The 115,048-nt window shown below is 56.9% G+C and carries 99 protein-coding genes, 4 tRNA genes and 6 pseudogenes (1 of these 109 cut by a window edge); 43 read left to right on the top strand and 66 right to left on the bottom strand.

What is annotated here, in order from left to right; translation table 11 throughout:
- Together CAGGBEG34_RS09545 and CAGGBEG34_RS01840 are read right to left on the bottom strand one after the other, a co-directional pair.
- On the bottom strand, positions 1 to 129 hold the 5' portion of the coding sequence (locus CAGGBEG34_RS09545) for an ATPase, T2SS/T4P/T4SS family (RefSeq protein ID WP_006682194.1). It extends 900 nt beyond the left edge of the window; the window shows 129 of its 1,029 coding nt (coding positions 1-129); its start codon is at positions 127 to 129; its stop codon lies off the left edge, out of view.
- A 14-nt stretch (positions 130 to 143) separates the two neighbouring features.
- Positions 144 to 704 carry a type 4 pilus major pilin gene (locus tag CAGGBEG34_RS01840; RefSeq protein ID WP_006682193.1) on the bottom strand — a complete coding sequence of 187 codons (561 nt, stop codon included), beginning with the start codon at positions 702 to 704 and terminating at the stop codon, positions 144 to 146.
- Positions 705 to 852: 148 nt separating this feature from the next.
- On the opposite strand from CAGGBEG34_RS01840, the gene CAGGBEG34_RS01835 reads away from it, so the two are divergent.
- Together CAGGBEG34_RS01835 and CAGGBEG34_RS01830 are read left to right on the top strand one after the other, a co-directional pair.
- Positions 853 to 1,698, top strand: a complete 846-nt coding sequence (locus CAGGBEG34_RS01835) for a prepilin peptidase (protein WP_006682192.1) — start codon at positions 853 to 855, stop codon at positions 1,696 to 1,698.
- Positions 1,683 to 1,916: pseudogene (locus CAGGBEG34_RS01830) on the top strand (dephospho-CoA kinase); the annotation flags it as partial. The gene CAGGBEG34_RS01835 and the pseudogene CAGGBEG34_RS01830, both read left to right, overlap by 16 nt.
- Positions 1,917 to 2,204: 288 nt before the next feature.
- On the opposite strand, the gene CAGGBEG34_RS12285 reads toward CAGGBEG34_RS01830, so the two are convergent.
- From CAGGBEG34_RS12285 to CAGGBEG34_RS09530, 15 genes are all read right to left on the bottom strand, one after another.
- Positions 2,205 to 2,759: a type II secretion system F family protein gene (locus CAGGBEG34_RS12285; protein WP_478210140.1), complete on the bottom strand. Its 555-nt coding sequence runs from the start codon at positions 2,757 to 2,759 to the stop codon at positions 2,205 to 2,207.
- Positions 2,760 to 3,343: 584 nt separating this feature from the next.
- Positions 3,344 to 5,122: an ATPase, T2SS/T4P/T4SS family gene (locus tag CAGGBEG34_RS01820; protein WP_006682189.1), complete on the bottom strand. Its 1,779-nt coding sequence runs from the start codon at positions 5,120 to 5,122 to the stop codon at positions 3,344 to 3,346.
- A 31-nt stretch (positions 5,123 to 5,153) separates the two neighbouring features.
- Positions 5,154 to 5,720 (bottom strand): hypothetical protein, encoded by a 567-nt coding sequence (locus CAGGBEG34_RS01815; RefSeq protein ID WP_158641769.1) that lies wholly within the window; start codon positions 5,718 to 5,720, stop codon positions 5,154 to 5,156.
- Positions 5,707 to 6,981, bottom strand: a complete 1,275-nt coding sequence (locus CAGGBEG34_RS01810) for a type IV pilus inner membrane component PilO (RefSeq protein ID WP_006682187.1) — start codon at positions 6,979 to 6,981, stop codon at positions 5,707 to 5,709. Before CAGGBEG34_RS01810 ends, CAGGBEG34_RS01815 begins: the two co-directional genes overlap by 14 nt.
- Positions 6,982 to 6,991: 10 nt before the next feature.
- Positions 6,992 to 8,683, bottom strand: coding sequence for a PilN family type IVB pilus formation outer membrane protein (pilN, locus tag CAGGBEG34_RS01805; RefSeq protein ID WP_006682186.1), 1,692 nt, complete (start codon positions 8,681 to 8,683; stop codon positions 6,992 to 6,994).
- On the bottom strand, positions 8,683 to 9,411 hold the full coding sequence (locus CAGGBEG34_RS09540) for a toxin co-regulated pilus biosynthesis Q family protein (protein ID WP_006682185.1): 729 nt from the start codon (positions 9,409 to 9,411) through the stop codon (positions 8,683 to 8,685). Before CAGGBEG34_RS09540 ends, pilN begins: the two co-directional genes overlap by 1 nt.
- On the bottom strand, positions 9,408 to 9,674 hold the full coding sequence (gene icmT, locus CAGGBEG34_RS10945) for an IcmT/TraK family protein (protein ID WP_006682184.1): 267 nt from the start codon (positions 9,672 to 9,674) through the stop codon (positions 9,408 to 9,410). The genes CAGGBEG34_RS09540 and icmT overlap by 4 nt, the downstream gene beginning before the upstream one ends.
- Positions 9,671 to 9,943 (bottom strand): antA/AntB antirepressor family protein, encoded by a 273-nt coding sequence (locus CAGGBEG34_RS01790; RefSeq protein ID WP_050009281.1) that lies wholly within the window; start codon positions 9,941 to 9,943, stop codon positions 9,671 to 9,673. Before CAGGBEG34_RS01790 ends, icmT begins: the two co-directional genes overlap by 4 nt.
- Positions 9,944 to 9,953: 10 nt before the next feature.
- A complete protein-coding gene (locus CAGGBEG34_RS09535; RefSeq protein WP_006682183.1) occupies positions 9,954 to 10,682 on the bottom strand; it encodes a KilA-N domain-containing protein in 729 nt (242 codons plus the stop codon).
- A 73-nt stretch (positions 10,683 to 10,755) separates the two neighbouring features.
- Positions 10,756 to 11,916, bottom strand: a complete 1,161-nt coding sequence (locus CAGGBEG34_RS01780; RefSeq protein WP_081463709.1) for a type IV pilus twitching motility protein PilT — start codon at positions 11,914 to 11,916, stop codon at positions 10,756 to 10,758.
- Positions 11,868 to 12,722: a type IV secretory system conjugative DNA transfer family protein gene (locus tag CAGGBEG34_RS01775; protein WP_081463708.1), complete on the bottom strand. Its 855-nt coding sequence runs from the start codon at positions 12,720 to 12,722 to the stop codon at positions 11,868 to 11,870. The genes CAGGBEG34_RS01780 and CAGGBEG34_RS01775 overlap by 49 nt, the downstream gene beginning before the upstream one ends.
- 106 nt (positions 12,723 to 12,828) lie before the next feature.
- Positions 12,829 to 13,530 carry a nucleotidyl transferase AbiEii/AbiGii toxin family protein gene (locus CAGGBEG34_RS01770; protein WP_042687546.1) on the bottom strand — a complete coding sequence of 234 codons (702 nt, stop codon included), beginning with the start codon at positions 13,528 to 13,530 and terminating at the stop codon, positions 12,829 to 12,831.
- Positions 13,521 to 14,000, bottom strand: a complete 480-nt coding sequence (locus CAGGBEG34_RS01765) for a helix-turn-helix domain-containing protein (protein ID WP_006682179.1) — start codon at positions 13,998 to 14,000, stop codon at positions 13,521 to 13,523. Before CAGGBEG34_RS01765 ends, CAGGBEG34_RS01770 begins: the two co-directional genes overlap by 10 nt.
- Positions 14,001 to 14,069: 69 nt before the next feature.
- Positions 14,070 to 14,207: a hypothetical protein gene (locus CAGGBEG34_RS10940; protein WP_158641768.1), complete on the bottom strand. Its 138-nt coding sequence runs from the start codon at positions 14,205 to 14,207 to the stop codon at positions 14,070 to 14,072.
- An 18-nt stretch (positions 14,208 to 14,225) separates the two neighbouring features.
- Positions 14,226 to 14,651, bottom strand: a complete 426-nt coding sequence (locus CAGGBEG34_RS09530; RefSeq protein ID WP_006682178.1) for a DotD/TraH family lipoprotein — start codon at positions 14,649 to 14,651, stop codon at positions 14,226 to 14,228.
- Between the two features lie 184 nt (positions 14,652 to 14,835).
- On the opposite strand from CAGGBEG34_RS09530, the gene CAGGBEG34_RS01755 reads away from it, so the two are divergent.
- Complete coding sequence (locus CAGGBEG34_RS01755; RefSeq protein WP_006682177.1) at positions 14,836 to 15,201, top strand: DUF1488 family protein; 366 nt, start codon at positions 14,836 to 14,838, stop codon at positions 15,199 to 15,201.
- Positions 15,202 to 15,277: 76 nt separating this feature from the next.
- Here CAGGBEG34_RS01755 and CAGGBEG34_RS01750 read toward each other — a convergent pair.
- A tRNA-Lys gene (locus CAGGBEG34_RS01750) sits at positions 15,278 to 15,350 on the bottom strand.
- 780 nt (positions 15,351 to 16,130) lie between these two features.
- Between CAGGBEG34_RS01750 and CAGGBEG34_RS01740 the strand changes: the two genes are divergently transcribed.
- The 4 genes and pseudogenes from CAGGBEG34_RS01740 to CAGGBEG34_RS12085 form a co-directional block, all read left to right on the top strand.
- Positions 16,131 to 16,835, top strand: a complete 705-nt coding sequence (locus CAGGBEG34_RS01740; protein ID WP_006682176.1) for a hypothetical protein — start codon at positions 16,131 to 16,133, stop codon at positions 16,833 to 16,835.
- Positions 16,836 to 16,891: 56 nt separating this feature from the next.
- Entirely contained in the window at positions 16,892 to 17,638 is a 747-nt protein-coding gene (locus CAGGBEG34_RS01735) for a fimbria/pilus chaperone family protein (protein ID WP_081463707.1), read from the top strand.
- A gap of 23 nt (positions 17,639 to 17,661) precedes the next feature.
- Positions 17,662 to 20,169 (top strand): fimbria/pilus outer membrane usher protein, encoded by a 2,508-nt coding sequence (locus tag CAGGBEG34_RS01730; protein ID WP_042687539.1) that lies wholly within the window; start codon positions 17,662 to 17,664, stop codon positions 20,167 to 20,169.
- A gap of 27 nt (positions 20,170 to 20,196) precedes the next feature.
- Positions 20,197 to 20,367, top strand: a pseudogene (locus CAGGBEG34_RS12085) (2-oxoglutarate dehydrogenase complex dihydrolipoyllysine-residue succinyltransferase); the annotation flags it as partial.
- Here CAGGBEG34_RS12085 and CAGGBEG34_RS01725 read toward each other — a convergent pair.
- Positions 20,368 to 20,439, bottom strand: a tRNA-Arg gene (locus CAGGBEG34_RS01725).
- A 104-nt stretch (positions 20,440 to 20,543) separates the two neighbouring features.
- Positions 20,544 to 20,972 (bottom strand): ferric iron uptake transcriptional regulator, encoded by a 429-nt coding sequence (gene fur, locus CAGGBEG34_RS01720; protein WP_006682173.1) that lies wholly within the window; start codon positions 20,970 to 20,972, stop codon positions 20,544 to 20,546.
- A gap of 122 nt (positions 20,973 to 21,094) precedes the next feature.
- Here fur and CAGGBEG34_RS01715 point away from each other — a divergent pair.
- From CAGGBEG34_RS01715 to holA, 6 genes and pseudogenes are all read left to right on the top strand, one after another.
- Positions 21,095 to 21,568 (top strand): annotated as a pseudogene (locus CAGGBEG34_RS01715) (outer membrane protein assembly factor BamE); the annotation flags it as partial.
- A gap of 39 nt (positions 21,569 to 21,607) precedes the next feature.
- Positions 21,608 to 22,414, top strand: coding sequence for a 4-hydroxy-tetrahydrodipicolinate reductase (gene dapB / locus CAGGBEG34_RS01710; protein WP_042687536.1), 807 nt, complete (start codon positions 21,608 to 21,610; stop codon positions 22,412 to 22,414).
- 34 nt (positions 22,415 to 22,448) lie between these two features.
- The gene (gene leuS, locus CAGGBEG34_RS01705) at positions 22,449 to 25,046 is read left to right on the top strand and encodes a leucine--tRNA ligase (RefSeq protein WP_006682171.1); all 2,598 of its coding nucleotides are present in this window, start codon (positions 22,449 to 22,451) and stop codon (positions 25,044 to 25,046) included.
- A gap of 110 nt (positions 25,047 to 25,156) precedes the next feature.
- Entirely contained in the window at positions 25,157 to 25,561 is a 405-nt protein-coding gene (locus CAGGBEG34_RS01700; protein WP_081463706.1) for an LPS assembly lipoprotein LptE, read from the top strand.
- Complete coding sequence (locus CAGGBEG34_RS11920; RefSeq protein WP_275226113.1) at positions 25,551 to 25,685, top strand: LPS-assembly lipoprotein LptE; 135 nt, start codon at positions 25,551 to 25,553, stop codon at positions 25,683 to 25,685. The genes CAGGBEG34_RS01700 and CAGGBEG34_RS11920 overlap by 11 nt, the downstream gene beginning before the upstream one ends.
- Positions 25,685 to 26,827: a DNA polymerase III subunit delta gene (gene holA / locus CAGGBEG34_RS01695; RefSeq protein WP_006682170.1), complete on the top strand. Its 1,143-nt coding sequence runs from the start codon at positions 25,685 to 25,687 to the stop codon at positions 26,825 to 26,827. The genes CAGGBEG34_RS11920 and holA overlap by 1 nt, the downstream gene beginning before the upstream one ends.
- An 8-nt stretch (positions 26,828 to 26,835) precedes the next feature.
- On the opposite strand, the gene ppsR is transcribed toward holA, so the two are convergent.
- Positions 26,836 to 27,651, bottom strand: a complete 816-nt coding sequence (gene ppsR, locus CAGGBEG34_RS01690; protein ID WP_006682169.1) for a posphoenolpyruvate synthetase regulatory kinase/phosphorylase PpsR — start codon at positions 27,649 to 27,651, stop codon at positions 26,836 to 26,838.
- 62 nt (positions 27,652 to 27,713) lie between these two features.
- Between ppsR and ppsA the strand changes: the two genes are divergently transcribed.
- The 4 genes from ppsA (at position 27,714) to CAGGBEG34_RS01670 (ending at position 32,864) form a co-directional block, all read left to right on the top strand.
- Positions 27,714 to 30,107: a phosphoenolpyruvate synthase gene (gene ppsA, locus CAGGBEG34_RS01685; RefSeq protein ID WP_006682168.1), complete on the top strand. Its 2,394-nt coding sequence runs from the start codon at positions 27,714 to 27,716 to the stop codon at positions 30,105 to 30,107.
- Positions 30,108 to 30,247: 140 nt separating this feature from the next.
- Positions 30,248 to 30,676, top strand: a complete 429-nt coding sequence (locus CAGGBEG34_RS01680) for a hypothetical protein (RefSeq protein WP_006682167.1) — start codon at positions 30,248 to 30,250, stop codon at positions 30,674 to 30,676.
- Between the two features lie 6 nt (positions 30,677 to 30,682).
- Positions 30,683 to 31,606: an SPFH domain-containing protein gene (locus CAGGBEG34_RS01675; protein ID WP_006682166.1), complete on the top strand. Its 924-nt coding sequence runs from the start codon at positions 30,683 to 30,685 to the stop codon at positions 31,604 to 31,606.
- A gap of 1 nt (position 31,607) precedes the next feature.
- Entirely contained in the window at positions 31,608 to 32,864 is a 1,257-nt protein-coding gene (locus tag CAGGBEG34_RS01670) for an MFS transporter (protein ID WP_006682165.1), read from the top strand.
- Positions 32,865 to 33,033: 169 nt separating this feature from the next.
- Here CAGGBEG34_RS01670 and CAGGBEG34_RS01665 read toward each other — a convergent pair whose 3' ends face one another.
- Genes CAGGBEG34_RS01665 through CAGGBEG34_RS09520 form a run of 4 tightly spaced genes read right to left on the bottom strand, consistent with a single transcriptional unit; the run spans position 33,034 to position 36,946 of the window.
- Positions 33,034 to 33,627: a Palmitoyl transferase for lipid A gene (locus tag CAGGBEG34_RS01665; RefSeq protein WP_006682164.1), complete on the bottom strand. Its 594-nt coding sequence runs from the start codon at positions 33,625 to 33,627 to the stop codon at positions 33,034 to 33,036.
- Positions 33,624 to 34,826: a heme biosynthesis HemY N-terminal domain-containing protein gene (locus CAGGBEG34_RS01660; RefSeq protein ID WP_006682163.1), complete on the bottom strand. Its 1,203-nt coding sequence runs from the start codon at positions 34,824 to 34,826 to the stop codon at positions 33,624 to 33,626. Before CAGGBEG34_RS01660 ends, CAGGBEG34_RS01665 begins: the two co-directional genes overlap by 4 nt.
- Before the next feature lie 3 nt (positions 34,827 to 34,829).
- Positions 34,830 to 36,095 (bottom strand): uroporphyrinogen-III C-methyltransferase, encoded by a 1,266-nt coding sequence (locus tag CAGGBEG34_RS09525; protein WP_050009275.1) that lies wholly within the window; start codon positions 36,093 to 36,095, stop codon positions 34,830 to 34,832.
- Between the two features lie 2 nt (positions 36,096 to 36,097).
- Positions 36,098 to 36,946: a uroporphyrinogen-III synthase gene (locus CAGGBEG34_RS09520; protein ID WP_006682161.1), complete on the bottom strand. Its 849-nt coding sequence runs from the start codon at positions 36,944 to 36,946 to the stop codon at positions 36,098 to 36,100.
- A gap of 211 nt (positions 36,947 to 37,157) precedes the next feature.
- Between CAGGBEG34_RS09520 and gpmA the strand changes: the two genes are divergently transcribed.
- Together gpmA and CAGGBEG34_RS01645 are read left to right on the top strand one after the other, a co-directional pair.
- Complete coding sequence (gpmA, locus tag CAGGBEG34_RS01650; RefSeq protein ID WP_042687636.1) at positions 37,158 to 37,859, top strand: 2,3-diphosphoglycerate-dependent phosphoglycerate mutase; 702 nt, start codon at positions 37,158 to 37,160, stop codon at positions 37,857 to 37,859.
- A gap of 207 nt (positions 37,860 to 38,066) precedes the next feature.
- Complete coding sequence (locus CAGGBEG34_RS01645; RefSeq protein WP_006682159.1) at positions 38,067 to 39,611, top strand: S41 family peptidase; 1,545 nt, start codon at positions 38,067 to 38,069, stop codon at positions 39,609 to 39,611.
- On the opposite strand, the gene CAGGBEG34_RS01640 is transcribed toward CAGGBEG34_RS01645, so the two are convergent.
- A complete protein-coding gene (locus CAGGBEG34_RS01640) occupies positions 39,598 to 39,897 on the bottom strand; it encodes an H-NS histone family protein (protein WP_006682158.1) in 300 nt (99 codons plus the stop codon). The genes CAGGBEG34_RS01645 and CAGGBEG34_RS01640 overlap by 14 nt on opposite strands.
- A 374-nt stretch (positions 39,898 to 40,271) precedes the next feature.
- On the opposite strand from CAGGBEG34_RS01640, the gene CAGGBEG34_RS01635 reads away from it, so the two are divergent.
- The gene (locus CAGGBEG34_RS01635; RefSeq protein WP_203224819.1) at positions 40,272 to 41,426 is read left to right on the top strand and encodes an MFS transporter; all 1,155 of its coding nucleotides are present in this window, start codon (positions 40,272 to 40,274) and stop codon (positions 41,424 to 41,426) included.
- 451 nt (positions 41,427 to 41,877) lie between these two features.
- Here CAGGBEG34_RS01635 and CAGGBEG34_RS01630 read toward each other — a convergent pair whose 3' ends face one another.
- The gene (locus tag CAGGBEG34_RS01630) at positions 41,878 to 42,411 is read right to left on the bottom strand and encodes an NUDIX hydrolase (RefSeq protein WP_042687633.1); all 534 of its coding nucleotides are present in this window, start codon (positions 42,409 to 42,411) and stop codon (positions 41,878 to 41,880) included.
- On the opposite strand from CAGGBEG34_RS01630, the gene CAGGBEG34_RS01625 reads away from it, so the two are divergent.
- Positions 42,368 to 43,291, top strand: a complete 924-nt coding sequence (locus tag CAGGBEG34_RS01625) for an N-acetylmuramoyl-L-alanine amidase (protein WP_102033252.1) — start codon at positions 42,368 to 42,370, stop codon at positions 43,289 to 43,291. The genes CAGGBEG34_RS01630 and CAGGBEG34_RS01625 overlap by 44 nt on opposite strands.
- 30 nt (positions 43,292 to 43,321) lie before the next feature.
- Here the strand turns inward: CAGGBEG34_RS01625 and CAGGBEG34_RS11555 are convergent, their stop codons facing one another.
- The 6 genes from CAGGBEG34_RS11555 to CAGGBEG34_RS01595 all read right to left on the bottom strand — a co-directional run bounded on the left by CAGGBEG34_RS11555 (position 43,322) and on the right by CAGGBEG34_RS01595 (position 48,905).
- Positions 43,322 to 43,543, bottom strand: coding sequence for a hypothetical protein (locus tag CAGGBEG34_RS11555; RefSeq protein WP_050009274.1), 222 nt, complete (start codon positions 43,541 to 43,543; stop codon positions 43,322 to 43,324).
- A gap of 7 nt (positions 43,544 to 43,550) precedes the next feature.
- Positions 43,551 to 46,292, bottom strand: coding sequence for a preprotein translocase subunit SecA (gene secA / locus CAGGBEG34_RS01615; protein ID WP_006682154.1), 2,742 nt, complete (start codon positions 46,290 to 46,292; stop codon positions 43,551 to 43,553).
- A 134-nt stretch (positions 46,293 to 46,426) separates the two neighbouring features.
- Positions 46,427 to 46,861: a putative toxin-antitoxin system toxin component, PIN family gene (locus CAGGBEG34_RS01610; protein ID WP_006682153.1), complete on the bottom strand. Its 435-nt coding sequence runs from the start codon at positions 46,859 to 46,861 to the stop codon at positions 46,427 to 46,429.
- Complete coding sequence (locus CAGGBEG34_RS01605) at positions 46,858 to 47,106, bottom strand: AbrB/MazE/SpoVT family DNA-binding domain-containing protein (RefSeq protein WP_006682152.1); 249 nt, start codon at positions 47,104 to 47,106, stop codon at positions 46,858 to 46,860. Before CAGGBEG34_RS01605 ends, CAGGBEG34_RS01610 begins: the two co-directional genes overlap by 4 nt.
- Positions 47,107 to 47,409: 303 nt before the next feature.
- On the bottom strand, positions 47,410 to 47,766 hold the full coding sequence (locus CAGGBEG34_RS01600) for a major capsid protein (protein WP_050009273.1): 357 nt from the start codon (positions 47,764 to 47,766) through the stop codon (positions 47,410 to 47,412).
- A gap of 29 nt (positions 47,767 to 47,795) precedes the next feature.
- Entirely contained in the window at positions 47,796 to 48,905 is a 1,110-nt protein-coding gene (locus CAGGBEG34_RS01595; protein ID WP_006682151.1) for an NAD-dependent epimerase/dehydratase family protein, read from the bottom strand.
- A 92-nt stretch (positions 48,906 to 48,997) separates the two neighbouring features.
- Here CAGGBEG34_RS01595 and CAGGBEG34_RS01590 point away from each other — a divergent pair, with 92 nt between their 5' ends.
- The 4 genes from CAGGBEG34_RS01590 to CAGGBEG34_RS01575 all read left to right on the top strand — a co-directional run bounded on the left by CAGGBEG34_RS01590 (position 48,998) and on the right by CAGGBEG34_RS01575 (position 52,672).
- Positions 48,998 to 50,008 (top strand): ankyrin repeat domain-containing protein, encoded by a 1,011-nt coding sequence (locus tag CAGGBEG34_RS01590; protein ID WP_203224817.1) that lies wholly within the window; start codon positions 48,998 to 49,000, stop codon positions 50,006 to 50,008.
- 34 nt (positions 50,009 to 50,042) lie between these two features.
- Complete coding sequence (locus tag CAGGBEG34_RS01585) at positions 50,043 to 50,945, top strand: metal ABC transporter solute-binding protein, Zn/Mn family (protein ID WP_006682149.1); 903 nt, start codon at positions 50,043 to 50,045, stop codon at positions 50,943 to 50,945.
- Between the two features lie 124 nt (positions 50,946 to 51,069).
- On the top strand, positions 51,070 to 51,867 hold the full coding sequence (locus CAGGBEG34_RS01580) for a metal ABC transporter ATP-binding protein (protein WP_006682148.1): 798 nt from the start codon (positions 51,070 to 51,072) through the stop codon (positions 51,865 to 51,867).
- The gene (locus CAGGBEG34_RS01575) at positions 51,860 to 52,672 is read left to right on the top strand and encodes a metal ABC transporter permease (protein WP_006682147.1); all 813 of its coding nucleotides are present in this window, start codon (positions 51,860 to 51,862) and stop codon (positions 52,670 to 52,672) included. The genes CAGGBEG34_RS01580 and CAGGBEG34_RS01575 overlap by 8 nt, the downstream gene beginning before the upstream one ends.
- Here CAGGBEG34_RS01575 and CAGGBEG34_RS01570 read toward each other — a convergent pair.
- The 7 genes from CAGGBEG34_RS01570 to thiL all read right to left on the bottom strand — a co-directional run bounded on the left by CAGGBEG34_RS01570 (position 52,596) and on the right by thiL (position 62,359).
- On the bottom strand, positions 52,596 to 54,371 hold the full coding sequence (locus CAGGBEG34_RS01570) for an ArnT family glycosyltransferase (RefSeq protein ID WP_042687517.1): 1,776 nt from the start codon (positions 54,369 to 54,371) through the stop codon (positions 52,596 to 52,598). The two genes, CAGGBEG34_RS01575 and CAGGBEG34_RS01570, sit on opposite strands and share 77 nt — an antisense overlap.
- The gene (locus tag CAGGBEG34_RS01565) at positions 54,295 to 55,683 is read right to left on the bottom strand and encodes an efflux transporter outer membrane subunit (RefSeq protein ID WP_006682145.1); all 1,389 of its coding nucleotides are present in this window, start codon (positions 55,681 to 55,683) and stop codon (positions 54,295 to 54,297) included. The genes CAGGBEG34_RS01570 and CAGGBEG34_RS01565 overlap by 77 nt, the downstream gene beginning before the upstream one ends.
- A gap of 1 nt (position 55,684) precedes the next feature.
- Entirely contained in the window at positions 55,685 to 58,816 is a 3,132-nt protein-coding gene (locus tag CAGGBEG34_RS01560) for an efflux RND transporter permease subunit (RefSeq protein WP_006682144.1), read from the bottom strand.
- Positions 58,817 to 58,837: 21 nt separating this feature from the next.
- Entirely contained in the window at positions 58,838 to 60,049 is a 1,212-nt protein-coding gene (locus CAGGBEG34_RS01555; RefSeq protein WP_006682143.1) for an efflux RND transporter periplasmic adaptor subunit, read from the bottom strand.
- A 111-nt stretch (positions 60,050 to 60,160) separates the two neighbouring features.
- Positions 60,161 to 60,667, bottom strand: a complete 507-nt coding sequence (locus CAGGBEG34_RS01550) for a CinA family protein (protein ID WP_006682142.1) — start codon at positions 60,665 to 60,667, stop codon at positions 60,161 to 60,163.
- 7 nt (positions 60,668 to 60,674) lie between these two features.
- Positions 60,675 to 61,166, bottom strand: a complete 492-nt coding sequence (locus CAGGBEG34_RS01545) for a phosphatidylglycerophosphatase A family protein (RefSeq protein ID WP_006682141.1) — start codon at positions 61,164 to 61,166, stop codon at positions 60,675 to 60,677.
- A 125-nt stretch (positions 61,167 to 61,291) separates the two neighbouring features.
- Positions 61,292 to 62,359 (bottom strand): thiamine-phosphate kinase, encoded by a 1,068-nt coding sequence (gene thiL, locus CAGGBEG34_RS01540; RefSeq protein WP_006682140.1) that lies wholly within the window; start codon positions 62,357 to 62,359, stop codon positions 61,292 to 61,294.
- A gap of 47 nt (positions 62,360 to 62,406) precedes the next feature.
- Between thiL and CAGGBEG34_RS01535 the strand changes: the two genes are divergently transcribed.
- Together CAGGBEG34_RS01535 and CAGGBEG34_RS10935 are read left to right on the top strand one after the other, a co-directional pair.
- Positions 62,407 to 64,782, top strand: a complete 2,376-nt coding sequence (locus CAGGBEG34_RS01535; protein ID WP_042687616.1) for an NADP-dependent malic enzyme — start codon at positions 62,407 to 62,409, stop codon at positions 64,780 to 64,782.
- Positions 64,783 to 64,806: 24 nt separating this feature from the next.
- The gene (locus CAGGBEG34_RS10935) at positions 64,807 to 65,697 is read left to right on the top strand and encodes a transglycosylase SLT domain-containing protein (protein ID WP_006682138.1); all 891 of its coding nucleotides are present in this window, start codon (positions 64,807 to 64,809) and stop codon (positions 65,695 to 65,697) included.
- Between the two features lie 61 nt (positions 65,698 to 65,758).
- On the opposite strand, the gene gltX is transcribed toward CAGGBEG34_RS10935, so the two are convergent.
- The 4 genes from gltX to CAGGBEG34_RS01515 are packed head-to-tail and all read right to left on the bottom strand — an operon-like array spanning position 65,759 to position 68,649.
- Entirely contained in the window at positions 65,759 to 67,174 is a 1,416-nt protein-coding gene (gene gltX / locus CAGGBEG34_RS01525; RefSeq protein ID WP_006682137.1) for a glutamate--tRNA ligase, read from the bottom strand.
- A 33-nt stretch (positions 67,175 to 67,207) separates the two neighbouring features.
- Complete coding sequence (locus CAGGBEG34_RS11550) at positions 67,208 to 67,561, bottom strand: ElyC/SanA/YdcF family protein (protein ID WP_050009272.1); 354 nt, start codon at positions 67,559 to 67,561, stop codon at positions 67,208 to 67,210.
- Positions 67,521 to 67,970, bottom strand: coding sequence for a hypothetical protein (locus CAGGBEG34_RS11545; protein WP_050009271.1), 450 nt, complete (start codon positions 67,968 to 67,970; stop codon positions 67,521 to 67,523). Before CAGGBEG34_RS11545 ends, CAGGBEG34_RS11550 begins: the two co-directional genes overlap by 41 nt.
- Before the next feature lie 46 nt (positions 67,971 to 68,016).
- On the bottom strand, positions 68,017 to 68,649 hold the full coding sequence (locus CAGGBEG34_RS01515) for a C40 family peptidase (RefSeq protein WP_006682136.1): 633 nt from the start codon (positions 68,647 to 68,649) through the stop codon (positions 68,017 to 68,019).
- Between the two features lie 62 nt (positions 68,650 to 68,711).
- Between CAGGBEG34_RS01515 and fabI the strand changes: the two genes are divergently transcribed.
- Entirely contained in the window at positions 68,712 to 69,509 is a 798-nt protein-coding gene (gene fabI, locus CAGGBEG34_RS01510) for an enoyl-ACP reductase FabI (protein WP_006682135.1), read from the top strand.
- 214 nt (positions 69,510 to 69,723) lie between these two features.
- Positions 69,724 to 71,409 carry a D-alanyl-D-alanine carboxypeptidase/D-alanyl-D-alanine endopeptidase gene (gene dacB, locus CAGGBEG34_RS01500; protein WP_006682134.1) on the top strand — a complete coding sequence of 562 codons (1,686 nt, stop codon included), beginning with the start codon at positions 69,724 to 69,726 and terminating at the stop codon, positions 71,407 to 71,409.
- A 182-nt stretch (positions 71,410 to 71,591) separates the two neighbouring features.
- On the opposite strand, the gene CAGGBEG34_RS01495 is transcribed toward dacB, so the two are convergent.
- From CAGGBEG34_RS01495 to trmB, 8 genes are all read right to left on the bottom strand, one after another.
- Positions 71,592 to 71,858 carry a coiled-coil domain-containing protein gene (locus tag CAGGBEG34_RS01495; protein WP_006682133.1) on the bottom strand — a complete coding sequence of 89 codons (267 nt, stop codon included), beginning with the start codon at positions 71,856 to 71,858 and terminating at the stop codon, positions 71,592 to 71,594.
- A 29-nt stretch (positions 71,859 to 71,887) separates the two neighbouring features.
- Positions 71,888 to 73,552, bottom strand: coding sequence for an exodeoxyribonuclease V subunit alpha (gene recD, locus CAGGBEG34_RS01490; protein WP_006682132.1), 1,665 nt, complete (start codon positions 73,550 to 73,552; stop codon positions 71,888 to 71,890).
- Positions 73,549 to 77,184, bottom strand: coding sequence for an exodeoxyribonuclease V subunit beta (recB, locus tag CAGGBEG34_RS01485; RefSeq protein WP_006682131.1), 3,636 nt, complete (start codon positions 77,182 to 77,184; stop codon positions 73,549 to 73,551). The genes recD and recB overlap by 4 nt, the downstream gene beginning before the upstream one ends.
- A 92-nt stretch (positions 77,185 to 77,276) precedes the next feature.
- Entirely contained in the window at positions 77,277 to 80,645 is a 3,369-nt protein-coding gene (recC, locus tag CAGGBEG34_RS01480; RefSeq protein WP_006682130.1) for an exodeoxyribonuclease V subunit gamma, read from the bottom strand.
- A complete protein-coding gene (locus tag CAGGBEG34_RS01475) occupies positions 80,646 to 81,329 on the bottom strand; it encodes a winged helix-turn-helix transcriptional regulator (RefSeq protein ID WP_042687603.1) in 684 nt (227 codons plus the stop codon).
- An 883-nt stretch (positions 81,330 to 82,212) separates the two neighbouring features.
- Positions 82,213 to 84,159: a bifunctional tRNA (5-methylaminomethyl-2-thiouridine)(34)-methyltransferase MnmC2/FAD-dependent 5-carboxymethylaminomethyl-2-thiouridine(34) oxidoreductase MnmC1 gene (gene mnmC, locus CAGGBEG34_RS01470; RefSeq protein WP_006682129.1), complete on the bottom strand. Its 1,947-nt coding sequence runs from the start codon at positions 84,157 to 84,159 to the stop codon at positions 82,213 to 82,215.
- A gap of 10 nt (positions 84,160 to 84,169) precedes the next feature.
- Positions 84,170 to 85,237, bottom strand: coding sequence for an A/G-specific adenine glycosylase (mutY, locus tag CAGGBEG34_RS01465; protein ID WP_006682128.1), 1,068 nt, complete (start codon positions 85,235 to 85,237; stop codon positions 84,170 to 84,172).
- A complete protein-coding gene (gene trmB, locus CAGGBEG34_RS01460; RefSeq protein WP_006682127.1) occupies positions 85,204 to 86,019 on the bottom strand; it encodes a tRNA (guanosine(46)-N7)-methyltransferase TrmB in 816 nt (271 codons plus the stop codon). The genes mutY and trmB overlap by 34 nt, the downstream gene beginning before the upstream one ends.
- 141 nt (positions 86,020 to 86,160) lie before the next feature.
- Here trmB and CAGGBEG34_RS01455 point away from each other — a divergent pair, with 141 nt between their 5' ends.
- The 6 genes from CAGGBEG34_RS01455 (at position 86,161) to CAGGBEG34_RS01430 (ending at position 93,532) form a co-directional block, all read left to right on the top strand.
- Entirely contained in the window at positions 86,161 to 86,580 is a 420-nt protein-coding gene (locus tag CAGGBEG34_RS01455) for a transcriptional regulator (RefSeq protein WP_006682126.1), read from the top strand.
- Between the two features lie 173 nt (positions 86,581 to 86,753).
- A complete protein-coding gene (locus tag CAGGBEG34_RS01450; RefSeq protein ID WP_006682125.1) occupies positions 86,754 to 88,208 on the top strand; it encodes a transglycosylase SLT domain-containing protein in 1,455 nt (484 codons plus the stop codon).
- Positions 88,209 to 88,211: 3 nt separating this feature from the next.
- A complete protein-coding gene (locus CAGGBEG34_RS01445; RefSeq protein WP_006682124.1) occupies positions 88,212 to 89,519 on the top strand; it encodes a carbamoyl phosphate synthase small subunit in 1,308 nt (435 codons plus the stop codon).
- A 48-nt stretch (positions 89,520 to 89,567) separates the two neighbouring features.
- Positions 89,568 to 92,852 (top strand): carbamoyl-phosphate synthase large subunit, encoded by a 3,285-nt coding sequence (carB, locus tag CAGGBEG34_RS01440; RefSeq protein WP_006682123.1) that lies wholly within the window; start codon positions 89,568 to 89,570, stop codon positions 92,850 to 92,852.
- An 81-nt stretch (positions 92,853 to 92,933) separates the two neighbouring features.
- On the top strand, positions 92,934 to 93,410 hold the full coding sequence (gene greA / locus CAGGBEG34_RS01435; RefSeq protein ID WP_006682122.1) for a transcription elongation factor GreA: 477 nt from the start codon (positions 92,934 to 92,936) through the stop codon (positions 93,408 to 93,410).
- Between the two features lie 48 nt (positions 93,411 to 93,458).
- Positions 93,459 to 93,532 (top strand) — tRNA-Pro (locus tag CAGGBEG34_RS01430).
- Positions 93,533 to 93,607: 75 nt separating this feature from the next.
- On the opposite strand, the gene CAGGBEG34_RS01425 is transcribed toward CAGGBEG34_RS01430, so the two are convergent.
- The 8 genes and pseudogenes from CAGGBEG34_RS01425 to CAGGBEG34_RS01395 form a co-directional block, all read right to left on the bottom strand.
- Positions 93,608 to 94,615, bottom strand: a complete 1,008-nt coding sequence (locus CAGGBEG34_RS01425; protein ID WP_238984929.1) for a tyrosine-type recombinase/integrase — start codon at positions 94,613 to 94,615, stop codon at positions 93,608 to 93,610.
- A 116-nt stretch (positions 94,616 to 94,731) separates the two neighbouring features.
- Complete coding sequence (locus CAGGBEG34_RS01420; protein ID WP_006682120.1) at positions 94,732 to 94,998, bottom strand: DUF4224 domain-containing protein; 267 nt, start codon at positions 94,996 to 94,998, stop codon at positions 94,732 to 94,734.
- A gap of 68 nt (positions 94,999 to 95,066) precedes the next feature.
- Positions 95,067 to 96,023: a recombinase RecT gene (locus CAGGBEG34_RS01415; RefSeq protein WP_420885877.1), complete on the bottom strand. Its 957-nt coding sequence runs from the start codon at positions 96,021 to 96,023 to the stop codon at positions 95,067 to 95,069.
- A gap of 1 nt (position 96,024) precedes the next feature.
- Entirely contained in the window at positions 96,025 to 96,954 is a 930-nt protein-coding gene (locus tag CAGGBEG34_RS01410; RefSeq protein ID WP_158641765.1) for a YqaJ viral recombinase family nuclease, read from the bottom strand.
- Positions 96,945 to 97,127: a hypothetical protein gene (locus CAGGBEG34_RS10930; protein ID WP_158641764.1), complete on the bottom strand. Its 183-nt coding sequence runs from the start codon at positions 97,125 to 97,127 to the stop codon at positions 96,945 to 96,947. The genes CAGGBEG34_RS01410 and CAGGBEG34_RS10930 overlap by 10 nt, the downstream gene beginning before the upstream one ends.
- Positions 97,108 to 97,299, bottom strand: coding sequence for a hypothetical protein (locus CAGGBEG34_RS01405; protein ID WP_042687503.1), 192 nt, complete (start codon positions 97,297 to 97,299; stop codon positions 97,108 to 97,110). The genes CAGGBEG34_RS10930 and CAGGBEG34_RS01405 overlap by 20 nt, the downstream gene beginning before the upstream one ends.
- Complete coding sequence (locus tag CAGGBEG34_RS01400; protein ID WP_275226114.1) at positions 97,296 to 97,793, bottom strand: KilA-N domain-containing protein; 498 nt, start codon at positions 97,791 to 97,793, stop codon at positions 97,296 to 97,298. The genes CAGGBEG34_RS01405 and CAGGBEG34_RS01400 overlap by 4 nt, the downstream gene beginning before the upstream one ends.
- Before the next feature lie 60 nt (positions 97,794 to 97,853).
- Positions 97,854 to 100,758: pseudogene (locus CAGGBEG34_RS01395) on the bottom strand (Tn3 family transposase).
- Between the two features lie 207 nt (positions 100,759 to 100,965).
- Between CAGGBEG34_RS01395 and CAGGBEG34_RS01390 the strand changes: the two are divergent.
- Together CAGGBEG34_RS01390 and CAGGBEG34_RS12080 are read left to right on the top strand one after the other, a co-directional pair.
- Positions 100,966 to 101,396: pseudogene (locus CAGGBEG34_RS01390) on the top strand (recombinase family protein).
- Complete coding sequence (locus CAGGBEG34_RS12080) at positions 101,393 to 101,680, top strand: hypothetical protein (protein ID WP_420885872.1); 288 nt, start codon at positions 101,393 to 101,395, stop codon at positions 101,678 to 101,680. The pseudogene CAGGBEG34_RS01390 and the gene CAGGBEG34_RS12080 overlap by 4 nt, the downstream one beginning before the upstream one ends.
- Here CAGGBEG34_RS12080 and CAGGBEG34_RS01385 read toward each other — a convergent pair.
- The 3 genes from CAGGBEG34_RS01385 to CAGGBEG34_RS01375 are packed head-to-tail and all read right to left on the bottom strand — an operon-like array spanning position 101,657 to position 106,313.
- Positions 101,657 to 103,036, bottom strand: a complete 1,380-nt coding sequence (locus CAGGBEG34_RS01385) for an efflux transporter outer membrane subunit (protein ID WP_042687498.1) — start codon at positions 103,034 to 103,036, stop codon at positions 101,657 to 101,659. The two genes, CAGGBEG34_RS12080 and CAGGBEG34_RS01385, sit on opposite strands and share 24 nt — an antisense overlap.
- Entirely contained in the window at positions 103,017 to 105,080 is a 2,064-nt protein-coding gene (locus CAGGBEG34_RS01380) for a MacB family efflux pump subunit (RefSeq protein ID WP_042687592.1), read from the bottom strand. The genes CAGGBEG34_RS01385 and CAGGBEG34_RS01380 overlap by 20 nt, the downstream gene beginning before the upstream one ends.
- Positions 105,081 to 105,131: 51 nt before the next feature.
- Positions 105,132 to 106,313 carry an efflux RND transporter periplasmic adaptor subunit gene (locus tag CAGGBEG34_RS01375; protein ID WP_006682114.1) on the bottom strand — a complete coding sequence of 394 codons (1,182 nt, stop codon included), beginning with the start codon at positions 106,311 to 106,313 and terminating at the stop codon, positions 105,132 to 105,134.
- Between the two features lie 132 nt (positions 106,314 to 106,445).
- On the opposite strand from CAGGBEG34_RS01375, the gene CAGGBEG34_RS01370 reads away from it, so the two are divergent.
- From CAGGBEG34_RS01370 to acnA, 4 genes and pseudogenes are all read left to right on the top strand, one after another.
- The gene (locus CAGGBEG34_RS01370) at positions 106,446 to 106,727 is read left to right on the top strand and encodes a virulence factor (RefSeq protein WP_006682113.1); all 282 of its coding nucleotides are present in this window, start codon (positions 106,446 to 106,448) and stop codon (positions 106,725 to 106,727) included.
- A gap of 22 nt (positions 106,728 to 106,749) precedes the next feature.
- A complete protein-coding gene (locus CAGGBEG34_RS01365) occupies positions 106,750 to 107,751 on the top strand; it encodes a malate dehydrogenase (protein ID WP_006682112.1) in 1,002 nt (333 codons plus the stop codon).
- Positions 107,752 to 107,884: 133 nt separating this feature from the next.
- Positions 107,885 to 108,436 (top strand): hypothetical protein, encoded by a 552-nt coding sequence (locus tag CAGGBEG34_RS01360; protein ID WP_006682111.1) that lies wholly within the window; start codon positions 107,885 to 107,887, stop codon positions 108,434 to 108,436.
- Between the two features lie 19 nt (positions 108,437 to 108,455).
- Positions 108,456 to 111,198: pseudogene (gene acnA / locus CAGGBEG34_RS01355) on the top strand (aconitate hydratase AcnA).
- 114 nt (positions 111,199 to 111,312) lie between these two features.
- On the opposite strand, the gene hemW reads toward acnA, so the two are convergent.
- From hemW to CAGGBEG34_RS01340, 3 genes are all read right to left on the bottom strand, one after another.
- Positions 111,313 to 112,515: a radical SAM family heme chaperone HemW gene (hemW, locus tag CAGGBEG34_RS01350; RefSeq protein WP_006682110.1), complete on the bottom strand. Its 1,203-nt coding sequence runs from the start codon at positions 112,513 to 112,515 to the stop codon at positions 111,313 to 111,315.
- Between the two features lie 62 nt (positions 112,516 to 112,577).
- Positions 112,578 to 112,654: transfer RNA gene (locus CAGGBEG34_RS01345), tRNA-Arg, on the bottom strand.
- A 42-nt stretch (positions 112,655 to 112,696) separates the two neighbouring features.
- On the bottom strand, positions 112,697 to 112,954 hold the full coding sequence (locus CAGGBEG34_RS01340; protein WP_006682109.1) for a BTH_I0359 family protein: 258 nt from the start codon (positions 112,952 to 112,954) through the stop codon (positions 112,697 to 112,699).
- Between the two features lie 221 nt (positions 112,955 to 113,175).
- Here CAGGBEG34_RS01340 and CAGGBEG34_RS01335 point away from each other — a divergent pair, with 221 nt between their 5' ends.
- Both CAGGBEG34_RS01335 and groL read left to right on the top strand, forming a co-directional pair.
- Positions 113,176 to 113,469 (top strand): co-chaperone GroES, encoded by a 294-nt coding sequence (locus CAGGBEG34_RS01335; protein WP_006682108.1) that lies wholly within the window; start codon positions 113,176 to 113,178, stop codon positions 113,467 to 113,469.
- A 169-nt stretch (positions 113,470 to 113,638) separates the two neighbouring features.
- Positions 113,639 to 115,048 (top strand): chaperonin GroEL (gene groL, locus CAGGBEG34_RS01330; RefSeq protein WP_042687494.1); only part of this gene is annotated, 1,410 nt, incomplete at its 3' end.

The raw sequence follows: 115,048 nt of genomic DNA, 5'->3' as shown, positions 1-115,048 counted from the left end.
CGCTTCGCCAGTTTCATTCTCGCTGAGAAATACAACAGAAGTCTCAGGCTTGTCGATATCGACATGCCAATCGGTATACGGCGCCGCTTTGAGCAACAGCCACTCATCCAGTTGGGATTCTTCACGCATACGCCCGCCACCGGCTATTTACTGAACTGGTAGACGATCTCGTTGGCATGGCTGGCATTGCATGCAGTACTGACTGCATCCAGATCGGCGGGCTGTCCGTCCGCTTTGACCTGCGTTCCGTTCACGGAAATGATGCGTACAATTTCGTCCATTTGGGGAATAACCGCTGCGCACTCCATACTCGGAACGCCTTCATAGGTCAGTGCGATCCCGTTGTTCGGTGCGCTCGAACCAATGGTCACCACCGATGTCGTAATGGCGCCGCCCCAGCGGTTCGCTAACTCCGCCGTTTGCGGCACGACCCGGTCGGTGGGGAATACGTGCTGATTCACAAATAGTTCTTGCGTTGCGCCCCCAAAGTTCGCGCGGTTGGCGAATACCTTTTGGATATTGGCAATGATGGTCGGCAGTTCACCCATTTCATCGTTCGCCTTCGCATTGGACAGCGCCTGATGCACCGGCTTGATGGCCAATGCAATCGCGACCGCGACAATCGCCAGCGCAATCATGATCTCAATCAGCGTAAAGCCTTCCTGGCGACGCTTGAGCGCTTTTGGGTATTCGTCTGTATGCATTTTGGTCTCGGCATAAAAAATTTATGCACGAACTATAATATACATATGATTCTAAAGAATCCCCGCAGTAGGAGTGCAACGGCTAAGCGGTAATTCTCTTTGAAAAAACCGGCATTCAGTTAGGCAATGTGATTTAGACGGTTAAAACATGATTCCATACTTCATCGCGACGCTATTCGGTCTGGTGATCGGGAGTTTTCTCACTGTTGTCGTTCACCGGCTGCCGATCATGCTCGAACGCGCCTGGAACGCGGAAGCAGGGCATCTGTCCAGCACATGTGTGGCGCAATCTATTCATATGGATAAAGGCCGCGCGTACAACCTTTGGCAACCGCGCTCTCATTGTCCCGCGTGCGGCCATACGCTGAGGCTGCTGGAAAATATCCCGTTGATCTCCTATCTGCGGCTGCGCGGTCGCTGCGCTGCTTGCTGCGCGCCGATCCCGATCCGATATTTATTGATTGAGCTCCTCAGCGCAATCAGCGCTGCGAGCGCGTTCTGGCGTTTCGGCGCAAGCGGACAAGCGCTTGCGGCATACGGGTTGGTTGCAGCCTTGCTGGCGCTCGCCTGGATCGATCTGCAGACGCATCTGCTACCCGACGCGTTGACGATGCCATTGTTGTGGTCCGGATTGCTTGTCAATCTTGAAGCACGCTTTGCGCCGCTTGCCGACGCAGTCATCGGCGCTCTGGCGGGCTATCTGTCGCTCTGGCTGATTGCCTGGCTGTTCCGTCTTGTGCGAAATAAAGAAGGCATGGGACAGGGTGATTTTAAGCTGCTCGCCGCGCTTGGCGCATGGTTCGGCTGGATGGCCTTGCCTTCCATCGCGCTGCTCGCCTCAACGGGCGGTATGCTGTGCGGCGTGGCCGCGCACGCATATGGCCGGCTTAAAAAACATCAACCGCTGCCATTTGGACCGTTCCTTGCCGCAGCGGGCGCGCTCGCGCTTTTTTGGACGCCGCCGTGGATGCAATGGCAATGGATGCCGCTTTGACAGAGCGCTTTGAACGCTTTTCAGTTGGCCTCACCGGCGGGATTGGCAGCGGTAAAACGGTGGTTGCGCAGCGCTTCGCTCAACACGGCGTCACGGTCATCGATACAGACCGCATCGCGCATGCGCTCACGGCAGCCGGCGGTGCGGCGATGCCCCAAATCACCCGCGCCTTCGGACGCACTTATCTGACTGCCGGGGGCGCGCTCGACCGCGCCAAACAAACCCATCGCGCAGGTTGATCAGCATCACGGCATCCGAATATCGCTTGCCGCCCGCGGTGATGCCGATGCGAAGTAGATTGTCGGTGTCAATCCGGTCATACGTATTGCCTTCGATCCTGGCTGAGGTATACACGAAATCCACCCGCATCTCTTCATAATTCCGCGCATCCGCACGGAACCGATTCAGCGTATAGGCTTGTGAGAGTGCATGCAATGCGCGCTTATCCGTTTCCGACAAGATCGCGCGCTGAGCAGCAAAAGCCGGGTTGTATTCCATCGCGCTACCTATTTCTTTGCGGATGTGGAGTGCATGATTTCCTGCCGCAGCTTCTCGCTCAACCCTTGCGCGGTCAACAGTGTTGCGGTCAGCAGATAGGCCATTACGCCGCCCAGCACAAAAATCAATGCCAGATTCAGTCTTCTGGCCGAGCGTTGGACCCGTTTTTTGGCCGCCTCGATACCCTGAATGCCGAGCCTTTTGACCACCTCGCTGAAATTGCCGCTGCGGCGGCTGTAATCGACCAGGCGATTCGCCAGCTCCTGACCGAACAAGCCCGTATTAAATGCTTCGCCATCGTTTTGTGCGCGGGTGGAGAGCCGATCAATCATTTTCGAACAGTGCCAGCGCAACCAAGGCGAACTGCGCGCCTTGAGCTTTTCCAGCGATCTGACCAGGGTTTCTCCGGACATCAATAATGAGGCCAGCGCCGCCAAGAAAACCGCGCCGGTGTAATCACGGAACACCCGGTAAGGCACATAACGATCCACCTTCGCCCGCTTCGGCCCCGACCAGTTCGGAATCGACCAGATCAACCCTCCGATTGCGCCTAATAGACCCATGAGAATGAATAAACCAAAATGCGTCACTATATAAGACACCCCATACATCGATCGGCCCAGCGTATCCCAGCGCGCGGGCGGCACAATGTCGGCAAATACCGGAATGACGAACACCGCCAAGATCACGGTAAAGAATAGACACATCATCGCAATCAACGCTGGCGCAATGAGGGCTGATCGCATCGCGTCGATCATCGTGCGCTGACTGGTCACGGNTGCAGCAAGAAACTTCAATCCCTGATCCACATGACCCTGGTTTTCAATTGACGTGATGATCATCAAATCCGTATCCGGCACGATGCCGTGCAGCATGCGCGCGAGCGAGCCGCCTCTTTGGCTCAGACGGTTTAGCATCACGGGATATAAACAGGACAGCGGATCCTTCTGTTGGATCGCGCGCGCGCGGCGAATACGGATGAATTGATTGATGCTCTCTTTATCCGCGATCGCTTCGCTCAAGTCTTCATAAAATTGTTCGCGCGTGCGGCGGATGCGCAGAATGGCCCACTGGATCGATAATCGCTCACGCCAGCGCATCGGCGGCAGATGGGCCAGCGGCCAACGTGTGAAATCAAGCCTCATCGTTATGCGACCTCGCGAATGATTTCAAATTGATCAAACAGTTCAAAGGTTTCCACCGTGCGCGGATCGATCAGGCCGCACCCGGCTTTGTACAATGCGTGCTCAAACACCGTTTTGCCGCGCATATGGGGGGAATCGAACCGGCTATCGCTCGCGCTTCGCCAGGCAGCCTCCGCTTCAAAATCCCGGCCCTCGCGCATCAGCATCAGAAATGAGCGCGTCGGTTGCATCATCTCCGCGACCACTGTGACGCCGCGAACGCCGCGCCCTCCGCACGCCCCGCACCCGCCCATACACCGGGTGCGCATCGCCGAAGTATCGATGTGAAAACGCTGCCGGATAAAGGCCGTGATATTCGGGAGGGTTTGATCTGCGGGTTCGCAGCATGCCGGGCACAGTTTGGGGACCAACGCCTGATATACCAGCAGCGACCAGAACTTGCGCGCGGTGAGCGTTTGCATCGAGAAACCGATTTCACTGCTCGATAAGCGGGCAAACGCTTCCATGACGCCCATCGCATGCGTGGTGGCCAGCACCTGGTGCCCTGTTTGCAGCAGCGTTTGCGCGCACACGCCCGAGGCCACGTCGCGAATTTCGCCTTGCATGATCACATCGGGATCACTGCGCACCAGCACGCCCTGAATCTCGGAGAACGGCGTCCTTTCGGCATCCAGCGCCAGCGTGCGCTGCAATGAAATCTGCAATGCGGCCGCTTCAATCTCGCGTTCCGCCGGGTCTTCCACCGTAATGATGTTCAGCCGCTCTCGACCCGGCAATGTCTCCACATAAAATGAGAGCGTGGTCGATTTCCCTGAGTTGGTAATGCCGCAGATCAACACCAGGCCTTTACGATTGACACCGATGCGAGAAAACAGTTCTGCTTGATCGTCCGAATAGCCCAAATCCTGAAATTTCTCTATCGGCAGCGTCTGCTCGCCATACAGATAACGAATAAAGACAGTAAAGGCGCTGCCCTGGCGGCAGAATCCACGCGACGATTGCCAACGCAAGTTGAGCACTTTGTCATCCAGGCGGTAGGGAATCATGCACGATTGAAATTGATCCGGCGTGAATTGCGCATGCGAGTTCGTTTTTTCTGCAACCAGCGTGTTATAGGCATACCCCAATGCGCCGCGGATCTGCTCGCGCGTATAAACGCCGTCCGTGGGGCCGCGCATGCGCTCCATCTCTGCGTCGATGCGGTATTTCACGACCGCGCGTTGCCCTTTGACAATGCAGTGAATATCGGTCGCTTGATGTTCCAGGCCGTAACGGATCAACGCCTCAAACAACTGCCCCTCTTCGGGTATTTTTCCCGCTTCGTTCGCGTCCGGGTGCTCTGTCTTGTAGATTTCCGCAATCAGCGCGCGACTCGCAAAAACTGTTTTGACCACGGGAATGCGCGCATTATGCAAACGGGTGCGCAGACTGTCCAAATGGATGGCATGCCGAGCGAAGGACGCCGCATCGACCAAAAGCCAGGCTTCGCCGCAATCGCTGCCAATCGCGATCAGTACTGCGCGAAGCGCAGCAGATAGCGCGAATTCGGCCTTTTCTGCGGTGTAAATCGTGCGGATCGTCGGCAAATCCGCAATCGAATGCACCGTGTCCCAGGCGGGCAAAGAAGGCTGTTGAGCGGGCGTCCGATCATTCCTTGACGGTTGTGCGGGGGCATGTCGTTGACCGCCAGGCTTTGGCGTCGATACCCCCGTTGCGACGGGCCGTGCAGCAGCCGTAGGGTGTGCGCGGGCAGCGTGCAGTCGTTCAAGCCAGGCCATCATTCTTCTTATATCCTCTCATCCTTTCTGCTGCCTACTTGGGCCCATGTACCACAGGCCCGGGCATCATCGGAAAGCAGCTGACCCCATTGGGCAAAGGAGAAGGGAGGATTGCGTTTCCCTGGGACGCCTCTGCATCGACCTGTGCGGGCGTTGACAGATACACGGTTTTCTTGCGGCCGTTCACATGCTTGAACGTCACCGATGCCGGTGCAATTGAGGCGAGCGACCACCCTTCGATGCGACGCCCCTTCGTTAACGGAAAAGAGGGGCCATTGCCGACCGATACATCGACCGTCACCTGCTCGCCGACGCCATAAATCGCGTGCAGGCGCAAATCCTGCGCGTTCGTGCGCGCGCCTCTCGCCGGAGACGCCGCAGTGCCGGGCAGCGGCTGCACAGAAAACGCCGATGCATCGGTTTTCCTGAGTTTTGCATCCAGCTCCCTTTCCATCACCGCGCGCTGTCTGGCCACCAGTTGGTCAATGGTGGCAGAGAAGACCGGCAAGGGGTACGCAGCGATGAGGGCACACAGCGTCACCCAATATCCTCTCATCACACACTCACTGATGCCTTTAGAACATTTTTTAATCTTTAACATAATAGGCGCCTTGCAACTGGAATTTCGGATCGATGCCGTCCAGGGTCAATGTCATCGACGTCAGCGTCATCGAATCCGGCAAGCGGGAGACGATCTCCTCAAACAATGCCGCTGGCCCGATGATCGTAAAAGCGCCCGTTTTAGGCGCCTTGAAGCGCGCGGGCAGTGCCGAAGATGGAATCTGGACGGCGGCGCTGCCTTCACTGCCCAATCGTCGAGGCGTGCTGAAATGAAAACGCACGCCCAGAAGTTGCAGATCCTGCAGAAACGACCCCGTTTTCTCCTTGAAATCAGACCAATGCGGCAGGCGCTCCAGGGTAAACGGCCTTGAGGCCACCAGGGGCGCATTGGGAACGTACACGCGCGCCGTGCGGCCGTCCAACTCAAAATCGATGTCAGCATCGCCCATCGCCCTGCGCAACGCCTCGTTATTGCCACCCTCCACGGTCCAGTCATAGACGCATTCTGGAAGGGTGCAGATCAGCTTCGATAATCGCCAGCCGCCTTGTAACGTCTCAATATGCCAATCGCCGTGCATCGCTGCCGCTGCCGCGCTGACAGGCATGCCGGCGCTTGCCAGCAGGGAAGGCAAGGCTTTCAGGTAAGCGGCCACGGGATCTGCCTGTTTTTTCGGCAGGGGCAGCGGCTTGGAGGTATTGAACAGGCTGCTTCCCGCATATTTCGCTAACAGCGCGGCCATGCATAGCCCCAAAAGGAGCAGCGGTTTATTCACGCCTTTGCGAACACGCATCAGCGTGGCCGCGGGCACATCCGCCTCGCGCAACAGCGCGTCCAGCGAAAGTGGAATCGTGCCCGTTGCCCCATCATTGCCGTATAGGGCAAAGGTCATACCACTGCCCGCGTCGGCTTCGATGCGCTGAATCCGTTCTCTGGCCTCGGTCAGCAGGCCCGCAAAATCGCCGAATGGCAATGGCAGGCCGTCTTTCAACACGGCCATCCGCGCCTGTGCTCCATCGATCTCGAGCCAAATCGCATTGGATGCGACAGTGGGCAACGTGGCCAACAAGAGGGACGCGCAGATCATCCTGTCCCGTCTGCGAAGTCGCTGTGGCTGATTCTCCCGTGCGAGAAAGCCATAGAGCACCGCCTGATCTCCCGCATACCGGACTTGCCAGGCCGCGTTGCGTTCTCGTACTGCGTGGCGCACTTCGTCTTTCTCGGACATTTCGCCCGATAAGGGGACCCAATCCAGGCCGAAGAGGACGGCATCCGTGCCCGTTAAGACCGCATGCGCAGACATATGTTGGCCCCTAAATCGCGCCTTCAGCCACGACCGGCGTCACCAGAATGACCACCGCCTCGCGATTCATCCGGCCGCTGAACGAACCGCCCAGGCCGATCGGCATTTCTTTCGCCAGCGCGCGTTTATCATACTGACCGAACTGGCGCTCATAGCCGAAGATCACCAGCGTCTGGCCCGGACGCATCGCGGCCTTTTGCAGGAAATCGGTACTTGAAATCATCGGCGTCTGAATGCTTTGCTGATTTTTGCCTGATCCGGAGGTTTGCTTGTCCAATGCATCCAGAGATGAAATCCCCACTGAAAATTGCAGCAGGATACGATTGCTCTCGAGTACGGTGGGTAACAGATTCAGCATAAAGCCCGTGGTGACGGTGCCGGGCGTTAAGCCGGGCGTGCCACCGCTGCCGCCGCTGGCCCCGGCCGGCGCGGGCGTGATTTCAGCGAGATATCCGGTTTGCTGGGTAATCGCCACCGGAACAGGCTGTCGATTCAGGGTCAGTGCATTCGCGGTCGTCACCATTCGAACGCGCCCGTAGTGGCTCAGCGCTTTGAAGAAGGCCTTCGAACCGGCCCACGGCCCACCCTGCCCAGATTCGGGCGAGAGGATGGAAATCCCCATACTGCCCGCATGCGTACCTGCGAGCGAAGCCGGCGATGAAAAACTCAATGACCAACCGCCAAGCTGCGCGGCTTTCTGGAACACCAGCGCCCAATCGATTCCATACGCCTGAGCGCCGGTGATTTTGACCGACAGCACTTCGACGCGCATCGCCACCTGACGGGCCAATACACTGTTTTCATGTCCGATCAGACGGGCGATCTCTTCAACCGCAGCGCGTGTATCGGTCACGGTAATCGTCCCGGTCGCTTCCGAGATCGAATAGCGGCCCATCGGCGTCTTGATCGCCTGAATGGATTTTTCCAGCGCGGACCAGACGCTGTACGCCGAATCCATTTTCACCTTGGTCGTGGATGCGTAACCGCCTGTGGATGTCTTGGCGCCGCTTTGCGTTTGCGAATCGCGCCCCAGGGCCGCATCGAAGCCGGATGCGCCCGGAATGGCCTTGAGCGTGAATGTTTGGGTCATCAGTCTGCGCAGCGTAATCATCCCGTCGTGGTAATCCCACGAAATACCGGCCCGCGCACAGAGCAGTTCAAGATAACCGGACAGCGTCCCCAGGTAATTCATGTCATATTCGACGCTGTCATCCGGGGCAACCGTGGCCGATACACCCGCCGCGAGCACGCCGCCCGCCGCCGGACTCGGTAACGCGGGCAGCATCGCGCGGGCCTGCGTCCGGCCTGCGTTCTCAGGCGTTATGCGTGTACCGTTGGCCGCCATGAACGCCGTCATCGGCATCAGCACATCCGGCTGTACGCGCACCGGAATATGCGTGACCTGAGTCAGCTTCTCGGCAATCGTCATGATGTTGCCCTTGCCGAACTGAAAGCGAAAATCGGTACGATGAAAGATGTCCGGTAAAGTGGCGTCGTTTTGAATCGGCACCGCATGCGCGCCAAGCCAGGCGCCTCCGACACGTTGCACGACGCGCGTGTCTGAACGCGCGCTTTGCAGCATGGCACGGTTGGACTGCGCTGTTTGGTCAAGCAGCTGATCCGTTTGACGGTCCATCTCCTGCTGCATCGTCTGACAGGCCGAGAGAATCAACGAAAAGAGGGGTAGCAGCCACCGGCGCATTACGCATCGCATTGTTTTCGATCTCCATAGTGAAGCACACGCACGACCTGGTTCGCTTCATACAGACACACCAGCAGCGGATAATCGCTGTGCCGCAATGCGTTTGCGAACTGTTCGACCGCATCGGTAAAAGAACCCGAAAACGCGCCTTCCAGCTGGACCGGATAATCCACCCGGATGTCCCAGGACACCTGCCAGCCCGCTTGCGCCGCCCATCGCATCAGCGTTCGGCGCAAGGTCAAATCCTGCGCGCGCACGGTCCAGTGCATGGCACGCGGCGTATCACCGGCGGATTCTGCCGCTTGAGTGGACTCGCGCAATACCAGGCGCTTGCGCGCCCAATCGATGTCCGTTTCAATGCGATGTGCGCTTGGCGTTGCGGCGAGCGCGCTGTGCAGCACCACATCCCAGGGTTTGCCGCCTTGCCATGAAAGGATCTGTTTGGGATGCACACCGCGCAGTTCGGCATGAAAGTCATGCGGCACAACAGCGGACAACATGTCGGACAGCGTCACGTTGTGGCCTTTGCCCTCACGAAGCGCAACGTGGGCGGGGCGGGCGCTCTCGCTCTGAAGATCCTTCTGCTGACCATCGGCTGTGGGAGAGCGGATGGAAGCAGGCGGTAGATTGGCCTGATTCACAAAACCGGCCTGTGCATTCAAGGCCCACGACGTGCCAATGCCAAACAGGATCCGTACAGATAGAAGCGCAACCCGGTGTTTTTTCATTCGAATCGGCTCCGATTCGGCCCGTACCTCGCCACAATCACTGTACCGCGCAGCCGATGACGGATCGCGCGCAACAGAACCGGCAGCGTGAGGCCTTTTTTTTCCATCAGAAAGAAACCGAGTATGGCGATCATCCCAGCGGCGAAGGTCCACTTCCTGGGGTGATAGAGCCACATCAGCAACGGAAAGAACGCACGGGCATCGATCCCCAGAATGCGCAAAGGACGCGCGGCATCGCGCCATACGGAATGACGGATATTCATGCGGCGTTCTCCTGAATGGGGGTCATGAGGACGAGTACGTCTTCCGCCCATTTCAGTGAAAAACCGCCTTGAGCCTCGTCCTGCGAGGTTTTACTCAAAAATGAGTAAAAGTCCTTTCCTTCTTCAAAGCGGTATTCAGCAATGCGGCGGGCGATCCCATCATTAAAGCGCGTTGAACTTTCCAAAAACGCATGCAATTCCCTTGCGCTGACTGACTGGATGGGCCGGTCGCCTATGGTTCGAATCTCTACCTTGATCAAGGCTTTCATCGGGTTTTCTCTATTTCTGCGCCCAAGGCCGGAATTCCGGCAATTTCTGCAACCAGTTCTTGAGTGTGCTGGTTTTCAAGCCAATCATTTGGCCAGCGTCGTTTTTTTCTGCTCGCTGCCCGCTCTTCTGGTTTTCAGCGATGAGGTGCGTGTGGCCGAGTTCAGAGAGCAGGTCGATGTGCGTGAGCTTGTGTACGAACTGATTCACGCTCAATGCCGCCGCGTTTTTATCCAATCCCAAAGCCCGGGCGGCACGCATCGCCAGCGGGACTAATCTGAACGCTGCGGTGAATGTGGCAAGCGGTGTGCTGTGCACGGATTCCTGGCGGCGGGTGGCCAGTGCATTAAAAGTGCGAATCACCTTCAGATGAAATGCGGAGCTGACCCACATCGCATAGGCATAGACGAGTTCTTTGCAGACGTAGGTACCGCGATGATGGCCTCCATTAGTTGTTTTAACGGCACTTCTCACATCTGAGAAGTGGATGGTGCCATACGGCTTTTCCTCTGTGGCGAGTGGCGAAACTGACGGGATTCCGTCAGTTTTAAGCGCTCCTTCCAAACTGCTCAGATGTGAGCCGTTTATTTCCGCTATGAGCGCTTGTGTGGTATCCAGCCGCAGAAAATTGGCGGGTTTATGCCGATCTTCCCCGCCCGACGCCTTGTGCAGATCATTCAGACAATAGCGTCCTTCAGCATCTTGCTGAATGGAAATCTTGGAAATCATCAATGTATTCATGCTGCGTCGCCTCCTAAGTCATATTAAACGTGTGCTTGGCCGATGAGACGCTGGCGGATAGGGATGAAGGTATTCATGCAACCGCCTCTCCTGCATAACGCCGAAAGAGCGTCTGATCGATCCGCTGACGATCCAGCAGCTGACGCAAACCGGTTGCCCGGTCTTGCCGCATTGAGCGCACTTCTTGATTCAGGAACGCGCCCCACTGCGCGAATGGCATTGCACTCATCCGTTCTTTGATCTCACGGCTGAAATACAGCCATTCGCGCACGGCGGACCGTTCGCCATCCAGTGTGGGGACGAGTATTTGCACCACAATCAAGCGCAGCGCATCTAATAGCTTTGAAGCGATCGCGCAATGCGCGTCCAGCGGAAAGACCTGGATCGCGCGGTTGATCGTCTGCGCAACGCTTTCGGTATGCATCGTGCCGTAGGCACCGTGCCCCGTCAGCGCCGCTTCGACGAGCGCGCGGATGGTCTCGGCGTCGCGCGCCTCTCCGATGCCAATCAACGTCGGCTTGCACCGCATCGCGTTGCGCAACCCGTGCGCGAAGCTCGGAATATGCCGCCCGATCTGCATTTGCCGGATTTTAGGTCCGATGTTTTTAACGGTGCTGAACAAAAACTCGATGGGGTCTTCGTACAGCAAAATCTTAGCGTCGCGTTTCGATTGGGATACCGCTGCATAGAAGGACGACATCAAGGTCGTCTTGCCTGAACCTGTCGGCCCGCAGATCAACACCAGGCCGTGCGGCTGAAATAGGTTCTCTCGAATCCCGACCGGCAGTCCCAGCGTATCCAACGTGGGCGGCGTCTGCGGGATCGCGCGCAGGGTGATGGAGAGGCCGTCATCCGCATCTCCAATGTGCGCGCCTGAAATATTGACCCGATAGCGATACGCCGTGCGCTCGATGACGAAGCCATACGGACGATCCATGTCTCGCCCGCTCTTGATGACGCCGATGACCTCATTGCCGAACGCGAGCGAAAGCAGCATTTTGAGTTCGCCTTCCTTCATGGCGCGCATCGTCAACGGAACCTGACGGCCCTTGAGTTCACCCCACACCCGATCCCCGGTTTGAAACACGATATCCGATGCGCTGTTGGACGTCGCCCAGGCCAGGAATACCTGGAGCTGTGTCACGCCGAAATTCGGCGCAAGAGGAAATGGATCGATGCGCGCGCTCATGGCTTTGTGCCCGAAGAGGACGCAGGCGCAACGACAGGCCGCCATCGCCTGGCATCCAGAATTAAGCCGCCCGGGTCCGTGATGCGGTAGAGCGTATCGCCGATATTGAGATGAGTGGCGTCGCCCGTCACAATCGCCGGCGCCGCCGAGACAGTCGGCTCGACGACCAGGCCGCGTTTCAAGAGGGCGGTATAACGCAGCATGCCCAAAAAGGTTCTATCGAGCCGCGCGCGGTTACGCTCCAGAATCTGGTCCGCGAGCTGCCGGCCGTGCGTATAGCCCATCCGGACTTGCTGTGTCCAATACGCGCGTTCATCCGGTGTTCTCGGCAGGGCGGCAGCAGTGGGCCGTTCTTTGGAGGGCTTCGTCCTGAGCCCCACGAACAGATCATCCCGCCACGAAGGCGGCGTTGTGACAAAGCGCGCGCGTGCCACCATCCGGTAGATGCGATCCGCCACACGCAATTGATCCCCCGTCACTTGCACCGCATCCCGCGCTTCTGTAATCACAGGAGGCAAAACGCCGCGCGGGCTCACCAATGCCGGGAAACGATAGATCATGTCGAGCTTGTCCGCGCGCGCCTCCAGGGCGGCGATGAGCTGAGCGGAGCGTTCGGCCAGGCCCAGATGGCTGCCTAACAGTTGCGCTGTCTCGCTGAGCAGACTGGCGCGGGCGGAGGAAAGCTTGGGTGCACGTGTCGCAGACGGCGCGGAAAGCTGGGTCAGCGCTTCCAATGACCTCGAAACCGCAGGAGAACCATCGTGCGCCGTCGCCCCTATGCAGGCCGTGCATCCAAGAACGAACGCCAGGGTGTTCCGTTTCTTAAATCGCACAGTAGTGAATCTCCACATTAATGTGCATATTAATAATTATACATATTTAATTTAAGTGATCTCAGTAAAGCAAAAAGAACTGTTCAAGTAGATTTGAAGAGCCCTCCCTGTATAAAGCACCTATTCAACGCATCCGCATCCGCGCTTTATGCTGGATGGCATCGTTCGGAATCTCGCGCAAAAATTCAGTCGCGATTGCCACGCAATGATCGAAGCTCGGCGTATAATTTAAAGTTTTAATATCACAGAAACGTTGACGGATATAGGTATCATGCGCCGTTAACTTTGCCAGGAAAATTTCTCGATGTCGAATCAGGAATTTGCCCGCTTCAAGAAGCGCGCCCGGATCGCGTTCAATCGCTAGACTTAGATCAAAAAGATCACGGGCAGTTGGATGATTGCCTCGATACCACATCTTCTTCGCGATCATTTCAGCGGTGGTTTCTGCCTTAATGGGTTGTCCCATGAGTGTCCATTGATCGTCGCCTGGATCCGTCAAGTTTTGAGATACAACAAAATCGATCTCACCTTCTGGCAAAATAAGCTTGACAAATTGAGCGCCTTCTTCATATTCGCGGGTGATATCGGCCGCTGCCTCATGAATACGAGGATTGACGTATCCGAGATATTGCGGATCGGGTACGAAGATATCAATGTCCTTGCTGAGGCGGTGGTGATGCCGAAGCATTAACAAGGTTCCGCCACCCAGTGTCCAAAATGGGTTTGAAGTCCCGTGCCGTTCCATTTCGTCAATCAGTGTCAACGCGTGGCCAAATAAGCTTCGCCATACGCCCTCTGACAGCGAATCAGGGAATATCAACTCCATATTCTCCGATAAAGATGGAGATTTTTTGACCAGCTTGCCAAGTTTTTCCAGATCTTTTTAGGAGGCGTTTCAAAGAATTGAGCCGTTTCCTCGACCGCTTTGACAACGACGGGCACAGGGACTTCGTCGAGAATCACGGAGATCTGAGATTCACAACCGATCGGAATATGACCTGTCATGAGCGCATGTGCGAGTCGATCCTCAGTTAATTGGCCCTTGTAACTGACATTTGCGCTGACCGAGGCTTTAAAAAGCCCGTTTTGATGAGGACGCGGCTGGGTTGTAAGCTCCATCCCAAGAATGCCCAAAAGCGGAATCAGTTTGTTGATCCCTAAGTCTTTAATTTTCCCGGTTTCGAGCTGATTGATTGTAAACCGCGAAAGCCGGGCGAGTTTTGCCAATTGTGCTTGGGTGAGCCCCAGTTCTGCCCGTCGTTTTGCGACACTTTGGCCTATTTCGTAGAGCTGCATCACTGTCCCCCACAACACCGTTTCAGTTTCGATATGTAAATTATATCCTACATATCAAGGAGCAAATATTCATGGATCAGACCCTTTGCCGGGTTGCCGGTGCGTGATGACCTGATTGACAGCGGATATCACCCAATCGGCGGTCATCTGGCCGCGCATGGAAAGGCCCGCCACGCGGCGGGAGAAGAGATCCAGGACGGCAAACACATACCGGCGCTCCGTTTTTTAAATCGCACGGTAGTGAATCTCCACTGCATCCGTCTTCAACACCACATCGGCACGCGCGCCCAGTTGCATGCCAATGTTCTCCAGCACGCGGACAAAATCCGCGTTCTCTGATTGAATAGATACCGGAATTGGAACGGGACGACCGATCATTGCAAACTTCAAACCTTTCGCTTCAGCCAGGCGGCGCAATACCGCAGGCGCATCGCCCTGCCATTGCACGCTGATGCGATCGCCATCGATTTGCACGTGGCCGGCGTGTGATGCGGTTGTCGAGATTCCGCCCGCCAAGGCGATGTCCGTCAGCAACTGGTTAACTTGATGCGCGGATCGACTGAATTGCGCGTCCAGCATGCGTCCCACCGGATCGTCAACCGGTGGCGGGGTGTTGCGCAGCCTGCGATCATGCAGAAGGGTAACATCCATATCATGCGCGAGAAGGCAAAGGACATGGGCTCTGTTTGTCAATTCTAGTGTGTTTAGTCTATATATGAATTTTTAATATTGTACATAATAAATTAAGACTAGATTATCCAATCAGCATAATAGACGGTGCGAATCTCCAACCTTATCCTTCTCTTCTCAATAAAACGGGCTCGGGGAGCATGCCATGCAATCAGAAATTCTTGAAACGTTTGAGCATGAAGGCCAAACGATCTTCATCCGTCTGGAAGAAGATGCCTCGGATCAAGACTGGCTGACGGTGCGCCCCTATTACGCGGATGGGATGCTTGTTAATCAGTTCGTCTATTCCGTGCATAAGGAAGAGCGGATGAAGCGCCTTTCCGAAGATGAGGAAGACCCTGTAAAAGAATTTGTGCGCTCAGTGCGCTTTGATATCGAAAGTGAGGCGGCACAAAAACTCGAACAGCCCCGCGGCGGGGAGAGTCAGACTATCCATCAACCGAAGCATTTCTATAAGCCTACTTCATGCAAAATCAGTATCCCGACGGGAAGAGGTTTGCGGAAATATTAGACAATTGTCTAATATTCTGTCTAAAAACGGATTTAAATAATTTATCAAATCCCTCTGAAACCCTTATCAATACTAGTGGGTCGTGTAGGGATCGAACCTACGACCAACGGATTAAAAGTCCGCTGCTCTACCGGCTGAGCTAACGACCCCGTATATATGTGCTTTTAATTTTGAGCCTCTCCTCGCTTTTCTTGTTCAGGCAAGGTCCAGAGTCAAATTTTTTAATTCTATGAATTTATAATGTAGCGGTCAAGTATTTTCGGACAGGTTGAGCGGTACTTTTTCTGGCCTCTGGGTTTCAAAGGCAACAGACGACAGATCATCCGCAGTGGAATGCAAAGTACCGCGTTGTAAAAGCCAATGATGTACTGCGTGATATCACGCCGTGCTTCTTTATTTGGGGAGCTGATGTTGCCAGACGCGCTCCACTTTTAAATTAAGGCATTCGCCTTACGCACAGCGGGTTGTTGAAGCGCCCGACTCGTCACTCAAATAGCAACCCTCCACGGTCATAAAAGGCATCAGTCATGTGGAAAGAGACATTCGATCTCTATACAGATGATCTGATGAGCCAGAATGGATGCGTGCCTGCCACAGGATTGGCCGGCCATATCAGTCACGATACAGGCAGAACAAGAATCGAAAGAGTTGTGGGCTTCACTGTGCTCCCTTACTGCTCAACTGTTTCTGGGGGCAGATCCCTCACCCTTCCAGATACGGCTGATGGGGGCAGGCCACATCTCGCTCCTTTTTCAGATGAATCTCTAAGGATCGCCGGAATATCCCTATTTATTCCCTCCTGTCAAAATACGAAAATTCTGGCTTCAGGACATGGTTTATACAGTCTTGAACGTATAGCAAAGTCTGCAAATGATGTGCGATAGTTTGTACATTCATATTGCATTTACATTTTATTTCTGGAGATTGATATGAAAATGAAGAAAATTGCAGCGGCAGTTTTAGGCTCGTCACTGGGATTGAGCGCGGTACCCAGTTTTGCGGCAAAGACAGCAATATTAAAGGTCTATATGGATGCGCCTGTGCCTCAAGCATGTGATATCACACTGAACGGACAAAGAACAGCATCCGCTCAACTAGGAAGAGTCGATTTTTCGCAACCTGATACGATAATGAGCAGGGACGTTCGGGTACAGATTAGATGTAATGAGAATAGAGTCGCAAAGCTTCGGCTATCCGACGATCGTTTAGGAACCATAGACCCCGGATCAATACCGTCGGAAGAAGAACTGGCACAGTTGGATGTCAATATCGAAGCGCCGCAACAGTACTTTATGTTCTCACAGCGGGGAGCGCGTCAGTTCGGCGGATTCTACGAAATGACCTCTTCAAATTGGACTTATAGAGTAGAAGATCCTGCGTCTAAGGAGATTGGAGAGCCAGCAGCAGCCATCATGGTGGACAGTGCGAACAATCAGTTGAACGCGCTAGATAAATTGGCAAGAGATACTGGATATGCTTTCATATCGGATACAGAAAATGCGGATCCTAATCAGTCAGTCAGTGCAAAGATTTTTGAGGGAGTACTCACAGTGCAGTCAAAAGCCAGAAGGGTTCTGCAAAGGGCTAGAGGTCAGTTAAACGGACAGGTGAAGCTAGAAGCGAGTTATCTATGAAAGTGCGTTTTTGATTCAAATTCCTGCTTGACTAAAAACGGTATGAGCAAAAATCTATGGTTCGCTTCCCATATTTCCGCATGATATGGATCCCCGCAGTTGCGGGGATCCCATTGTTCTGTAGTTTATACGGATGGGTTCACGCAGCCGGGATGAAGCCAGATGTCGCGGCAGTCATTGTTGAAGAGAGCAAAGGCGAGACGACGGTTAAAGTCACCAATACGGATTCAGCGCCTGCGTTGCTCCATACAGTCATCAAAGAGGTGAAGCCAGCGCCAGACAATTCAGCTTCGATCATTATCGCTCCGCCGGTTGCGCGCGTCGAAGGCGGCGAAGTCCAGTTAGTCCGGATTATCCTGCAAGCGCCGCAGCCGTTAAAAGTCGAGCAATATAAACGGATTGTTTTTGAAGGGATACCGCAAAGCAGCCGTGGAGCGGAAACTCAGGTGGGTTTTACTGTGGGCCAAAACCTGCCGCTGGTGATCCGCCCCAAAGGATTTGCGCCCAATTCAGAACCGTGGAAATCGCTGGTTTGGTCAGTGGACAGCGGGAAACGGCTTCAGGTGAATAATCCCGGCCCTTATGTCGTGCGGCTTTCCAATGCACTGCGCATATTACCCGATGTCGGTACGCGCATGCTCCCGCAAACTTATATTCTGCCTGGCGAAACCATTACCCTCTCTCAGCCCTTGCCTGCCGCAGGCAATGCGTCCCGACAGATCAAAATTGAACCCGTCGATGACGACGGCTTACCTATTAGGGGAGGTTATACCGCCCCGCTCGCGCAAACCTCAGGCCGGTAAGTTCCAGACAAGGTTTCTGAGCGGTGAAGCTTCGGTGTATCGCAATCTATCTGATATTGGGGTTGCCCGCCGGCGCAGCTCTGTGCCAGGCTGAATCGGAGCTCAAAGCCGCCGAAGATCAAGAAACAGAAACCGCGCCCTCCGAATTTGATACAGATCTTTTGGAATCGCGCGGCCTTTCGCCGCGTCTGGCTGAGTTTTTCAAAGATCAACCCCGTTTTCTGCCCGGCCTGCACCGCGTCACGCTAATCATCAATGACGACGAGCGTGGCGAGGTACATGCGCGCTTTGATCAGGACGGTCATCTGTGTTTTGACCGGGCCTTGCTTGAGCAGGCGCAACTGGTGATTCCGCCTGCGCTGCAGAAGCAGCCGGAACCGGAGCGCACGCCGCAACGCCCAATGGACGCGGGCGCTGCAACGTCGGACGGCGCCGCTTCCCTGAGCTGCTATGACTATCGACGCGCATTTCCTGAAACCATCATCAAGCTGCAGCCTGGCCAGCAACAAGTCGAGCTGATTGTTCCAACACAGGCGCTGTATTCTCTGGATTCCGACCGCACGCAATATACGCGCGGCGGAACTGCGGGTTTGCTGAATTACGATCTGCTGACCATTGCCGCTCGTTCTCCAGAAGATACAAGCCGCTATCTGTATCTGGATACATTGGCCGGCTTCAATGCAGGCGGCTGGATCGTCCGTAGCAAACAAATCCTCAATATTTTCAGTGGCAAATCGCAATTTGCGCATTTATACGGCTATGCGCAGCGCACGCTCGCCGATTACCCGGCCGTTGTACAGGTTGGGCAAATCAATACCGCAAGCAGCATTTTCCCTGGAACAGCGATTACGGGCATGCAAATTGTGCCGGAATATGCGCTTGACGCCCAGAACACAGGCGCTGTAGTCGAAGGGGTCGCGTCGTCGCCCGCGCGCGTTGAAGTGCGGCAGTCTGGCGCTCTGATCTATTCAACGCTGGTTCCAGCCGGGCCTTTCTCTTTAAGCGCCTTGCCATTGATGAATCAGAGTGATTTAGAAGTCACCGTCATTGAAGAAAACGGCGCTCAAAAACATTTTACGGTACCCGGCATTGCGTTTACGGCTTTCTCTTCTGGAAGAAAGCAGGGATTCTCCGCAGCGATAGGCCAGACGCGCGCGCTGTCCAGACAAAGCCGCGCGCCGCGCCGCTGGCTGGCAAGCGCTGAGGGTAACTGGCGTGTGCGCCGGAATATGGCGCTGGCAGCCGGTTTTCTCGCGCAGACCGATTACCGAACCGTAGGCGCCAGAATCAGCGTGCAGCCGATGCGCCGTCTGAATGCCAGCATCAACACGCTGATATCGCATGATGCGCAGCACAGACAGATTGGCATCCGTAATACGGTACAGTTACACGCCCGTTTGTGGCAACGCATCTTCGCGCAGATTGCGGCTGCACATCAAAGCCCTGGATATCGCAATCAAATAGATGCCTTGTTTAACCGTCGTTCCAACGACCGTTATCAATATAACGGCACCCTGGCTTGGTCACACCGTCTTGTTGGAAATATCCGCGTGAGCTATACACATACAAAGCCCTGGCAGCAGACTGTGGCCAGCAAACGCTGGTTATTGACCTGGAGCAAGTCCATTAGGCGTGTTGCATTGGCATTGGATCTCGAACGGGCGTCCGGCAGACATGCCTCGTCCAGATCGCTTTATTTGAGAGCGCTGATTCCATTAGGAAAATATGAAATTTCTTCTTATATGAGCAAAAACAGCCGGCAAGGCCGTTGGGGTGAGACAGGCGTCACCGCCAGCGTGAGCGATGATCTCAACGATTATGCGAGCTATGATTTTTCAGCCAGCATCGACAGTCAGGAGCGTGTTTTGGCTTACAGCGGCGGACTGAACCTACTGCCGCGTTACACCCGTCTTGGACTGGGCTATTCGCACTTCGGGCGCAGTAGTACATCATACTCGGCGCATTTAACAGGCGGCATTGCAGCGCACCGCAAGGGACCGACCTTTTCGCCGGAACCCATTGAAGATACTTTTGGCATCGCATCGGTTGGAAATTTGAGCGGCGTCAAAATCGATACGCCACAGGGTACGGTCTGGACCGATACATGGGGGCGAGCCGTCATTCCCCGCTTGCCTGCTTTTGGCAAAGGGGAAATTAGCCTGGAAACATACACTTTGCCGCGTAATATTGATATTGGAAACGGATATCGAACCGTCAGAGCAGGACGCGGTTCGGTCAATTTCGTTGATTTTAAAGTGGTGAAAGTGCGCCGCGTGCTTCTCAATGCAGTGAACGCCGACGGCTCCGCTTTACCGAAAGGCGCCTCAGTACATGATCAAGACGGCCGTTTCATCACCATCGTGATCGATAAAGGCCAAATTTTTATAGACAATATAGATTCCGAGTCTATTACAACGCTGTATGTAGAAATGTTTGATGGTACGCGCTGCCAACTGGATTTTAAATTGCCGGAGCGTGCGGATTCAGAGGCATACTATGAAAAATTAAACGCCGTTTGCCGCAATATGTGAGCGAACAAATCGTGAGCCTGCAACCTTTTAGAGCATTTTTCAGTGAGATTGCCCAAGGAGCGAGCGCGAAGACAGTATGGGGATCGATGCGGGCGGAGCAGGTCTCCATCGTACAGCGATGGAGGCGACCCCGCAGCGATCCCGAATACCGAACACGCAGAAGCGACACAGGGCAAGCCGCTGAAAAATGCTCTAGAGTCCCCCCGACAGGAATCGAACCTGTATCTAGCGCTTAGGAGGCGCCCGTTCTGTCCATTGAACTACAGGGAGTTTCAAAAAGCTGAAATGACTTCTGGAGCATTTTTCAGCGGCTTGCCCTGTGCCGCTTCGCGCTTGCGCCAGTGGCAACCTCACTGAAAAATGTGAAGTCACACTCAATTTTTGCGGTTCGGGCAATTTTTCTTACGGCATGCGCCATACAATGCCAGCGAATGGTCATGCAGTGCAAAACCGCGGCTTTTGGCAATATTTTGCTGGCGCTGCTCAATCTCGGCATCATAGAATTCTTCCACCTGTCCGCAATTGATGCAAACGAGATGATCGTGATGCGAGCCTTCGTTCAGTTCAAATACCGATTTGCCGGACTCAAAATGCTGGCGCGCGAGCAGACCCGCCTGTTCAAATTGCGTGAGGACGCGATAGACCGTCGCCAGTCCAATATCCAGTTTTTCATTGAGCAATGCGCGGTAGACATCCTCAGCGCTTAAATGCCGGATTTCGCTGTGCTGGAAAATTTCGAGAATTTTCAGGCGCGGCAGCGTCGCTTTAAGGCCGCTGCTTTTCAGGCTGGAGTGGTTGGTCATCGCAACGGACGCACGGGTTTTATCAATGAATCAAAGAACTATATCAGGAGAGTACAATGCAGGCTAATCCGTGCACAGGCGCTCAAACAGCGCCATTTATCACCTGATTAGAAATATTCAGAATGCTGAAAGATTCCAATCGCTACGCCGCATATCGGGCAGGACGCCTGTTTTCATCGATATGCGGCATTCTTCTGCTGGCTAACTGCTCGTTGTATAACACGGTCACGCGCCGCGCGGTGCAAAGCGTCACCCCCTATCGCATCACGGTCGTCCAGGGTAATTTTGTGTCCAGTGAAGCCGCTGCGCAATTGAAAGCCGGGATGACGCGCGAACAGGCGCGCTCTGTGCTGGGAACCCCGCTTCTCGCGGACATGTTTCATGCCAACCGATGGGATTATCTGTTTTATTTCAGACGCGGAGAGACTCAAGTGGTGCGGCAGCGCCATCTGACCCTTTATTTTGATCAAGACCAGCTCACGCATTGGAGCGGCGCTGAAGACTTGCCGACTGAATATGAACTGATCGCGGAAATCGATGGCGATAAGCGCGCAAATACGCGCGGTAGACAAAGGAGGGCGGCAAAACGTCCATCCGGTCAGTCACACATCGAATGAGGGAGCGTTTGCTTTCTGATGCCGGCTCTAAAAATTGCAATCTCAGGCATTTCCGGCCGAATGGGCCAGATATTGGTCCAGGCAGCTCTGGAAGATCGCAGCGTACAACTGGCCGGCGCGCTGGCGCGCGCTGGAAGCGAATGGACGGGGAGAGACGCCGGCGCGCGTTTTGGTCAAACAACCGGGGTCGCGGTCTCGGAGGATATTGAGGCGGGGCTGGCGAAGGTTGAGTATTTGATCGATTTCACCTCTGCTGAATACACGCTCGCTTGTCTGCCGGTGGCGCGCCGGCATGGCATCAAACTGGTGATTGGCACCACCGGTTTTAGCGAACAACAGCGCGCCGGGATTGAAATTGCATCGCGCGCGCTTCCGATTGTGCTGGCGCCGAATATGAGTATGGGCGTTAACCTTTATCTCAAGTTAATCGAGACGGCGGCGCGGCTTTTTAAGGATCGGTACGATATTGAAATTATTGAGGCGCATCACCGGCACAAAGCCGATGCGCCCTCTGGCACCGCGCTCAAAATGGGTGAAATCATCGCGCGCGCAACAGGGTGCGATTTATCCAAAATGTCCGTCTGCGGACGCACTCCGATCACCGGTGCGCGCAAACCATTGGAAATCGGTTTTTCAGCGATTCGCGGCGGCGATATTGTGGGCGATCACACCGTTCTGTTTGCCGGAGAGGGCGAGCGCATCGAGTTGACCCATCGCTCGAGCAGCCGCGCCAGCTACGCATTGGGCGCGCTGCGCGCGGTGCACTTTCTGGCGGATAAAACGAGCGGACTGTTTGATATGCAGGATGTGCTCGGTTTGCGCTAGCTAGAGCGTTGCTCGTCTACACACCTAATTTTCCATGCAACAAAAGTACCCACCGGCCGCGCTCGAAGCGGCCGTTCAGCGCGATTGGGCCGCGCGCGAAGTCTACAAAGCGGTCGAGACGGCTTCCAGAAAAAAATTCTATGGCGTATCGATGCTGCCCTATCCATCGGGCAAATTGCACATGGGCCATGTGCGCAATTACACGATCAACGATGTAATGATCCGTCAAATGCGCATGAAAGGTTTCAATACCCTGATGCCGATGGGTTGGGACGCTTTTGGCCTGCCCGCTGAAAATGCCGCGATTGCACACGGTATTGCGCCCGCGCAGTGGACGTATCGCAACATCGCCGCGATGAAAAAACAGTTGCAGGCGCTAGGACTGGCGATTGACTGGTCGCGCGAAATCACAACCTGCGCGCCCGGCTATTATCAATGGAATCAATGGCTGTTTCTCAAGATGTTGGAGGCGGGTCTGGTGTACCGTCAGACGGGGCCGGTGAATTGGGACCCGGTCGATCAAACAGTGCTCTCGAATGAACAGGTCATCGACGGGCGCGGCTGGCGTTCAGGCGCATTGGTGGAGAAACGCGAAATCCCGATGTACTACTTGCGCATTACGCGCTATGCCGACGCATTGCTGGCAGACCTAGATCATCTCGGCTGGCCGGAGAGCGTCAAGCGGATGCAGCAGAATTGGCTCGGTAAAAGCGAGGGTGTGACGGTTGCCTTTCCCTATCATCTGGACGGTCAACCGCAATCGCTGCGCGTCTTTACCACGCGCGCCGATACAATCATGGGGATTGCCTACTGCGCGATTGCGCCGGAGCATCCGTTGGCGGCGCGTCTGGCGCGCGCGCGGCCCGCGCTACAGCGTTTTCTCGAAGAGTGCAAATGCGGCGGACTGGCCGAGGCCGATCTCGCGACCACCGAGAAAAAGGGCATTGCAACGGGCTTCTTTGTCCAGCACCCGCTGACCGGCCAGAACATCGAAGTCTGGATTGCAAATTACGTGTTGATGCGGGTTGGAGAGGGCGCGGTGATGGGCGTGCCCGCGCACGATGCGCGCGATTTCGCGTTTGCGCAGAAATACGGTTTGCCGATCAAGCCAGTGATTGAGGTCAACGGCCAGGCGTATTCCGCCGCGCGCTGGAATGATGGGTACGCCGAGTCTGGCCTTTGTATCCAGAGCGGGAAATACGATGGCCTGTCTTCCGCGGAGGCGATTAAAGCCGTCGGCGCCGATTTAAAAGCGCGCGGCTTGGGCGAACCGTGCACGCGCTGGCGACTGCGCGATTGGGGCATCTCAAGGCAGCGGTATTGGGGTACGCCGATCCCGATGATTCATTGCGATGCGTGCGGCGTCGTTCCGGTCCCGCGCTCCGATTTGCCGGTGCGCCTGCCTGAGGACCTTGTTCCGGATGGCTCGGGCAATCCGCTGGCAAAGTCCGCCGCTTTTATCGATTGTGTATGCCCGCAATGCGGGGCGCGCGCGCGCCGCGAGACGGACACGATGGATACGTTCGTCGACTCGTCGTGGTATTTCTTGCGTTATGCGTGCCCCGGCGCGGCGGAAATGGTCGATGCGCGCGTGAATGACTGGATGCCGATGGATCAGTATATCGGCGGCGTCGAGCATGCGATTCTGCATCTGCTCTATGCGCGTTTCTGGACTAAAGTGATGCACGGTCTAGGCCTGGTGGCGTTTGATGAACCTGCGCAGAATTTATTTACGCAGGGCATGGTGTTAAATCAGACCTATTATCGAGAGCCGTCTTCAGGTCAGCGGCAGTGGTTCAATCCAGCGGAAGTCACCCCCATTTTCGACGACAAGGGCCGACTGCGCGGCGCAACGCTGAACGCGGACGGCCAGCCTGTGGAAGCGGGCGGCATCGAGAAAATGTCGAAGTCAAAAAATAATGGCGTCGATCCGCAAACACTGATTGACCAGTACGGCGCCGATACAGTGCGCCTGTTTACGATTTTCGCCGCGCCGCCCGACGCGCCGCTCGAATGGTCGGGCGCGGGCGTCGAGGGCGCGCACCGCTTTTTGCGCCGGCTTTGGACGCTCGGCCAGCAATTCGCACAAGCAGGTGTGTTGGCAGGCAGCGGCCAGCAAACGCAACCTCAATCCGCGCTGCGGCGTGAAATTCATCAATTGTTAAAACAGGCCGAATTCGACTACCAGCGTTTGCAGTACAACACCGTCGTTTCTGCGGCGATGAAAATGCTCAATGCGCTGGACGCCGCCCTCCCGGACAGTGCGGATGAGGCGAATCACGCCGTGATGCGCGAAGGATGGAGCATTTTGCTGCGCGTGCTGTATCCGGTCGTGCCGCACATCAGCACGGCGCTCTGGCAAAGGCTTGGATTCAGCGCTGAGTCCGGCGGCGCGCTGCTAGACGCCCCCTGGCCGGAAATAGATTCATCCGCGCTCGCCGCCGCTGAAATCGATTTGGTGCTGCAAATCAACGGTAAAACGCGCGGCATGCTGAGAGTCGCTCAAGATGCGGCGCGCAGCGCAATCGAACAGGCCGCGCTTGAGCATGAACTATTTGCCCGCTTTGACCAGGGGAAGCCGCCTAGAAAAATCGTGGTGGTGCCGGGGCGCCTGGTGAATATTGTGGTTTGATTGTCTGGCTTTGGAGAGATATAGCCAAGCGCATTTCATCTGATACGGCGGCTTCAAAGCTCGCCGTATTTGTATACTGTCTTCGCGGCTGCTTCCTTGTCTCAAATTAAATGCGCTTGACTATATTGATGAGGCGTTCCATTGATCTCGCTGTTTCGACGGTGCTGGCATTGCTCATCTCCGCGTGCGGATTCCATCTGAAAGGGCAGCAACACTACGCCTTTGAGCGCCTGTATATTGAGGCATCCACACAGATCAGCCAGAACGTGAGCGCGCGTCTGAAAAGCATGATTGCAAGAGGAAGTCACGTAAGAGTGGTTGGCCATCCAAAGGATGCGGATGCCATACTGGTGCTCGATGCCATACGCAGCCGCAGTGCAAAAAGTCTGAGCGCGCATGGCGCAACGGAAGAATACGCGCTTGAAATGATCGTGAATTATCAGTTGAAGAATGCGGCATGGCNCGGTGCTGCTTGGGCCAGACCGGCTGATATTGCATCGTTCCATGACCTATAACAATCAATACGCGCTTTCCAAAGCCATTGAATCTGAACAGCTCTATCAGGATATTGAGAATGACGCCATTGATCAGTTATTGCGCCGTCTCGCAGCGGTGCAGCGTCTTAAAACTGCAGATTAATGTGGATTGACAATGCGGATGCGCTGGCCGGGCATTTAAGCCGCGGACTGGCAAGATGCTATGCGGTATGCGGAAATGAACCGCTGCTGGTTCAGGAAGCGCTTGACCAAATCCGGCGTCATGCGCGCGCCCAGTCGTATACCGAGCGCGCGATATTTACGGTTGAGCGCGGCTTTGATTGGAGCATGCCGCTTGGCCTAAGCTGTTCGCCGGCCCTGTTTGGCGAACGCCGCCTGCTTGATCTGCGCATTCCCAACGGACAACCCGGCAAAGCAGGCGCGGCAGCGCTGCAAAGCCTCTGCGCCGCTGACTCTCCCGATCTGCTCATTCTCATTACGCTGCCGCGGCCCGACGCAGCCGCGCAAAAAAGCGCCTGGTATCACGCGCTGCTCAATGCAGGCGTGGTGGTGTGCATTGAGCGCGTTGAGCGCGCCCATTTGCCCAACTGGTTAAAGCAACGTCTGGAAGCGCAGAACCAGCGCGCGCCGGCCGGCGAGGAAGGCGCGCGCGCGTTACAATGGCTTGCGGAGCGCGTCGAGGGCAATCTGCTGGCGGCGCATCAGGAAATCCAGAAATTGGGGCTGCTTTATCCGCCGGGCGAGCTGAGTGTTGAGCAGATTCAAACGGCAGTGCTGGATGTGGCGCGTTACGATGTCTTCAAACTCGGCGAAGCGATGCTGTCTGGAGATGTCGCGCGTCTGGCCCGCATGCTCGATGGATTGCGCGGCGAGGGCGCGGCGCCTGTTTTTATCCTGTGGGCGCTGGCGGAAGAGCTGCGCGCGCTCTGGCGGATTAAGCAGGGACTTGCAGCCGGCCGGCCGCTGACTGCGCTGACGCGCGAAGCGCGCGTCTGGGGGGCGCGCGAGAAACTTATCGGCCCCGCGGCGCAGCGCGTCAGCATGGCCGCGCTTCATGCAGCGCTGACATTCGCCGCGCGCCTCGACCGTCAGCTCAAAGGTTTGCCCCAACCCTTCAGAGGAGAGCCGCGCGGCGCAATGCCGCAGATGGATCCTTGGCGCGGCCTGTTTGAACTGGCGATGCGGATTTCAGCGCCCGAAAAGTCAATGAAAAACACAAACGAGCGCATTTTTCAGCGAGATTGCTCTTCCGCGAGCGCATCGCTGCGCAGTGCACGCCGCTGAAAAATGCGCTAATAAATGACTTTTTCCAGCTTACACTCCTGCAACACCGTGGTTGCGATTTCCTCTATCGATTTATGGGTTGAACAAAGATAGGGAATATTTTCGCGCTCCATCAACGTCTGCGCTGCGCTGATTTCAGCGCGGCAGTTTTCCAGTGCGGCATAGCGGCTGCCGGGACGCCGCGCGGCGCGGATTTGGGAGAGACGATAAGCGTCAATCGATAAACCGAACAGCTTGGATTTATAGGCCGCAAGCGGCCCCGGCAATGCGCCGCGCTCGAAATCCTCCGGGATTAACGGATAATTCGCCGTTCTCACGCCATACTGCATGGCCAGATAGAGGCTGGTCGGCGTTTTGCCGCTGCGCGAGACGCCAATCAGAATCACCTCGGCCTGTTCAAGATTATGGTCTGATTGGCCGTCATCGTGCGCGAGTGAAAAATTAATCGCCTCGATCCGCTGGCAATAGGCTTCGCTATCTGCTGTCCAGTGCCCGCGTCCAATCGCATGGCTAGCTTCAATGCCCAGTTCCTGCTCAAGCGGTTCAACAAAAGTCTGAAAAATATCCATCACCAGCGCGCGCGCGCCTTTCACCATTTCGTTCAAAACCGGATCGACCAGTGTGGTAAACACAATGGGCCGCCGTTCACTCTCCAGCGCGGTCTGGTTGATTCTGTCCGCGGCCAAAGCCGCTTTAATGCGCGAATCGATAAAAGGCAGACGGAGCAAACGGAATTTCAGATTGAATTGCGACAAAATCGAGTGCGCGAACGTCTCGGCGGTGATGCCGGTTCCATCGGAGAGAATAAATACGGTTAAGCTCATAAGCTCGTGTGTGTGTTCAGAATGAGCGCGCTAGAATAAAGGATAAACAAACAGGGGGTTGAATGGATATTCTCGATCATGATGCCTATGTGTTGCCGTTTGAACAATTGCGGATGCGGGATATCGCCTCGGTCGGCGGCAAAAATGCTTCGCTGGGAGAAATGATCAGTCAGTTGGCGGAGGCGGGCGTTCGGGTGCCGGGCGGATTTGCAACGACCGCGCGCGCGTATCGGGATTTTCTGAGACAAAAGGGTCTGAGCGCACAGATTGCGCGCCGCTTGGACAATCTGGATGTTGATCATGTGATGGCGCTGGCCGCTGCCGGCAATGAAATCCGTCAGTGGATCCTCGATACCCCATTACAGCCCGCATTGGTTGAGCAGATTCAAAGGCATTTTGAACGGCTGCAGAACCCTGCGCCGGCCCCTCTTTCATGTGCAGTGCGCTCATCAGCCACCGCCGAGGATTTACCCGACGCTTCATTTGCGGGACAACAGGAAACCTGGCTGAATGTCGTCGGCATCGGCGCGGTTCTGGAGCGCGTCAAAGGCGTTTTTGCGTCCTTGTACAACGACCGCGCGATTGCTTACCGCGTGCACCAGGGCTTTGCGCATGCGGATATCGCATTGTCCGCCGGCGTGCAGCGGATGGCGCGCTCGGACCTGGCCGCCTCCGGCGTGATGTTTACGCTCGATACCGAATCGGGTTTTAGGGACGTGGTCTTTATTACTTCCAACTACGGTCTGGGAGAGACGGTGGTTCAGGGCGCGGTCAATCCGGATGAATTCTATGTGTTCAAGCCCGCGCTGGCGAACGGCCATATGCCGATCATCCGCCGCGCGCTGGGTTCCAAACTCATCAAAATGCAATTTTCCGGGGCATCCGCTGGCGGCGTGGAGACTATTGAAGTCGCGCCGCAAGCGCGCGCACAGTATTCCATTGCGGATGAAGAGGCGATTGCGCTCGCAAGGCTGGCGGTCAAAATCGAGCGGCATTACGACCGGCCAATGGATATCGAATGGGCCAAGGATGGACGCGATGGCCAGTTGTACATTTTGCAGGCGCGGCCTGAAACCGTAAAAAGCCAGCGCGCTGGCCGCGTCGAACAGCGTTTCAGACTCAAGACCTCAGCGCCGGTATTGGCCACCGGCCGCGCAATTGGCCAGAAAATCGGCGGCGGCCCGGCGCGGATCGTCCGCAATGCCGCGCAGATGGCGCGCGTGATGCCAGGGGACGTGCTGGTGGCCGATATGACCGATCCCAATTGGGAGCCGGTGATGAAACGCGCGGCGGCGATTGTGACGAACCGCGGCGGACGCACCTGTCATGCCGCCATTATTGCGCGCGAGCTTGGCGTGCCCGCCGTCGTCGGCTGCGGCAATGCAACTGAAGCGCTAAATGACGGCGCGCTGGTGACCGTTTCGTGCGCGGAAGGTGACGAGGGCAGGATTTACAGCGGCGCGCTGGAAACCGAAGTCAGCGAGGTACGGCACGACAATTTGCCCGATCTGCCGGTCAAAATCATGATGAATATCGGCAATCCGCAACTCGCCTTTGAGTTCTGTCAATTGCCGAATGCGGGCGTTGGACTCGCGCGGCTGGAATTCATTATCAACCATGCGATTGGGGTGCATCCGAAGGCGGTTCTTGAATATCCCAATCTGAAACCGGATGTGAAGGAAGCTGTTGAGCGCGCCGCGCGCGGCTACGCATCGCCGCGCGCGTTCTATATCGAGAAACTGGCCGAAGGGGTGGCGGCTATTGCAGCCGCGTTTTATCCCAAGCCGGTCATTGTCCGGCTCTCCGATTTCAAATCCAATGAATATAGAAAACTGATCGGCGGCGTTGATTACGAACCGGAGGAAGAGAATCCGATGCTCGGTTTTAGAGGCGCAGCGCGTTATCTCTCTGAGGATTTCGCGCCGGCGTTCGAGATGGAATGCGCGGCCATCAAACGGGTGCGCGAAATGATGGGGTTCGCCAATGTCGAATTGATGGCGCCCTTTGTACGCACGCTGAAGCAGGCCGAGCGCGTGGTTGAGCAACTCGCTCGATTTGGATTACGGCGCGGCGAGCAGGGTTTGCGCTTGATCATGATGTGCGAAGTGCCGTCAAACGCCATTCTTGCCGCCGAATTCTTGTGCTATTTCGATGGCTTTTCAATTGGCTCAAACGATTTGACGCAACTCACGCTTGGCCTGGATCGAGATTCAGGCATGCCATTGCTTGCGCAGGATTTCGATGAACGCGATCCAGCGGTACGCTTTATGCTGCAGCGGGCCATTGATGAATGTTTGCGTCAGAACAAATACATCGGTATTTGTGGACAGGGGCCTTCCGACCATCCGGATTTCGCCGCCTGGCTGATGCAGACGGGCATTACGTCGATTTCGCTGAATCCGGATACGGTGATTGAAACATGGCGGAAGTTAGCCGCGCACTCCACGCCGGTTTAGAATTCAATGGATTTTAGAATTCAATGAATTCAAACCCCTCTCAACACCGCTATCACGATGGCCAAGAGGGCTTCTGAATAGATGTATCAAATCATTGTCATAGTGAGATTCAACCATCAGACACTAGGACTAAACATAGGATGCAGGCTGTGATTTGGTGGGTATTCGCGGCGGCGCTGGTCATTGCCGAATTGCTGAGCGGAACCTTTTATTTACTGATGCTCGCACTCGCTGCCGTTGCAGGCGGCGTTGCGGCGCTGGCAGGCGCTGCGCTGACGGTTCAATTATTCACCGCGACCGCGTGCGCTCTGGCTGCGCTTGCAGCGCTGCGCCGCGCGCGCAAACGGTGGCATAATCGCTGCGCCGCGCTCAATTTTGATATTGGCGCGCGCGTCTATATCGAAAACTGGGATGGCCGCACCGCGCGCGCGATGTATCGCGGCGCGCAGTGGAATATCGAATACGCCGGTACGGAACAGCCTGGAAATCGAAACTGGTATGAAATCCGCGAAGTGCGGGGGAATTGTTTAGTGGTGGCTCCTTTGGAAGCTTCCACAACGTCTGTTTGAGGAGAGATGATGTTGTTTAACACCAGCCTGATTGCACTGGTTCTGTTTGTCGTGATTGCCGTCGCGATTGCGCAGACGATCAAAATTATTCCGCAACAGCATGCTTGGGTGGTTGAGCGGCTGGGCCGCTACCATAAAACGCTGACGCCTGGGCCAAGCTTGGTTGTGCCGTTTATCGACCGCATCGCGCACCGGCATGTATTAAAAGAAATTCCGCTCGATGTGCCGAGTCAGGTGTGTATCACGCGCGACAATACCCAGTTGCAAGTCGATGGCGTTTTGTATTTTCAGGTCACCGATCCGGTCAAAGCCTCCTACGGTTCAAGCAATTTTGTGTTTGCGATTACGCAGCTCTCACAAACGACATTGCGCTCGGTGATTGGCAAGCTCGAACTCGACAAAACCTTTGAAGAGCGTGAGCTGATTAACCATAGTATTGTGAATGCGCTCGACGAAGCGGCGGCGAACTGGGGGGTTAAAGTCCTGCGTTATGAAATCAAGGATTTAACGCCGCCGAAGGAAATCCTGCACGCGATGCAGGCACAGATTACCGCGGAGCGTGAAAAGCGCGCGCTCATTGCCGCCTCGGAAGGCAAGAAACAGGAACAGATTAATCTGGCTTCCGGCGCGCGCGAAGCGGCGATACAGAAATCGGAAGGGGAAAAACAGGCGGCGATCAATCAAGCGCAGGGACAGGCTGCCGCGACTCTGGCGGTGGCTGAAGCGAATGCGTGCGCAATTCAGCAAATTGCCGCGGCGATTCAGTCGGCGGGCGGGAGCGACGCGGTGAATCTGAAAATTGCCGAACAATATATCAGCGCATTCGGCAATCTGGCGAAAGCGGGCAATACCTTGATTGTGCCCGCGAATCTGAGCGATATGAGCGCACTGATTGCATCGGCCCTGGCGATTGTGAAGCAGGGCAAGTAGTTTGAACGGTCTATCTCAAAATACGACGCACAATCATCTGCTAAAGATCGGGCTGGTCGCCAATATTTTTGAATGGTATGAATTCGTTATTTATGCCTATATGGCCGACGTGATCGGCCAACTCTTCTTTCATTCTGAAGACCCTATCCATAGATTGATTCAGGCCTTTGCCGCTTTTGCCATTGGCTATCTTGCCCGGCCCCTGGGGAGTCTCTTCTTTGGCGCGATGGGAGATCGGGTTGGCCGCGGCGCTCCGATCAAAATCATGCTCGTGGCGATGGCAGTGCCGACCGCGCTCATCGGACTGTTGCCGACTTATCAAAATATTGGCTGGATTGCGCCCCTTTTATTGCTGGCCTTAAGATTGACCCAGGGGTTTGCGTTAGGGGGAGAGTTGCCTGGAACAGCCTGTTATATTTTTGAAGCCGCGCCCTCTGAACGTAAAAGCATTTTATGCAGCGTTGTTGTTGCGAGCATCGCTCTGGGTTCTTTATTGGCCACGCTGGTCGTTTTTTTATTATTTCAATATTTTGATCGTGAGACGATTCACGCATGGGCCTGGAGAATTCCTTTTCTGCTCAGCATTCCACTCACGGTTGCGATCGGCTATATCCGGCGCGAGATTCATCATATTCCCCTACAGCAGAACAATCGCGCGCATACGAGCGTTGATGTTCCGAAACAATCGCTGCTTAAAACAGCCGCGCCCGTTGCGCTCATCTGTGCATTCCTGAATGTCTTCTTTTATACGCTGGTTGTCTGGATGCCGTCTTATCTGATTTATTTTCTAAATTATCCCCATCAATGGGCGTATTTAACCAATACCTTGACTTTAGCGGCACTGGTGCCCGTTATTTTATTCTCAGGCTATGCCGGTCAATTGATCGGCTATCAAAGACTGATGACCGCGAGTATCATCATGGCGATTGTGCTGATCTGTCCACTGTGGTTTTTGCTTCAGCGGGGTTCTTTCGCAGCGGCATTGGCCACGCAATTGCTCTTGGTTTTACCCTTGGAATGCGCGGGCGGAGTCCTGATGGAAATGCTCGCCAGACAATTCCCGCCTTTGATACGCTGTCGCGGCATGAATCTGGCGTATACATTTCCCATTGTTTTATTCGGAGGCACCGCGCCATTCATCAACACCTGGATGATTCAGAAAACCGGCCTGCTGATCTTCCCCGCTTTATACATCATGTTTTTTGGGATTCTGGCGCTGCCTTTTGCGTGGCGATTGAAGTCCGGAGAAGTTTTATAGCGCATTTTTCAACGGCTTGCACTGCGTCGCTTCGTGGCAAATCACCTGAAAATGCTCTGGAGCCAAGATTTTCGTACAGCCGTGCTGGCAAGGCGCGCCGACGCAGACAGTACAATGAGAGTACGGCAAGGAGGCGCAACGCCGCCAGCGCGGCTGCGGAAATCTTGGCCTAAAGCTCGTAGCGGCCCCAGACAAACACCACACTGCCTTTTATATTCACCGCTCCGGGTATGCGCGGAAGCCCTGTGGTCATCAATGAAAAACGGCTGAAACGCACGGTTGCAAGGGGTAATATAATGGGAAATGGGATATACCAGCCGTCTGAGCGCGTAGAAAGCGCAACGGTATAGCCCGCGCCTAAGGATACAGAAGAGGCAATCGGCTGAGTAAACCATTGCCGCGCATAACCCGCAATAGGTTGAGGATCATAGTGGGAATCTGAGAATACGAGGGCGTAGATGAGGCTCTCGCGTCCATTTGCATCGATTCTGCGTTTTCCAAACCCGGCCCCATAGGCGTAAGCGTTCAGCCGCCCGCGGTCTTCTCTTGTAAAGCCATCCGGCGCATGCCAGACATAACCGCTGATATACAGATCCCGGACCCCTTCCCGCGCGATATGCAGCATATGCGCTTTTGCTTCGGAAAGCCGCGTTGCGGCCCAGCGCGTCAGCTCTGCAGCGCAGGACTCTGCCGGAAATCGGGCAACTCCGGAAACCACATAGATCAGCGTCCAAAGCCGGGGTCGAAACGAAAAGCGCCTCATGCCGCTTTGAGGGCGAGCGCTGCCTCACGATAGTGTGCGTTCGCTTTTGGATGGTCATCCAGCGACTCGTATAAGCGCGCAAGCGCGCGATGTATCAACACTTTCAGTTCACCCGTCTCATCTGCCTCCAGAGTGATGCGCAACGCCTTTTCCAGAAAAGCTTGCGCCTTACCCCACAGTCTTTGTTGCTGGCACAGGCATCCCAGCGCAAAAAGCACATCAGGATCGTCTGGATGCTGGACTTGCCAGGATTCGGCCCGTTGAATCAGCGGATGGGGATCATCGCCCGCGCATTCCGCATAGCAGCGCAGCAGATGCGCATCCCATTGTTTGTCAAGGGCGGTTTCAATGATCTGACGGGCTTCTTTATACGCCCCGCAGTCCACAAATAAGCGCGCGGCAAAAAGAGCGCAGGAAGGCGTATAGCGCTCGCTCGCGGGCAGCGCGGCCCAGCATTCCCGCAGCGTTTGTGCATCATGGCGATGTTCATGCAATAGATGTTGCGCGGCGGTCTGGCGCAGTTGCTGCGCAGCGGCGCGGTCAATGGCCGCGCGCGCCTCAAGCGTTTTGACGGCTTTCAAGACTTCATTCCAGTGTTCAAGCTGCCGGTGCGCGCGCAATGCAATTCTCTGCGCGTGCAGACGGTGCGCGCCGCGGGTCTGGATTTCATCCAGCGCGGCCAGCGCGCCGGCGGCATCGTGCGCGTCTAAACGCATTTCGGCGGTCGCGATCCATTTTGCTTCCTGCCAGCGCGCGCGCTTGATGCGCTCCAGCCATTCATCGCGGCGCGCATATTCGCGCATCTGGTGCGCCGCGCGCGCGCCGATCAGCGCGGCAGCCCCCTGATTGTCAGCCGCGCGGCAGGCGGCTTGAGCGGATTTTTCAGCGCGCGCAAAACGTCCGGCGCTCAGATATTCCCATGCCTGACGCAAAGCGGCGTGCGCTTTGGCAACGCGGGCGCGCGCCCGATAGGCCGCCAGACGGGCCGGCATTTTCCACAGATTGCTGAGCAGGCGAATCAGCGCATAGAGCGCGATGCCCGCTGCAATCAGGATCACGATCAATAAATTGAGCGAGAATTCAAGGCGGTAGGGGGCATACAGGATAATGACCTGTCCGGCTTCGCGTTGACCCAGAACGGCGAGCGCAGCGGCCGAGGCAAATAATACGATTAGCCACAAAAATCCTCGGATGGACATGGGTCAACTCCGGCTTCTATATTGACGCACGGCGTGCACGCTTGCGTCGATATTGAGAGTTGTGGCTGCTTCAGAAGCCTGTACAAGCTCTGACAGAATATCATGCACGGATTGAACCGCGGGCGCGGCGGCATCGAAATAACGCAGGATATGCGCTGCCGCCTGCAGATCTGTTTTAAGCAGGGCGTGATTGCGCGCAAGCAGCGCAAGACGCGCGGACAAAAGCCGCAATTTCAGATTCTCCCGCGCGAGCAGCCCTTGCTCCGGGGTGATCAGCAGCGCGTGGTCGCGGTCAATGCGGCGCATTTGCACCAGACCGGACCATTGCTGTGCAATGCCTGCGCTGAACCGTTCCCACCATTTTGTCCACGCGAGCGCATTTTTCAGTGGCTGGCCCTGTGTCGCTTCTTTGCTTTGTGTATTCGCTGGATTTCCCGCCGTTTGGGCTAGAGCATTTTTCACTGATTTCCCCTGTGTCGCTTCAGCGTTTTCGGTATTCGGGATCGCTGCGGGGTCGCCTCCATCGCTGCGCGATGGAGACCTGCTCCGCCCGCATCGATCCCCATACTGTCTTCGCGCTCGCTCCTTGGGTAAATCGACTGAAAAATGCTCTAAGGATATGGATGCCGGTTTTGAGGCGTGCGGTTGACTGACAAGCGGCAACCTGTCCGCCTGGGCAAGCGCGAGCTCAAGTTTGGCAGCGAGTTCAGCGTATGGGGAAGTTTGCAGCGCCTGAATATCGCGCTCAATGGCTTTACGCGCTGTCTGCGCGCGCAAGGAAGAATCCGCTGCCAGACGCGCGGCCGCGTGCTGCAGCGCAAACAGCGCAAGCGAGACATTGCCGGTCAGCTTTAACTGTTCATTCGCGGCGGCGAGCATCTGCTCGAGTTCGGCGGCTTTCCAGTTTTCATGGCCGCGCTCGGCATCCTGGAACAGGTTTTCAAGCGCCTGAAGCCGGTTCTGCACATCCGTGAGCTGTTCAGCCCATTGCGTCTGTGGCGTATCAGGCGCCTGCTGTGTCTGCACACTGGATTGAAGGTCGGCGAATGCGCGTTCGATGGCCTGTTGACGCTTGGCAAGCCGCATATGCGCACGGCTGAATTTCCGGTCCAGTAGAAAACCGCCCGCGCATGCAGCGGCGGCGATGAATAGCGCGACCAGCCAGAGGAGGAGCAGACCGTAGACAGAGCGCGATTTTGCGGCTTTTGAACCGCTGGAATGCGAAATCGGGGAAGGCTGCGGCTGCGTGATATCTGTGGAATCAGTCATATTCAAGTGCGCGAAAATGAGCGGATGGAAGCCAATAACGCATGCGTGATGGATTCGTCAGACAGACCAGACTGCATCATCCTAGCAAAACCTGCCGCCCGCGCGGCATGCGCAATGCGCGCGTGCGGCGCGACAATGGGCGCCTCTGTCAAGCGGCGCTGATCCCGCGCGCTCAGCTGCGTACGCGCGAGCGCGCTTAAATGCCGCACGCCCGCCGAACTGGTCAGCAACCATGTATGCGGACAGCCCGCAATCAGGGCGCGTATCCGCGTCCATTGCGACGCGGCCGGAATCGCCGGGATGCACTGATACGCCGCCACGGTGTCAACGCGCGCATGATGCGCATCCAAGACTTTGGCCAGCCATTCACGGCCGCGGTCTGCGCGCAGAATCAGCGCGCGCCGCCTCGCCAAAGAGGCCAAGCCCAGCCTCTGGTCGAGCGCGTCCGCCAGCGCTTCGGAGCCATACGCTTCAGTATATTGCGCCCCTTGCGCGCGGTCCTGAACAGAGGGCGCAATCACGCGGTAATCCGGCTGGGCAATCCCAAGGGAAGCGAGCGCTCGCGCGCTGCCGGGCCCAACCACGCCAATCGGCACCTGGCGCGGCCAGTTTCCATGCGGCAAATGCGCAAGCGCATAATGTACCGCATTCGGTGAGGAAAAAATAACCAGCGCATATTGTTCAAGCATTGCCAATGCGCGCGCGAGCGGCGCATCATCCTTTGCCGGCGCGATTTCCAGCAGCGGAAACTCAAGCGTCTCAACATGATGCCGGGCCAGTGTTTGCCGCAAAACGGCGGATTGCCCGCGCGGGCGCGTGATGATAGCGGTACCGGTACTAGACAGGTGCATCCTAGGTCATATTCTCAATTAAGCAAGCCATTTGCAAATACAGGAGAGATTGACCCTAGTCGCCTAATGAAGATCGAGCTGCCGGCGTCTCGCTCCGCGCGCTCAAGCGCCTGGAGCGGGTCTTATTTCATTGAGGGGCCTGCAATACCAAGCGCTTACACTCAGCCTTAGGCAATTTATTGTATAGTCCCGAAGTGTGGAGGAGTCAATGTTGTACCCGCTTGTCCTTGTCCGTCATGGTCAATCGCTCTGGAATCAGGAAAACCGTTTCACGGGCTGGGTCGATATTGATCTGACTGAACAAGGCATTCTTGAAGCGCGCCGCGCCGGGCAGTTGCTAAAGGCGCTTGGCTACCATTTTGATATTGCGTATACCTCTGTACTCAAGCGCGCGATCCGCACGCTCTGGCATATCCAGGACGAACTGGCGCAGATGTATATACCGGTCATTCATAGCTGGCGGTTGAACGAGCGTCACTATGGCGCGCTCACCGGCCTGAATAAGGATGAGACGACCGCGCGTTACGGCGCTGCACAGGTGTTGCAGTGGCGGCGCAGCTACGATTGCCCGCCGCCCGCGCTGGAGCGCGCCCGCGCGCGCGCCCTTTACGATGATCCGCGCTATGCAAAACTGTCCCCTGCACAGAGGCCGCTCACGGAATCTTTACAAGATACGGTTGCGCGCGTTGTGCCGCTCTGGAATGAATCCATTGCGCCCGCGCTCAAAGCGGGCAAACGCATTTTGATGGTTGCGCACGGAAATTCCTTGCGCGCCCTGATGCAATATCTTGAGCATGTTTCTGCGCAAGATATTGTCCACCTGAATATTCCCAACAGCATCCCGCTCGGTTATACATTTGATGCGCCGCTCAAGCCACGCACACATACCTGTTTGGCTCCTGTACATGGATAATCCGTATTTCCCATATTCCTCAGGAGTTTCGCACAGCCGCGCTGGCAAGGCGCGCCGACGCAGACAGTACAAGTAGTACGGCAAGGAGGCGCAACGCCGCCAGCGTGGCTGTGCGAAACTCCGTTCCTCTTCTGCCAAAGCAGTTACAATTCCGTGTCTAGCCAAGCGGCTGCTCCTTGAAGCAAAAGAATCTGAATAGCTTGTTTCATGCTCAAATATTTTAAAAATACGGGTCTGATTGCCATCGGTCTGGCGGCCGGCATATTGGCAGGGGTACAGTTTGCCACCCAAACCAATGCGCAAGGCCCGGCTGATCGCGCTGCCCAGAAATCCACCCAGCTTCGCCAGCCAGGGCCGTTGCCGCTTGAGGAATTGCGCTTGCTCGCGGAAGTGTTCGGGCAGGTTAAGCAGAGTTATGTGCAACCTGTGGATGACAAGCAATTGTTGACCGCAGCCGTTAAAGGGATGGTATCGAGTCTTGACCCGCATTCTTCCTATCTCGATTCCAAGGAATATCAGGAATTGCAGGAACAGACCTCCGGCCGCTTTGCCGGACTGGGCATTGAGATTTCCCAGGAAGACGGCTGGGTCAAAGTGATTGCGCCGATCGAAGATACGCCCGCGTTTCGCGCCGGTATTCAGCCCGGCGATCTGATTATGCGCATCGACGACAAGGCCGTGCGCAATATGACGTTGAATCGGGCCGTCCAGAAGATGCGCGGCAAAGCCGGGACGAAGGTTAGGCTGACCATTTTCAGGAAAGCCGCCAATCGTACCTTTTCACTGACGCTTACGCGCGCTGAGGTACATGTGCAGAGCGTGAAAACCAAGCTGATTCAGCCCGCTTATGCATGGGTGCGCATTACCAGTTTTCAGGAAGATACCGTTGCCTCTCTCGCAGAGAAATTAAATGAAATTGCGCGGCGCACGCCTCATTTGAAAGGGCTGATTCTTGATTTGCGCAGCAACGGCGGCGGTTTATTGCAAGGCGCGGTGGGCGTGACCGCCGCATTTGTGCCGCGCGATGCGCTGATTGTGTCAACCAACGGCCAGGAACCGGGGGCAAGAAAAATGTATCGCAGCGCCCTGGCGGACTATCGCTTACCGTCGTTGAGCGCGGACCCGCTCAGGAATCTGTCGCCGGTTTTCAAAACCGTGCCATTGGTGGTATTGACAAATGCCTATTCCGCCTCCGCTTCCGAAATTGTCGCGGGCGCTTTGCAGGATCATCAGCGGGCGCAGATCATGGGTAAAACCACCTTTGGCAAAGGCTCGGTGCAAACAGTCCGTCCTCTGACCGCCGATACCGGTCTGCGTTTGACGGTAGCGTATTACTACACGCCCAGCGGACGCTCGATCCAGAATAAAGGGATACACCCCGATCTGCCGGTCGATCAATATCCGGATGGAGATCCGGACGAGGTGTATATTACGCGCGAAGCGGATTATTCAAATCATCTCGCGAATACACAGGAGCCAGGTGAAGAAAAAGAAGCGCGCGAACAAAGGCGCCTGGAGCAAATCCGGCTGCTTGAGGAGCAGAATGCGAAGAAAACGCCTGAGCAGCGCGAAAAAGACCGGCAGCGTACGCCGCCCCTATTCGGCAGCGAGGACGATTTTATGGTCCAGCAAGCCTTGCATTATTTGAAGGGCGAGCCGGTCCAGACTTCCAAATCCCTACTTGAACGCGCTTCTGCAACTGCCCGGTCGGGCCAATCGGCCCCGCGTTCAGAGCCGTTTACTTCCGAATAAGGAAGGGCGTGCGGTTCCTGCCAGCAATCCATTTGGGCTCTTTTCCGCGGCCCGACCATTTTTCTTCCGGATTCGCCGGATTGTAATATTTGGGTTCAACGCGCACGCGAGGACGTAACTTATTGCTTTTGCCAAGCTGAATGCCAAGATCGGCGCATGTAATTCCATAGATCTGCATTTTTCTTTTAATATCGTTTACAACCGCGTCAAACTCCGCTGCCTTGGCTGTCTCGATCTGCTGATCCAGTTTCTCGCGTTGAGAGATTAATTCTTGATATGAGGACATTTCGGTTCCTTTGGAAAAATCAATATTCAAACGACGCGCCTTTTATCCAGCGCAAGCCGCTGGCAAAGGCTCTGAATTTCTAAATAATACAAGGGTCTTCCTGTTTCTTGAATTGAATGAAACAAATTTTTACCAATTCGATGACTGATGGCCTAATCAGAATTTTTATACAAACAGTAATCCCCGACTATTCTGAAGATTTTTTACATTAATTCAATGTCTCTTTATAAAGAATTATCTTAAAAGTAATAAGGTTTATTCTTTAATGCTTGTATCAGGCAAGCGCTAGAGCATTTTTCAGCGAGATTGCTACTTTCGCGAGCGCATCGCTGCGCCGTGCAGTCTGCTGAAAAATGCGCTCATTCTGGAGAATGATGATGCAGACCAACACGCTTCTACGCGCCCGCTTGGGCACGATGGCGCTTTTTTTTATCAGCGGCGCGCTCTATGCCTCCTGGGGGCTGCATGTGCCCACGATTAAAGAAAAGTTCGCGTTGAGCGACATCATGTTAGCTGTTGCGTTATTCATGGTGGCCGCCGGCCCTATAAGCATCATCACGCATATCGGCGTCTGGGTTGCGCGCGCTGGGGGGCGCACGGCGTGTACCGCGGGCGGGTTGTTCGTGTGCGCCTGTCTTGCGCTGCTTGTATGGATTCCCTGGTTTGCTTTATTGCTGCCGCTGCTCGTGCTGTTCGGCATCAGCACCGGAGTGATGGACGTTGCCGTGAATGCAGAAGCAGCCTCGGTCGAAATCGCGCTCCGCAGGCCGATCATGTCCATGATGCACGGCGTTTTCAGCATCGGCGGCGCAACGGGCGCAGCGCTCGGCGGTCTCGCGCTGAGCGCTGGAATGACGCCCTTGCGCCATCTGCTGCTTGTGTCTGCGATTGGCGCGATCGTTGCGCTGATCGCCCGGCCCGCGCTGTTGCCGCCCGCCGATACTCGCGCGGCCGCTCAGCCGCGCGGCTCATGGCGAGGGCTATGGCTGCTCGGCAGTCTTGCATGCGTCGCTTTTATTGCCGAGGGCGCGCTGTATGACTGGACCACAGTGTATATGCGCGACTCATTGCATACCCAATATGGAGTGGCCGGGGCGGCCTATGCGGTCTTCTCCGCCGGAATGGCACTCGGACGTTTCTTTGGGGATCCCATTCGCGCGCGCCTCGGCAATCAGAAATGCGTGCAGCTCAGTGGCGTGCTCGCGTGCATCGGGATGAGCATCGCCCTGGTCTGGCAAACACCCTGGGCCGCATTGGCGGGGTTTATGCTGACCGGGCTGGGCCTGGCCAATCTCGTGCCCGTGATGTTTGCCGCAGCCGCGCGCGTCCAGGGCGCGCATGCCGCTGAAAGCATCGCGCGCGTGGCTGGTATGGGCTATGTTGGATTTTTGTTGGGGCCCGTGCTGATTGGCGTGATTGCACATATCGCCACCTTGCCGGTCGGCTTGTCTCTGGTGGCCATTTGCGCGGCGCTGATTGCGGGCTTCGGCCCGCGCGCGCTGCGCGGGCAAGCGTCGGGGAACGAATAACGGAGTTCCGCATTCTACCGGAAAGATATTATTTTGAATCCTTGTTCGCAGTGTCAATGGCGTTTATTTGAATGTTCCTGGCGAATCAATGAATGATCAAATACGGACTTACGCATGCAGCGTAAAGTATTTTTTAATCTTATTTGATTCATAGGTTTTTTTATGTTTTTTCCAGTTTCTAACATGCAAATATCTCAAATTATCTCAGAGATAAATAAAACGCTCCATTCTGTTGTAAGAGCAGAGCCTGTAAAACCGAAAAATGAAGCAGAAAATAGTGATCGATCAGCTTTGGAAACAGTAAATAATGATTCAGATAAAAAATATGAAGGTATTCCATTCCATAAGAATGCGGTGAAAATTGATTATGCTGATCGTGGATTGAGCGTAGAAGAATATCTTAATGTTATAGCGTATAGAGTTCCCTCTCTATGCGCTTTTTCCATTCTAGCTATCCAGATTCAATATCCGCCGTATGCAAACCAAAGCGGCCATCCTGGCGGTCTGCAAAAAAGAAGCGCAGCGTTTGGTCGACGGTTCGGAAAGCGATTTGCTCCCAGGGAATCTGCGCTTCTTTAAATAATCGGACTTCAAGACTTTCATCGCCAGCGCGCACATCCAGATCAATAAGCCGTGCGCGATAAAATAAATGCACCTGATGCGCGCGCACCACATTCAACAAAGAGAACAGCGGCAAAAGCTCAACCCGCGCGCCCGCTTCTTCGAGCGTTTCGCGCCGCGCTGCCTGCGCAGTGGTTTCGCCTAATTCCATAAAACCCGCCGGCAGCGTCCAGAAACCGTAGCGCGGTTCAATCGCGCGCCGGCATAGCAATACTTGATCGCCCCAGACAGGCAGGGCACCGACCACATTGCGGGGATTTTGATAGTGAATCGCGTGGCAGTGCGTACAGACAAACCGCGCCCGCTGATCTCCGGCAGGGATGCGCAGGATGACGGCATGGCCGCAGGCGGAACAGAATTTCATCAAGAATCGCGCTAGATCACTCAGTTTTTGCACCATCGAGTGTAGCATTCACAACGCATTCAACAGGTTCCAAGAAACCATGTCTTATCGTATTGATTCATCATTTGTGTCAGAAAATCAGGACGCTCGCGTTCAGATACTTGTCTTGCATTACACTGAAAATTCTTTTGAAAGAGCGCTGGAGCTGCTCACAAAGAAAGCGCATGGCGTGAGTGCGCACTATTTGATTCCTGAACAGGCAGCGGAAATGAGTCAGCCCTTTCCCGTCTACCAACTGGTTCCGGAGCATGGATGCGCCTATCACGCCGGCGTGAGTTTCTGGCAGGGCGCGCGGCTGCTCAACGCCAGTTCGGTCGGGATAGAAATGGCCAACCTGGGTTTTGCGCACGAAGATCAAGGTCTGCCTTTAATGGCGCGGCGGTGGATTCCTTATCCAGAAGCACAGTTTCAGGCGGTAGGCGCGCTTGCGCGGGAGATCGCCGCCCGATATCAGATCGCGCCGCATAGGGTTGTGGGTCATTCGGATATTGCGCCGCAGCGCAAAATTGATCCCGGCCCTTTGTTTTCATGGGAACGTTTATACCGGGAGTTTGGCGTGGGCGCATGGCCGGATGAAGACACGGTCGCGTTTTATACGCGCCATTTCCCCTATTCTGACGATATTCGCGCGCTACAGGGCAAACTGGCCGCTTATGGTTATGAAGCCGCGCAGGATGGCCGCTTCAATGAAGCGATGCAAAAGGTCGTCGCCGCGTTCCAGATACATTTCCGGCCCGCGCGCTACGATGGCGCGCTGGATATCGAAACGGCTGCGATTCTGGATGCCTTGCTGGAGAAATATCGGAACGCGCAAAGGCCGGAGCTGAATATTACATCCTGATGCCCTGTTTTCAAGGGCAATGAGCATGTATCAGAAAAAGGCTTTAAGCACCAGAGAGGCAACGCCAGCGGCAATAAAGCCGAGTATCCACTTCAGGAGTTTGAGTTCGCCATCGACTTTTGCAAATTTGATCTCCATATCATTGCGCAGGCCGCCAATTTCCCACCGCAACTCTTCCTTTGTCGCGCGCAGGTCTTCCTTTGTCGCCAGCTCCCTCAGATTCACTTTGCCAACGCGCTCGCTTGAATTCACGCACGCGTTATAGTTTGCCGTGACAGTGCTTATACTTTTTGCCGCTGCCGCAGGGGCACGGCGCGTTGCGGCTGACTCTGGGGACATTGTCAGATGGCTTGGGGAATTCGACCGCTTCCTGGTCACGGATGCCAAAGGCAAAGGCGCTGTCCTGCGCCGCATGCTGGAAGTGAAGATTTTCCGGCGCAGAGGCGTGTTGCTCAAACTGATCGATATCGTTTGGCGTATGAATTTTGACAGTGAGCAATAGCCGTGTGACCTCAAATTTGATCTCGGAGAGCAATTGTTCAAACAGATTAAAAGCCTCGCGTTTATATTCCTGTTTGGGATTCTTTTGCGCATAGCCGCGCAGATGAATGCCCTGACGCAAATGATCAAGCGCCGCCAGATGTTCGCGCCAGCGCGCATCCAGTATTTGCAGCATCACTGAACGCTCGAAGCTGTTAAAGTGTTCGCGCCCAAGCAACGCCACTTTCGCCTGATAGGCCTGCTCCGCCGCGCTGAGCGCTGCCTGTTCAATGCGTTCGGCGCCATGCAGATCGGCCTCATGAATCCGCTGTGCAAGATTCAGTTCCAGATGCCAGTCATCGCGCAGCGCCTGCTCAAGACCGGACAGATTCCATTCTTCCTCAATGCTCTGAGGCGGTACAAAGGCGCGCACCCGCTCGCTCAATACATCTTCGCGTATCGCGGCAATCGTGTCCGAAATTTCGCCCGCTTCAAGCAATTCGTTACGTTGCTGATAAATGACGCGGCGCTGGTCATTCGCTACATCATCATATTCGAGCAACTGTTTGCGCATATCAAAATTGTGCGCTTCAACGCGCCGTTGCGCCGATTCAATCGAGCGCGTGACGATGCCCGCCTCAATCGCCTCGCCGTCCGGCATTTTGAGCCGCTCCATCATCGCGCGCACGCGCTCGCCCGCAAAAATGCGCAGCAGCGGGTCTTCGAGCGACAGATAAAAGCGCGAAGAGCCTGGATCGCCCTGACGGCCTGCGCGCCCGCGCAGTTGATTGTCGATTCGGCGAGATTCGTGCCGCTCGGTGCCGACGATATGCAAACCGCCGGCGGCAACGACCTGGTCGTGCAATGCTTGCCATTCCGAATGCAGTTGCGCGATCCGGCGCGTTTTCTCTTCCACAGACAGGCTTTCGTCGTTTTCAATCAGGCTCGCCTGTTTTTCCACATTGCCGCCCAGCACAATATCCGTGCCGCGACCGGCCATATTGGTTGCAATGGTGATTTTTCCAGGGCATCCCGCCTGCGCGATGATCTCCGCCTCGCGCGCGTGCTGTTTGGCATTAAGCACCTGATGCGGCAGCCGCTCGGCGTTCAGCAGTGCAGAGAGATGTTCTGAATTTTCAATCGAGGTGGTGCCGACCAGCGCCGGCTGGCCGCGTTCATAACACGCCCGGATATCCCGAATGACGGCCGCGTCGCGCTCGCTCGCGCTTTTGTAGATTTGATCTTGCCGATCAATGCGCCGGTTGGGCCGGTGAGTCGGGATAATGACCGTTTCCAGTCCATAGGTTTGCTGAAATTCATACGCTTCCGTATCCGCCGTGCCGGTCATCCCGGCCAGCTTTGAGTACATGCGAAAATAATTCTGGAAGGTAATCGACGCGAGCGTCTGGTTCTCCGGCTGGATGCGGACTTTTTCCTTGGCCTCAACCGCCTGATGCAGACCCTCTGACCAGCGGCGTCCGATCATCAGCCGCCCGGTGAATTCATCGACAATCATGACTTCGCCGTTCTGCACGACATAGTGCTGATCGCGGAAAAAGAGGGTATGCGCGCGCAGCGCGGCGTATACATGATGCATCAGCGTGATATTGTGCGCTGCGTACAGGCTTTCTCCGGCATTGAGCAGGCCCCATTGGGCCAGCAGCTTTTCTGCTTTTTCATGGCCGCTCTCGGTCAGAAAGACCTGGCGCGCTTTTTCATCGAGGGTGTAATCGCCCGGCACTTCAACGCCGCTGCCGTCCGCCTTTTCTTCACCGATTTGCCGTTTGAGCAGCGGCGGCAGCGCGTTCATCTTCACATACAGATCAGTATGATCTTCCGCCTGCCCGGAAATAATCAGCGGCGTGCGCGCCTCATCGATCAGAATCGAATCAACTTCATCGACAATCGCAAAGTGCAGCCCGCGCCCCACGCGCGCGCCCGTTTCATGCACCATATTGTCACGCAGATAATCAAAGCCAAACTCATTATTCGTGCCGTAGGCAATATCCGCCGCAAACGCCTGCTGTTTGCGCTGCGCGTCCATCTGCGCCAGATTCAGTCCGACCGATAAACCGAGAAACTGATACAGGCGCCCCATCCATTCGGCATCGCGCTGCGCAAGATAATCGTTCACTGTCACGATATGCACGCCCTGACCGGAGAGCGCGTTCAAATAAGCCGCGAGCGTTGCGACCAGCGTTTTGCCTTCGCCGGTGCGCATCTCGGCGATTTTGCCTTCGTGCAGCGCCATGCCGCCAATCAGTTGCACATCGAAATGGCGCATTTTCAGCGCGCGCCGGCTGGCTTCCCGGCAGGCCGCAAACGCTTCGGGCAATAGCGCGTCAAGCGCTTCTCCATTGGACGCGCGCTGCCGGAACGCCTCTGTTTTGGCGCGCAATGCTTCGTCTGACAGCGCTTGAAATTCTGGCTCAAGCGCATTGATCACCGCAACGGTCTTTTGATAGCGCTTAAGCAGCCGCTGGTTGCGGCTGCCAAAAATCTTTTGAAGAAGTCCGATCATGCGCAGTTGAGAATTTTTCCAGAATACGGAAGAATACGGAATTTAAAGGGACGCAGTTTATCATGCGCATCGATGATCAGCGTGCGTTGGCTGAATGCGCCGCTGTTCGCGCGGCGATTGTCAGCCGTACAAATTCATCCGTCGAGCATTTTCATGAAGTCGTCAGCCGTGATGATGGGAGGCACAAATTGATCAGAGAGGCAAAGTAAGTCTGCGTCGCCCGTTACAAGATAGTCGGCTTTGCCAGCCGTTGCGAGCTGCAGAAAGGGCAGATCAAAAGGGTCACGACATAAAGGCATTTCAAACGGTACATCGGATACGTGCACGGTTGTGCACCAAGGCAGATAGTCAGAAAGCAGTTCTTGCTGTTCAGCGGAAGTCAGTTTAAATTTTGGATAGGCAAATACGCGCATCAGTTCTGCAACGGTAGCTTTTGATACAAGTGGACGGCATCGACCATACTGCCAAGCCTGACGTAATGGAGTCAGCCGGCCTTGCGCAAATACAAGTGCAGAAAGAACAAGATTGGTATCGATGACCGCGCGAGGCAGTCGGCGGGCGCAGCTCATTTTCTGCGTAGAGGCTCAGAAGCTGGGGCTTGACGCGCCCATGCAACCGCATCTGCTATGTCTTGTTCTTGCAGGTTCAATTCTGCCAATTTAGCGCGCACCGCGTCACCGCGCTGGATACGCACCGGCGTCAAGATGATTTGTCCATTGCGGACTTCAATGTCGAAATATTCTGTTGCACCGACCGCAGTAGTGACGCGCTTAGGCAGCGTCAACTGATTTTTCGCCGTCATTTTGGTGAGCATCTGGTTTTCCTTAAATTTATAAAGTAAGAATTCCTTACATTATCGAACAGACAATAAAATATCAAGCCAAGTCATGCCTGCGATTCCTGTTCTATAGCCAAGCGCATTTAATTTGAGACAAGGAAGCAACCGCGAAGACAGTATGGGGACCGATGCGGGCGGAGCAGGTCTCCATCGCACAGCGATGGAGGCGACCCCGCAGCGGGACCATACGGCGAGCTTTGAAGCCGCCGTATCAGATGAAATGCGCTTGGCTATACCATTACTGGCGCGATCACCGCCTCATCCCAGTTGATAGACATCTCAGATCACCGTCGCGGCCAGCGCCGCGTTCACGCGGCTTGGAATCACAATCGGCGAGGACTGCATCATCAGATAGCGCTGCGGCGGGTCTTCGTTCAGCCACGTTTTCGGCGCATACGGCAGTGATTGATAATTGAACGCGGGGTCGAGTATCTGGCCATAGGCGCGCGTCCCCATCAAATCAGGCCCGGTCATCAGCACCACGCCGTCGGGCAGCATCGGCTGCTCCACGTTGGCCTCATCGACAAACCAGTCGTTGTACAGCCACAGGTTGTATTGCCCCCAGCGGCCCTTGTGCACCGCGCCGCACTCAATCTCCGCCCCTGGATTGGCCGTATTGCCCGCTGAATTGAGCAACGGAAAGATCAGCCCCGCCTGTTTATATACTAGTACGGCAAGGGACGCTGCGCCGACCCGCGCGGCTGCTCAAAACGCCTATACCAAGCGGCCGTCTGCTGCAATCCCTGATGCGGCGAATACGGCGGCGACCAGCCCAGTACAGTGCGGGCGCGCTCAATATCCAGTCTTAGAGGTTGAATCAGACGGTTGATTTGCGCGCCGCGCCCTGTGATGCGGCCAAGCGCCGAGAACAGGGCGACTGGACATCGCCACAAATGGGCGGGCGCACCGAGCGCTTCGCCGAGCGCGATTGAAAGCTCCGCAACGGATATATCCCGCCCATCGCTGACATGAAAAGTCCGGCCTGCGGCGGCGGGATGCGTTGCGCAGACCGCAAGCGCATTGGCCAGATTTTCAAGATAGATGAAACTGCGCGGGGCGCGCAGTTGCGCCAGCGGCAACGGCCAGCCGCGCGCAATTGCGCGCATCCATTTCAAAAAATTTGCGCGCACCTCCGGCCCGTAGACCAATGGCGGACGCACAATGACCATTTCCAGTCCGGTGCGCTGGCAAGCAGCGCGCAGCGCGACTTCCGCCGCATATTTGGAATGCCCATAAGGATCGGAAGGCGCGGGTGAATCGTCTTCACGCCAGGGCCGGCCCGGTTCGATTTCCCCAAGCGCTTTGATGCTGCTCACGAAAATAAAGCGCCTGGCGCCGGCGCGCGCGGCGGCGGCTGCGACGCGCAGCGTACCCGCCACATTGGTTTCGTGGCAGGCGGCGCGGAACCGGGGCGTATTTTCAGACGTTTCATGGACGCGCGCCGCAAGATGTACAACAGTCTCCAGCGGGGCGACGCGAACGCGCGGCATGATCGCGTCCTCAATATCCACAAAGTCTGTCTGCGCATGAATGTAGGCGATGCGCGCCTCGCGCTGAACCGGCGCGGCGCTAGAGCATTTTTCAGTGAGATTGCACAAGGAGCGAGCGCGAAGACAGTATGAACAATACGGCGAGCGCGAAGCGACACAGGGCAAGCCGCTGAAAAATGCTCTAGAGGACCGGACCAGCGCGAATACGGTATGCCCCGCCGCGCTCAGCGTTTGGCATACCGCCCTGCCGATAAAGCCGTTCGCGCCAGTGACCAGAATATTCATTCTACAATTTTATTTTTTGCTTGAAGACAGGAAGCGACAGACAGATGAGCTTCATATATATCCCGGAAATATTAGAGCCAATTTTACGCAATGTGTCGTCCAGCACACGCGATTTATCTCGCTGCTCGCTCGTGGACAGGCAATTTGCCAGACAGACCAAACCTCTGCTTGAGCATGCCGCGCTTAGAGAATCCGCTTCGCCCTGGTTGCGCAGACTGGCAGAGGCAGTGCCGCCTGAAAAACTGGGCAATCTGCGAGGCAACGCTTTTATCTTCCGGCGTTTGCTTGAAGGTTTCCGGCAGGAAGAAGCGCGCAGCCATGCGCAGGAAAAGCAGAGTCTGAAGAATCTGCTCAAGCCTCTGCAGTCGCAACTGTTGCCAAGCACGCTCTTACAGAAGGAAATCGACGCAATCGCTGATCAGGTGCTGGAAAGCGCGCCTACTGAACTTTCAGTAGAGCAGATGCGTGCGGAATTAAAGGAGGCGGGTTTTGAGCAGGAAATCGAATATCTCGAACGCAACGGGGAATTAAGCTGGACCAAAATCAATCATCTATACGCTAAAGGCGGCGTTCTGGCGCTTCTGAGAGCGCCAACTCCGGAGGCCCTCGATGCCTTCGCCCAAATTTCGGATGCGGATATTTCCGATGGCATTGTGGCGCTGATCGAACGTCAGCACCGGATGTCCGAGAGCAAAAAGCCGGAAGACTGCGCTGAAGCCAAGCGTGCAGCGGATGTGGCGAACAGAATGGCCCGGAGCGGTCCGTTTTTTGTGAATTATCCCGATCCATCCGGAAGGATTCCATTGCACTATGCATCTCAAGACGGGAAATTAACGCAGACCGTCCAGGATCTGGTCAATTACGGCGCGGATGTGTACTGGAAAAGCGATCTGGGCCAGATTCCGGCGCACACCGCCGCTTCAGCCGGACGTACGGATGCCCTCGAAATCCTGTTCAACACGGGCGGACTGGATGCGATCCATAGTCGCGACCATCAGGGATACACTCCGCTCAACTTTGCGGCTTTTAGTCAGGATGCAAGCCAGTTTCTGCAGGATAAAGGCGCGGAACTGCTCATGATATCGATCTCAAACCTGGTCTGAGCGGCGGTACGGGCAATACGAAATGCCTACGAATATGAACAACAAGCGTGCGCTCCGGGCTGTTCTGCTGGCGATACTGTGCATGAGCGCGGCGCTGTGCGCATCCGCGCAGCGCCTGACCCGTCGCGCGCAAACGGGGGCGCGCGTGCAGATTGTCTGCGCTGAAAAAGTCTATGGGGATGTGTTAGCACAGATCGGCGGCGATGCGGTGGAAGTATTTAGCATTCTGGGACAGCCGAACCAGGACCCGCATCTATTCGAGGCGGATGCCAGTGTTGCGCGGCGCGTTGCTCATGCGCAACTCGTTGTGTACAACGGCGCGGGTTATGACCCGTGGATGTCTCAACTGCTCGCCGCGTCCAGGTCGCCGCGGCGCGCGCAGATTGAAATTGCGCAATTGGCGGGTAAAAAAACGGGCGATAATCCGCATTTCTGGATGCTGCCAAACGCGATGTCCGCGCTGGCGCGCGCCGCGCATGCGGTTCTGGCGCGCGTTGATTCTGTTCGAAGCAGCGAATACGACGCGCGTCTTGCAGATTTTCTTGCTTCGTTAAAGCCGATTGAGCAACGCATTGCCACGCTGCGCGCGCGCGTTAAGGGCATGCCGATTACCGCCACCGAACCTCTGGCGGATTATCTGACGCAAGCGCTTGGCCTCCGGATGCGCAATGCGCGCTTCCAGCGCGCCATCATGAAGGGCAGCGAACCGAGCGTTGCCGATACTGCCGCTTTTGAAGACGATTTGCGCCAGAGGCGCGTCAAAGCGCTGATTGATAACGCGCAGACGACCAGCGGCCACGCGCGCCGCATGCTGAAGATTGCGCACGCCTCCGGCGTTGCGGTCGCGCCCTTCAGCGAAATACTTCCGGCGGGCATGACATATCAGCGTTGGATGCAGCGGCAGTTGGATGTGCTTGAACGCGCATTGTTCCCATAAATTAGGAGTGTCACACAGCCGCGCTGGCAAGGCGCGCCGACGCAGACAGTACAAAGTAGTACGGCAAGGAGGCGCAACGCCGCCAGCGTAGCTGTGTGACACTCCTGTAAATATTGAAGCGGCTGTGAATCCGAACATCATCGAGCTCTCTAATCTGAGCCTTAAAGCCGGCTGGCACACGGTGCTCAAGGCGGTCACGCTCTCCATCCGCGCCGGGGAGTTCATTGGCGCTTTAGGGCCGAACGGCGCGGGCAAAACGACGCTGATACGCGCTCTGCTGGGTTTAATTCAACCGTCTTCGGGCAGTATTCGAGTATTTGGCCAACCCGCTGCGCGCGGTCATCCGGCCATTGCCTATGTGCCGCAAACAGGCAGCGCGCTTGCCTGCCAGCGCTTATGCGGCTTTGATTTTGTGGCGAGCGCCGCGAACGGACGCCGCTGGGGCTGGCCGTGGATGAGCCGCAAGCAGCGCGCCGCGGTGTATAGAGCGCTTGAACAGACGGATGCAGGCGCATTTGCGCGGCGCGCGCTGGGCGAATTGTCCGGCGGCGAACGGCAACGCCTGCTGCTCGCTCAATGTCTGCTCGGCGAACCCAAGCTCTTGCTGCTCGATGAGCCTCTGATTGGCCTGGACCCGCCGCATCAACAACACATCATCGCGTTGATTCGCCGCATACAGCAATCGAGGCATCTCACTGTCCTGCTCAGCGCGCATGAGCTGAACCCATTGCTGCCCGCGCTCGACCGCGCGCTCTATCTCGGCAACGGCGCGGCGGCGCTTGGCGCTGTCGATGAAGTCATTACCGGCCCTGTACTGTCGCGGCTGTATGGCGCGGCAATCGAAGTGCTGCGCGTAGCCGGCCACATTTTCGTGATGGCGGATCATACGGAAATCGGCAAGGACGCGCATCGCCATGTTTGAATATGAGTTCATGCGTCATGCCTTTGCCGCCGCCGGTCTTGTGGCGGCAGTGTCCGGCAGCGTCGGTTTTTTTCTGACGCTGCGGCAACAAACATTTGCGGGTCACGCGCTCTCGCATCTCGGCTTCACCGGCGCGATGGCCGCAACGCTCGCCGGCATCGCGCCATTCTGGGGATTGATCGGATTTACGCTGGCGGCGGGATTGGCGATGGGCGCGTTGGATGAAAAACTGAGCGGTCGGGATGTCGCCATCGGCGTTGTGCTCTCCCTTTCTTTGGGCGTTGGCGTGCTGTTCATGGCGCTTTCCGCGCAGGCAGTCCAGGTGACAGCGCTGCTGTTCGGCAGTGTGCTGGGCGTCGATGCACCGACGCTCAAGATGCTCGCGTTGCTCAGCGCGTTTACGCTGATTGCGCTGGCGCTCATGCTGCGGCCTTTGCTCTTCTGCACGCTTCAGCCTGAACTGGCGCAGGCCAAAGGCGTGCCGGTGCGATGCGTATCGATGCTATTTCTGGCGCTGGTCGCGCTGACCGTGGCCGCGTGCACGCAAATAGTCGGCGCCTTGCTGGTGTTTATATTAATGGCCGGTCCGGCGGCCGCCGCGCAGAACTGGACAGTCCGCTGGAGCGCTGGCATTGCCCTGGCGGTGGTGTGCGCACTCGCCTGCGCGTGGGGCGGCATTGCATTGGCTTATCTGAGCAATTGGCCGACCAGCTTCTGGATCAGCGTGCTCAGCGCGCTTGCGTATGGCTTGAGCCTGTTGACTGGCCCGATGCGCATGTCTCATTTCCGAAATACTTCAGACTGAAAAAATTGCCCCGTGCGGGCAGCCAGGAAGGGATTCTCCAATAAGACAAGCAAATTATCCGCAGCACCCTGTCCCGATAAAGCGGGTATTGAAAATCTTTTCCCGACACGTAATAAAAGCGCGCGCCGTATTGTGTAAAACGGTGCAGTTCTGACTTCCGAAAGTACGGTTGATACGCTTCGAGCTGGGGTTTGCGCTTGTAGAAAATAAGGAAATTCCGATGATTCAAAGCGCGAAAGTCCGTCAGTAAATCATCCTGCCTTCCATGATAGGAACCTTCTCCGAACACCACAGTATAGAGGCCAAGGTCATTAAACATCAGGCTGGCGTCCGAGTAGCTGGGCGCCGCCAATACAGTGTGTTGTGAATCGCCCTTCAGAAAGGCGTGAATCTCCCGATGTTTGAAAAAATAGACTAAGCGATGCCAGGCGGAGGACGATAGAGGCAGTTTCTGCCACACGTTCAGCGGCAATAGGAACGCCAGCATTAGGACAAGCGTTTGCAATCCGCCGTACCAGGCGGTAAAACGCAGCGCGCCCTTTAATTTCTCTTTATCCAGATCAAGGCCGGCCCAGATAAAAACGGGCAGTATGAAAGCCAAAGGCCAATGCAGCCCAATCTCTCTAACGCTGCTCAGCGCCAGAAAGCATAATAAAGGAAGGCCCAGAAAACAGAGCGCCGGCTGCCGCAGTGAGAGACTCTTTTTGTACCTAGAGCATTTTTCAGCCAGCTTGCACAAGGAGCGAGCGCGAAGACAGTATGGGGACCGACGCGGGCGGAGCAGGTCTCCATCGCAAAGCGATGGAGGCGACCCCGCAGCGGGACCATACGGCGAGCGCATCGTTGCGCCGTGCAAGCCGCTGAAAAATGCTCTAATCAACTGCCAGCAAAAAAACGGGTTCACCAAATACACCAGCATCAAGAGATAGACGAGAAGGTTTTTATAACCCAGGCCCGTCACAAAGAAATTACGGTTGACCAGATTAAACAGAAGATTCGGCCAGCCGTGCTGGTAATTCCAATACAGGTTTTGAATCAGGAAAGGCAAGGCGCCGGCGGCCAATATCGCCAGTCTCTTCAAAGAAGCCCGGCCAGGGGAAAGGATCAGAAAGTAGACGCCATAACTGAAGGCCAGCAAACACGCAAAGTACTTTGACAAAAACGCAAGGCCCAGACACAGACCGCCTGCGATACACCAGGCATTATTTTGGGAACGCAACGTTTGCAGCACGCAAACGATAGACAGAAATGAAAAAATTAGCAGCGGGACATCGGTGGCAATCAGTACGCTCCAAAGGCTGATCGGAGACAGGATAAAAGCGCAACTGGCCAGCGCCGCCTTTTCGGCATCCTCCCGTTTTAAAAACGCATAGATCGCGCAACCTACAATGGGGGTGAGCAGCACGGCGGGCAGCCGCACGCTCAACGGATGCGCGCCTAGAAGCTGAAACAGATAGAGCAGCCAGCCGATCAAAGGCGGATGATCATAGTAGCCGCCGCTTAAAAAATGACCCCAGATGAAGTAATAGGCTTCGTCCGCCGTGATCGGCAGACTGAAGACCAGGATGAGCTTGATAGGCAGCGCAATCAGCAGCGCAGATCGCACAAAACGCCAAGGATGATTACACATCTGCGCGGCGCGCCCGCCAGCCGCCGCCGAGCGCGCGGTAGAGATCGACGAGATTTGCCCATCTTGCAAGATGCGCCGCAATCAACGCTTGCCGCGCAGCATATAAGTCTGTTTGCGCAGCGAGTACTCGCGCGTAACCGTCGATCCCGTGCTGATAACGCAGCGTCGAGAGTTTAAGCCGCCGCCGCTGCGCCGCGATTGTCTGTTCGAGCGCGGCGATGTGCTGCGCATCGGTCGCGCGCGCGGCGAGCGCGTCCGCTACTTCACGAAAGGCGGTTTGAATCGTCTTTTCGTACTGCGCAACCGCGATTTTTTTTCCGACGCGCGCAGCATCGAGCTGCGCCCGATGCGCGCCGCCTCTAAAAATCGGCAGCGCAATGTTGGGACTGAAGGCCCACGCCAATGCGCCCGCTTTGAACAGTCCGGAGAGCGCGGCGCTCGCCATTCCGTATTGGCCGGTTAAGGAAATGCTGGGGAAGAATGCGGCGCGCGCCGCGCCAATCTGCGCATTGGCGGCGCGCAGCATTTCTTCCGCCGCCATGATGTCCGGCCGGCGCGTGAGCAAATCAGAGGGCACACCGGCGGGCAAGTCGGCTAATATCCCTTGTGGGTCCAACGCTGCCGCAGGCGGCAAATTGTCCGGCAGCGGTTGTCCAAGCAGTAGGACGAGCGCGTTTTCTGCTTGGGCGCGGGCGCGTAATTGGTTTTGCTCGTTTGTGCGCGCTCGCGCTGCGGCGCTTTCAGCGTCAGTCAGATCGAGCGCGCTGGCAACGCCGGCGTCAACGCGCAGTTTGACCAAACGTTCGGATTCCAGCGCTGCGGCCAGCGCGTCTTGCGTCACTTTCAACTGTTCATCGAATGCGCGCAGCGTCAGATATTGTTTAGCGAGCTGTGCGACGAGCGCGATTTCAGCCGCGCGGCAGGCATGCGCGGTCGATAGATAGGCAGCGAGCGCGGCATCCTTCAAACTGTGCAGTTTGCCGAAGAAATCGATTTCCCACGCGATGCCCGCGCCGATGCTGTATTGGCCGCGCGTCATCGATTGGCCGGTCGGCGATACACTCTCTGGGATCCGGCTCCGCTCAGCGCCGCTTTGCACTTGAAGCGCCGGGATGAACGCAGCGCGGGCAATCTGGTACTGCGCGCGCGTTTGTTCGACTTTCAGCGCCGCGATGCGCAGATCGCGGTTGTTGCGCAGCGCGATGTCAATCAGCGCCTGTAAGCGCGGGTCAGCGAAAAAGTCACGCCAGCCGGTTTCTTCCGGTTTCGCCGCGCCAAAAGCAGGATAGTGCGCAGCAACGGGCGCTGCGGGACGCTGATAGCGCGGCTGCAGTGTACAGGCGCTCAGAAATGCAATCGCCGGAATCGCGTACAGGCGCATTTCAAAGTCCTTGTCCAGACGTTTGAGTGTTCGATTTTCTGTTCATCACGAGCAAATAAAACATCGGAATCATAAAGATGGCGATAAAGGTCGCGCTGAGCATGCCGCCGATCACGCCGACCCCGACCGCATGCCGGCTGGCTGCACCAGGGCCAGTCGAAACCGCGAGCGGCAGCACGCCAAGCGTGAAGGCCATCGATGTCATCAGAATCGGGCGCAGCCGCAGGCGCGCAGCAAACAGCGCCGCGTCAAACGCGGTTTTGCCCTGCGCCTGCAAGTCCTTTGCGAACTCGACAATCAGAATGGCATTTTTTGCCGATAGGCCGACTGTCGTCAGCAATGCGACCTGAAAATACACATCGTTGGGCAGGCCGAGCAGCGTGACCGCGCCCAGCGCGCCCATTACGCCGAGCGGAACCGCAAGCAGAACCGAGAACGGAATCGCCCAGCTTTCATAGAGCGCGGCCAGACTCAGAAACACCACCAGAATCGAAATCGCATACAGCAGCGGCGCTTGCGCGCCGGATTGCCGCTCTTGATAGGACAAGCCGCTCCATTCATAGCCGATACCCGCCGGCAGTTGCTGAATCAGTTGTTCCATTTCGCGCATCGCCGCGCCGCTGCTTTTGCCTGGCGCGGCAAGTCCTTGGATACTCACCGCCGGCATGCCGTTATAACGCTCCAGCTTGGGTGAGCCGACACGCCAGCGCGTGGTTGTCAATGCCGACAGCGGCACCATGTCGCCGCGCGCATTGTTCACTTGCCAGCGGCCGATATCGTCCGGATTCATCCGGTACGGCGCATCGCCCTGGACAATCACCCTTTTAAAGCGATGATCGGTATCGAGAAAGTGGTTCACATAAGACGAGGCCCACGCGATTGCAAAACTGCGGTCGATTAAAGCCAGCGGAACGCCGAGCGCGCCCGCTTTTTCGCGGTCAACGTTCACTTCAAATTCGGGCGTATCGTCCAGTCCGTTCGCATACACCTGCGCGAACATTGGATTCTGACGTGTCATGTTGAGCAACTGGTCACGCGCGTTGATCAAGGCTTCATGTCCGAGTCCGGCGCGATCCTGCAACATCAGGCTGAATCCAGATGCATTGCCCAACTCCGGAATCGGCGGCGGCGCAATCGGAATGATCATTGCATCATTGAAATGTGAGAAGCGCTGGAATGTGCGCTGAATCAACGGACGCAGCGAACGGGATGAGCGCTTTTTCCAGTCTTTCAGCTTGACAAAGAGCAGGCCGGTATTCTGAGCGCTCCCTGAAAAGTTGAAGCCCGCGACCTCAAGCGTTGATTCGACGAGCGCGCGTTCCTCATTCAGCAAAGTGCGACTGACTTCGCCGAGCACGGCGCGCGTGCGTTCTTGCGTCGCGCCCGTCGCCGCGCGCACGCTAATCAAGAAACTGCCTTGATCTTCCAGAGGCAGAAAACTGGTCGGCAAACGAGAATAGAGCAGCGCTGCAGCGGCGAGCAGCGCGCCGTAAATGCACAGCCAGCGACGGCTGCGTGTCATCACGCGCCCGACGCCGGCTTGATAACGCGCACTGCTTTTTGCAAAGCCGCGGTTAAACGCACCGAAAAATGCGCCAACAAAGCCTTTCTTTGGCGCGTGCGCATGCGGCGTGAGCGGCTTGAGCACACTGGCGCATAGCGCGGGCGTCAAAAACAGCGCAACAAGCACCGAAAGCGCCATCGCGCAGACAATGGTGACCGAGAACTGCCGGTAAATCGCGCCGACCGATCCGCCAAAGAACGCCATCGGCACAAAAACGGCGGAAAGGACGAGTCCAATCCCGACCAGCGCGCCGCTGATTTGGCCCATCGCTTTGCGCGTCGCATCGCGCGGCGACAACCCTTCCTCGCGCATCACGCGCTCAACATTTTCAACGACGACAATTGCATCATCGACCAGCAAACCAATCGCCAGCACCATCCCAAACATCGAAAGTGTGTTGATCGAAAAACCCAGCGCGGCCATCACTGCGAAAGTTCCGAGCAGCACGACCGGCACGGCAATCGTCGGAATCAGCGTTGCGCGGACGTTCTGCAAAAACAGATACATCACCAGAAAGACGAGCGCGATGCCTTCAAAGAGCGTTTGAACGACCGAGCGGATGGAAATCTTCACGAAAGGCGTCGTGTCGTATGGATATTTGACCGTCAATCCCGGCGGGAAGTTTTTGGACAACGCCTCAATTCGCGCGCGCACCTGTTGCGCGGTTTGAAGCGCATTGGCGCCCGGCGCGAGCTGGATGCCAAAGCCCGCGGTCGGCTGGCCGTTATAGCGCGTATCGATGCGGTAGTTTTCCGCGCCAAGTTCGATGCGCGCGACATCGCGCAGACGCACCATTGCACCGTCCGATGCGGCTTTGAGCACTACATTGCCAAATTGTTCGGGCGTCCTGAGCAGCGTCGATTGGGTCATCGTTGCGTTCAGCCGCTGGTTCGGCGCGGCGGGCAAACCGCCAAGCTGGCCGCCGGCGATCTGGACGTTCTGCTCGGCCAGCGCGCGGGTGACATCGACCGGCGTTAAGCGGTAAGCGGCCAGTTGATCCGGATTCAACCAGATGCGCATCGCATAGGGGCTGCCGAAGAGCATCAACGCGCCAACGCCGTTGATCCGGCTGATGGAATCCTGAAGGCGGGAGGCGACATAGTTCGCCAGATCAACGCCATTCATGCGGCCATCAGTGGAAATCAGCACGGCGGCCATCAGAAAACCGCCGCTCGATTTACCCACATGCACGCCCTGTTGCTGCACAGCCGGCGGCAAGGACGGCATCGCCTGTTGCAGCTTGTTCTGAACCTGAATCTGCGCGGTATTGGGATCGGTCCCGGGCGCGAAGCTCAGCGTGACGGTCGCCGCGCCCGAACTCTCGCTCTCTGAAGAAAGGTAGAGCAGATGATCGAGCCCATTCATCTGCTGCTCGATGACTTGCGTCACCGTATTCTCAAGGGTTTGCGCCGATGCGCCCGGATAGAAGGCGTGGATTCTGACTTCCGGCGGCGCGAGGCTCGGGTATTGCGCGACCGGCAGCGTGCGAATCGCGAGTACGCCCGCGAGCATGCTGAACAGCGCGACAACCCACGCGAAGATCGGGCGGTCGATGAAGAAGTTGACCATGACAAGGGTTTGCTTTGAACGCTAGGATGTGGGCGCATCGTCCACAGACTGGGACGGCGGCGCGGAAGAGGGACGTTGTGCGCGGGCGGGCTGAACAGGCGCCGCTTTAACCGGCATGCCCGGCGTGATGTGCAGCATGCCCTGTTGCGCGCCTTGAACAACGACCCGTTCTCCTGCCTGCACGCCTTCTGAAACGATCCAATGACCCTCAAAAGTTTGAGTCACTTTGATCGAACGCAGCGCAGCCTTGCCGTCCTTGCCGACGACTAACACAGTCGCCTCGCCTTTCGGGTCGAAAGTCACGCTATTTTGCGGTATGAGCAGCGCGTTCGGATTGTTCCCTTGACGAATCTGCGCGCGGACAAACATCCCCGGCAGCAATAGACGGTCTGGATTGGGAAAACGGGCGCGCACATGCAGCGTGCTCGTGTCAAGGTCAATCATCGTGTCGGAAAACTGGAGCGTTCCGGTATGCGGATACCGGCTGCCGTCTTCAAGCGTGAGATTCACCCGAACTGCACCGGCGCGATCCGTCTGTAACCGGCCCGCGTCCATTTCACGGCGCAGACGCAGGCGTTCGGCGCTCGATTGGGTCAGATCGACCTCTATCGGGTCGATTTGCTGGATCGTTGCCAGCAGCGTTGCCGCGCCCGCCTGTACATAGGCGCCTGGCGTGACATAAGAACGACTGATTTGTCCGCGAATCGGCGCATGAACGCGCGTATAACCGAGATTGATCTGCGCCGCCTTGACGGCCGCCTGCGCGGCGGCGACTTCCGCCGCCGCTTGATCGCGCGCGGCGACGGTATTGTCATATTCCTGCCGGCTCACCGCGCCGGCAGCTACAAGCGGCGTATAACGTTCAGCTTGCGCGCGCGCGCTGGCTAAAGCCGCTTCCGCTTTCGCCAGGCTCGCGCGTGCACTGTCCAGCTTGGCTTGATAGGCGGCTTGATCGATGGTGTAGAGAGATTGCCCGGCCTTCACTTCGCCGCCTTCGGTGAAGGTGCGCTTTTCAACGATGCCATCAACGCGCGCCCGTATTTCAGCGATCAGAGACGCTGCGGTGCGACCGGACAATTCCGTTTCAACCGTGATGGCGCGCGGCGCCAAAATGAGAACGCCGACTTCGGGAACCTGCGGGGGCGGCGCGGACGGCGGCTTTTTGCAGGCGGACAGCGCGAGCGTTGCAGCGACAGCAATAGCCCAGCTAGAGCGAAGTGGCGCGACACGCATTAGGCAACCTCTATGAGATGTGGAATCCAGGCGCGCGCGTTGCAGTTTTTGAGCAGGCGCTTTGGGAAAGGCCACTGCAACGCTCATCCGTCCGAGGATTATAGAGAGAATTCAAACAGAAGCTGCAACGACTTTAAGCAGCCCGTTGAGCGCATATTCGGCGGCTTGGTTGCGGACTTGGCAACGATTGCCGCTGAAGCGTTGCATTTCGTCTGAAGTCCGCCATCGGCTGCTCCATGCAAAGCACACGGCGCCTACAGGCGCACGCGCAGTACCGCCGCCGGGACCGGCAACCCCCGTAATGGAGAGCGCAACGCGCGCATGACTGTTACGCAGCGCGCCCTCGGCCATTGCGCGCGCAACGGGCCGGCTGACCGCGCCGTATTGTTCGATGATTTCGGCGGGTATGCCAAGCAGTTCAGTTTTGGATGCGTTGGAATAAGTGACAAAGCCGCGCTCGAACCAGGCGCTGCTGCCGGCAATGTCTGTGATGGCGGCGGCGACTACGCCGCCGGTGCATGATTCGGCCGTGACGAGCGTTAACCGCGCCTGTTTTAGTACACGGCCGACTTGCACTGCAAGCGAGTGCAGATCGAGGACAAGACTTATATTCTTCAAAAACTCTCTAATGAATGCTCTTCCAAAACGCCATAACAAATAGCGTGTAGAAAGCAGCGATAAGATCGTCAAACATGATGCCGAACCCACCTGTAAAACGGCGCTCGAAAAATCGAATCGGCGGCGGCTTGACGATATCGAAAAGACGGAAGAGCGCGAATGCGGCGCATTGCATTGCAAAGGAAGCGGGCATCACGAAGAATAAGACCAGCCAAAACGCGACCACTTCGTCCCAATTGGCCGCCGCGGGATCATGAACGCCAAGCGCGCGCGCCGCCGCGCCGCAGGCAATCACGCCGATGCCGAAGCCGGCGATGATCAGCGCAATCCAATGCGCTGGTGCGAGTATGCGTTCGAGCAATACAAAGGAGAGCCAGCCGAGCAGCGCGCCGACGGTGCCCGGCATCCACGGAAAGAGTCCGCTGCCGAGGCCAAGCGCAATCCAGTGAAGCGGGTGCGCGCGTAGGAAGCGCAGCGTCGGACGTTTTTTAGAAGTCATTTATATATAGCCAAGCGCATTTAATAGACTTCTTTTAAAACCTCGCTGGCAAGGCATGCCGACGCAGACAGTGCAAGTAGCACGGCAAGGAGGCATAACGCCGCCAGCGAGGTTTTAAAAGAAGGCTAATCTGCATCGGATTGGAAATGGTCGAAGCTGTGTATGGAGAGAGGCAACGTAACGCCGCGGGCATCTTGCCAGCGGATGCGCGCGCGCGATGCGTCCAATGGCAGGATTGTACCGATGCGCGTTAAAGGCAGGTTCAGGCGCGCGCTGATGTCGGCAATGGCGGCGCGCGCGCCGACGGGCGCGGTAAAACACAGTTCATAATCGTCTCCGCCGCCAAGGGCGCAGCGCCGCTGGATATCGGGCGGCATGCGCGCGAGCGCCGCCGAGCGCGGGACTTGGTCGATGTCAATCACCGCGCAGACATTCGAGCGTGTGAGCAGATGCATCAAATCGCCCGTGAGTCCGTCGGACAGATCAATCGCTGCGTGCGCAATTCCGGTGAGCGCGCGGCCAAGCGCAATCCGCGGCTGCGGCCAGTCGAGCGCGCGCTGAACGCGCGGCCAAGCGCAATCCGCAACCGTCCATTCACCGCGCCATCCGCCGAGCGCCAGCCGCGCATCGCCGAGCCAGCCGGATATCCAGACATCATCGCCCGCGCGCGCGGCATCCCGCCTGAGCGCGCGCGCGGCGTTGAGATCGCCTAGCACGGTGATGCAAATCNTGCGCGGCCCCGCCGNCGTATCGCCGCCAATCAGTTCGCATCCGTATTGATCGGCGAGCGCGAACACGCCTTCGGAAAACGGCGCGAGCCAGTCTTCGCGCGCCTCCGGCAGCGCAAGCGCGAGGGTAAATGCGCGCGGCGCCGCGCCCATTGCGGCCAGATCGGACAAATTGACCGCGAGCGCTTTATGGCCCAGCGCGCGCGGATCGACGTTTGAGAAAAAATGACGCCCTTCAACCAGCATATCGGTTGAAATCGCGAGTTGGGCATCATCCGTATCGTTGATCAGTGCACAGTCATCCCCAATGCCTAGAGCGGTTTTCAGCGGCCTGCGCGGCGGCGCTTCCGCGTTGTCGATCGCTGCCGCGCGTTCCGGCTGCGCGCGCGCTCTGTGCGTAAAAAACCGCTCGATGAGCTCAAATTCGCTCAAATGGCGCGCGTGGCGCGATTTTTCCCGTACCATATAAGATTTCTACCGTAGTAGATTTTTAAATTCTGACGTTCATGTCAATTTCAACCGATTCGAAAAAGCCTTCCAGCGCTGAGCCAGCGGATCATCTACGTCGTTCAGCACTCGATTATCATGAATTTCCAACGCCAGGGAAAATCACCGTCACGCCGACCAAGCCCTTGCTGAATCAGCGCGATTTAGCGCTCGCTTATACCCCGGGCGTTGCGGCGGCATGCGAGGCGATTAAAACGGATCCGCTGGCCGCTGCGCGCTTTACCGCGCGCGGCAATCTGGTGGCCGTGTTGACCAATGGAACGGCGGTGCTGGGTCTGGGCGATATCGGTCCGCTGGCATCCAAACCGGTAATGGAAGGCAAGGCGGTGCTTTTCAAGAAATTCGCGGGCATCGATGTGTTCGATATTGAAGTGAACGAACAGAAGCCATCCAAGCTGGTCGAGGTCATTGCTGCGCTTGAACCGACATTCGGCGGCATCAATCTGGAAGATATCAAGGCGCCGGAGTGCTTCATTGTCGAGCGCGAATGCCGCAAGCGGATGAAGATTCCGGTGTTCCACGATGACCAGCATGGCACGGCGATTGTCGTGGCGGCGGCCATACTCAATGGTCTGAAAGTCGTCGGTAAAACGCTGGATACCGTCAAACTGGCGACCTCCGGCGCGGGCGCGGCGGCGCTCGCGTGTCTGGATTTATTGGTCGATCTGGGCTTGCGGCCTGAACATATTTGGATGACCGATCTGGCCGGCGTTGTCTATCAGGGCCGCGCTGAACTGATGGACGTGTATAAAGCGCGCTTTGCGCAACAGACGTCCGCACGGACGTTGGATGAGGTCATTGAAGGCGCCGATATTTTTCTCGGCTTGTCTGCCGGCAGGGTGTTGAAGCCGACGCAGGTTCAACGGATGGCGCCGCAGCCGCTGATTTTCGCGCTCGCCAATCCAACGCCGGAAATCCTTCCGGAACATGCGCTCGAAGCGCGGCCAGATGCAGTGCTGGCCACTGGCCGAACCGATTATCCGAATCAGGTCAATAACGTCCTGTGTTTTCCGTTTATCTTCCGCGGCGCGCTCGATGCGGGCGCAACGACCATTACCCGCTCGATGGAAATCGCGGCGGTGCATGCGCTGGCTGAACTGGCGCAGCAGGAGCAAAGCGATGTGGTCGCCAGCGCCTACGGCGTTCAGGATATTTCATTCGGCCCGCAATATCTGATTCCCAAGCCCTTCGACCCGCGCCTGATTGTATGGATTGCGCCCGCCGTTGCGCAGGCGGCGATGGATTGCGGCGTCGCGACGCGCCCGATTGAGGATATGGAGGCGTATCGGCAGCAGTTGCAGCAGTTCGTCTATCAAAGCGGCACGATGATGAAGCCGATCTTTGCGGTTGCGCGCAATGCGCCGTCGGAACATAAGCGCATCGTATTCGGTGAAGGCGAGGAAGAGCGCGTGCTGCGCGCGGTGCAGATCATTGTCGATGAAAAAATCGCGCGTCCGGTTCTGATTGGCCGGCCCGCCGTGATTGAGCAGCGCATTGCGCGCTATGGCCTGCGCCTTTCGCCAGAGCGGGATTTCACCATCGTGAATCCGGAGCATGATGCACGTTACCGTGATTATTGGCAGACGTATTACCACATGATGGCGCGTCAGGGCATTACCAAGCAGCTGGCGAAACTGGAAATGCGCCGGCGCACAACGCTGATTGGCGCGATGTTGCTGAAAAAGGGCGAGGCGGACGGAATGATTTGCGGGATGATCAGCACCACGCATCGCCATTTGCATTTTATTCATCAAGTGATTGGCCGGCGCGCCGGCTGCCCGGTGTACGCCGCGATGAACGGCCTGATTCTGCCTGGCCGGCAGGTTTTTCTGGTCGATACGCATGTCAATATCGATCCGACGCCGGAACAACTGGCTGAAATCACGCGGATGGCGGCTGCAGAAATGCGCCGCTTTGGGATTGAACCCAAAGTTGCGCTGCTCTCGCACTCCAGTTTCGGCTCAAGCGCCGCGCCGTGCGCGCAGAAAATGCGCGAAGTCCTGGCCATCGTGCGCGCACGCGCGCCGGAACTGGCGATTGATGGTGAAATGCAGGGGGATTGCGCGCTGGATGCGGGGTTGCGGCAGGAGACCGTACCCGATTGCGCCTTTGATGAAGCGGCCAATTTGCTGGTTTTTCCGAATATCGACGCCGCGAATATCGCCTATAACCTGTTAAAGAGCGCGGCGGGCAACAATATTTCGATTGGCCCGATCCTGCTTGGCGCTGCGCGTCCTGTGCATATCCTGACCACGGCGGCGACGGTGCGGCGGATTGTCAATATGACCGCGCTGGTCGTCGCGGACGCAGTGGCTGCTAGAGCCTTTTTCGGTGCGTCCGCACCATGCGCAAGCGCGCAGCGACGTAGTGCAAGCCATTGAAAAATGCTCTAAAAGGAATGATGGATGAATCTCCGCTTATCTCAAGCCGTGCGATGGACAGGGCGCGCCACATATGCAACGGTGCGCTATAGCGCACGACTGGCGCACCGTTTCACGCTTGCGGTCGGACTGATCGCTATCCTGATTGCGCTGACATTCTGGCTATCGCCCTTATGGCGTCAGGCATTCACTGCGCAGTTAAGGATGGTGTTCAGCGCAACCGCGCCGCCGGATTTCAGGCGTTTGCTGGCGGATGATTCCAGTCCAGCCCGGATGCGCTATCCATCAGGCCAAGGCGCGCTCGCATCTAGAGCATTTTTCAGTCAATCTGCCCAAGAAGCGAGCGCGAAGACAGTATGCACAATACGGCGAGCGCGAAGCGACATAGGGAAAATCAATGAAAAATGCTCTAAACCTGAGCGCCGCATCGCTCAATCCCCAAAGCAGGCCCGTATTTCCGATTACCTCGCACACCGTTACCGCGTTGCGCGCATGCCAGTTGGCAATCTCGTTAAAGCCGCCTTCTCAGTCGGCCAGGAGTTTGATCTTGATCCGCTGCTATTATTGGCGGTGATAGCGATTGAATCCCGCTTTAATCCCTATGCCGAAAGCGGAGTAGGCGCGCAAGGGTTGATGCAGGTCATGTCCAGGGTGCATTTAAATAAATTTGATTATTTCGGCGGGCCGGAGGCAACGCTCGATCCGCTCGTCAATCTCAAGGTCGGCGCATTGATTCTGAAAGAGTGTATTGCGCGGGGCGGGTCGTTGACGGAAGGTTTGCGGCGTTATGTAGGCGCGCTGCCGTCCAGCCAGAGCAGCTACGCTGGGAAAGTGCTGGCTGAGCGCAGGCTGCTGCACAATGTGGCGCGCGGTTTGAATGTTTCTGTGTACGCTTCACGCGGCACGCACACTTGAAGCGCGCACCGTCTAGGCTCGGAAGAAATTGCCCGAAGTGCGCCGCCGTCGCAAGCGGCTTTTAAGTGCGGGGTTCCAAAGCGCGAATGCGCGCCAGCACAGTCTCGCGTCCAAACAATTCAAGCACAGCATCGATTGAGGGGGTGCGCGTGGTGCCGGTCGTGAGTAGACGGACCGGCATCGCGAGCTGCGGCATTTTAAGCGGATAGCGTTCAAGCGTGGCCGTGAATGCGCGATGAATAGCGCTGCGCGTCCATTCGATATCCTGCAGGGCCGCGGCAAGCCCGGTGAGCGCCGCGCTCACTTCCGGAGTCAGAGACCGCGCGTATTCGGCGTGATCGAGATGCGGCGTCCGGTAAAAAAGCGCCGCCTCAGCCGCCAAGTCCTTAAGCGTATAGGCGCGTTCCTTTAACAAGGCCACAACGCGCGTTAAAGGCGGCCCTTGCGTGAGATCGGAGGGCGCAATGCCCAGCGCGCGCAGGAAAGGTTGGACCCATTCGGCCAGGCGGGTATCGTCTGCGGACTGAATATAGTGATGATTCAGCCATTTGAGTTTATCCGGGTCGTACTGCGCCGGGGACTGGCCGAGATGTTCCAGGTCGAACCATGCCACAAACTGCTCGCGCGAGAAAATTTCGGCATCGCCATGTGACCAGCCCAGGCGCGCCAGATAATTCAGCACCGCCTCAGGCAGATAGCCTTCATCCCGGTATTGCAGGAGGCTCATTGCACCGGCGCGCTTTGACATTTTTGCGCCGCTCGCATCAAGCACCGTCGGTAAATGCGCATATACTGGCGGCGTCTGGCCAAGCGCACGCAGAATATGGATCTGGCGCGGCGTATTGTTGATGTGATCGTCGCCGCGAATGACATGCGTAATCCGCATATCCATATCGTCCACCACGGCGCAAAAATTGTACGTGGGCGTTCCGTCCGGGCGGGCAATCACCAGATCGTCCAGCATCCGGTTTGAAAACTCGATGGGGCCTTTAACGGCGTCCTGCCAGCGGACATGCCCCTCTTGGGGATTCCTGAAACGGATGACGGGTTCGACGCCGACTGGGGGCGCCGGCAATTTTTTGCCGGGTTCTGGCCGCCAGCGCCCATCGTAGCGGGGGGTAAGCCCCTGCGCGCGTTGATGCGCGCGCAACTCGTCCAGTTCATCCGCCCTCATATAGCAGCGGTATGCCAGACCCGCATCGAGCAGATCGGCAATCACTTGGGCATAGCGGGAAAGCCGCTGACTCTGGAAAAAAGGGCCTTCGTCAAAATCCAGGGAAAGCCATGCCATACTGTCAAGAATGGTTTGCACCGCCGCATCGGTTGAACGTTCAGTATCGGTGTCTTCAATGCGCAGGATAAAAGCGCCGCCCTTATGACGCGCAAAGGCCCACGGATAGAGCGCAGAGCGGATATTGCCGAGATGGATCAGTCCCGTAGGACTTGGCGCAAAACGGGTGCGAATCTGGGAAGTCATCAAGGCTTAGGCTGATACAAGGCTTAATAAGGCTTATAGGGCGCCGGGCCGCACTGCGCGGATATTCCAGCCGAGCGCGTTATAAAGATGATAGCGGGCGACACCCAGATATTCCTTAAGCGCTAGATCGGTCACGGTGAAGTTATAAGAAATTGGGAATAAGGAACGGAAAGGGCGCAGGAAATCAGCGCGAATGCCGGACGCATCGATGCCGAAGTGCGCGAAATACAGCAGACTCCGGCGTATATGAAATCCGGAAGTGACCAGCGCGATCCGGTCGGGATGTAATTGCTCCAGCAAGGCGCGGCTGAACTGGGCATTCTGATAGGTATTCATGCTTTTTGTTTCAAGCAGCAGCTCGGAAGCCGCAACGCCCAGGCCGCGCAATATGCCGCCACAGACCTCCGCTTCCGAAGAGACCGTGATGTTGAGCGTCGCCGCCGCTGACAATAACGGTGCACCTCTGTCCGCTTTTCCGGCATGCCTGATAGAGGGCAAAGGTTTTCAGGATGCGCGCATACGCCAGAGTGCCCGCTTCCACTTGATGCGCGTCTGGAATCTGCACCGTGCCCGCCCCCAGCATCACAATGGCGTTTCGTTTGCCCCATTCAGGCGGCGCGTCATTCGCATAAGCCGCTTGCAAATCCGTCAATAACCATTGCGCAGGCAAACCGCTGCCAACGCTCCAGAAAAACAGGCCCGCGGCGCAGCAAAAGAATCCGCTGGTCCGAACCCATTTCAATAATGCACACCCAGCCGCAATCAGAAGCAGTACCAGAAGAAGAATAAAGGTCATGCTGCGGTTCAAGCGTCCGGAATATCCTAAGAACCTATCCACAAATCTACTGCGCGGACACGATGCTGCGTCCCGGAATTTTAAAACGGCGCGCGCCGGTAAAATGCCTTTCCCAGTATCGGTTATCCAGCGAGTCGATGCGAACGCGCCGACCTTTCGAGGGTGAATGTACAAACTGATGATTGCCAATAAAAATACCCACATGGGAAAAAGTGCGGCGCCTGGTATTAAAGAATACGAGATCGCCTGGTTTCAGATTATCCACAGTGATTTTGTTCCCGATACGGCTCATTGCATCCGCGCGGCGCGGCAGAGTCAACCCTAGGGTATTCTGAAAAACGTAGTGTACCAAACCGCTGCAATCAAAGCCTTTTTTGGGGGTATTTCCGCCATTGCGGTAACGCACCCCAATCTGTTTCAATGCATTGTCCACCACATCGCTGGCTCTGGACGCTATTTTTGAAAGCAGCCGTTGGGAGCCCTGCAGTGCGAAATTTGAGGGAGCCCGCGCCTGCTCCACCGGTTCAGGGAATATTGCACGGATTTTCTCGGCGGGCTCTTTTAAAATAAAAGGGTTGAAACTTGAACGGGGATGGGCGTGCGCGGCGGGCGTTGAAATCATCCATACAGTGGCGGACAGTGTCACAATGGCGCGCAATTTTGAGCGGAAGCAGTGCATGAACGATAAAACGGTAAAATCTTTACACCATATCACTAAATTTTATATTTGTTGAGGTTTTCATGGGTTTTCTTGCGGGTAAACGCATTCTACTGACGGGTCTTTTGTCGAACCGTTCTATCGCCTATGGCATTGCGCGCGCGTGCCGGCGCGAAGGTGCGGAACTGGCCTTCACTTACGCGGGCGAGCGGTTCAGGCCGCGCGTGACAGAACTCGCGCACTCCTTTGGCAGCGCGCTGGTTTTTGAATGTGATGTATCCGACGACGCGCAGATCGAGCGCACATTCACGGAACTGCAAAAACACTGGAATTGCCTGGAGGGTTTGGTCCATTCCATCGGTTTTGCGCCGCGCGAAGCGATTGCGGGCGATTTTCTGGATGGCCTGACGCGCGAGAATTTCCGCATCACGCACGATATTTCCGCCTACAGCTTTCCAGCGCTCGCCAAAGCGGCGCGGCCGCTGCTCTGTTCGGACGCTTCGCTGCTGACGCTGAGCTATCTGGGCGCTGAGAAGGTGGTCCCGAACTACAATACGATGGGCTTGGCCAAAGCCTCGCTTGAGGCGAGCGTGCGCTATCTGGCGGCATCGCTTGGCGCGCGCGGCATCCGGGTCAACGGTATTTCAGCGGGGCCGATCAAAACGCTTGCCGCGAGCGGCATCCAGGATTTTTCAAAAATGCTGGATTGCGTTGAAGCCAACGCGCCGTTGCACCGTAACGTCACGATTGAACAAGTGGGCAACACCGCCGCTTTCCTGTTATCCGATCTGGCCGCAGGCATCAGCGCGGAAATCATTCATGTCGATAGCGGCTTTCACGCCGTGATGGGCGGAATGAATACTGTGGCGGACGAGCGTTAGAACCTATTTACGATCTGTCGCGAGCGCCCGTCAGCCAAGGAGGGCCCGCCGGAACGCTGCCCGAGGGACCCGCGAAGCGGGATCGGGCCGTGAAGGCGGGCCACAAGCCGCGCAGCAACCCGGCGGGCAGTGCGCCGCTCCGGGGTCGCCTCCATCGCAAAGCGAGGCAGACCTGCTCCGCCCTGCGCGGCGCAGCGCAGGAACCGGAGCATATATGAAATATGTGAGGATGCCGAGCACCGCCCGACGCGAGATCACGGGCACGCAGCAAGATCGTAAACAGGTTCTGAGCGTGCCCACATTTTTAAGAGTAATCACCACGGCTGCCGCTGCGGGCATTCTGCTTCTGCAGGGCTGCGGTTTATTCCCAGCCGAACCCGCCCCATCGGTTGCCTCCCTGGCGGCGCGTATCCAGCGGCATATTGAGCAACCGCGTTTTTCCGCCGCTCAATGGGGGATCAAAATCGTATCGATGGATACCGGGCGCACCGTATTCGAGCGTAATGCGGATAAATACTGTATTCCCGCTTCGAACGCCAAGCTGTACACGGGCGCATTGGCGCTGGATGCTTTTGCGCCTGGAATGCGCATTCCGACCCGCCTGTATGCCACTGCCCCTATCGACTCAAAAGGTGTGACGAACGGCCATCTGGTGCTGTACGGACAGGGTGATCCAACATTCGGCGCGGCAACGGAAACCGGCGCGGCGCAGTCTCCATTCGATGCGCTGGCGGCACAACTGGCGCAGACGGGGTTAAAGCGCGTCCGCGGCCATCTGGTGATCAACGACCGTTATTTTGGGACGCCGCCCATCGGCGCGGGCTGGCAGGCGGATGATCTGCAATGGAGCTATGGCGCGCAAGCGTCTGCGCTCACGGTGAATGAAAACACATGGACGCTGACGGTCAAACCGGCGGCGCAGGCGGGTCAGCCCTGTGACATCATCCAGGAAACCCCGTGGATTAAAAAAGGCGAGGAGGGCGAAGAGGACGCTGCGCCGCAGCCGGTCAACATCGTCAACCGCACATTCACGGCGGCGGCGGGCGACGCGCGCGGCATTGGCCTGTACCGGGCGCCCGGCAGCGATACGCTTTATGTATTCGGCAGCCTTGCGCTGAACGATGCGCCTCGGCAAAGCGCGCTCGCACTGCCTCATCCTTCCGAGGCCATCGGACGCGCATTGCAGGCCGCGCTTGAGAAATATCGGATTTCCATCGATGGCGGTCTGCGCATCGCGCACTGGCTGGACCCTGAGCCGCAGGATATTCCGGAACGCTGGATACCTTTGGCGCGGCTGGAATCGCCGCCGCTTGCGGATTTGCTCAAACAAATGTTCAAACGTTCGCAGAATCTGTACGCGCAGGATTTATTTCTTCAGGTCGGACGCCAGACTGCCGGGACGGCGCCGGCAAGCGCGTGCGCGCCTGCAGGACTCTCGTGTACAACCGAGCAGTGGGGCGTGTACGCACTGAATCATTTTCTGCCGCGGGCGGGTATTCAGCCGGATTGGGCGCGGATTCAGGAAGGCAGCGGCCTGGCGCGCGCTAACCTGGTGACGCCTGCGGCGACGGTTGCGCTGCTCCAGTATATGAACCGTCATTCCGCCGCGCGGATTTTCAAAGAGGCGCTGCCGGTTGCCGGCGTGGACGGCACGCTCAAAAACCGGATGAAAAACACGGCGGCGCAAAACAATGCGCGCGCCAAAACGGGCACCCTGCAATATGTGTACGCATTATCCGGCTATGTCACCACCGCGGCTAAAGAGCGTCTCGCCTTTTCCATCATGCTGAACCATTACGCGCCGCCGAAACCCGGTTCAAAGGTTCCGCCTGCGCCGCCGCCCATCGAGGACATCGATGCGATTGTGGTGCGCCTGGCTGAATTCTCTGGACATTCCTGAGTCATCCTCATTCTGGAAGTCGTGCGCAGCAGCGGGTTAGGCACTGGGCGCGGCGCGCACAGCAGGATTTTACACAGGTTCTAGAGCATTTTTCAGTCGATTTGCCCGAGGAGCGAGCGCGAAGACAGTATGCACAATACGGCGAGCGCGAAGCGACATAGGGAAAATCAGTGAAAAATGCTCTAAAAAAATGCTTTAAGCACCAAGGATGCAACGCCTGCAGCGATAAAGCCCAATATCCATTTTAAGAATTTAAGCTCACCGTCGACGTTCGCAAATTTGGCCTCTATGCGTAATTCGAGCTCACGTAAATCGCTCTTGGTTGCAACCTCTGAGAAGGCTTGTGATTCCCGTACCGCATCCGTCAGAGCCTCCGCCTGTTTTTCATTAAATCCGGCGCCTTTGAGTGTACGGACAAATTTATGTGTATCGAATGCGGCGAGCGTCATCGTTCAGTGCCTCCAACTTAAAAATTTTATCACGCGTCCATAATTTCCCGAAGCCGCGCCGCCAGCCCCTGCATGCGCATCGTCCGGGCTTCAATGGCCTGGGCGAATACGTCGGGCGCGCCGAGAATCGTGATGGACTGCCGCGCGCGGGTGATCGCGGTATAGACGAGTTCGCGCGTGAGCGGGCGCGCGGTCAAATCCTCCGGCGCATTTGCGGCGGGCAGTACAAAGGCAATCCGTTCGAATTCCGTCCCTTGTGATTTGTGGACCGTCAACGCAAACGCCGTTTCATGCGGCGGCAATATCATGGGCGAAAAGGCGCGCGCGCCGCCGTCCGGCGTTTGAAAAAACACCCGCATGCCATCCCGGGCCGGGAGCGCAATGCCCGTATCTCCATTAAACAGTCCAAGTGCATAATCGTTGCGCGCAATCATCACTGGCCGGCCCGCAAACCAGAGTTCATCAGAAGCCATTCCGGACCCGTGTACATGTATGCGCACATGCGCGGCGAGCATGGCATTGAGCGCATCGACGCCGCGCGGGCCAAAGCGCACCGCGGCGAGCGCCCGATAGCGGTTAAGCGCATCGAAGAGCGGCGCGGGATCGGGCGTTGAGGAAGCGCCGCGCACCGTATCCGCCAATGCAGCGATATACGGCTCAAAACCGGCGGCAAGATATTCCAGCGCGGATATGGACAGGTTCTGAATATCATCGATCCAGAAAAGCGAGGCTCCATCGGTCTGTCCCGGCCGTATCGCGGTTGTGTCATACGGCAGCGTTGCGAGCGCATCCCGCGCGCGTCCGTCGCATACCGCCTGCGCGAGTTGTCCAATAACGCTGTCAGAGCCGAAACGGTAATTGCGGGTCAATACCGTGATACATGGATGTAAATCCTCTATGCACGCGGCCGGCGCAGCCAGTTCGGCAAATACGGCGCCAGCGTTGACCGCTGCAAGCTGATTTGGATCCCCAAGCAGAATGAGCCGCGACTGCGGCGCAAGCGCGCCGAGCAGTTGCGCTGCGAGCGCGCTATCGAGCATCGACGCTTCATCGACAATGACCCAGTCATACGGCAGCATCGCGTGCGCCCTGAGCAGCCGGTGCAGCGTGAATGCTTGTTGAGGCAAGCGTTTCGCCAGCGCAGCGGGCAGACGGGCCGCGTGCGCCGCCAGCGCGTCCAGCATCCGCTGCGCCGCCTTGCCGGTCGGCGCGGCGAGCGCAACGCGCAGCGCGGGCGTGTGCGCCAGCGCCTCTGCCAGCATCTTCATCACGGCGGTGGTTTTGCCAGTGCCCGGCCCGCCGCTGATCATCGTTAAACGGCGAGCGCGCGCAAGCGCGGCAATGCCGTGCGCGATGCGGCGCTCGAAAGCGTAATAGCGCGCCAGATACAGCCGGCCATCCGCATCGAGCACCAGCGGACGCAGTTCAGCGTCGTCATCACGGCCGTCACACACGAGCGCGCTCTCCAGAAGCGCCGCGCGCAGGCCAGCGAGCGTTGTAAATTCGCCGCCGAGCAGCTTTTCCACCCAGATACAGAGGTCGCCGCGCGCCTGTGCGCGTATCAGTTGCTGCGCGGCGCGCATGCACGCGCGCCGCGCGGCGGCCGGCGCGCCGAGCTGGCACGCGAGCAGGCCAAATTGTTGCGCAAACTGGTTTGCGGCAATGTCCAGCCCGTTGTCTGTTGCTGTATTCATCCGCTCATCAAACGGTCGAGCGCCTCCATCAGCGCCGGCGCGGGCGTATCCAAATGCACGCCCGCGCAACGGCCGCGCGCGCGCCAGGCGGGACGGATTCCGCGCACAAAAAGCGTGAATGCGCCGCCGAAATGGCGCGCGTAGTTGTAGTTCGGTACATGTAGACGCAAATAACGGTGCACCGCCAGCGTATAGAGCAGCGTTTGCAGATGATAGGCATGCGCGGCGATTTCAGCGCCGAGCTGCGCGGGCGCGTAACAGGCGGCGGTCCCGCCAAGATCATTTGATTTCCAGTCGATGATCCAGAAGCGTCCAGCGTGTTGGAATACCCGGTCAATCGCGCCGCACAGATAGCCAGCCAGTGTCTCGGCGGTGAGCGAGAGTTCGGGATAGCCATAGCTGCCTAGCAGCGCGCGCAACGCAGACAGGTCGAGCGACGCCACTGGAAAAATAAATTCAAGCTCGGAAAGCTGGCACGCGGATTCAACGGCGTTCAGCCTCAATCCGGGAATCAGTTCGGACGCGGCCACATCATTCAGCATCGCCATCATCATGGCGCTCAAACGATCATCATCATTCCGGCGCGCCAATTCGGGATACTCGCGCAGCGTGCGCTCAATCGCCGCGGGCCAGTCGCACGGCGTTGACAGATCCGCATATTCAAATAAACGGTGCAGGCATTGGCCGGCGTATGCGCCGCGCGGGAAGCGAAGAATATTGTCTTCAGAGAATGGTTTTGAAGCGGAGATCACGGCATCGCTGGTTGCAGCGCTGAGGATACGGTCAGGAGGCGGCGTGGTGAGCGCGGTAAAACTTGCGATTCGCCAATCCTCCTGAAGATAACGCTGCGCTGCGCGCGCGCGCCATGCGGTCGTGTTTGCCAGGCCGGACGATGCGCGCGAGCAGTGTTGGGATGGCGCAGTCGCCATCGGTAAAGGCTCAACCGCCAGCGATTCGCCGGCAAGCCGCTGCCAGCATGCCGCAATTTCCTCCGGCTGAGGCGGTTTGGCGAACCAATCTGCGAAATCGCGCCCCGCGCCGGCCACCAGCCAATTCAACACGCTGCTGCACGATTGTTTGACTGAGGGCGTTGACCCGCTGGTATACGGTCCGGCGACCAAGGTACAGTGATAAACCGCGCGCGTGAGCGCGACATAAATCAGACGCGCGCGCTCCGCCGCCTGTTCAATGCGAACGGTGTAATCGCGCTGTGAAGCGCGCTCTTTTTCATCTTCGCCGGGCGCGTAGTGAAACACGGCATGCCCATCTTCATCATGATATTCATGGGCATGATGTAAACCGCCGAACGATGCGACGCGCAGATCGCCATCGCCCAGAAAAGGACAAAAAACGACCGCGTATTCCAGTCCTTTTGCAATATGCACAGTGGCAATACGTACCAGCGCGCGGTCGGATTCGAGCCGCAACCGCAATTCTTCCGGCGCTGGGCCGGTGCGCTGCGCTGCGCGCTGGACGCTGAACCAGCGCAGCGTTGCCGCGATACTCAAGGCGTGCGCGGCATAGGTCTGAATCTGTTCGGCAAGATGATTCAGATTGGTCAAGCGCCGTTCGCCAAAAGGTTGCGCGGCGAGCCGCTGCGCAATGCGCTGCTCGTGCAGGAGGATGCGCCAGAGCGCGGCAAAACCGCGCCTTTGCCAGAGGGTGCGGTAGCGGATGAAAGATTCGGCCCAGTGCGACATATCGGAAGAAAGCGCGTTGCCGCGGCGGGACTGGGCCAGCGCATGCGCATCGGCCTCAAACCAATCGGTGACGAGCGCTGCGCGCAGGCAGGCGGTGTCATGCGGCGCGGCGATGGCATGCAGAACGCGTTCGAACGCTTCGGCGTCTTCCGTCTCAAAAATCGAGGTCTGCGCGAGTTCGACGCTGCCGATGCCCCATTCGGACAAAATGTGTTTCATCACGCTGCCTTGCGCGCGCGTTTGCACCAGCACCGCAATATCGCCCGGCGCGAGCTTTGTTGCGCCGATGCGCGCCGATTCGAGCAGCCGGACGATTTCCTCCGCGCACGCCCGCGCCGCGGCTCGGTGCGCGGCGTGTTTATTCATCAAGGCCTTCCCATCCGGGAGCATCCACACGCGGCAGGGTTTCAAATCCGCTGCGCGGGCGCTCGGGCAGTGAAACGGCGGGCGTTCGCGTCCGTTTGCAGCCACCGGCGCGTAATGCAGTCCGTTGAGGATAAAAGCGTTGCGGTGAACGCTGAAAATCCGGTTGCAGGCGTCGATCAACGCAGCGCAAGCGCGCTGATTCACCGCGAGCGTTGCATGCCCGCTGGCTGCGCGGCGCGCACGGAGATAAGTGTGCAGATCGGCGGCGCGGAAACTGTAGATGGCCTGTTTGGGGTCGCCCACCAGAAAGAGCGGGCCGCGCGGCGCAAAGATGCGCTGGAAGATGTCGAACTGGAGCGGGTCGGTGTCCTGGAATTCGTCGATCAGCGCGGCGCCGTAGCGCGCCTGCAAGACTCGCGCCAACGCGGGCTGCGTGTTCAATGCGCGCGCCAGATGGGTCAGCAAATCCTGATAAGAGGCGATACAGCGGCTTCGCTTGAGTTCAAGCAGCGCGCGGGCGCCCCAGTCCAGCCAGTCGCGCGCCAGGCTCTGCCATTTCAGCCGATGCGCGCGCTCGATGCCGGCATGCGCCTCCAGCAAGCGGTCGGCGCACGTGAAAAAAGCATGTTCAGGCGCGCATCCGCCTTTATTCAACGATTGTTTAAGCCGCGTTGCGCACAACAGTTGGGCCTTGCTATCCGGCGCGCGCGAAGCGACACAGGGAACATCGACTGCAAAACGCTCTAGATCGAAATAATGATTCCAGGCATCAAATGCAGCTTCAATGGAATCTGTCCTGTAGACGTTCTTTCTTAAACCCGGCAATGCGCGCTGGAGACGGTGCGCAATCCCCTCCCGTTCAGCGCGCCAGAGCGCGCGGGCGGATTCAAACAGCGGGGGCAGCGCTGACGCCTCGAATCCGGCGTTATCGCCTATCCGCGCTGTCTTTTCTCCGCAGATCAGGCGCGCGAGCGGCTTGCGCGAGCGGCGCGCCAGCAGCGCGGCAAGCGCCGCCGGTTGCGCATGGTGTTGAATCAGCCAGGCGGTGAATCCAGCATCGGCGGCCGCCGCCGGATCGACCTGCGCGCGCCAGAATGTCATCGCGCATTCAAGCCGCAGCGTTTCATCGTCTTCCTGAATCTCAAATTCCGGCGGATGCGCGCTGGCAAACGGTGCATCCAGAAGCGCGCGCTGGCAAAAGCCATGAATGGTGTAAATCGCCGCCTGATCAAAATGATAGAGTGCGCGTTCGAGCCGCAACTGCGCCTGCTGGCATTGCGGCGCGCCGTCCGCAAGCCAGCGGCGCGCCAGCGGGTCCTCGGAGTTTTCGCTGTGCGCGATGGCGTGCGCCAAATCATGGATGCGCGCGCGAATCCGTTCGCGCAGCTCGGCGGCCGCCGCTCTGGTAAAGGTGACGACCAGAATGCGTCCGACATCGAGTTTTTTTTCAAGCAGCAGACGTAGATAGAGGGCGCAGAGGGTCCAGGTTTTGCCAGTGCCCGCAGACGCTTCAATCAACTGGACGCCGTCGAGGGGGTGATTTAAAAGATCAAAAGCCAAGCGCATTTAATTTGAGACAAGGAAGCAGCCGCGAAGACAGTATACGAATACGGCGAGCTTTGAAGCCGCCGTATCAGATGAAATGCGCTTGGCTATATTTATGAAATGACTTCTAAATATTCAATCAGCGGCGTCAATACCGTGCGCGCCAGCGCGCTGAAATGCGCATCGAGCGCGGCGGATAGCCGCTCGCCGCGCAGAGCAATACGCAGCCAGGCGTCATTGGCTTCGCCTTTCTTTTTGACATCGCCGTTCCAGGCGCGCCGCGCCGCGGCTTCGCCCTGATGGACCAAGGCCCATGCGCTGATTGGAAAGAAACGCAGCGGCGCGCATTGTCCAAAACCGTACAGCGCCGCCAGTTCAGCCAGATGCGCGCGCGCTCGCCCGCGCTGCACAGGCTTGAACGCAAATTCATCTGGATGACCGAGCCAGATCGTGCGCGGCGCCTCTTTCGCGCCTGCGCGCGCACACATCACTAAATGACATAGCCAGGCGCTTAAATAATCGCGCGCGCCAGCGGGCGCATAGCGATAGAGGATAAGGCGGTCGTGCGCGGCCGTCTGCAACAAGCCTGCTATCTGGATGGGCGTTTGGGCGCGGACGGCATTGCATTCGGGCTGCGCGAGCGCAGCGGGCCAAGCGGGCGTGAGTTCGAGCGTAAATAGGCGCGGCGTAGGCGATTGCCAGCCCGCGCTGCGAATGCGCGCGGCCAGGTCGGTCAATGCTTCGAATTCAGAGGCGCACAGCGCGGCGCCAAGCGCGCCATTCGGCAGTTCGGGGCTTGCCCGCGCGATACTGCGCGCGCGTTCGGCGCAAGCGTTGAACGCCGCGCTGGAGCATTTCGCTCTAGCGTGCGCATCGCCGGCGAGCAGGAGCGGTAATACGCGATTTGCCAGCGCGCGTCGGCAAGCAGGATCGAGGGTAAACGGTTCAAGGTCGAGAAATGCACACGGCGTTTTGGCAAGCCGGATGCCTAGACGCTCGCACAGCAGCGCGCGCGCCGGATGCCGCCAGAAACGCTCAAATGCGCTGAATTCAATGACCGGATCGTTGCCATTTTCTAGGGGCGGCAGCGGACGGCTCAACAATGGCGCGGATGCGCGCGCCGGGCGGACGTTGAGCGCCGCGGCGATTTCAGCGCAATCCGGGTTGTAGGTGAATAAATGCGAAGACTTTGACGAGCGCGGTTCAGCGTTTGAAAAATACTCAGCGGAAAACGGGTGCAATGGATGTTCGACGATAAAGCGTTTACGCGCGTTGGCAATCGCCGTCCGGGAGCGATGGCCGGAAGCGCTCGCTAAGGCTTCGCCTAAATGATCGAGCAGTTCATCGACGGGGGCGGCGGGCGGCAGCGGCGCGTTGTCGCGCAGATGTCGTCCGGTATACGCAATCAGCAGCCGCTCGCGCGCGGCCAGAATCAGGTCGAGAAATAGATTGCGCTCTTCTTGCCGCCGCTGCCGGTCGCCGGCGCGGGGGAGTGCAGCGCTCAGATCGAATTCATCGGGGTGATGGCGGCCCGGCAGCGCGCCGTCGTCCATTCCAAGCAGGCAGACGACCCGGTAAGGGAGGCCGCGCAGACTGGCGGGCGCGCAAAAAGTCACGCCGCCGGTGGGAACGCCGCCGCGCGCGGGTTCTTCGAGCGCCAGCATCAATGCGCTGCGTACCACGGCCGCGGGTAGAAGCGCATCGGCGGCGCCCTCCTGCATCGCTTCAAATAGCCGATTTAACGCCGCCCGCACTTCAATCATCGCTTCAGCGTCCTGAGCGTGCGCGGGAAAGAAATGTTCAAGCGCACCGAGCAGCCGGGTTTGCCATTCGGCAGCGGGCGCGGCTTGCGCGCAGAGCTGCGCAACATTGTCCAGGTTGTCGATCAGGCAAGACAGGCGCCCTAACCATTCGAGTTCTTCAGGATTGACAACGGCGGAGGCGGGCAATACGCCGGCAACCGGCGCAGCGCCCTCAGGCAGGGCATAGCCTAAATAGAGCCTCATTAGGGCTTTTTTCAGCGGCTGGCACGGCGTCGCCTCTATTTCACTGTGCAGCGCGCCTGCAGCGCTGCACCAGCGTTCGATTGCCTCCAGCGCACATTCTTCAAGGCCATAACGCACGGCGATCCCATCGATCCTGAGCCATTCCATCAGATTGGCCCACGTGATGCGCTGGTCCAGCAAAGACAACAGGCAGCGCAACATGTGGATCGCCGGATGGGCGCGCGCTGCGGGCAGGCCAGTGATGCGGTAAGGAATCCGGCGCGCGCCGCGCGTTGCGCCAAAAACCGCGTCGATTAAAGGCGCGGCGGCGGCAAGATTGGGAATGACGACCAGCGCGTCTGAAGGCGAAGGCGGCGCAGTGTCAGCATCGTTGGCATTGAACAACGCGAGCAGACGATCATGCAAGACTTCAAGCTGGCGCGTGAGGCTATGGCAAATATGGATTTCAATACATGCGGGAGCCTCTACCGTCGGCGCTTTGGGCAACGCGCGGCCGTCGAGCCAGGCATTCTGCAATGCGGCCAGCCACGTGGACGCGGGGTTTTCGATAGGGCGCGAGACTTCGACCGTCTCTACGGTATCGGCGAGTGTCTGGAGTTGTGTTAAATGCGTTTGGGTCTGCTGTCCCCATTCGGTCAGCAGAACGTTACCGACTTCGGCATGGTCGGCTTGGCCGTGCAGCGCGAGATCGGCCCGTTGTGCGGCGCTGACCCAATCCCCCCAGTACTGGCGGCATGGATTAAGGGTATAGAGCCGGATATCGATCCAGCGCGCGAATTCGCGCAGCAGGGCAAGATGAAGCGGCGCAATCGCAGGCAATGCGAACACATGCAGCCGCTCTGGCCATTGCGCGCGCGCAATGGTTGCGGCGTCGAGCGCAGCGGCGCGGGAGAGAAAGGGAAACAGGCCAGGCGCTGTGTCCTTAGGCGCGGCGCATTCAGCGCAGAGTTGCCGCCACAGTTGCATTTGCCATTGTTCATCGTCCCAGTGCATGGCATCGGCGCGCTCCAGAGTCAGAATGGACTGTCCGCGCTGCCAGGCGTCGAGCCAGTCGGGACGATAGAGCAAATAACGGTCAAAGAGCCGCGCAATGCGTTGCGCGAGCGCGTAACGCATCGCCTCATCCGCATCGCGCAGCCAGCCGGAAAGCCGCGGCATATGGGCCCACGCCCGCGCCTTAAGCAAACGGTAACAGCGCCAGACGAGCCGTTCAGACACAAATGCGTTTGAAGCGGACAGATTCATGACCTGTCCAATCTGCTTCCAGAGCCATTGCGCAAGATAACTGAACTGAATATTGGCGCAAATGCCAAAGCGCGCTGCAATCTCCAGTTCGAGCCGGCGCTGGATGGCCGCGCTCGGCGCGATGATGGACAGGGCGCGCCAGGGGCTGCCATCGGATGCAGACTCAGCGAGCGCGTCCAGTAAGGCCTCGGTCAGCGCTTCATAGCGGTTTGAGTCGAACAGGGTCAGCATTTAGGCGACATCCAGCCGGTAACCGAGTGCATAAATCGTTTTGAGGCGCGCGTCTGAACCCCGTCCGAGATAGAGCTTCTTGCGTAGTTTATAGATATGCTGCTCCAGCGTGCGGCTTACGATGTGCTCATCTCTGCCCCAAATCGCTTTGGCGATTTGCTGGCGGCTGAAAAATTGTCCGGGACAGGAAAAGAACAGCCAGGCGATTGCGAATTCACGCGCGGTGAGCTGGATCGTCTGGCCCTTCAGACAGACGGTATGGTTGCACTTGCTCAAGGCATAGCCGCTCACTTCGAGCAGCGCATTGATACGTTGCGTCTGCCTCGGGTGCAACAGCATATATGCGCGCATATTAAGCTCGTGCGAACACATCGGGTCAAATACCACATCATCCGCACCCGCGCAGAAGCTTTCTTTCAGGGTATCTGGATCCAGAAATTGCCTGACCACAATGATTGGCGCGCGGCAATCCGAATAGCATTCACGCCAGATACTCACAGGGTGGCGCGCTGTGAAATGACAATGTGCGGCGTCAATGACAATCAAGTTGAATAATTGACGGGGAAATTCCCGAATCAGAGTCTGATCTTCAATAAAGCACTGGCAATAAGCATTTTCACCGGTGAATGCATCACATACTTGTTTGAACAGATACGTATCTTTTGTTAACACAGCAACTTTCATCATCCTCTCCTAGCGTTGAGTTTTCGATCCACGCAGTCATCGTCTACGTGGCGCTCTTAAGCTTGACTAAACAGCCAGGAGAAATTTTTTGAGAATTCGATGCGTTTAAAAGAAGATTTCTGTTACTAATTGTGACAAAAATGCATTTGAAGTGCCTCGACTGTCACTGGTCATCGCCCGACGCAGGCCTACGGGCGCGCAGAAAGAATCGTAAATAGGTTCTAAGTCCGCACAGAACCAAGGCTGACCTTGAGCGCCAAAAAAATACGGATTCTTGGGAATCAAACTGGAAAATAGACGGTACAGACTGAAGATCAAGGGCTGCCGTGATTGTCGGGTTCCAGGTGGCAACAACAGCGACCATCCGCACAAAAAATATTTTTGTAGAATCAAAAACAACCATTGAGGGTGGGCCCCCCGGGAGTCGAACCCGGCACCAACGGATTATGCATACCCGCTACGGCTTTCGCCGCCCCTTTCGGGTTTGGGGTCTGGACTGTCTCTTGTCTTGACGACCTGCCCGTACAGTCTCTACACGTTCCCTTTTAAAGGGCTTCGCTCGGGATTACCACGGAGTCGAACCAGAGGTTTCCCCGAATTTGAGCAGTTCTACCTGTGTGCAGCATCAAACGAACGGATGGCTCGCACATTCAGGCAACCCTTATCACAACGCTCCATTGCATTTGACTGAACGACTATGCTTTAGGAAGTTATTTGCCAAGTCCGCTGCTCTAACCATACATGAGCTAGAGGCCCTCTTTAAGCGCCTGTTCAAGATTTATGATATAGAGATCACCAAGGAAAAAAACCGCAACTTTACACTGCCTTTGTATGTTTTGAATACGTGCAAAAACGAGCGTCAGCCAAGACTTGATCTGACAGACTACAATGAACGCATTTTTAACAGGAAACGCGCAGGATCGACGGCATTGATCAGCTCCGCCTCAATCGGCATGGGTTCACGCTCAATCGCGCAGGCAATCAACTCGCCTGCCAGCGCTGCCCAGATCAGTCCGCGCGAGCCGTAAGCAAATGCGCCGTATAAACCAGGCTGGCGATGCAAACCGGATAGATGCGCTTTGTCGGAAGCATGGCGGTGGAGGTCTGGCTGGCGTTCATCGGCGAGCGCCCCAATCAACGGCAGCCGGTCGCGGGCAATGCAGCGGAAGCCGACCGCACCGGTGAGCGATGCTAAATCAATATCCACCGGAGTATCAGGGAACAGTCGGTGCAGCCGGCTCAGATTTTCCATATGGCTCAACGCGCGAGGCAAGGGATCATCGTCGAAATCGTAGCTCGCGCCGATCATCAATTTTTGATCCGGTAGAGGGACTGCATATCCGCCGCCGATCACGGGCAGCGCGAGCGGCAATTGCGCAATGCGGGGCGCAATCGTTAGCTGACCGCGCACTGCGCGGGCGGAGGCATCGCGTAATCCTCCAAGCCGGGCGGTGTGATGCGCCGCCGCAATAATCACAACCGGCGCACAGGCAATGACCAAGCCATGCTGATCTACCGCATGCCAATGATCTGCCTCCCGGACCAGCCGCGCCACGGGCCTCATCCAGTGCGCGGTCAGCGCCTGTCCCGCCGCCTCCAACTGTGCGCGGCATAACAAGACCGGGTCGCACCGGCCGCCCGCAGGAAAAAAGAATCCGCCCGATGCAGGTCGGACGCCCGCCAGCGTTTTTGCTTCGGCACGCGAAACACAGCGGACATAATCTTTGGGTAAATCGACCGAAACATGCGCTAGATCATTGTCTTCGGATTCCCTCAAGTGCAGCAAACCATTTGCCCGCTCACTGAACGCTTGAAGAGGCGAGGCGCAAGACGTGCGGCTGGCAAGCGCTTGCCAGTTGCGCAACGCATACAGAAATCCCGCGCGCGTGAGGCGTGATTTCACCCCCTCCTGCTTTGTGATCAATGGATGAAACAGGCCGGCAGTATGGCCGGAAGTCTCGCGAGCGGGCTGCGCGCGGCGCTCAATCAATGTGATCTGCCAGCCGCGAGCCGCGAGCCGTTCGACGACCGCGCAACCGGCAAGCCCCGCGCCAATCACGATCGCATGCCGTTGCGGCGCTGCCACAGAGAGGCGCGCATGATTTTCCTCTGCCCGCGAATACGATATAAAGCGTCCAACGGTCATTTCCCGTTTGCCGCCATAACCCGTGGCCCGTCTCACCTCAAAGCCTGCGTCAGTCAGACCGCGACGAACCGCGCTCGCGCTGGTATAGGTCGCCAATGTCGCGTTGCGCGCCGCAAGCCGGGCCAGCGATTTGAATGTCGCCGCGCTCCACATCTCCGGATTTTTTACCGGAGCGAAACCATCCAGATAAAACGCATCTGCGCATGCGCTTAATGCCGGCGGTTGTTCAGCAATATCGCCGAATGCAAGCGTCAGTATCACGCCGCCCTGTTCAAATTCAATCCGGTGCAAGCCAGGCGCGAGGACAGGCCAATGGGCAAGCAATTGATTCGCGAGCGGCGCGATATCCGGATGTGCGATGCGAGGCAACAGCGCAGCTAAATCCGCGCGCGTGAAAGGATGCTTCTCAATGGAGACAAAATGGAGCCGGTTGCAGCGCGCCGGATCGTTGCGCCACAGCGCCCAGGTGCTGATAAAGTTCAGGCCCAGGCCGAACCCCGTCTCGACAATCGTAAACACGCGCCGGGCGCGCCAGCGTTCCGGCAGACCGTTACCGTTCAGGAAGACATGGCGCGTCTGCCCAAAACAACCCGCTGCGCTATGGTATACATCGCCAAACTTCAATGAATACAGAACGCCATCGCTACGTATGGCAAATTTGGCTGGCTCGATTAAGGGCGTCATGATCGGGCGCTCACCGTGTGAGCAAACGCCGCACTGGCGCGGGCAAACCATATTGATGGAGTTCGCATAGCGGCGTCCACGCCTGTTCTTGACCCGCCAAACAGTTGCCCGCATAAGCGCAGGCGGGCAGCGTGGCCAGCCGTGGCTCAATCCTCAGCTGAAAATGCGTGAAGGTATGCGTCACGGCGGCGAGCCTCGTAAATGGGCCGAATGCGCCAAAACGCGCCGCGCAGGCAAGCAGTTCCGCCTCGTTAGACGCTTCGGGCAAGCTCCACAAGCCGCCCCAAATTCCCTTGGGGGCACGCCGTTCAAGCAGCACAGCATTTCCGGAGCGCAGCACCAGCATGAAGGCGCGCCGCACAGGCTTCGCTTTTTTAGGCCGCGCCTGCGGAAGTTCATGCGTGCGGCCGGTTGCAAACGCAACACACTCCTCTTGAAACGGACACCGCGCGCAGTCTGGGCGCGCGCGCCTGCACACAAGCGCGCCTAAGTCCATCAGGCCCTGCGTATATGCGCGCATGGTTTTTAGATTTTCTTCCTGATTGGCCACAAGCGCGGGCAGCAGCGATTCAGCCAGCGTCCACAAGGCGTTTTCGATGCGCGGCGCGCCGGGAAATCCTTCAATCCCGAATATGCGCGTCAGCACGCGCTTGACATTGCCGTCCAGAATCGGCTGAGGCGCGCCATACGCACACGCGGCAATCGCGGACGCTGTTGAGCGGCCAACGCCAGGCAATGTGATCAGCATCTCCACATCGCGCGGAAAAATGCCGCCGTATTCACGCATGACGCGCTGCGCGCAACGCTGCAGATGACGGGCGCGCGCGTAGTATCCCAGCCCGCTCCAGCGCGCCATCACCTCATCCAGCGGTGCATCCGCCAGCGTCTTTACATCAGGAAAACGCGCCAGAAACCGGTGGTAATACTGAATCACGCTCGCCACCTGCGTTTGCTGCAGCATGATTTCGGCGAGCCAGATGCGGTAAGGATCGTGCGTGTTCTGCCAAGGCAGATCGTGACGGCCATGTAGCCGTTGCCAGGCAACTAGACGCGGAGCGAATCCTGATTTGGAGAGCATTCAATATGATAGATGGGTGTCAGTCTTCCCGCGGGTTTTTTCCGGAAAACCAAATCCCAAATCCCGTGACCGCGCTGTCTGCCGCGCGCCTCAAACTTTGTGACAGGCCGGTATGCGGGGCGCGGCGTGTAACCAGGCGCGGTATTTTCAAGCGAGGGTTGCGCGCTGAGCACCGCGAGCATGTGCTCGGCATAGTCCTGCCAATCGGTCGCGCAGTGCAGATAAGCGCCAGGCGCAAGCCGCGCGGCAAGCCGCGCAACGAAAGCTGGCTGAATCAGGCGGCGTTTATGATGCCGCGCCTTGGGCCACGGATCGGGAAAAAAAATATGCGCGCCATCCAGGCTCCCGTCCTCGATCATCTGTTCGATGACCTGCACGGCATCGTGCGCAATGATGCGGATATTGTTCAGTGCATGGGCATCGATCCGCTGCAATAAGGCGCCGATCCCCGGCGTATGCACTTCGATTCCCAAAAAATCGACATGCGGCCAGCGCCGCGCTATCTCGGCGGTTGTCTCCCCCATGCCAAATCCAATTTCCAGCACGCGTGGCGCTTCGCGCCCGAAATGCGCGCGCCAGTCAAACGGGGCAAGGCGCGCGGACGCGCTTTTTGCGCCGTGCGGCTCTGGATGGAAAGGCGTTACAAAACGTGGCGCGAGCGTTTCAAGCGCACGCCGCTGAGCGTTCGACAGACGTCCGGCGCGCGTGACAAAGCTGCGCACGCGGCGGATTTGAATTTTCGTGGATAACGCGGGTTGGAGACCATATGAAGCATTTTTCATTTCTTTCTGTATTTTTTTGGGTATAAATCTTATTAAAGAAATAGTAAATCTATTTTTTGCATTAAATTTTTTAAATTAATGGTTTAAATATCGCTTTAAAAGTTGACTAATGGCGACTCTGCGTATTGCAGAATTTCCGTTATGCCAACAGCCAAAGAAAAATCCGATTTTTCAGCGCGTTTAAGATTCGCTCTGAGAAAAAGCGCTCAAACCATTAAAGGCGCTACAGATTTGGCGCGCCTTTTTAATTTAAAATACCGCTCCAACCGTAGCATCACCGTCCAGACGGCACATAAATGGCTGTCTGGTCGAGCGATTCCAACCGCGGACAAAATTGAAATACTGGCTGAATGGCTGGGCGTCAACCCGCACTGGCTGCATTATGGGCCGCCTCCGGAACCCATACAGTCTAAATTGGAAAATACTCAACGCGCACAACTCAAATATTCCCCTTCACCTGAGACGCTGTTACTCGCCACACAGATTGAGGCGCTGCCAGATCATCAACGCTATCTCGTCGTAGAACTGGTGACCCACTTCTATGGCAAGTCACCCGAATGACTGATAAAAAAGCGCCCGCTCACCATGCTCCAGAGCATTTTTCAGTGAGAGGGCACAAAGAGTGAGCGCATCGTTGCGCAGTGCAGGCCGCTGAAAAATGCTCTGGTTGACGAAGCGGTGCGCTTTGCCTACTATCTCATCATTTTTGTGCCGTCCGACGGAATCTGCCCTCAATGCGACTGTGTTTGATCGCGCTCTTAGCGCCTTTACTGTCTGCGTGCGTAACTTCTCCAGTTTCAACAGCGCAGCGCTCCGGAACCCATCCTGTCCGTTTTGCTCCATCCGCTTCTTCCTACCCTCCGCTTTCTCCCGTGTTGGCAAACGCGCAAAAGCCCTTTGGGCTGACCCGCGCCCAGCGGCTGGAAGCGCAATTTCTGAATCAGGACGATCAGGAGAGCGCAGGCGATTTATGGTCTCGCATCCGCGGCGGTTTCCAGATGCCCGATCTGGAAAATGATCTGGTTCAGAAGTGGCTGTCCCGGTATGCCTCACATCCAGATGACGTCGCGCGCATGACCGAGCACTCCAAACGCTATCTGTTTCACATCGTTGAAGCGCTTGAAGCGCGTCAAATGCCAGCCGAACTGGCGTTGCTGCCTTTTATCGAGTCCGCCTATGATCCGCGCGCCTTATCGGTGGCAAAGGCCGCCGGCATCTGGCAATTTGTGCCCGCCACAGGTCGCGAATATGCGCTTGCGCAGAATCTGTTCCGCGATGAACGCCGTGATGTGCTTGCGTCAACCGATGCCGCGCTCGATTATTTATCGAAGTTATATGAAATGTTCGGCGACTGGCACTTTGCGCTGGCCGCATACGATTGGGGCATGGGCAATGTGCAGCGCGCTATTAAAAGGAATCAGCGCGCGGGTCTGCCCGCAGATTACGCAAGCCTGAGAATGCCGAATGAAACGCGCGATTACGTGCCTAAATTGCAGGCCATTAAAAGGATTGTGTTCAATCCCCGGCAATATCGCGTTGAACTCGCGGACATTCCCAATCGCCCATATTTTTCCACGGTGACGGTCACGCGCGATATGGATGTTCAGGTGGCGGCGCAACTGGCGGGCTTGTCTCTTAATGAATTTCGCGCGCTCAATCCCTCATTCTCAAAGCCGGTGATCGTAGGCGCCGCGCAGCCGAAGATTCTGCTGCCGTTTGAAAATGCGCAGCAATTTGAAGCGGCGTTGCAGAGTTACGATGGCGCATTGTCAAGCTGGACGACGCATACCGTCGCAAAACGTATGCGCCCGTCCGAGCTGGCCGCAAAAATGCACGTTGATCCGGTCACGCTGATTTCGGTGAATAAAATCCCATCCGGCCGGTGGATCAAACCAGGTTCAACTTTGCTTGTTCCCAGGGATCAGGAAGGTGAAGATATCAGCGCTGACATTGCCGAGAATGCACAGCTTGTGTTTGAACCGATAATCTCGAATGCGAATATGCAGCGCCGCGTGATTCGCGTCCAGCGGCCCCAGTCGACCGCGGCCTTTGCAAAGCTCTATCATGTCTCTCTGGCCCAGTTGCGCAGATGGAACCGGCAGCTCCGTTCGCAACTTGCGCTGGGACAGAGAATCGTGTTGTATGTGCGCGCGCATCCAACAGCGGTAAGCCGTGTACATGCGAAATAAACGATGCCGCCGTCTTGCCCGCCCGCGCTGCTTGCACTCGCCAACGGCGCGGTTTTTTATGGCGATTCCGTCGGCGCATCCGGTTCTACCGTCGGCGAAGTGGTTTTTAACACGGCGCTGACCGGCTATCAGGAAATATTGACAGATCCCAGTTATGCGCGTCAGATTGTGACATTGACCGCGCCTCATATTGGCAATACCGGCGTCAACGAAGAAGACATCGAATCATCGCACATTCAGGCGGCTGGACTGGTCGTCCGCGATATGCCGGCGGTGCCGTCGAATTTCCGGATGCGGCAAACGCTCGCAGAATATCTGCGCACTCAGCGCATTGTGGCGATTGCTGGCATCGATACGCGCCGCTTGACGCGCATGCTGCGCACGCAAGGCGCGCAAAACGGCTGCATTGTGACGGGCGAAGACGCTGTAGCCCGCGTCGATCAAGCCATCGAGCGCGCGCAGAAGGCAGCGGCAATGCAGGGCAGCGAATTAATCCATATGGTTTCAACCGCTGCGCCTTATCCGTGGACGCAAATGGAATGGCGGGCGGGCAAGGGTTATGGGGACTCTAGTGCGCTAGAGCATTTTTCAGTGAGATTGCCCAAGGAGCGAGCGCGAAGACAGTATGGGGATCGATGCGGGCGGAGCAGGTTCCGTCGCGCGCAGCGCGATGGATGCGACCCCGCAGCGATCCCGAATACCGAAAACGCAGAAGCGACACAGGGCAAACCGCTGAAAAATGCTCTAGAGACATCGGCATGTCATATCGTTGCACTGGATTACGGGATTAAATTCAATACATTGCGCATGCTCGCGCAACGCGGCTGCCGCGTGACCGTACTGCCCGCGGTTGCTACGGCTGCCGATGTACTGGCGCACGCGCCCGACGGCATTTTCTTGTCGAATGGCCCCGGCGACCCGCAATCCTGCACGCAGGCGATTTGCATTGTACGCGAATTCATTGACCGCGCGCTGCCGGTTTTTGGCTTGTGTCTGGGATATCAACTGATTGCGCTGGCGCTCGGCGCGCGCACGGTCAAAATGAAAACCGGCCATCATGGCGCGAATCATCCGGTGCGCGATCTGGAGTCCGGACGGGTTTTGATGACTTCACAAAATCACGGCTTCGCAGTCGATGCTAGAACGCTGCCCTCCAACGCGCGGGTGACGCATCGTTCATTATTCGACGGTTCTGTGCAGGGCTTTGAGTTGACTGACCGGCCTGTCTTTGGTTTTCAGGGACATCCTGAAGCATCGCCGGGGCCGCACGACGCGGCGACTCTATTCGACCGTTTTTTGGCGCTGTTTTAAAGCTTATTCACGATTCTTGCTGCACGCCGTGCTCTATCCTTTCCTCACATGCCAAAACGCGCTGACCTGCATCGCATTTTGATCATCGGCGCCGGCCCGATCATCATCGGGCAAGGCTGCGAATTTGATTATTCCGGAACGCAGGCGTGCCGTGCGCTGGTTCAAGAAGGGTATCGGGTCATTCTCGTCAACAGTAATCCGGCGACGATCATGACCGATCCCGACACCGCGCATGTGACATATATCGAGCCGGTGACTTGGGAAACGCTGGAGCGCATCATCGCCAAGGAGCGGCCAGATGCAATTCTGCCGACGATGGGCGGGCAAACAGCGCTGAATTGTGCGCTCGAACTGCACCGGCAAGGCATCCTGGACCGATACGCCGTTGAGTTGATCGGCGCTTCGCCTCAAGCGATTGATGCGGCTGAAGACCGGCAGAAATTCAAGCAGGCCATGACCCGTATCGGTTTGACATCGGCATTGTCGGGCCTCGCGCATTCGCTGGAAGAAGCGCTCGCGGTGCAGGCTGACATTGCGCAAATGGCCGCGTACGCGGGCGGCGGCGGGTATCCGGTCGTCATCCGGCCTTCGTTTACGCTCGGCGGTTCGGGCGGCGGCATTGCCTATAACCGCGAAGAATTTGAAGAGATCTGCAAACGCGGACTCGATTTATCGCCGACGCATGAATTGCTGATTGAAGAATCGCTGCTCGGCTGGAAGGAGTTTGAATTAGAAGTCGTGCGCGATGCGCGTGACAACTGCATGATCGTGTGCTCAATCGAAAATCTGGACCCGATGGGCATTCATACCGGCGATTCGATTACCGTAGCACCTGCGCAAACGCTGACCGATAAGGAATACCAGCGCATGCGCAATGCCGCGTGCGCCGTATTGCGCGAGATTGGCGTTGAATCGGGTGGATCGAATGTGCAGTTTGCAGTGAATCCGCGCGATGGGCGCATGGTCGTCATTGAAATGAACCCGCGCGTCTCGCGCTCATCGGCGCTGGCGTCCAAAGCGACCGGATTCCCCATCGCCAAAATCGCAGCAAAGCTCGCCGTCGGCTATACGCTCGACGAGCTGCATAACGAGATGATCCATTTAGAGGCCGATTCGTTTAGACGCGGTATTCCGGCCTCATTCGAGCCGGCCATCGATTATGTGGTCACCAAAATGCCGCGTTTTGCGTTCGAGAAGTTCCGAGACGCCGATCTGCATCTCACCACGCAGATGAAATCGGTCGGCGAAGTGATGGCGATTGGCCGCACCTTTCAGGAATCGTTTCAAAAGGCGCTGCGCGGACTGGAAGTCGGCGTTGACGGACTCGATTCAAAATCGCTTAACCCCGATGAAATCGGCAAGGAAATCAGTGCGCCTGGCCCGCACCGTATCTGGTTTGTGGCCGATGCGTTCCGAATCGGACTCACGCGCGCGCACATTCATGCTGAGACAGGCATCGACCCGTGGTTCCTGGCGCAGATCGAGCAGATCGTGCAGCAAGAACAGGCATTGCAGGAATGCGCCCTTGAGGAATTGTCTGCGGATGGATTGCGGCGCCTGAAGCGCAGCGGTTTTTCCGACCGCCGCCTGGCGCGCTTAATGCACACGACGCCCGCTGCGGTACGCGCGCGCCGCTGGCAATTGAACGTGCGGCCGGTGTATAAGCGCGTCGATACCTGCGCGGCTGAATTTGCGGTGCACACGGCGTATCTGTATTCGACCTACGAGGAAGAATGCGAAGCGCAGCCGAGCAGCCGCAAGAAAATCGTCGTGCTCGGCGGCGGCCCGAACCGCATCGGGCAAGGCATCGAATTCGATTATTGCTGCGTGCATGCGGCGGCGGCGCTGGCGGAGGACGGCTATGAAATGATTATGGTCAACTGTAATCCCGAAACGGTATCGACCGATTACGACCGTTCCGACCGGCTGTATTTTGAGCCGCTGACGCTTGAAGACGTGCTCGAAATTGTCGACAAGGAACGGCCGCAGGGCGTGATCGTCCAATACGGCGGACAAACGCCGCTGGCGCTGGCGCTTGATCTGGAAGCAGCGGGCGTTCCGATTATTGGCACATCGCCCGCGTCGATTGATCGGGCCGAAGACCGTGAGCGTTTCCGGCAACTGTTGCAGCAACTCGATTTGCGCCAGCCGCCGAACCGCATCGTGCGCTCACACGAGCAGGCTTTTGCGCAGGCGGAAGAAATCGGCTATCCGCTCGTTGTTCGTCCTTCTTACGTACTCGGTGGACGGGCAATGGAGATTGTGTACGCGCCGCAAGACCTGGAGCGTTATTTGCATGAAGCGGCACGCGTATCCAACGATGCGCCCGTGCTGCTCGACCATTTTTTAAATGATGCGATTGAATGCGATGTCGATTGCGTCTGCGATGGCAAGCAGGTATGGATTGGCGGCGTGATGGAGCACATCGAACAGGCGGGCATCCATTCGGGCGATTCGGCGTGTTCGCTGCCCGCGCATTCGCTCCCGGCGGAGACCGTTGCTGAATTGAAGCGGCAAACTACCGCGCTGGCGAAGGCGCTGAATGTTGTTGGGTTGATGAACGTCCAGTTTGCAATTCAGCGGCGGCTCAACGCTGCAGGCACGCATGAAGACGAAATCTACGTACTGGAAGTCAATCCGCGTGCATCGCGCACGATTCCGTATGTTTCAAAAGCGATTGGCCAGCCACTCGCCAAAATTGCCGCGCGCTGCATGGTGGGACAAACGCTGAAGCAGCAGGGCGTTAAGCGCGAAATTGAACCGCCGTATTTCAGCGTGAAGGCAGCGATATTTCCTTTTGCCAAATTTCCCGGCGTGGATCCAATGCTTGGCCCTGAGATGCGCTCGACCGGCGAAGTCATGGGAATCGGCCAAACATTTGGAGAGGCGCTCTTTAAGTCTCAGTTGGCAGCCGGAATGCGTCTGCCCGCATCAGGCACGGTATTATTAACCGTCAGGGATCGGGATAAACCGATGGCGGTCGAACTCGCGCGCCAGTTGCACCAGCTCGGCTATCCGCTGGTCGCAACCAAAGGAACGGCGGCAGCGCTTGCACAAGCCGGCATTCCGGTCAAGGCGATCAATAAAGTCAAGGAAGGGCGTCCGCATATTGTGGACATGTTAAAAAATGGTGAAATTGCATTGATGTTCACCACCGTCGATGAAAGCCGCGCGGCAATCGCTGATTCGCGCTTGATTCGCACGACTGCGCAGGCGCACAATCTCACCTATTACACGAATATGTCTTCGGCCTGGGCAGCGCTCGAAGGATTGCGCGACTTGCAAAATCTGGAAGTCTATGATTTGCAGGGACTGCACGCCCGCCTGAATTAGAGCATTTTTCGGCGGTTCATATGCGCAGCGATGCGCCTGCCGTCTGGCTCTTACGAACTTTTCAACGTTATTGAGTCACTTATGGCTACATTCCCGATGACCAAGCGCGGCACCAAGCTGCTAAAAGATAAATTACATTGGCTGAAAACCGTTGAACGTCCGGCAGTGATTCAGTCGATTGCGGAGGCGCGCGCGCAGGGCGATTTATCTGAAAACGCAGACTATGACGCGGCTAAAGAAAAACAAGGCTTTATCGAAGCGCACATCTCCGATCTTGAAGCAAAACTGTCTGCTGCGCAGATTATTGAACCGACGAGCGTAGAAGCGGATGGACGGGTTGTATTTGGCGCAACAGTCGACCTTGAAGACCTCAAATCCGGAGAATGCAAAACGTATCAGATTGTGGGCGATGACGAAGCCGATCTCGACCAGGACTTGATTTCCATCAGCTCGCCGATTGCACAGGCGCTGATCGGGAAATATGAAGGCGATGTTGCCGCTTTTCATACGCCAGGCGGCATGCGTGAAGTAGAAATTGTCCGTATTCGATATATCTGAGTTTTTGGTTTGAGTCAGGCATCTACAGTAGAATGACTATTTTTTGTCCGGGGCGTAGCGCAGTCTGGTAGCGCATCTGCTTTGGGAGCAGAGGGTCGCATGTTCGAATCATGTCGCCCCGACCCGTGTTTATAAGGGTTTCAGGATTTTTGAAGGGGCACTGCTGAATACTTTTATTGAGCAGTGCTGAATACTCCCTATCCAATTTGAGCGATTTGTACAGGTTCAACCCATTCGATTTCTACGTTTTCTAAGTACCGGGCAGTCATTTTTGGGTCAGTATGACCCGCTAGTTTTTGTGGGTCTTTACCCTGCCGTTTGGCATCGGTGAGTGATTTTCTACGCAAGTCATGAAAGTGCATATTTCGGAGAAAAGCCGTATCCAATGTCATATCCCTCTTTTTACATTCCTCTTCATAGCGTGTACACGCGCGAGCCACCGCCCGTTTCCACGCAGTTTGAGCGCCAAAATAGGTATAAGGATGCCCTTTGATGGTATGAATAACGGTTATGCCTTTAACATTTCCGAAATGGCGGGCACGCTCTAGAATATTCTGCAATTGCGAAGTCATTTTCACCGGCACTATAACGCCGGTACTTTTAGCTGTTTTCCGTGGCTTAAATAGGACACCCTCCTCGCTCACATCACTCCACTTAAGCGCGAGTAAATCACCGATACGCTGACCAGTCACAACGGCCAGATCAATCAGGCAAACAATCATTCGCCCGCTAGGCGTCGGCTTATCGTCATTACCCCACAATGCGGCAGCACGCACGCGAGCCAATTCCTCATCTGTAATGTACCTCTGCCGTTTCGGTTCAGGCACGCCATGTATATCACGGCAAGGGTTGTCATCCCGCAGCCCTTTACGGACTGCAAAGCTAAAAACGAGGGATAGGAGCGCTTTATACTTGTTGGCGGCATTCGGTTTATCAATAAAGTTATCATCGACAAAAGCGGCGATGTGCATTGGGCGAACGTGCTCTATGTCAAATTCCGCAAATGCTTTAGAAGCGATGTCGGTCATGCGGATATATTCTTTCCGTGTTTTTAATGCGTATTTGGAAAGCGCTTCGTTCTTCCATCGTTCGAGTAGCTTGACCATCGTGCCGACGGGCGCGTCAACCTCGGCGATCAGGTCTGCATATCGTTTCAGCGCTTGCGCATATAGCTCGTCTTCGGTTTTCCCTTCGACGCCTCGCACCCGGCCTAACCGAATCGCCTTATTGCGCCGGAATCCAATTGGCTTGAGCAAAAAATACGAGCCATGACTTTCGATCATTCGCCTTGGTAAATGCTTCCCATTTTTCCGTGGACGGTTCATGCAGTCCTCTTCACAAGTCGTAGCTGCGGTAAACGCATTTTCTGAACTTGGGTATGAGTATGGGATTCAAGGTAGTGCTGCCGGCAGACGCTTACTGTTCCATCTGGGCGTATATGGACAGGTACGCCAAGCGTCTCGAACACTCTCTTTTGTCTGGCAGGCTGTTTATAGCCCGTGACGTCAAAGATTTCACGCGCAGTCATGGTTAAGCTATTCATTTGCTTGTCCATCTGCTTTTCAGTCAGAAAAATAGCCTGTTCCATGCTTGTTCTAAAAATCGGTCAAACGATTGAATGCGCAGCGTCTGGCCCTGAGCCGCCGCGCTGAAGTGTCAGGCGGCTTTCTGTTCAGGGGTCTGCGCCTGTTCACGGTTATCCGCTTCAGGGTTGTCCGCATCGGGTGCGCTCTCCCACACTTCCGCGTCCGGCGCATCTTCCGGCATCAGGGTGACGCTACCGTCCACCGCATCCAGATGTTGATCTTTTCCGGCTTCGGCGAGTCCGTCGAGCGCGGCGGCGGTTTGAAATTCGACCGAGAGCGGCAGATATTTAGCTAAGCGGCGAATCACGGTTTTGCGGCCCATCTCGATGAAGTGGGTCTGCCAGGGGTGGCTGTCCTGTTTTTTGTATCTCACGGCCTGTTTCCAGCCTTGCGAAGCGTCGCGGATGGCCTCGACCTGCCGACGGCTCATCACTTCAAAGGCATGGCCGCCGTCCTTGAGTTTCGCCACCGCGTAAAACGCAATGACCTCTCCGCGCTCGGCCATCGAAGGGATATGCGTCAGTGTTTCGTTCAGGCCGTAGATGCACTCAAATGTGTCGTGTTCACAGACTTCATGCGCGGCGATGCTGACAATTTGGCCGGAGCGACGCGCCAGATCGATCAATCCCTTATAGCCGATGATGACTTGCACGGAATCGACCCATCGCTCCCCCCCTGCGGCATTCTTGCGTCGGGTATTAAACGGGACGAGATAGGCATGGCCTAGAACGGTATTCGGCTCCAGTCCCATTTGAGCGCATTGTCCGATGGCGCCGATTAAGCTCGCGATGTCGCATTCCACGAGCTTCGGCGTGGTGGTCGCGGCAATCTGCGCGACTTTGAGCAGCCGCTCTGGGTTCAGATGGGGCGGAATGAGCTTTTGGATGGCCGCCTTTTTGAGGTCGAGCAGATAGGCGACTCTGTCCTTTGGCTTCATCTCGCGAGAGGGGGTTGAGGTTCGCCGCTGACGGCGGCTTTGAGGGCTTGGGTGGTCATCGTTCCATCTCCTTTCAAAAGGTCTGTTTATTTCAAACGAAAGACGCGCGTTTCGCTGAACTGTATAAACTGTTCGTACAGATCGGGATGCGCGGCTTTAAACGCCGCGCATTGAAGCGGCGGGCGGAGTGCGTTTTCCAGGTCGCCAATAGCTGGTCGCGGTAGGCCAGCCGCGCCGTGTGGCCCATTCGGGCTTTGATCTGCACTTCAAGCCGTTCGACTTCATCATTGAGGCATTGCGCGCGCGCCTGAGCGTCTTTCAACTGCGCACAACATTCCAGCAAAGCATCGTCCGCATTCAGCACAGAGCCATCGTCCTGTTTGAACAGACGGATGGCCTCGTCCGGCGTTTGGGGTTCTGGGGCGACGCCGGTGAGCACATGGTTGAACCAGAAGGCATGACCTTTGCGAATCAGCGCCTGCTCAAGTTCTAAGTCCCGCTCCACGCGGAACTCACGGTAGGCGTTTCCGCCGAAGAGCGCGGCAATCACCGCATAGTCCATTGACTGAACCGCCATGTACCAGGCCACTTGCGCCACATAAGTCAAGGGCACTTCATCGCTGCCGTTTGCGCCCCACGCTTGGGTGCCAAATGCACTCACATTCTTGATTTCGAGCACGCCCGCGGGCGGGCCGGGGATAATCCCGTCCAGATTTCCGACCATCCAGTCGTGCTGCGGATGGCGCGCGATGGCATTGGGCCGGATGAGTTCGACGCCATGCTCTTCCGAGAAGCGGCGCGCGATGATCGGCTCGACCGCATGGCCCCAATAGGTCAATTCGGTTTGCGCGTCGGATGGATTCGGCGCGGTTTTCGCCAGAAAGACATCGACCGCGCTTTTAAACGAACTCACGCCTAGGATGGCCCCGATATCAGAGCCGCCGATACCCGTTTGGCGCGCGGTTAAGAATGCGTCGCGCGTTTCCTGCGCCGATGCGCCGTGTTCGATTTCTATGTGCATATCGCGCCCCGATGAGCCAGCCAGAGCAATACCCAACCAAGCAGCGCGAATAAAATGGCGGTCGTTGTTGGATACCGCCGCGTCCACCGGTCTATCCGCTGGTTCAACTGACCCAGCGCCCTCCCCGCCTTCCGGTAGAGAGGCCGCAAAGCTCTATCGTTCAATACAGGCATTGCCTTCTCCTTCAGGTCGATAGGGCTGTACCGCCAGCCGGAATCCGTTGCCTATCCGCGCCTCAGCCGCCGCTAATGCGTGGAAGGCATCCAAGGCCGCGCTGCTGGACTCGAACAGGCCGATAAACGGCGGATGACGGTTGATTTCAATTTGGAAGGGGCGGAGGTTCATGTGGTCTCTCCCGCGCCCACGGATTCAGGGCAGGCGTTGTCCGCAATCTCTTCCGATGGCGTTGTACGGCGCGCCATTTCTTCTTGCGCTTCAATCTCGCAGACTTCCCAAAAGTCTTTCTTGAACCAGTCCCGCAAGGCGGCGCTCATCTCAAGCTCTGGTGTACACCAGGCGCGATGAATCAGCACGGCCAGGCCGCGAATCAGCGGCTCAAGCTTATGGCGTCGCTGCGCATGTTCCGGTTCAAATTGTTCAAATAGCGTGTACAGGCCATTGAGGATGTCTTCCAGACAAGGCGCTGCGCATCTTCTTTGGTACACCTTCTGCGTTTCGGCAAAGATGCGGGCAGTGTTCAGATAAGATTTATAGAGGCTTGTGACCAGTGCATCAAAGGCGCAAATGACTTTCAGATGAAATTCCTGGCTCACCCACATCGCATAGTCATAGACGAGTTCCGGGCAAACGTAGGTGTCGCCACAGGGCTTTGTATGGATGGGCTTATCCCCCCCATTGTTCTTGATGGGGTCGCGTCACGCAACGGAGGACAGAGTACGCTAAGCCTGAGGGAAGGGTCGCAAGGGCCTGAATGTTCCTTTCCTGGGCGTTTTTCCCTGCTGCAAACATCATTCCCCGTCAAATTGATATGCTCCCAGCCCAACGGTGACAGATATACTAGAAGGTACGCCTCAATAGACTGGCTATGCTCCCTGAGCGCCTGGATTGCCCGTTCTAGATAGACTGAGTTCCACAACGCGATAGCTGCTGTCACCAGCGTAAGGCCGCTGGCGCGATGACGCTGGTTCTCGAAGCTACGGTCTCGCATCTCGCCCGGCCGGTGAAAGAAGACGGCTCTGGTGAGCGCATTTCTGGCTTCGCCTTTGTTCAGCCGCGCGTTGACGCGGCGGTGCAGCTCGACGTTGTGCAGCCAATCGAAGGTCAACACACTACGCTCGACCCTGCCCAGTTCTCTAAGGGCTACCGCCCGTCCGTTTTGTCTGGGAGAGCTGCTGAGCTTGCGCAGCATCAGAGAAGCCGTCCCAGTCCCCTGACGAATGGATGCCGCCAGCCGAAGAATCTCGTTCCAGTGGCTTCGGATATGCTTGGTATTGATCGAACCACCCACCAAAGCAGCCACATCAGGGAAATCCGCCGGTTTACCCGGCACGTACCACCGTTTATCGGCGAGATCACGGATACGGGGCGCAAACCGGAAGCCTAAGAGATGCATCAGGCCAAACACATGATCGGTAAAGCCCGCGGTATCCGTGTCATGCGCTTTAATTCGCAAGTCTGATTCGTGATACAGCCACCCATCCAATACATAGGTCGCATCTCGAACGCCGACATTGATCACCTTGGTATGAAACGGCGTATCCTGATCGGAGACATGCGTGTAGAATTGGATGCCGGGTTCACTGCCCTATTTGGGGTGGATATTGCCGCCCCGTTCCGCGTGCCCGCCCACTCTGAAGCGCTGGCCGTCTGAGGAAGCGGTCGACCCATCGCCCCAGTCTCCTGCAAAAGGATGTCGAAACTGCGCATTCACCAGTGCTGCCAAAGCTGCCGAATAGGTTTCATCTCGAACATGCCATGCTTGTAGCCAGGCCCGCTTGGCATAGGGGGTTCCAGAGCAGGATTCGGCCATCTTGCTTAAACCCAGGTGGATGGCATCTGCCAGAAGGGGGGTGAGCAGCAGGGATTTGTGCTTGGCCAAATCGCCTGTTTTTAGGGGCGTGAAGGGGCGGGTGAAGTCTGTCCATTTGTCTACTTCCACCCGCCATTCAGTGATTTTGATAGGCGGCAGCAGGCTGTAGGCTTGCTGGATCAACACATCAGCTGCGTCAGGTACGCTGTTGTTCAGCGGCGTGATTTTCAGACCGGATGGGGTCATGACGGCCTCTGGCAATGCCTCTGCCTTTGCCAGGCGACGGACGATGTTCAGTTGTTGCGTCAGTTTGGAGAGGCGTTCGTGAAGATAGGCATCGCAGTCTGTCTCAATGGCTAAATGATGAGATAGACTGCGCGCAGAGAATGGATCCGTCGGTCATAGATCATCCCCGAAATCCTTGAACTGGCGAGAGCCTTGCACCCAAAGATCACCTGAACGCAGTGCATTTTTCAGTGCGGACAGTGTGCACAGTTCGTAAAAGCGCCGATCCACACCCTCTGCCTTGAAGACCAGGCTTTCCCAGCGTTTTCGCACAAAGCGGGTGGGCACGTCTTGTGGTACTTTTCGGGCATTCTCCGCGTTGAGTGTTTTGAGCGTCTCTACAGCAGACAACACATCCTGTGCTGCAGGCGCGACTTTCATCTGCAGGGCATCCAGAAGCGCGGGGGCATATCGACGGACCTGCGCATCGCCGTCTCCAATGCGATGCAGGTCGTCAAACTCCCTTGGGGTGAGGTCTTGTGTTGCTGTCACGATTTTTGCAAACGTTTCCCATGAAATGAGCGCTTCAATCGCTGAAAAGGCGTCTGTACCCTCTGTCCTGGCGGCCAGCAGGACCGTGCCGATTTTCCCGTATCAACGCATCTTTTCGTGGATTGTCTTGCCGGATTCCTGGAACTGCTGCGCGTGACTGTGTTTAGCCCAATTGAAAAGACGGCCCATGATGCGGTCATGCAGGTCAATGATCTCTCGATGATTGTCGATTGAACTTCCAGCACGACAGCAACCCGCGTGGCGTGCCGACGTGTACTTTCCAGATCACGCAAATGTTGGGCAGTCATTTGAGCGCCTTCACGAGCGCGCTTTAAAAGCCGATTCTGATGTATCCGGTGCTCAAGACCCTCTGGCAATCTCAGCGCTTCCAGCGTTTTAAGCCCATCCAGATGTGCTCACAGGTGCTGGGCATTCGGCGCATTGGGCGACTGACGTAGCCAGGCTCATAGGCTGATTTTGCTGTGTTCATGTAGGTTGAGCAGATGCTCTAGCTTCTGCCGATGAGCCTGGGTCAAACCTGCTGTGAGCGCGGAATAAAGGGGTCGATTGCCGCGTGTCATGGCTTCTGCGCAAATCCTATCGATCATTAGGATCGATGGCAGCAGGATTCAACGGCTGCGGAGTGCCTCAATCAGCGCCTTGGCTAGCATGATGCCTTTATCGGTCTGCTGTGCCAGTGGTGCCAACGCCTGCACAGAAGATTTGTGACATCGCACTGTAAAGGGCCTCAAGCCAAACACAGACTGCAGTTCAACCAGATGTGCTCGGCGCGTCTCTGCCCGTTGCCCGTACTCAGCCCAAATGTCTAACGGTCATTTAAGCTGGGCTGCCACGAAGCTCAGCACCGGAGAAAAAGGGGGCTCTTCTATCTCCAACATCCTGCCTGGGGAGCGCATGTCACACAGCTGGACTGCAAATCCCAGCTGAGTGGCAGCCTTGCGACGCTGGCGAATGATGGACAGATCAGACTCGCTGAACGTGTCATGCCGAATCAGGGCATCCTGATGTTCAGGCAGCGCTCAACAGACNCNCGCGTTCCNGAAAATCCATCCTAAAACGGTTGCGTGTCATGCCTTTTCTATACGTTCGTTTCTGATAGTCTACCGTACCCTGCCGCTGTGCCTCATAAAATCCTGACTTTTGTATTCTTGAACATCACTCTTGAAAGTCTTTTCTCAATTCTGTCACCTTTCCACGGGTTTCAAGAATCTTTTGGCAGTCTCATGCTGATTGGGTACGCGCGCGTTTCTACGCAAGACCAAAATCTTACGCTTCAGAAGGATGCCTTACGCAGGCGGGCTGCCAGAAAATCTTTAAAGACAAGGCGAGCGCAGGGCATACAGCGCGTCCCGGGTGGGCTAAAACGCTTGAGATGCTGCGCCCAAAAGATACACGGGTGGTCGTCTGGAAGCTGGATCGCTTAGGGCGCAGTGTCAAACATCTGGTTGAACTGGTCGGGGGTTTATCCCAGCAGGGCATTCACTTCCGAAGCCTGACCGACGCCATTGACACCAGTACCCCAGCGGGCCGGTGCTTCTTTCACGTCATGGCATCTTTGGCCGAGATGGAGCGGGAACTGCTGCTGGAACGCACTAAAGCAGGCCTAGAAGCCGCCCGTCAACAGGGGCGAAGAGGGGACGCAAGCGAAAAATGACAGACAGCACACTAAAATCTGCTCAAAAGCTGCTGGTCAACGGAGTAGCCCCACGGGAGGTGGCCCGAAATCTGGGCGTTTCTGTCCCGACGCTTTATCGTTGGGTGCCCGCTGCTTCTCTGCCTGTATCAATTACTGCAAGTCTTAACGCACTCTGGTGTCCGTTTTCTGGGGCAACCTCATTTAGACTCCTCGCGGCCCTTCCCTCAGGCTTAGCGTACTCTGTCGTCCGTTGCGTGACGCGACCCCTAAATATGCTCTTAGCCGCCAAGCGCCTGATATAACCTCATTCGATTATTGAGCTGGTCCAGACGGTTCTGTTTAAGCGCGTCGCGCGCTTTCCGCAGCCCGCCCTGCGCCTCCAGCCAGGCCTGAAGATCGGCGGCGCCGGCGTTAAACCGCGCATGCGTCTGTTGTTCAGCCTGCGACGCCTGGAATGCGATCTGCGCCTGATGCGCGGCTGCTTCAATCAATTGCGCACGTCTGGACAAGGCATTTTCGACCTCAGCCAACGCGGTGTAGAGGTTCTTTCGGAAATGGACAACGGCTTCTGCATATTCGCTTTTCGATACTTTGATTTTTAACTGCATCGTGTTCCATTCGATAAAGGGCAATGTCAGGCCAATGCCAAGCGTTGCGACCGGATTCTGCAGCACGCGCAACAATGCCTCGCTGGCGCTGCCGAGGCTGCCGGTCAATGTAAAAGCCGGATAAAAACTGGCGCGCATCTTTTCAATATCGGCGAACGACTGGCGCAGGCGTAATTCAGCCACCCTCAGATCCGGGCGACGCTTGAGCGCCTGCGCCGGCAGGCCGGCCTCCACTTCAGGCGGCGGCGAATCGGGCAAATGCTCAGGCGCCTCAAAAGCGTATGAGGGCGGGCGGTTCAATAACACTGCCAGCGCATGGCGCGCTTCGATGCGTTGCTGATACAGCCGGGTTAGCGCCAGGCGTTGCGCCGAGACATTCTGCTCGGCCTGTACCCGATCCAGTCCTGAGATCACGCCCGCCGCATACCGTGCATTGACGAGCTCGAGTATTTTTTGGGCTTGCTTCAGATCCGCGTTGCCATCGATGATCTGCTCGTTTAAACGGACCAGCTTCCAGTACAACTCCGCGGTGGTGCCAATCAGATTCAGCGCCGCCTGCGCGCGGTCCGCCTCGGCGGCCTGCGCTTCCCAGGCGGCGGTTGCGCGCTGTTGGGCCAGTTTTCCCCAGAGATCCAATTCATAACTCAGCGAGCCGCTGACGTTTGCTGAACGCTTTGTATTGTGTGAGTCCAAGTTGCGTGATGATGTATTCAGACCAACGCCTTTGACATCCGGAGTCAGGGTAGTATTGGCCAGGCCCGCTTGTAAGCGCGCGCGCTGCACGCGAATGACCGCGACTGCCAGATCATTATTCGCTTTGAGCGCTTCGTCGATCAGCGCATTGAGTTGTGGATCGTTGAAATTCATCCACCACGCGGCCCGTGCTTGTTCCGTCGCCGCCTGGTTGACAACGGGCGCGGACCAGCGCGGCGGCACCTCTATGGACGGCGGCGTCCAGCGCGCGCGCGCGCAGCCTGCCAGAAGCATCAGCGCGATCAAAACAGGGGCGATCCGGTTCATGCGCATCCTCTCAATCTCGCGCCAATGCATCGACTGGATTTAAGCGCGCCGCATTGCGCGCTGGCATAAAGCCGAAGACGACGCCGATCAGAGTCGAACACAGCGCCGCCGCGATGATTGAGCCGACTGAAAAAATCATCTTCATTTGCTCAACCAGCGCCGAGAAGACCGCGCCAATGCCAAAAGAGAGCAGAATGCCAATCAGTCCGCCGCTTAAACAGACCGCCACGGCCTCGACCAGAAACTGTTGCAGAATATCGGACTGCCGTGCGCCAACCGCCATCCGGATACCGATTTCGCGCGTGCGCTCAGTCACCGAGACCAGCATAATATTCATCACGCCAATCCCGCCGACGATCAGGGAAATGACGGCAATCGACAATAGAAAAAGCCGGATCAGCTGATTTTGCTGCTGCCCGGCCTTGAGCATGCTATCCATATTAAAAATAAAGAAATCCTTGTCGCCATGCCGTTGGGCGAGCAATTCTTCAATGCTGTGTTCGGCGCTTTTGCTAGATTGCCCGTCGCGCAAGCGCACCGTAATCTTGCCGAAATAGGATTGACCGAGGAGTTTACTGTTGGCCGCGCTGTAGGGAATCCAGATTTGCAGATTCTGCTGATCGCCGAATATATCTTTCTTCGACTGCGTCACGCCAATCACGGTGCATGGCACCGGGCCGATCAGAATGATTTGACCCAGCGGATTGTCCATATCGCTGAACAGCTTCTCCCGCGTATTTTGATCGATCACCGCCACCTGCGCCTGTTGCCGGATATCCTCGCGTCCGAATGCAATGCCTTGCGCGAGCTTCAGATTTCGCACCCGGAAAAAATCTTCCCCGACGCCGGTGACAATGGCATTCACATCCAGGTTGCGATAACGCACCAGTCCCATTTTGCCCGTTTCCGGCGTCACACTATCAACATACGGCTGCGCGCGCAGCGCCTCCAGGTCTGCGGGCACGAGCGTCTGATTATTGCCTCGCCAATGGCGCTCGCCGCGGTCGCGGCCTGGAAAGATAGAAAGGGTATTGGGGCCCAGTTCTTGAATGATCTCCTGTATCCTCTGTTTCATCCCCGAGCCCAGCGCGACGATGGAGGCGACCGAAGTAATGCCGATGATGATGCCCAACATTGTTAGAAAAGTCCGCAGGCGGTGCGCGCGCAGCGCGCTGGCGGCCATTTTGAAGGCTTCCGTGAAACGCGCAAAGCGCGCGGATGCGCGGCGAGCAGTCTGCGGCGGCGCATTTTCCTGGGGTTTAGAGCATTTTTCAGTGATTTTCCCTGTGTCGCTTCGCGCTCGCCGTATTGTGCATACTGTCTTCGCGCTCGCTCCTTGGGCCAATCGACTGAAAAATGCTCTAGACTCCATAGGGCGCGTCGCCGTTGGCTGTGCATGATCGCGCACGATTGCGCCGTCCTTGAGTTCAATGATACGTTGCGCGTGCGCCGCGATCTGCGGGGCGTGTGTGACCAGAATCACAGTATGGCCGTTTGCATTCAGCTCATGCAGGATATTCATCACCTCCTGCCCGCTTTTGCTGTCGAGCGCGCCAGTGGGTTCGTCCGCCAGAATAATCTCGCCGCCGTTCATCAATGCGCGCGCGATACTGACGCGCTGCTGCTGGCCGCCCGAAAGCTGCGCGGGCCGGTAGTGCGCGCGCTCCGCTAAACCCAAACGCCGCAGCAATTCCAGCGCGCGCGGCTGCCGCGCCGCATGCGCGGTATCGGCATAGACAGCGGGGATTTCAACATTGCCGGCCGCGGTCAGATGCGGCAGCAGGTGATAGCGCTGGAAAATAAAGCCGAAACGCGCGCGGCGCAACTGAGCCAGTTCATCCGGACCGAGCGCCGCGGTTTCCCGCCCGCCAATCCGATAATGGCCTGAACTGGGCGGATCAAGGCAGCCCAGAATATTCATCAGCGTCGATTTGCCTGAGCCTGAAGCGCCCATGATCGCGACAAATTCGCCCGCGCAAATCCTCAGCGTGATGTTGTTCAGCGCCACCGCGTCTTTATCGCCGGACGCAAAGCGGCGCGTGACCTTGACCAGTTCAAGCAGGGCTTTTTGCACTGAATTCATGGCTGGATCAATCGGTTCAGCGCCTGTGATCGGCACAGGCGCTCACTGACGGAAGACCCTGACTGGCCCCCGGCGGGGCGCGTTTTTTCCCTCTACCTTGGAGCTTTCCCCCAGAATCACGCGCTCGCCTTCCTTCAGGCCGGAGAGAATCTGCACTTGCACGTGGTTATTGATACCGGTGCGCACGGCGCGCGTCTGCACCGCGCCGTCTGCGCCGAGCACACGCACTTGAGCGCGGCCGTCTTTCTCCAGCTCGCCCAGCGCCGAGACTGGAATCGTCAATGCAGCCTGTGCCTTGTCGAGCACAATGCTGACCTGCGCGGTCATCCCGACGCGCAATACGCGCTGCGGATTCGGCACCTCAAATAGCGCGTGATAGAACACCGCCTGTTGCGCCTGCCCCTCACTGGCTGGCGGCGCCGGTTCCACCGCTCTTAAGGTACTGTAGTAGCGTTGGTCGGGCGCGCCCAGAATGGTGAAATAGACCTCCTGACCGGGATGGACGCGAACAACATCCGCTTCCGGAATCTGCGCTTCAACGGTCATCGTGTTGAGGTCAGCAAGCTTCATGATGACCGGCGCTTGCTGCTGCGCGACCACCGTCTGCCCTTCCCGCGTCACAATCGAAACCACTTCGCCGTCGATGGGCGCGGTGATCTGCGTGTAATCTAGATCGGCGCGCGCCTTTTCAACCTCAACGCGCGCCCGCTTGAGCTGCGCACCTTGCGCGGCGAGCTCGGCCCGCCTTACGGCCAGTGCTGCTTCGGCGTTCTGCGCATCCTGACGCGAGGCGGCATCTGCGGCGAGCATTTGCCGCTGCCGCCGCATATTCAATTCTGCCTGCTGCAGTTGCGCTTGCGCGGCGCGCTGATTTGCGGCGCTGTTTTCCGCATTCAGTTGCGCCTGCTGGAGCGCGTTTTTTTGCAGAGCTGGATCAATTTCGGCGAGCCGTTGCCCTTTTTTAACGGCATCGCCCAACTGAACATGGAGCGTTTGCACTTGACCCGTGACTCTGGCGCCCACATCAACTTGTGTAAAGGCGCGCAAGGCGCCCACCGCCTGTACGGTATTCTCAATATCCGCGCGCGCCGCCGGCGCGCTCAGATATTCCGGCGCTTTTTTGCTGAACGCGCAGCGTGAGAGCGCGATGAGCAGCGCAACCGCCAGTGCAACGCCGATCAGGATTCTGGCGCGTCTGCGCGCAGGCGCTCTGATTTTTTTCATTGAAGATGGAGCAAGGAATGGGATGAGAGGGAGGTCTAAAATCACGATGGAATGCACAGACAGGGCGAATTGTATTTTAGAATTGGCATCATCAGAAGAGCCAAATATTGAAATCGCCTTTTAGGAGCGCTGATGTACGCGATCTCGTTCGATCTGGACACTGAACAACTGAAACAGCAATATCCCAACGATTCATGGCAAAACGCCTATGACGATATCAGAAAAGAACTGATGCCGCTGGGTTTCACCTGGCAGCAGGGGAGCGTGTACTTTGGCGATGAAAATATGAATGCGGTGAAGTGCGTGCTGGCCGCACAGGTATTAAGCAAAGCCTATCCCTGGTTTAAAAGCAGTGTGCGGGATATTCGCATGCTGCGTATCGAAGATATCAACGACCTCAGCCCTGCTTTATAAATCAAGGTTTCAAAGCTTCTCTATGCGCAACGATTCAATCTCTCCAGCCCGTATTTCCGTTACCGGCGCCGCCGGTCAGATCGCTTATGCCCTTCTTTTCCGGCTCGCGAATGGCGAGCTGCTCGGCAAAGGGCGGCCCGTCATTCTGCAGTTGCTCGAACTGCCGCAGGCGCAGTCCGCTCTCAAAGGGGTTGTGATGGAGCTGGAAGACGGTGCATTTGAGCTTTTGCGCGATATCGTTGTGACCGATGACCCCAAAACCGCTTTTAAAGACGCCGACGCCGCTTTTCTGGTCGGCTCGCGGCCGCGCTCCAAAGGAATGGAGCGCGGTGATCTGCTGCATGCAAACGCCGGAATTTTTAAGGAACAGGGGCGCGCGCTCAACGAAGCGGCGCGACGCGACGTGAAAGTGCTCGTGGTCGGCAATCCGGCCAATACAAACGCCTATATTGCAATGCGTTCCGCGCCGGAGCTGCCGCGCGAGAACTTCACCGCGATGCTGCGCCTGGACCACAACCGGGCGCGCGCGCAGTTGGCGGCGAAGCTGGGCGAACCGGTCGCTGCGCTTGAAAGGCTGATTGTCTGGGGGAATCATTCGTCCACAATGTATCCGGACATCCGCTTTGCAACGGTTTGCGGCGCGCCTGTGCAGCGCAGAATTCAGGAGGATTGGCTGCGCGATGTCTTTATCCCGTCCGTCGCTCAGCGCGGCGCGGCGATTATCAACGCGCGCGGACACTCATCAGCGGCGTCCGCCGCGCAGGCGGCGCTGGAGCATATGCGCGACTGGATGCTCGGCAGCCAGGGGCGTTGGGTCACAATGGGCATCGTATCGGACGGCTCATACGGAATTGCGCCGGACCTCATCTATGGATGCCCGGTGATGACCGAAAATGGCGCATTCACGCGCGTGCAGGGGCTTGAAATCGATGCATTTTCGCGCGCGCGGATGAAAGCTTCCGAACGGGAGCTGCTCGATGAACGCGCAGCGGTCGAACCTTTGTTGAATACCGCCACCGGCTAGAGCATTTTTCAGCGAGATTGCACAAGGAACGAGCGCGAAGGCAGTATGAGCAATACGGCGAGCGCGAAGTGACGCCGTGCAAGCCGCTGAAAAATGCTCTAGAAATGATTTTTAGCCACACTGGAGACATTCTATGAAAAAAACCCTGTTGATCGCAGTCGCGCTTGCATGTGTGACGTTGCTCGCCTCGGTTGCGGAAGCGGTCCCCCAGAAGTCATCCGCAGCCGCTCACAAGCGCCGCGCAAGCCATCAGAAAAGCCAGCCCCAAAGTATAGCGCTCGATCGCCCGCCGCTGGATGAAAGCGCAGTGAAATGGAGTTGTGAGCACAATAAAGCGTTTTGGCTGAGCGGTGATTTCAAAAGCGATCCGTCCTTGACTTTGTATTGGTCTGGAAGAAATTACCTCTTGCCGCGCGTGCCAACGACGACCGGCGCCGAGCGCTTTCAGGATTCAGACAGCGGCCTGGATCTGGTCGTGCTGCCCTTCAAGGCAATGCTGTTCAACGATCATGGCGCGCGCTCCCGCCTGGTCGATGAATGCAAAACAGTGGAAATGGCAGCGGCGGATGCTCAGCCTAAGCCTATGCCGCTTCTTTTTTCAGCAGATTCAGAAGAGCCTGATTCGGCGGCGGCTGCACATGCGCCGTTCTCCGCGTCTAAAACTCCTTCCGCAACGCGCCAATGAACCCGCAAAGGTCCCAACCATGACGCACCACAACCTCTATCACACCCTACAAATATTCGACCACGGTTCGGGCAAAGGACTGTTGTATTCGCTCCCGCGCTTAAGCGCGGCGCTTGGCGTTGATATTGCACGGCTGCCGGTCTCGATTCGACTCCTCCTTGAGTCGGTGCTGCGCAATTACGATGGCGCCCGGATTACCGAGACGCATATCCAGAATCTCGCGCGGTGGCAACCCGTTGCGGCGCGCAGCGATGAAATCCCCTTTGTCGTGGCGCGCATTGTGCTCCAGGATTTCACCGGCGTTCCCCTGCTTGCCGATCTGGCCGCAATGCGCGGCGTTGCCGAGCGGATGGGCCACAATCCGAAGTCCATCGAGCCTCTGGTGCCCGTTGATTTGGTCGTGGATCATTCAGTGCAGGTGGATTATTTCCGCCGCCCTGATGCGCTTGATCTGAATATGAAGCTTGAATTCCAGCGCAACCGGGAACGTTATCAATTTATGAAGTGGGGAATGCAGGCCTTTGATACCTTCCGCGTGGTGCCGCCGGGCGTTGGCATCGTGCATCAGGTCAACCTTGAATATCTGGCGCGCGGACTGCACAAAAAGAAAGTGAATTCATCCGCGCCGGCTGACAATATCTATTATCCCGATACCTTGGTCGGCACCGATAGCCACACCACAATGATCAACGGGGTCGGCGTCGTCGGCTGGGGCGTCGGCGGGATTGAAGCGGAAGCGGGAATGCTCGGCCAGCCGATCTACTTTTTAACGCCGGACGTGGTGGGTTTCGAGCTGAAGGGGCAGTTGCGCGAAGGCGTCACCGCGACCGATCTGGTGCTCACGGTGACTGAAAGGCTGCGCCGCGAGAAGGTCGTCGGTAAATTTGTCGAGTTTTTTGGTGACGGCGCGCAATCGATTGCGGTGCCGGATCGCGCGACCCTCAGCAATATGGCGCCTGAATACGGCGCAACAATGGGCTTTTTCCCGGTTGACGATAAAACGCTCGAATATTTCAAAGGCACGGGCCGCACGGACGAGACCATCACCGCGCTGCACAATTATCTGAAGGCGCAGCAGTTATACGGTATGCCTAGTGCGGGGCAAATCGACTATACAAAAGTGATCACGCTCGATCTGGCCACGGTTGCGCCTTCGCTGGCTGGCCCTAAGCGTCCGCAGGACCGGATTGAGCTCGGACATGTGAAAACCGCCTTTGCCAAACTCTTCAGCCAGGAAGTCAGCCAAAACGGTTTTGCGAAAAAACCGGAGGCGCTGGCGCACAGTTATCAAAGCAGCGATGGCATCGAAGTCCGGCATGGCGATGTGCTGATTGCGGCGATTACGTCCTGTACGAATACTTCAAATCCAGGCGTGAATACTCGCGGCGGGTCTGCTGGCGAAAAAAGCGGTGAACGCAGGCTTGAGCGTTGCGCCGCATATCAAAACCTCGCTGGCGCCTGGCTCGCGCGTCGTCACCGAATACCTGAAGGCGACAGGACTTCTGCCCTATCTCGAACAGTTGGGCTTTGCGCTCGCCGGATATGGCTGTACCACGTGTATTGGCAATTCCGGCGATTTATCACCCGCGCTGAATGAGGCCATTCTGCGGAACGATCTCATCGCTGCTGCCGTCTTATCGGGTAACCGCAATTTTGAAGCGCGCATCCATCCGAATATCCGCGCAAATTTTCTGGCCTCGCCGCCGCTGGTGGTCGCCTATGCGATTGCCGGCACGGTGATGCGCGATTTGACAACCGAGCCGCTTGGCCGCGGCATCGACGCAAACGGCCAGGCGCGCGATGTTTATCTCAGCGAGATTTGGCCTTCAAGCGATGAAATCCATCCGTTTATGCAATATGCGCTTGACGGCGCGGTCTTCCGTAAAAATTACGCGCAACTGACCCGCACAGGCGATTTATGGAGCACGATTGAAGGCGCGCAAGCGCAGACCTACCACTGGCCAAAATCGACCTATATTGCGCAGCCGCCCTTTTTCTCCGGATTCAGCATGCAGCCCGCAGATTGTGCACCATCCGTTCGCGGCGCGCGCGCGCTTGGCATCTTTGGCGATTCAGTCACGACCGACCACATCAGTCCCGCGGGCGCGATTAGTGAAAGCGCTCCAGCGGGCCGGTGGTTAAAGGAAAACGGGGTTCAAAAAGCCGATTTCAATAGCTATGGCGCGCGGCGCGGCAATCATGAGGTGATGATGCGCGGCACCTTTGCCAACGTCCGGATTAAAAATTTGATGGTTCCGCCGAAACCGGAGGGCGCGCGCGTCGAAGGCGGCATCACGATTCACCAGCCGAGCGGCGAACAGATGTTCATTTATGATGCCGCGATGCGCTATCTCCAGGAAGGCGTATCGACCCTGGTATTCGCGGGAGAGGAATACGGCACCGGCTCGTCGCGCGACTGGGCCGCCAAGGGAACGCAATTATTGGGCGTCAAAGCGGTCATTGCGCGCAGCTTCGAGCGCATCCATCGCTCAAATCTGGTCGGCATGGGCGTATTGCCGCTGCAGTTCACAACAGAGCATAGCGCGCAGACGCTTGGGCTTACCGGCGAAGAAAGTTTCGATCTGGATGGACTCGATGCGGAACTGAAGCCGCAGCAACAGGTGACGCTGACCATTCACCGCGTTGACGGCGCTTCTGTCAAAGTCCCACTGCTTCTTAGAATCGATACGCCCATTGAAATCGACTACTACCGGCATCGGGGTATTCTACCCTTTGTGCTGCGCTCATTGCTGGCAGCTTGAACAGGCGTTCCGCACAGCCGCGCTGGCGGCGTTGCGCCTCCTTGCCGTACTGGTTGTACTGTCTGCGTTAGCGCGCCTTGCCAGCACGGCTGTGCGGAACGCCTATGAATCTTATTATTCTAGAAACAGGGCTTGCAGATCGCTCAAAAAACGCTGGCCAAGCGGCGTTGGAATGATCATTTGATGGTCCCGCGTGAGCAAGCCGCGCGCAATCGCGGTGCGCAAGGGCTGTTCAATTGCGCGGATTGGCAGGCCGGTACGCTCGGAAAACCAGTGCACTGGAAATCCCTGGGTCAGCCGCAACGCATTCAACATAAATTCAAACGGTAAATCCTCTGCGTTGACTGCATATTCCTGCTGGATGGGCGCGTTCTCCGCGCATTGTCTGAGATAGGCCGCGGGCTGCTTGTAGCGCATTTGCCGGACGATGCGCTGCGGAAAAGAAAGTTTGCTGTGCGCGCCCGCGCCAATTCCAAGGTAATCGCCGAATTGCCAGTAATTCAGGTTGTGCCAGCAGCGCTGATGCGGTTGCGCGTAGGCGGACACTTCGTAATGAGAATAACCCGCCTCGCGCAGGCGCGCATGAATCCAGTCCTGCATATCCGCGCATTGTTCCTCATCCGGCAGGCGCGGCGGATATTTCGAGAAATAAGTATTCGCTTCAAGCGTGAGTTGATAGATCGACAGATGCGTCGGCGCATAAGACAAAGCGGTTTCCACATCCGCGCGGCATTCATCGAATATTTGACACGGCAGCGCGAACATCAAATCCAGATTGAAATGATCAAATGCGTTGTGCGCGATTTCGACCGCGCGCCGCGCCTGTTGCGCATCATGGACGCGCCCTAGCGCTTTCAGATGCGCGTCGTTAAAACTTTGGATGCCGATTGATAAACGGTTCACGCCACTCGCCCGGAATTGTTTGAACCTGGCGGCTTCAAACGCGCCGGGATTGGCTTCCAGCGTCACTTCAACCTCCGGATTCAGCGGCAGACGGGCTCGAATCTCCGAGAGCAGACGGTCAATGCCCGCCGCCGACAGCAAACTCGGCGTGCCGCCGCCAATGAAGACCGATTGAATGCGCCGCCCCCAGATCGATGGCAGCGCCAGTTCGAGATCGCCGCGCAGCGCGTCCAGATATTCTTTCTCCGGCACATCCACGGCGCTGTTCCATTCATGTGAATTGAAATCGCAATATGGACATTTTTTAAGGCACCAGGGAATATGGACGTAGAGCGACAGCGGCGGCAATGCGTTGAGCTGAATGCGCCGCGAGGAAGCGGGCAATATCGTTACGGCGCGGATATCGGGCGTCATGTAAAAATCGCTTAGAACCCTGCTACAACTGGATCTCTGCGAAGGGTACACCCTGGAATGATTGGCCTGCCCAGAGGGATTCGAACCCCCGACCGTCGGCTTAGAAGGCCAATGCTCTATCCGGCTGAGCTATGGGCAGAAAATGGAACGCGGCGCATTGTTGTGATGTACGCCGGCGTTATTAATGCAAAACAAGCGGGTGCGTCATCCAGTCATCAAATTGACCCAGAAAAGCGTCCATTTCGGCAAAATCAGGCGGCTGTTTGACCAGCTTCTGCACGCTTTTCTGGAAATGCGCCGCCATCGGCCCGTGGATAAACAGACCCCGCTTTAAATTCTTGGCGACAATTTCATAGCCGCCCTCGGAAAGCGCGGCGCTGTCTTCCTGCGCTGGAAAAGCCACAACGCAGTAATTCGGACTATTGTACATCATTTGCATTACCGTCTCCTGTCGAGCGGATATTCCGTTTTTATTGTCCATCTTAGAGCATTTTTAAGCGGCTGTGCAAAACGCCTCCCGTCTTGAATTCGGGTCAGTGCGCCCCTATAATCAGCACTCGTTGGCAGGGAATGCTAACAAAGCTCTTTGGGCAAATGGAATGAATTTTTTGCCTTGTTTGAAACTCAAAGTATTTTCATCTCACTTAAAGAGGAAGCAATATGAAAAAACTTCGTCCCCTGCACGATCGCGTGATTGTCAAGCGTCTGGACAATGAAACCAAATCTCCATCAGGGCTTGTGATTCCTGAGACGGCTGCCGAGAAACCCGTTCAGGGCAAGGTGATGGCCATCGGACCTGGCAGAAAAGATAAAAAGGGGGAAACGATTCCGATGGATGTGAATGTGGACGATGTGGTGCTGTTTGGACAATATGCGGGCCAGACCGTTAAAGTGGATGGCGAGGAATTGCTGGTGATGCGCGAAGAGGACATCATGGCCGTGATCGTTTCCTAGAGCATTTTTCAGTCGATTGGCCCAAGGAGCGAGCGCGAAGACAGTATGCACAATACGGCGAGCGCGAAGCGACACAGGGAAAATCACTGAAAAATGCTCTAAGCATCAAGAGAGCGCTTCACTTCCCTTTTATTCAATTTGATTTCAGAGAAATTCAAGGAGTTACAAGATGGCAGCAAAAGAAGTGGTATTCGGCGATCAAGCCCGCACCGAAGTCGTCAAAGGCGTCAATATTCTGGCCAATGCAGTTAAAGTGACGCTCGGGCCAAGAGGACGCTATGTGATGCTCGAACGCAGCTTTGGCGGACCGACCTTGACCAAGGACGGCGTTTCAGTGGCAAAAGAAATTGAACTGAAAAACAAGCTGCAGAATATGGGGGCGCAAACCGTCAAGGAAGTGGCGTCGAAAACGAGCGATAACGCGGGGGATGGCACAACGACAGCGACCGTGCTGACGCAATCCATCGTATACGAAGGCATGAAATATGTGGTTTCGGGCATGAATCCGATGGATCTGAAACGCGGCATTGATCAAGCGGTGGCCGCCGCCGTTGAGGAACTGCGTAAAATCAGCAAGCCCTGCACGACCAGCAAGGAAATTGCGCAAGTCGGCTCAATCTCGGCCAATAGCGATGAGTCCATCGGAAAGCGAATTGCCGAAGCGATGGACAAGGTTGGCAAGGAAGGCGTCATTACGGTGGAAGACGGCAAATCGCTCGAAGACGAGCTGGATGTCGTTGAAGGCATGCAATTCGACCGCGGTTATCTGTCCGGGTACTTTATCAATAACCAGGACCGGCAAATGGCCGTGCTGGATGAACCCTATATCCTGTTGCATGACAAGAAAATCTCGACGGTTCGCGATCTGCTGCCGCTGCTGGACCAGGTTGCCAAATCGGGCCGTCCGCTGGTGATTATCGCTGAAGATGTCGAAGGCGAAGCGCTCGCCACGCTGATTCTGAACAATATGCGCGGCTTGCTGAAGTCGGTGGCGATCAAGGCGCCGGGCTTTGGAGACCGCCGCAAGGCCATGCTGGAAGATATTGCAATTCTGACCGGCGGCGAAGTGATTACCGAGGAAACAGGCCTCACGCTTGAGAAAGCTACGCTGAATCAATTGGGTCAGGCAAAGCGCATCGAAGTGGCGAAAGAGTACACCACCATCATTGACGGTCGGGGCGATTCCAGAAATATCGAAGCGCGCGTCAAACAAATCCGCGTGCAGATCGAGGGGGCGACTTCCGACTATGACCGTGAAAAGCTGCAGGAGCGCGTTGCGAAACTGGCCGGCGGCGTTGCGGTGATTAAAGTCGGCGCGGCGACAGAAGTCGCAATGAAAGAGAAAAAGGCGCGCGTCGAAGACGCTCTGCATGCAACGCGCGCGGCGGTTGAAGAAGGCATTGTGCCAGGCGGCGGCGTCGCGCTGATTCGCGCGCGTCATGCGGTCGCGAACCTGACGGGCGATAATGCGGATCAGCAGGCGGGCATCAAGATTGTGCTGCGCGCGATGGAAGAGCCGCTGCGTCAGATTGTCGCGAATGGAGGGGAAGAAGCGAGCGTTGTGGTTGCAAGTGTGATT

It is taken from the genome of Candidatus Glomeribacter gigasporarum BEG34, assembly GCF_000227585.1.
GTDB lineage: Bacteria > Pseudomonadota > Gammaproteobacteria > Burkholderiales > Burkholderiaceae > Glomeribacter > Glomeribacter gigasporarum_B.
This window is presented reverse-complemented; position numbering and strand designations above follow the sequence as displayed.

Coding starts and splice junctions, on each gene's coding strand:
- CAGGBEG34_RS01840 (WP_006682193.1), bottom strand. CDS start 704: ATGCATACAGACGAATACCCAAAAGCGCTCAAGCGTCGCCAGGAAGGC.
- CAGGBEG34_RS01835 (WP_006682192.1), top strand. CDS start 853: ATGATTCCATACTTCATCGCGACGCTATTCGGTCTGGTGATCGGGAGT.
- CAGGBEG34_RS12285 (WP_478210140.1), bottom strand. CDS start 2,759: ATGGGTCTATTAGGCGCAATCGGAGGGTTGATCTGGTCGATTCCGAAC.
- CAGGBEG34_RS01820 (WP_006682189.1), bottom strand. CDS start 5,122: ATGATGGCCTGGCTTGAACGACTGCACGCTGCCCGCGCACACCCTACG.
- CAGGBEG34_RS01815 (WP_158641769.1), bottom strand. CDS start 5,720: ATGTTAAAGATTAAAAAATGTTCTAAAGGCATCAGTGAGTGTGTGATG.
- CAGGBEG34_RS01810 (WP_006682187.1), bottom strand. CDS start 6,981: ATGTCTGCGCATGCGGTCTTAACGGGCACGGATGCCGTCCTCTTCGGC.
- pilN (WP_006682186.1), bottom strand. CDS start 8,683: ATGCGCCGGTGGCTGCTACCCCTCTTTTCGTTGATTCTCTCGGCCTGT.
- CAGGBEG34_RS09540 (WP_006682185.1), bottom strand. CDS start 9,411: ATGAAAAAACACCGGGTTGCGCTTCTATCTGTACGGATCCTGTTTGGC.
- icmT (WP_006682184.1), bottom strand. CDS start 9,674: ATGAATATCCGTCATTCCGTATGGCGCGATGCCGCGCGTCCTTTGCGC.
- CAGGBEG34_RS01790 (WP_050009281.1), bottom strand. CDS start 9,943: ATGAAAGCCTTGATCAAGGTAGAGATTCGAACCATAGGCGACCGGCCC.
- CAGGBEG34_RS09535 (WP_006682183.1), bottom strand. CDS start 10,682: ATGAATACATTGATGATTTCCAAGATTTCCATTCAGCAAGATGCTGAA.
- CAGGBEG34_RS01780 (WP_081463709.1), bottom strand. CDS start 11,916: ATGGCGGCCTGTCGTTGCGCCTGCGTCCTCTTCGGGCACAAAGCCATG.
- CAGGBEG34_RS01775 (WP_081463708.1), bottom strand. CDS start 12,722: ATGTGGAGATTCACTACTGTGCGATTTAAGAAACGGAACACCCTGGCG.
- CAGGBEG34_RS01770 (WP_042687546.1), bottom strand. CDS start 13,530: ATGGAGTTGATATTCCCTGATTCGCTGTCAGAGGGCGTATGGCGAAGC.
- CAGGBEG34_RS01765 (WP_006682179.1), bottom strand. CDS start 14,000: ATGCAGCTCTACGAAATAGGCCAAAGTGTCGCAAAACGACGGGCAGAA.
- CAGGBEG34_RS09530 (WP_006682178.1), bottom strand. CDS start 14,651: ATGGATGTTACCCTTCTGCATGATCGCAGGCTGCGCAACACCCCGCCA.
- CAGGBEG34_RS01755 (WP_006682177.1), top strand. CDS start 14,836: ATGCAATCAGAAATTCTTGAAACGTTTGAGCATGAAGGCCAAACGATC.
- CAGGBEG34_RS01740 (WP_006682176.1), top strand. CDS start 16,131: ATGAAAATGAAGAAAATTGCAGCGGCAGTTTTAGGCTCGTCACTGGGA.
- CAGGBEG34_RS01735 (WP_081463707.1), top strand. CDS start 16,892: ATGGTTCGCTTCCCATATTTCCGCATGATATGGATCCCCGCAGTTGCG.
- fur (WP_006682173.1), bottom strand. CDS start 20,972: ATGACCAACCACTCCAGCCTGAAAAGCAGCGGCCTTAAAGCGACGCTG.
- dapB (WP_042687536.1), top strand. CDS start 21,608: ATGCCGGCTCTAAAAATTGCAATCTCAGGCATTTCCGGCCGAATGGGC.
- leuS (WP_006682171.1), top strand. CDS start 22,449: ATGCAACAAAAGTACCCACCGGCCGCGCTCGAAGCGGCCGTTCAGCGC.
- CAGGBEG34_RS11920 (WP_275226113.1), top strand. CDS start 25,551: ATGACCTATAACAATCAATACGCGCTTTCCAAAGCCATTGAATCTGAA.
- holA (WP_006682170.1), top strand. CDS start 25,685: ATGTGGATTGACAATGCGGATGCGCTGGCCGGGCATTTAAGCCGCGGA.
- ppsR (WP_006682169.1), bottom strand. CDS start 27,651: ATGAGCTTAACCGTATTTATTCTCTCCGATGGAACCGGCATCACCGCC.
- ppsA (WP_006682168.1), top strand. CDS start 27,714: ATGGATATTCTCGATCATGATGCCTATGTGTTGCCGTTTGAACAATTG.
- CAGGBEG34_RS01680 (WP_006682167.1), top strand. CDS start 30,248: ATGCAGGCTGTGATTTGGTGGGTATTCGCGGCGGCGCTGGTCATTGCC.
- CAGGBEG34_RS01675 (WP_006682166.1), top strand. CDS start 30,683: ATGATGTTGTTTAACACCAGCCTGATTGCACTGGTTCTGTTTGTCGTG.
- CAGGBEG34_RS01665 (WP_006682164.1), bottom strand. CDS start 33,627: ATGAGGCGCTTTTCGTTTCGACCCCGGCTTTGGACGCTGATCTATGTG.
- CAGGBEG34_RS01660 (WP_006682163.1), bottom strand. CDS start 34,826: ATGTCCATCCGAGGATTTTTGTGGCTAATCGTATTATTTGCCTCGGCC.
- CAGGBEG34_RS09525 (WP_050009275.1), bottom strand. CDS start 36,095: ATGACTGATTCCACAGATATCACGCAGCCGCAGCCTTCCCCGATTTCG.
- CAGGBEG34_RS09520 (WP_006682161.1), bottom strand. CDS start 36,946: ATGCACCTGTCTAGTACCGGTACCGCTATCATCACGCGCCCGCGCGGG.
- CAGGBEG34_RS01645 (WP_006682159.1), top strand. CDS start 38,067: ATGCTCAAATATTTTAAAAATACGGGTCTGATTGCCATCGGTCTGGCG.
- CAGGBEG34_RS01640 (WP_006682158.1), bottom strand. CDS start 39,897: ATGTCCTCATATCAAGAATTAATCTCTCAACGCGAGAAACTGGATCAG.
- CAGGBEG34_RS01635 (WP_203224819.1), top strand. CDS start 40,272: ATGATGCAGACCAACACGCTTCTACGCGCCCGCTTGGGCACGATGGCG.
- CAGGBEG34_RS01625 (WP_102033252.1), top strand. CDS start 42,368: ATGCGCAGGATGACGGCATGGCCGCAGGCGGAACAGAATTTCATCAAG.
- CAGGBEG34_RS01630 (WP_042687633.1), bottom strand. CDS start 42,411: ATGAAATTCTGTTCCGCCTGCGGCCATGCCGTCATCCTGCGCATCCCT.
- secA (WP_006682154.1), bottom strand. CDS start 46,292: ATGATCGGACTTCTTCAAAAGATTTTTGGCAGCCGCAACCAGCGGCTG.
- CAGGBEG34_RS01610 (WP_006682153.1), bottom strand. CDS start 46,861: ATGAGCTGCGCCCGCCGACTGCCTCGCGCGGTCATCGATACCAATCTT.
- CAGGBEG34_RS01605 (WP_006682152.1), bottom strand. CDS start 47,106: ATGCTCACCAAAATGACGGCGAAAAATCAGTTGACGCTGCCTAAGCGC.
- CAGGBEG34_RS01595 (WP_006682151.1), bottom strand. CDS start 48,905: ATGAATATTCTGGTCACTGGCGCGAACGGCTTTATCGGCAGGGCGGTA.
- CAGGBEG34_RS01585 (WP_006682149.1), top strand. CDS start 50,043: ATGAACAACAAGCGTGCGCTCCGGGCTGTTCTGCTGGCGATACTGTGC.
- CAGGBEG34_RS01575 (WP_006682147.1), top strand. CDS start 51,860: ATGTTTGAATATGAGTTCATGCGTCATGCCTTTGCCGCCGCCGGTCTT.
- CAGGBEG34_RS01565 (WP_006682145.1), bottom strand. CDS start 55,683: ATGCGCCTGTACGCGATTCCGGCGATTGCATTTCTGAGCGCCTGTACA.
- CAGGBEG34_RS01560 (WP_006682144.1), bottom strand. CDS start 58,816: ATGGTCAACTTCTTCATCGACCGCCCGATCTTCGCGTGGGTTGTCGCG.
- CAGGBEG34_RS01555 (WP_006682143.1), bottom strand. CDS start 60,049: ATGCGTGTCGCGCCACTTCGCTCTAGCTGGGCTATTGCTGTCGCTGCA.
- CAGGBEG34_RS01545 (WP_006682141.1), bottom strand. CDS start 61,166: ATGACTTCTAAAAAACGTCCGACGCTGCGCTTCCTACGCGCGCACCCG.
- CAGGBEG34_RS10935 (WP_006682138.1), top strand. CDS start 64,807: ATGAATCTCCGCTTATCTCAAGCCGTGCGATGGACAGGGCGCGCCACA.
- gltX (WP_006682137.1), bottom strand. CDS start 67,174: ATGACTTCCCAGATTCGCACCCGTTTTGCGCCAAGTCCTACGGGACTG.
- CAGGBEG34_RS11545 (WP_050009271.1), bottom strand. CDS start 67,970: ATGACCTTTATTCTTCTTCTGGTACTGCTTCTGATTGCGGCTGGGTGT.
- CAGGBEG34_RS01515 (WP_006682136.1), bottom strand. CDS start 68,649: ATGCACTGCTTCCGCTCAAAATTGCGCGCCATTGTGACACTGTCCGCC.
- fabI (WP_006682135.1), top strand. CDS start 68,712: ATGGGTTTTCTTGCGGGTAAACGCATTCTACTGACGGGTCTTTTGTCG.
- dacB (WP_006682134.1), top strand. CDS start 69,724: ATGAAATATGTGAGGATGCCGAGCACCGCCCGACGCGAGATCACGGGC.
- CAGGBEG34_RS01495 (WP_006682133.1), bottom strand. CDS start 71,858: ATGACGCTCGCCGCATTCGATACACATAAATTTGTCCGTACACTCAAA.
- recD (WP_006682132.1), bottom strand. CDS start 73,552: ATGAATACAGCAACAGACAACGGGCTGGACATTGCCGCAAACCAGTTT.
- recB (WP_006682131.1), bottom strand. CDS start 77,184: ATGCGCTTGGCTTTTGATCTTTTAAATCACCCCCTCGACGGCGTCCAG.
- recC (WP_006682130.1), bottom strand. CDS start 80,645: ATGCTGACCCTGTTCGACTCAAACCGCTATGAAGCGCTGACCGAGGCC.
- CAGGBEG34_RS01475 (WP_042687603.1), bottom strand. CDS start 81,329: ATGAAAGTTGCTGTGTTAACAAAAGATACGTATCTGTTCAAACAAGTA.
- mnmC (WP_006682129.1), bottom strand. CDS start 84,159: ATGACGCCCTTAATCGAGCCAGCCAAATTTGCCATACGTAGCGATGGC.
- mutY (WP_006682128.1), bottom strand. CDS start 85,237: ATGCTCTCCAAATCAGGATTCGCTCCGCGTCTAGTTGCCTGGCAACGG.
- trmB (WP_006682127.1), bottom strand. CDS start 86,019: ATGAAAAATGCTTCATATGGTCTCCAACCCGCGTTATCCACGAAAATT.
- CAGGBEG34_RS01455 (WP_006682126.1), top strand. CDS start 86,161: ATGCCAACAGCCAAAGAAAAATCCGATTTTTCAGCGCGTTTAAGATTC.
- CAGGBEG34_RS01450 (WP_006682125.1), top strand. CDS start 86,754: ATGCGACTGTGTTTGATCGCGCTCTTAGCGCCTTTACTGTCTGCGTGC.
- CAGGBEG34_RS01445 (WP_006682124.1), top strand. CDS start 88,212: ATGCCGCCGTCTTGCCCGCCCGCGCTGCTTGCACTCGCCAACGGCGCG.
- carB (WP_006682123.1), top strand. CDS start 89,568: ATGCCAAAACGCGCTGACCTGCATCGCATTTTGATCATCGGCGCCGGC.
- greA (WP_006682122.1), top strand. CDS start 92,934: ATGGCTACATTCCCGATGACCAAGCGCGGCACCAAGCTGCTAAAAGAT.
- CAGGBEG34_RS01420 (WP_006682120.1), bottom strand. CDS start 94,998: ATGGAACAGGCTATTTTTCTGACTGAAAAGCAGATGGACAAGCAAATG.
- CAGGBEG34_RS01410 (WP_158641765.1), bottom strand. CDS start 96,954: ATGCACATAGAAATCGAACACGGCGCATCGGCGCAGGAAACGCGCGAC.
- CAGGBEG34_RS10930 (WP_158641764.1), bottom strand. CDS start 97,127: ATGCCTGTATTGAACGATAGAGCTTTGCGGCCTCTCTACCGGAAGGCG.
- CAGGBEG34_RS01405 (WP_042687503.1), bottom strand. CDS start 97,299: ATGAACCTCCGCCCCTTCCAAATTGAAATCAACCGTCATCCGCCGTTT.
- CAGGBEG34_RS12080 (WP_420885872.1), top strand. CDS start 101,393: ATGACAGACAGCACACTAAAATCTGCTCAAAAGCTGCTGGTCAACGGA.
- CAGGBEG34_RS01385 (WP_042687498.1), bottom strand. CDS start 103,036: ATGCATTGGCGCGAGATTGAGAGGATGCGCATGAACCGGATCGCCCCT.
- CAGGBEG34_RS01375 (WP_006682114.1), bottom strand. CDS start 106,313: ATGAAAAAAATCAGAGCGCCTGCGCGCAGACGCGCCAGAATCCTGATC.
- CAGGBEG34_RS01370 (WP_006682113.1), top strand. CDS start 106,446: ATGTACGCGATCTCGTTCGATCTGGACACTGAACAACTGAAACAGCAA.
- CAGGBEG34_RS01365 (WP_006682112.1), top strand. CDS start 106,750: ATGCGCAACGATTCAATCTCTCCAGCCCGTATTTCCGTTACCGGCGCC.
- CAGGBEG34_RS01360 (WP_006682111.1), top strand. CDS start 107,885: ATGAAAAAAACCCTGTTGATCGCAGTCGCGCTTGCATGTGTGACGTTG.
- hemW (WP_006682110.1), bottom strand. CDS start 112,515: ATGACGCCCGATATCCGCGCCGTAACGATATTGCCCGCTTCCTCGCGG.
- CAGGBEG34_RS01340 (WP_006682109.1), bottom strand. CDS start 112,954: ATGCAAATGATGTACAATAGTCCGAATTACTGCGTTGTGGCTTTTCCA.
- CAGGBEG34_RS01335 (WP_006682108.1), top strand. CDS start 113,176: ATGAAAAAACTTCGTCCCCTGCACGATCGCGTGATTGTCAAGCGTCTG.